Raw genomic sequence first — 112119 nt, 5'->3', positions numbered from 1 at the left:
TCAATTCCTGATCGTGGCGGATTTCGATGGTTATCGTGGCCCGCGACCCGGAAATCCGGCGCGGTGCCGTGCCGGGCCGTCCGGACGGCCCGGTGGAGGGTGTGGTGAGGCACGTGACCTTTCGGGGCGCGGCGTGACGCTGGTGATGCTCCTCGACGACGTTCCCGGCCTGGGCGTCTTCCGCGGCGTGGCGGCCGCGCGGGTCCGGGCGGGGTTCTCGCCGCTGTCGGACGAGGGACTGGAGTTCACCGCCCGGATCGGGAGCACGCTGGCCGAGCGTCCGGCGGTGCTCGCCCTCTACCCGACGTGGCGGCCGGACGCGGCGGCCCGGCTGCTGCGGTTCGCGCGCGCGTCGCTGGGGACGCGCCGCCTGGCGATCGTCCCGCTCGACCTCCCGCCGCTCGCGCTGTCGCTGGTGGCGGACCAGCTCGCCTTCCTCGCCCCGTACGTCGAGCCCGGGACCCTCGCGACCGTCGCGCCCCGGCTCGCCGGGCTGCTGGTCGCCGGGGCGCGGGTGAACAGCGTCACCCGGCTGGAGCACGTCCGGACGGGCTTCGGCGACCACCTCGCCTCGTACCTGCCCGGCAGCGAATTCCTGGTCACGGCGGCTCCGCGCCAGGGGGTCCGCAGGGCCGGCCCGGACACGGCGCCGGAGGCCGGGGACGCGCCGCGACCCCCGGTGGTCGTGCTGGCCGCGGAGCACGGCGGCGACGGCGGCTGGGTCCGCGACCGGCTGGGGCCGGCGCTCGGCGCCGTGTCGGTGTCGATGGTCGCCGATCAGCCGCTCGGCGCCGAGTACTGGCGCGCGAAGAGGTACGTCGAGTTCGTCGCGTTCAGCGGGGACAGCGGCGTGCTTCAGGCGATGCTGCGGCAGGTGGTCTGCGAGCCCTGCCCCTGGTGCGGTACGGCGGTCGGCTCGCCGGTCTGCCCGTTCTGCGGGATGGTCCAGCCCGTCCGGACGCCGCCGCCCGATTCGGCGCCGCCGCCGGTCGAGCACCCCGCCGCCCCCGGCCCGTCCCCTGCGCGCCCGCTCTCGGCCGAGCGGCCGCAGCCGCCGCCGGCACGGCTCGTCACCGCACCCTCTGAGACCGGGTTCGGCGTCCCCGAGTCCCCGTCCCCGTCGTATGCGAACGGAGTCACATGAACCCCCGACAGCGCCGCGGCGTGCTGCTCATGATCCTCGCGGCGGTGGGCGCCGTGACGGTGTTCGTGTCGGTGCTCGGCTACGTCGGCTCGGTGCGGGCCGAGGTCGGCGAGAAGCGGCAGGTGCTGCGGTTGAAGGTCGCCGTCCCCGCCTACGGGCGGCTGGACCCGGGCATGGTCGAGCGCGTCGAGATGCCGGTCAAGTGGTCGCCGGACACGATGCTCACCGATCCGGCGTCCGTCGCGGGCAAGGTCGCGCCGACCGCGCTGGTCGCGGGCGCGTACCTGCAGCAGGGCATGCTGATCGACGCGCCGCTGTTGCAGCCCGGCCAGCGCGAGATCGCCATCATGATCGACGCGGAGACGGGCGTGGCGGGCAAGGTCAGGCCCGGCATGGTCGTCGACATCTACGCGACGTTCCAGCAGCAGTCGCAGCGCGACCAGCGGTCCTGCGCGTCCCGGATCATCCGGCGCGCGCAGGTGATCCAGGTCGGCCGGACCACCCGGCAGCATTCGGGGTCCAACGCCCAGGACGTGAACACGGTCGTGCCGATCACGTTCGCGCTGGCGGCCGACGACAGCGTGAAGCTGACCTACGCGGAGGCGTTCGCGAGCCATGTCCGGCTCGCGCTGATCGGCGGCGACCAGGCCGACGCGGCGAGCGACCCGGTGCGCAGGCTCGGCGCGATCTGCGACATGCCGGCGGCCCGGTGAACGGCCCCGTGACCGGACGGCCCGTCCGGGTGCTGCTGGCGACCGATGACCGCGACCTGGCGTCCCTGCTGAACGCGCAGTTCCGCGAGCTTGGCGCGGTCGAGGTCGCCGGGGTGGAGACCAGCACCGGGGACGTGGTGGGCGCGGCGGCGGGCGCGCCCGGCCTGGACGTGGTGCTGCTGCACCAGGCCCTCGGGCCGCTGCCGGCGCTGGACCTGATCCGCGAGCTGGGCGTCCGGCACCCGCACCTGCCGGTGGTGCTGATCGCGGAGGAGGCGACGGCGGAGACGTTCGGCGCGGCGATGGCGGCGGGCGCGCGCGGGGTGATCTCGACCGAGCCGACGCTGTCGGAGCTGCAGGGCCGGGTGGAGGCGGCGGCGGAGTGGGCCCGGACGATGCGCCGGCACTTCGACTCGTCCGAGGACGGCCCGCCGCCCGGCCGCGTCGGGACGGTGCTGGCGGTGTGCGGCGCCAAGGGCGGGACGGGCGCGACGACGATCGCGGTGCATCTCGCCGTGGCGGCGGCGACGGCGGGCCGCGGCGTGTGCCTGGTCGACCTGGACCTGCAGAAGGGCGACGCCGCCGGCTACCTGGACGTCGTGCACCGGCGCAGCATCGCCGACCTCGTCGGGGCGGCCGACGACCTGGACGGCCCGACGCTCGCCGAGGCGCTGTTCGTGCACCGCCTCGGCCTGCACCTGCTGCCGGCCCCGGCGGAGGGGGAGCGGGCCGAGGACGTGCCGGCCCGCGCGACCCGGCAGATCCTCGCCGCGCTGCGGGCCCGGTACCAGGTGGTGATCGTCGACTGCGGCGCCCAGCTGTCGGAGGCGAGCGCGATGGCGGTGGAGCTGGCCGACCGGGTGGTGATCGCGGCGACCCCGGACCTGCCCGCCCTGCGCGGCGCGAAGCGGCTGGTGAAGATGTGGGGGCGGCTGCGGGTCCGCAAGGAGGAGGACACCGTGGTCCTGCTGAACCGGCACGACCGCCGCAACGAGATCCAGCCGGACCTTGCCGCGAAGATCGTCGGCGTGGGGCTGCTCGGGACGACGGTCCCGGCGGTGTACCGGGCGCTGGAGGACGCGTCGAACACCGGCTCGCCGGAGGCGGTGAAGAGCTCCGACTTCCGCAAGGCGATCAGCGGGCTGGTCCGCGAGACGGGCCTGCTGGACGAGCCGGGGGCGCGGGAGGACCCGCGCGACCGGGGCGCGGCGTCGGTGGACTTCGCGGCGATCGTCCCGCTGGTCGGGCTGGTGCTGCTGCTCTGCTGGCAGGCGCTGCTGACCGGGCTGACCTCGATGTACGCGAGCCACGCGGCGGACGAGGCGGCGCGGGCGGTGGCCGTGGTCGGCTATGACACCCCGGAGGCGAGGCAGGAGGTGCGGCGCCGCGCCGTGGCGCGGGTCGCGGGCCCGTGGGGCGGCGAGGACGTGCTGCACCTGGGCGTCGAGGACGGGTACGCGAAGGTGACGGTGGACGTCCCGGCGGTCCTGCCGGGCTGGTCGTCGACGTTCGGGCTGACCACCCGCGCCAGGATCGTCGACGAGGGCGCGGGGGGCGGGTGACGCCGTGCCCGCCCCCGACGCCGCCCGGACCGCGGGTCCCGCCCCCGGCGCTGCCCTGACCGCTGGTCCCGCCGCCGACCGCGGGACCGCGTCCGTCGAGTTCGCCGCGCTGCTCCCGATCGTGCTGGCGGTCGTGCTGGTCTGCTTCGAGGCGCTGATGGCGTCCGTGACGGTCGAGCGGGTGGAGAACGCGGCGCGGACCGGCGCCCGCGTGGCGGCCATGCGGCAGGACGCGTCGGCCTGCGTCCCGGCGGCGGCCGCGGCCCTGCCGGGCTGGCTGAACGAGCGGGTGCTGCGCGGCGGCGAGGCCGGCGGCGACGGCGTGTCCTGCACCGTCCGGGCGAAGGTGCCGCTGCTGTGGCGCGGCGTCCCGCTCGACTACACCGTGACCCGCACCGTCACGATGCCGGAAGGGTGAGCCGATGGGACTGAGGGACCGCCTGGAGGACGAGCGGCTCCACGGCACCGCCGCGAGCCGCGCCGGGGTGTCGCACTGGCGCCGCCGGCTGCTGGAGGAGGTGAACCTCGACGAGCTGGCGCTGCTCGGGCTGGCGCAGCGGCGCGCCCGGCTGGAGAAGGTCACCGGGCACATCGTCGGCCGCGAGGGGCCGGTGCTGTCGCCGGGGGAGCGGGCGGCGCTGGTCCGCCGGGTGGTGGACGAGGCGCTCGGCCTCGGCGTGCTCGAACCGCTGCTGGCCGACGAGACCGTCACCGAGATCATGGTGAACGGCCCCGACCACGTGTTCGTGGAGCGGGAGGGCCGGGTGGAGCGGGTCGACACCGCGTTCGCCAGCGAGGACCAGCTGTACCAGACGATCGACCGGATCGTCGCGCAGGTGAACCGCCGGGTGGACGAGTCGAGCCCGATGGTGGACGCGCGGCTGCCGGGCGGCGAGCGGGTCAACGTGATCATCCCGCCGCTGTCGCTGGTGGGGCCGGTGCTGACGATCCGCCGGTTCCCCCGCTCGTACACGATCGAGGAGCTCGCCGCGCGGGCCAGCCTGGACGCGCCGACGGGGCTGCTGCTGGCCGCGCTCGTCCGGGCCCGGCTGAACCTGGTCATCTCGGGCGGCACCGGGACGGGCAAGACGACGATGCTGAACGCGCTGTCAGCGTTCATCCCCGGCCACGAGCGGATCGTGACGATCGAGGACTCGGCGGAGCTGCGGCTGCGGCAGGAGCACGTGGTGCCGCTGGAGTCGCGCCCGCCGAACATCGAGGACAAGGGCCGGATCACGATCCGCGACCTGGTCCGCAACGCGCTGCGGATGCGCCCGGACCGGATCATCGTCGGCGAGGTCCGCGGCGGCGAGACCCTCGACATGCTCCAGGCCATGAACACCGGCCACGAGGGCTCGATGGTGACGGTGCACGCCAACTCCACCGAGGACGCGGTGTACCGGCTGCAGACGCTGGCCAGCATGAGCGACGTCAAGCTGCCGTTCGACACGATCCGCGACCAGATCGACAGCGCCGTCGACGTGATCGTCCACCTCGGCCGGGGCCCGGACGGATCGCGCCGGATCGTGGAGATCGCGGCGGTGGCGACGCGGCGCGGGGAGCGGCTCCGGCTGGAGCCGATCATGAACTTCGAGTCGCTGCCGATCGGGCCGGACCGGATGGTGCGGGGCGAGTTCCGGCACCGTCCGCTGCCCGCGCCGCTGGCGACCCGGCTGTTCCACGCCGGCGAGGGCGTCCCGCCGGCGTTCGGTGTCCGGGCCGAGGAGGAGGAGTGGCGATGAGCCTGCCGGTCATCGTGCTGCTGATGGCGGTCACGGGGGTCCTGGCCGTCTGGGGCGTGGGGGAGTTCGCCGCGGGCCGGGAGCTGCGCCGCGGCATCACCGTCCGGTCCCGGCTGGACGGGGAGGCGCCGCCCGACGGCCCGCTCGTCCGGCTCGACCGGCGGCTGCGCGGCACCGAGCTCGGCCGGCTGCTGGCCCGCCGGATCGCCGCGGCGGGCCTGGCGATGCGCGTCTCCACGTTCCTGCTCGCGATCGTCGCGGGCGGGCTCGCCGCCATCGTGCTGATCGGCCGGCTGCTCGGGCCGGTGTTCGGCGTCGCCGCCGCCGTCGCGGTCGGGTTCGTGTTCTTCGGCTACCTGCGCCGGCGGGAGGAGCGGCGCAAGGAGGAGTTCGTCGCGCAGCTCCCGGAGCTGGCGCGGGTGCTGTCCAACGCCGCGCAGGCCGGGCTGTCGCTGCGCACCGCGATCGCGCTGGCCGCCGACGAGCTGGACGACCCGGCCCGCACCGAGCTGCGCCGCGCCGCCGACGGGCTGCGGCTCGGCGAGTCGCTGGAGGCGGTGCTCGGCGACCTGGCGGGCCGGCTGCCGTCCCGGGAGCTCGGCGTGCTGGTCAGCACGCTGCTGGTGTCGGCGCGGTCGGGCGGGTCGCTGGTCACCGCGCTGCGCAGCATCGCCGGGACGCTGGAGGACCGCAAGGAGATCCGCCGCGAGGTGCGCACGATCCTCGGCCAGGCGGTGGTGTCGAACTGGGCGGTCGGGATCCTCGGCGTCGCCGGCATCGCCATGATCAACCAGATCGAGCCGGGGGCGCTGCGCGAGATGAGCACCCACCTCACCGGCCAGCTGATGCTCGCGGCCGGCGCGGGGCTGTTCACGGCCAGCCTGGTGGTCATCCGCCGGATCACCCGGATCGACGTGTGAGGTGACCAGATGATCTTCGTGCTGGCGGGCGGCGCCGGGCTCAGCGTGCTGCTGGGCGCCTGGGGCTTCGTCCTGCTCACCGGCGGGGAGCGGGTGGCGGGGTCGGCGCTCGCCGCGTCCGCTCCGGCGCCCGCCGCGCGGCCCGGCCGGGGCGAGGTGTTCGGGCTGAACCGGCTGGCCGGGCGGCTCGGCCGGCCCTTCGGCCGCCCCCTGATGACCGCGCTCGCCCCCTGGCACCGCCGGATCCGCGAGCGGATCGACGCGGCGGGCCGTCCGGGCGGCATGACGGTCGAGTCGTACGCGCGCATCACCGCCGGGTACGCGGTCCTGTTCGGCTCGCTGGGGGTGCTGCTGCTCGCCGCGGGGCAGGTCCCGATGGGGCTGATCTGCCTCGCGGGGATCTTCCAGAACGAGCTGTTCCTGCTCGGCCGCGCCCGCAGCCGCCGCGACGAGATGCAGCGCGGCATGCCCGACTTCCTCGACGTCCTCGCCGTGACGGTGTCGGCGGGCATGGGGTTCCGGCACTCGCTGGCCCGGGTCGTGGAGAGCATGCCGGGGCCGCTGGCGGACGAGTTCACGATCGCGCTGCGGCAGATGGAGCTCGGCACGTCCCGCCGCGAGGCGTTCGAGGATCTGCGGCGCCGCAACCGGTCGGAGATGCTGAGCCAGTTCGTCACGGCCGTCCTGCAGGCCGAGGAGCTGGGCGCGCCGCTCGCGACGGCCCTCATCGACATCGCCACCGACATGCGCCGCGAGTCGGCGCAGTGGGCGCGGCGCAAGGCGCAGCGGACGACGCCGCAGGTCACCGCCGTCACCACCGCCCTCACCCTGCCGGCGCTGATCCTCGTCGTGCTCGGCGCGCTCTTCTACAGCTCGGGAGCTGATCTCGGTGCCGTCCTCGGTCACTGACCCCGCCCCGGGTCCCGGCGCGGGGGCGTGCGAGGCCGCGCGGGCCCGGTCGCGGATCGACGCCGCGTTCCGGCTCCTCATGCAGGTGCGGACGCTGATGGCGGCGATCACGCTGCTCGTCCTCGCGGTGCGCGGGCTGACGGTCGCGACGTTCGTCATGGTGGCGTGCGTCGGGCTGCTGTCCTGGCTGGTCTCCCGGCACGTCGACCGGATCGTCCCGCGGCTGCTCGACCATCCGCTGCTCGTCGCGCTCGACCTGTGCGTGGGGTTCGCGGTGCTGGCGGTGTGCGGGCCGTCCGGGCCGTTCTTCCTGTCCACGGTGGCGACCGCGGCGGCGGCGGGGCTGCTGTACCGGTGGCCGGGCATGCTGATCGTGTCCGTCGTGCAGATCGCCGGGTACTTCGTCACGTTCGCCGTCCCGCACGCCGACGTCGGCACGTTCCAGGCGCTGGCCAGCCAGCCCGCCTACTACCCGCTCGTCGGGTTCGCGGGCGTGGCGCTGCGCCGGCTGTTCGAGGAGCACGCGGCGGCGGAGGACGCGCGGGTCGTCGCCGAGGGCGCGGCCGCCGCCGCCGAGGAACGCGCCCGGCTGGCCAGGGAGATGCACGACTCGCTCGCCAAGACGCTGCGGGGCGTCGCGCTCGCCGCGTGCGCGCTGCCCGCGTGGATCCGCACCGCGCCCGAGCGCGCCGAGCGGGAGGCGGCCCGGCTGGCGGACGCGGCCGAGACCGCGTCCCGGGAGGCGCGCGGCCTGCTGACCGATCTGCGCGACGCCACCGCCGCGGCGCCGCTGCCCGAGGCGGTCCGCGCCGCCTGCGCCGCCTGGTCGGCCCGGACGGGCGTCACCGTCCAGGCCGACGTCGCCGCGGACGCCCGGCTCCCGCAGCGCTCGCGCCACGAGGTGCTCGCCATCCTCGGCGAGGCCCTCGCCAACGTGGAACGGCACGCGGACGCCGCGAACGTGACCGTCCGGCTCGCGCGGGCGGCGGGCGACGTCGTCCTGACGGTCCGCGACGACGGGCGCGGGTTCCGCACGGCATCGCCGGCCGACCACGCGCGCCGCGGCCGCTACGGCCTGGTCGGCGTCTACGAGCGCGCGGAACGGGCCGGCGGGACGGCGCTCGTCCGCTCGGAGCCGGGCGAGGGCACGACCCTCCTCGTCCGCGTAGCGGCGGCGCCGGCCGACCCCGCCGGCGCGGACCGGCCCGCGGAGGTGGGCTGAATGGGCGCGCCGCGGGTCCTCGTCGCCGACGACAACGTGGTGGTCCGCTCCGGCCTGGTGTCGCTGCTGGAGGCGCACGGGATCGAGGTCGCGGGCGAAGCGGGCGACGGGCGGCGCGCCGTGGAGCTCACCGCCCGGCTCCGCCCTGACCTGGTGCTGCTGGACGTGCGGATGCCGCTCATGGACGGCGTCGCCGCCGTGGCGGAGATCAGCCCGCTGGCCCGGGTCCTCATGCTGACCTACACCGACGACCCCGGCACCGTGCGGGCCGCGCTCGGCAAGGGCGCGACCGGCTACCTCGTGCACGGCGCGTTCACCGCGGACGAGCTGATCGCGGCCGTGCACGGCGCGGTCGGCGGCGCGCACCCGCTGTCGCCCGCGGCGGTGTCCGCGCTGGTCGGCGCCGTCCGGGAAACGTCCGAGACCGCCGCGTCCGCGCCCGCCGAGCCCCGGACGCCGCCGGACGCCCCGCACGGGGGCTTCGGCCTGTCGGCGCGGGAGGCGGAGGTGATGCGGCTCATCGTCCAGGGCGCGTCCAACGGGGAGATCGCGGCGCGGCTGTTCCTGGCGGAGAAGACGGTGAAGAACCACGTCAACCGCATCTACGCCAAGCTCGGCGTCACCTCGCGCGGCGCCGCGATCGCCCGCTGGATCGGCACGGCCGGTGATCTGGGGCGGGCCCGGTGACCCGTGCCGCGGCCGCGGGCCGGCCCCCGGCCCCTGGGCCCACCCGCCCGGGCCGCCGATTGGGACGGCGGGCCCTGGGAATGGCGGCGCCCGCTCCATATTTTGGTGGTCGTAAAACGGACGGGCGAACGTTCCCGGCCGGTGGACAGGCCATCTGGAAAGGACGCCGATGATCCTCGAATCGGTGCGTAAAAGGGTTCTGGGCGACGATCGCGGGGCCGATGTCTTCGAGTGGGCCGGGATGCTGATCCTGGTGGCCGCCGTCATTGCCGGCCTCTACGGCCTCGGCATCGTCGACACCACGACGAACGGCGTCAAGGGCGCGCTCACCAGCATCTTCTCCGGCGACCCAGGCGGTGGCGGTGGCGGCGGGGGCGGCGACAAGGGCAACGACAAGACCTGTGTTCTCGGCATCTGCTGGTAAAGGGAATCGATGATGAACGTTCTGCTTCCGGCCCTGGTGCGCGCCCGGTTGTCGATGTGGTCGGGCGGCGAACGGACCGCGCTCTTCTTCCGGGACCGCGTCGAACGGCTCAAGGACCCCGACGACCGCGGCGCCGACATTTTCGAGTGGGCCGGGATGCTGATCCTGGTGGCCGCGATCATCGCGGGGCTCTACAGCCTCGGGATCGTCGACACGGTCACCAAGGCGGTCCAGGACGCGCTCAAGCAGATCTTCGAGGGCGACCCGGGCGGCGCCAAGGGCGACACCTGATGGGCGAGGCCGCGGCCACCGGAGCGGCGGTCGCGGGAGCGGCCGCCGGGTGGCTGTGCGCCCCGGTCACGGCCGCCTACCGCGGGCCGCTCACGCCCCGCGCCCGGGCCGGGGTCGCGGTGCTGACGGGCGCGGTGCTCGCGGCGCTGGCGGTCCGGCTCGGCGGACGGGCGGACTCCGTGGCGTTCGCCTACCTCGGCGTGGTCGGCGTCCTGCTCGCGGTGATCGACGCCGCGGTCCGGCGGCTGCCGGACCCGCTGACGCTGCCGTCCTACTTCGCGGGCGCGGCGCTGCTGGCGGCGGCCGTCCCGTTCACCGCGCACGGCGCGCTCCGGTTCGCGCACGCCCTGATCGGGATGGCGGTGCTGTGGGCCTTCTACTTCGTCCAGCGCTTCCTGCTGCCGCACGCGATGGGCGGCGGCGACGTGAAACTGGCCGGTGTCCTCGGCCTGTACCTCGGGTGGCTCGGTGAGGCGGCATGGGTGACGGGCGTGGTCGCCGGTTTCCTGTACGGCGGCGTGTACAGCGTGACGTGGCTGCTCCTCGGCCGCGCCGGGCGCAAGGACGAGCTGCCGTACGGCCCGTTCATGCTGGCCGGCGCGTTGACGGGCATCCTGTTCGGCGGCTGGTTCGCGCGATGAACCGGGAGGCCCGGCGGGGCGACGAGGGCGCGGCCACCTCGGTCCTCGTCGTCGGGATGGCGCTGTGCCTGGTCGCGGCCGTGCTGCTGTTCGGCCGCGTCGCGCAGGCCGGCGACATGCGCAGCCGGGCGCAGCGCGGCGCGGACGCCGCGGCCCTCGGCGCGCTCGAACCGCTCCGGCTGCGGCTGGCGGAGATGGCGCTGTCCGGGACGCCGCCCGCGGGCCTCGGCGCCTGGCTGCTCGCCGACGACGCCCCGCGGAACGCGGCCGGGCGCTACGCCCGCGACAACGGCACGCGCCTGAACGGCGAGGTGCACCTCACCGGGCTGGACGGCACGTACGCCAAGGTCAAGGCCGTCACCGCCGACTGCCAGCTCAAGAAGGACGGCGAGCTCACCGAGCAGGAGAAGGACGACCTGCGCCACGGCCGCCATCTGTGCACCGACGCCAAGGGGGACAGGGGCATCGGCCGGGTCGGCAACGCCGTCGCGATCGCCCGGCTCGCCGTGCCGGACTGCACCTACGAGTTCTCCCCGGTCCCGCCGGGCGAGTCCGCGCCCGAGGAGCAGCCGACGCCCCCCGCCCGGCTGGTCTGCGAAGGCACCGTCGCATGGCCGGGCGGCGACGCGGCCGCCGTGAAGAAGACGTTCAAGCTCCGGCTCGTCGACAAGGAGAGCGACGTCGCCTACAACGGGTTCCCGTACCGGAACATCGGATACGGCGGCGCGATGCCGCCGCCGGGCCCGCTGCCGGCGGGGACTCCGGAGATGATCCGGCGCGCCATCGCCTTCGCCGAGGCGCAACTCGGCACCCCCTACCAGTGGGGCGGGACCTGCACGGCGCCGAACCCGAAAGTGGCGACCATGGGGAACTGCGACTGCTCGTCGCTCGTGCAAATGGCGTACCGCGCGGCGGGAATCTCGATCCCCCGCGTCACCTACGACCAGTGGAGGTTCGGGCAGAGCATTCAGGCCGGCCAGGAGAAGGCGGGCGACCTGGTGTTCTTCAATATGGGCCCGCGCGGCCCCGAACATGTCGGCATGGTCGTCGATCGCGCCACCCGCACGATGATCGAGGCGCCGCACACGGGCGACGTCGTGAAGTTCTACACCTACGACGGGAACATCGGTTTCCGGCGTCCCTACGCGGGCTGATGAGAAGCCCAGGTAACGCGCCCGAGAACGGAAGGAAAACGGGCCCGTGAATGGGTCCGTATTTGGGTCCCCGGGCTCATTCGCGACGGAATCCCGCGTGCGAGCCTGCGAGGCGTGTCCCCCCAGCAGCGCAGCCCGGACCGGCTCGCCGACCGCGGCGCGTCCGTCCCGGAGTACGCCGGGATCCTGGCCCTCGTCGCGGCGGTCTGCGCCTCGCTCTTCGTCCTCGGCGTCCCAGGCCAGACCAGTGACGCGGTCTGCCGGGCGCTGCACCGGATGCACCTCGGCGACGCCTGCGCGGGAGGCGGCGGGAACGGCGGCCGGACCGACCCCGACGAGCCCACCACCGCGTGCACGACGGGCATCGAGACGAAATACCTCGAAGAGACCGTGACGATCCCGACCCGCATCAACGTGCGGACCAACAGCCGGGGCACCGTCCAGCTCACCCGCAAGGTCGGCGCGGACGGGAGGACCACCTGGGAGGTCACCGACTTCACCTGGGGTGAAGGGGCCGCCGCCAGTCCCGACTTCGGCTTCGGATTCGGCAAGATCGGCATCTGGGGCGGCGGGCAGTTCACGAATGGAACGGTCTACTCCTTCGACGACGAGAAGGGCGCGAAGAAGTTCTTCGACGACCTCGTCGACCACCGCATCGGGAACACCGCGAAATTCGTCGTCCGCACCAATCCCCTCACCGGCGGATTCTCCTGGCTCATCGGCAAGACCCCGTGGGTCGGCAAGTACTACGACCGCTGGATCGGCGGCAGCGAACCGGACAGGAAGCCGTCCGCCGACTACCAGGAGGGCGGCCCCACCGGCGGGTTCAAGGGCGAGCTGAACCTGTGGAAGGTGAAACTGCCGTTCAAGGCGCGCGGCTGGCTGATCGATGGCACCCGCACCGACCACGAGACCGGGCAGCGCACCACCTACTACACCGAGAAGGGCGAAGGGGAGATCGGGGCCCTCGTCGACCTCGGCGACGTCTGGAAGGTCCTGCCCAAGGGCACCCGCGAACGCGCCGCCGCGGGCGCCGCGGACGCGCTCGCCCTCGCGGTCGACGAGATCGGCAGGCGGCTCGGCGGCAAGGGCGTCGAGCTGTCGCCCGCCGAGGTCGAGAAGATCAAGGGGCAGATCCGGCTCAACCCCAACATCGGCCTGAACGTCAAGCACCGGGGCCAGACCACCTGGGCGTACACCGAGGACAAGGACGGCAACCCGATCAGCCTGACAAAGACCGGCAACTCCCAGAACGTCATCTACTTCCGCGCCGACGGCAAGGCCAAGGGCTCGCTCGAAGGTGACAAGGGCGAGCTGACCGCCGGCAAGCAGTGGATCCTCAGCTCCCAGCGCACCGTCACCGACAAGACCCTCGACTACACCGACCCGCAGGACCGGCAGGCGTTCGAGGACTACGAGCGGACCGGCGACGACGGCGCCCTCGACCGCTACTTCGACGGCGGCGGCGGGCGGATGTCCCGGCTGACCTACGACGTCGGCGGCGACACCGGCAAGCTCGACGTCAAGGGCGAGGCCGGCGGCAAGAGCAAGTTCGGCGGACTGTTCGAGAGCTCCACCGAACACCAGGTCAACACCCTCACCGGGGCCCAGTACTACAAGCCGGGAGAGGGGTGGGTGCCGTGGCGGCGCTGCCTCGGCTGACCGCCTGCGCCGCGCTCGCCCTCGTCGCGGGCTGCTCCGCGCACCACGACCCGCCGCCCGTCCCGGCGGGCTTCCGCGAGTACCGCTCCGACGCCTACGCGTTCGCCTATCCGGCCGGCTGGGCCCCGCACGGCGGCACCGACGAGAGCGGCGCGCCCACGCTCGACGTCGACGGTCCGGAACTGCCGTCCGGCGTCGACGACGGCCAGATCCACCTCGGCCGCCGCGACCGTTTCACCGGCGAGCTCGACGGCCGGCTGGCCCAGTTCCGCGGCCTCGCCCTGCTGAACGGCTACCACCTCACCGCCGCGCGCCGCACCGCGCTCGACGGCGCCGACGCGCGCCGCGTCGAGGCCCGCTACACGATCACCTCGACCGACGGCACCCGCACCCCCATGCACCTGACCGGCCTCTACGTCCTCACCGAGCGGCGGACCCTGCTCGAATTCATGATCCGTTCGCCCGACGGCGGTACCGCCGCCGCCCGGGTCCCCGCGATCCTCGGATCGTTCCGGCTGAGGGAAGGACGATGAGACGCCGCGCCCTGATCCTCGCCGTCGCGGCCGCCGCCGCGTGGGCCGCGCTGCACCTCCTGGACCTAGCCCCGGTGAGCCGGGCCGCGCTGCCGGCCGCCGGGGCGATCCTGCTCGTCGCCGCGCCGCTCATCGTCGTCGCGGACGCCGCCGCCCGCCGCCGCACCCCCGCCCGCGCCGCCGGCACCGTCCTCGCCTGCGAAGGCGAGGGCGTCGATCCGTCCGGCTGGGAGTACACGCTGACCGTCCGCTTCACCTCGGCGGACGGCCGCGACCACGTCATCACCGAGTCCGGCCGCCCCCGCCGCAGGCCGTCCGACCCGGTGACCGTCCGCTACGACCCCCGCGACCCCGTGCGCGCCCGCCTCGACCTCGGCGCCGCGCCCGCCTGGACGGCCGCCGCCGTGGTCCTGCTCACCGGCGCCGTCGTCACCTGGTTCGCCGCCCGCTGAAGGAGCCCCATGCCCGACCGCCGCCGCGCCGCCACGACGGTGCTGCTCACCGCGGCCGCCGCCCTGGCCGTCCTCGCCGCGCTCGCCGTCGTCGTGTCGGCAGCCGCCTTCGCCGCACCTTCCCTCGCGTCCTCGGACGCCTTCTACTGGACGTCCGCCGCCGCGGCGGCCCTCGTGCAGCTCCCCATCGGCTTCCTCGCCGCCCGCCTCACCGCGCCCCGCCTGCGCCGCGCGGGCGTGTCCGGCCCCGTGCTCCTCCCGCTCCTCGCGGCCCTCGGCCCGGCCGTCCCCGCCGTCCTCGCCAACCTCCGCCCCGTCGAGCACGTCGCCCCGCCGCTGAACGTCCTCGCCCCCCTCTGCGCCCTCGCCGCCGGCACCCTCCTCGGCCTGCGCCGGACCGCCCGCGAAAGCACATCGCTCTACTGAATTGGGTCCCCGATTGGGCCTCGAGACCCATGTGCTCCGGCCCCACCTCTCGTTTCAATAGGGTTCTAACGAAAAATCCCGGCCGTTTCACGGCCGGGAAGGAATCGCTTCCCTTGTGTACGGCGCGTCAGTGCCGTCCAATCGGTCGTTTCTGCTGGTTCCAGAGTAAGCAGAGGGTAGATTGGTGGCCATGAAATTGGTGGTGCAAGTGAAGCTACTGCCCACCGCAGAGCAGGCGGTGGCGCTGGCCGCGACCTTGCGCATCGCCAACCAGGCTGCCAACCAGGTCGCCATGGTGGCCTACCGGCAGCGGGTGTTCTCCCGTGCCGGGTTGCAAAAGCTGTTGTATCACCAGGTGAAAGCCCTGGGATTGTCGGCTCAACCGGCGCTGCATGTGATCCGGAAGGCCGCCGACGCCTACACCACACTGCACGCGTTGATCGACGCCGGGATGCTGGGCCCGGAGCGGTCGAAGCGGCGGGATAAGGCCGAGTCAAAGCCGATCACATTCCGGCCGGACGCCGCGCAACCGTTTGATGATCGCTGCCTGTCGTGGCAGTGCGACGCGCGAACCGTGTCGATCTGGACGGTTCACGGTCGCCTGCGAGGCATTGCCTACACCGGCGAGCCGTCTCACCTGAAGACCTTGGCCGAGCACCGCCGAGGTGAATCGGACCTGGTGCTGCGGGAGGGGAAATGGTTCCTGATCGCGACCTGCGAGGTCCCCGAGGAACCTCTCAACCGTGATCCGGTGGACTGGATCGGGGTGGATCGTGGGATCGAGAACCTGGCCACCACCTCCGATGGGGCCAACTTCCAGGGCCAGGGTTTGAAGCGGTACCGGCGGGCCCAGGCGCGGCGGCGGGCCGAACTGCAGGCCAAGAAGGCGGCCGGATCGAGGTCGGCCGCGCGCCGGCTGGCAAAGCGCAAGCAGCGTGAGACGCGGCACGCCACCAACACCAATCACATCATCTCCAAGCAGATCGTGGCCGATGCCCAACGCACCGATCGCGGAATCGCCGTCGAACAGCTCGACGGGATCGCTGATCGGGTCCGGCTCAGGCGGCACCAGCGGGCCACGTTCTCGACCTGGCCGTTCCACCAGCTCGGCGGCTTCCTGGAATACAAGGCCCGCCGGGCCGGGGTGCCGTTCTTGCAGGTGGATCCGGCCTACAGCTCGCAGGGCTGCCCGAACCGCTGGTGCGGGCACGTCTCGAAGAAGAACCGCCCCACCCGGGGCCGGTTCCGCTGCGTCGCGTGCGGGCTCGCTGGCCTGGCCGACGACATCGCCGCCGTGAACATCCGCAACCGGGCGCGCACGGCGTGGGCATTTGTCACCATGCCCGACCCCATCCCCCACGACCAGCTCACCCGGGCCAGGCGGGGGAGGGGTGATGCGCCCCCAGCACCACAGCCAGTGGGACGGGGAGCGCGACGAGGCGTGAAGACCGGGCTACCAAGCTCGGCCGTTCACGGCCGAGAAGGTGACTGACGGCACCATGCCTCCTGAAGACGGTGTCGACCTCCCGCCTCTCCCGCTGGACCTCCCGGGCTTTCCCACCCCACCCCAGCCCGCCGTCGACCCCGCCCCCACGCCCTCGGCTGCGCCGAGCCCGCCGGCGCCGAGCCCGGCGCCGCCCGCCGAGCTGACCGCCGCCGCACCGCCGACGAACGCCCCCGCGCCGCCGCCCGAGCCCGTCACCGCCGAGCCGAGCCGAGCAGCGCCCGTCGAGCCGCCGCCCTCCATGCTCGTGCCCGCGCCGTGGTCGGCCGTTCCCGCTCTTTCGGCGCCGCCTACGCCTGCTGCTGAACATTCCTCTGCTGCGCCAGCCAGCCCATCTGCCGCCGCCCCTGCCGTTGAGCCGAACCCGGCGGTGCCAGGTGGGCCGTCTGCCACGGAGCCTTCGTCGGACGCACCGACGCCTTCCGCGCCTGTCAGCGAGCCGAGCCCGGCGGCGTCCGTTGAGTCGTCGCCCGGAACGCCCGTACCTGCGCCATGGTCGGCCGCTTCCCCGCCGTCTACGCCTGTTGCGCAGCAACCCCCGGCTGTGTCGTCTGGTCCGTGGGTCGCTGCGGCGCCGGAGGGAGGCCGCCAGGCGGACGTGCCGTTCTTGACCGCGCCTACTCCTCCTGGGGTGCATGCGCCGTTCGGGGCGCCGGGGCCTGGGCCGCGGCCCACGCCCTTCGAGGGGACGGCTCAATCCGTGCCGGAGGTCGGTCCGTCCGGGCCTGCTGTGCCGTTCGGGCAGGTGAGCGGGGGCGTCCCGGCGCAGGGGGCGGTGCCGCCGGCCGGTGTCGTCGTTGGCGGGGGCCCGGTGGCGAATGGGGGTCCGCGGTTCGCGGCGCCGGTGAGGGGCGGGCCGCGGACGCTGGTTCCGGCGCGCCGGAGAGGTCCGCGGCGTCCTCCGCCGGTGCTCATCGCGGGCGTCGCCGCGGTGCTGGCGGTCGCGGTGCTGGTCGGCGTGAAGTCGTTCGGCGGCGGGGGGTGCGGGGGACGGCTGGCGCTGAGCGTGGCGGCCGATCCCGCGGTGGCGCCCGCGGTGACCGCGCTGGCCGAGAAGTTCAACGACGCGGACCATGAGGTCGGCGGGCGGTGCGTCGAGGTGTCCACGAACACGCTGCCGTCGTCGGCGATGGCGCTGGCGCTGGGCGGGGACAGGTCCGCCGCGCAGGCGCGGGCGGACGCCTATGTCCTCGACTCGTCGCTCTGGCTGGAGATCGCGGGACGCACCGCCGAGCGGACGGGCACCGCGCTGCCGAGGCCGATCGGCTCGGTGGCGAACTCGCCGGTGGTGTTCGCGGTGGCGAGGGACGCGGCGCCGGGCGCGCTGGCGTGGCGGGCGATGGCGCCGGGCGGGAACGCGTCCCTGCGGCTGCTCGCGCCGGAGCAGAGCGCGGCCGGCATGATCTCGCTGCTGATGGCGAAGCAGGCGGCCGGGACGGGGGACAGGGCGATCGCCGGGTTCGCCGGGATCCTGCAGTCCGCGCAGAGCGTGGACGGGTCCGCGCAGGGCGAGGCGGCGGCGTTCGACGGGCTGGTGCGGTTCGGCGGCGGGAGCACGCCCGTGCTGGCGGTGCCGGAGCAGACGGTCTGGCGGCACGCGGTGGCGGGCGGCGCGCCGGTCCGGGCGGTGCTGCCGGCGGACGGCACGATGAGCCTGGACTTTCCGCTGGTCGCCGCGCCGGGGAGGAAGGCGGAGGCGGCGCGGCGGTTCCTGGCGGAGGTCCGGTCCCGGGCGGGGGCGGGCGCGCTGGCGAAGGCGGGTCTGCGTCCGGCGGGCGGCGGCGCGGCGCCGGCCCTGTCGGCGGTGACGGGACTGTCGGCGGTGCCCGCGACGGCCGCGCCGGCGCCGGGCGCGGTCAGCGAGGCGCTGGAGATGTGGCGGCGGATGCATCTCGGCACCCGCATGCTCACCGTGATCGACGTGTCCGGTTCGATGCTGGAGCAGGTGCAGGGGACGGGCCGGTCGCGGATGGCGGTGACGACGGGCGAGGTGGAGAAGGGGATGTCCCTGCTGCCCGACTCCGCCGACATGGGGCTGTGGGCGTTCTCGACCGGGATGGACGGGCGGCTCCCGTACAGGGAGCTGGTCCCGGTGGGACGGCTCGGCGCGGCGGACGGCGGGCTCACGCATCGCGCCGCGATGCAGCAGGCGCTCGGCCGGATGCGGGCGAAGCCGGACGGGGACACCGGCCTGTACGACTCGGTGCTCGCCGCCTACCGCAGCGTCAAGGCCGGCTACCGCGGCGACGCGATCAACATCGTGCTCGTGCTGACGGACGGGAGGAACGACTTCGCGGGCGGACTGTCGGAGCAGGCGCTGCTGGCGCAGTTGAGGGCGGAGTACGACGCGAGCCGGCCGGTGCAGGTCGTCGGGCTCGGTTTCGGGCCGGGCGTCGACGTCGGCGCGCTCCAGCGGCTCGCGCAGGCCACCGGGGGCGCCGCGTACCAGATCCGCGACCCGAGGCAGATCCATCAGCTGTTCCAGCAGTCGGCCGCGTTGAAGATCTGCGACGACCCGCGGCAGTGCCCGGTGGGGTGACCGGGCGCGCGCGTTCGCGCGCACCGGCGTGCGGGGCGGGTTATCGTGCCGGAAGCTCCCTCAGAGTGCCGGAATGGGCGAGGTGCGATGGTCGCGTTGGTGCTGCTCCCTGCCGGGTTCGCCGCCGGCCTCCTCCTGGCCCCGCTGGCGGCGCCGTTCACCGGCGGCGTGCCGTGGACGCGGCGGACGGCCATGGGGGTCGTCACGGCGGCCGTCTTCGGGGTGACCGGGTGGCGGGTGGGGGCGCACGCCGTCCTCGGCGCGCTGCTGTACCTCGCGGCGGCCGGCACCCTGCTGGCGTTCATCGACGTCGAGGTCAAGCGGCTGCCCGACCGGTTCACGCTGCCCTCCTACGGCGCCGTGGCGGCGCTGCTGGCCGTGGCGGCGCCGTTCACCGGCGGCGGGTGGCGGCATTTCGAGCACGCCCTCATCGGGATGGCGGCGATGTTCGCGCTCTACGCGGTGCAGGCGTTCGCGGTGCCGTCCGGGATCGGGCTGGGGGACGTCAAGCTGTCGGGGGTGCTCGGGCTGTGCCTCGGCTGGTTCGGGGCGCGGGCCTGGGTGACCGGCCTGCTGGTCACCTACCTGGTCGGCGGCGTGATCGCGGTCGGCGTGCTGATCGTCCGGCGGACGCGCAAGGGCGAGTTCCCGTTCGGGCCGTCGATGCTCGTCGGGACGCTCGTCGGGGTGCTCGCGGCCGCCGGGTAGCGGTGCTCACGCGCAGGGGTTCTTCTGGCCGGCCTTGACCCCTCCGGTGATCTTGTTGAGCGTCTGCTGGGTGAAGTGCACGCCGTTCCTGCCGAGGACGAGGCGGACGCCGCCGGCGGGGGCGGAGCCGTCGGCGGTGAGGAGCGCGTCGGGGACGTCGCGGGCCAGCGCCGACGCCTGGGCCTCGGCGGACGGGTTGTAGACGAGCCGGCTCTCGGCGGCGGGCGCGGCCTTCTCCGTCCTCTTCGCGACCTTGAAGCCGCGCTTGCCGAGCTGCTCGACGACCCGCTGGACCATCGCCTTCGGGGCGCCCGCGGCGACGACGGTGACCCCGACCTTGCCGGGCGCCGGCGGGGCCTGCCCGGCGGGGGCGGGCTTCGCCGGCTCGGCGGGCAGGTCGTTGTCGTGCCGGATCGCGTCGAAGAGCGGCCTGGCCTCGGCCTGGTTCCACTGGACGCGGTTGGGGTCGGGGGCGTAGCCCTCGACCGGGACCGTGACGAACCGGACCTTCCCGGCGTCCATTCCCTTGAGCCCGTCCGCGAGCTTCTTCATGGTCGCGAGGTCGAGGCCGTCGTCGGTCGTCAGCGACTTGGTCGCGGCCTTGAGGAACTTGTAGGTCTTCGCCGGGTCGGTGAGCACCGAGCCGCTGGTGGCCTTGTCGACGACGGCCGCCATGAACTTCTGCTGCCGCTGGATGCGTTCGAGGTCGGAGCCGTTGCCGAGGGAGTAGCGGGCGCGGACGTAGCCGAGGGCCTGGGTGCCCTTGACGGTCTGCTTCCCGGCCTTCAGGTGCAGGTCGGCGCGGGGGTCGTCGACGGGCTTGTCGACGCAGATCTCGACGCCGCCGAGCGCGTCCACCATCCGCTTGAAGCCGGAGAAGTCGACCTGCACGAAGTGGTCGATGTGGATGCCGGTGAGGCTCTCCAGGGTCTTCCACGTGCAGGTCGGCCCGGCCAGGGAGAACGCCGAGTTCAGCATGCCGAACTGCGCGGGGACGGTGCCGCCGCCGTCCTTCTCGCACTCGGGGATCTTCACCATCGAGTCGCGGGGGAAGCTGATGCCGACCGCCTGGTCGCGGTTGGGCGACAGGTGCAGCAGGACCGCGGTGTCGGAGCGGGCGCCGGTGACGCCGTCCGCGGCGTACCTGGCGTTGTCGCCCGCGCGGGTGTCGGACCCGAGCAGCAGGATGTTGAGCGACTTGTTGAGCTTCTTCGGCCGGTTCCCGCCGAGCTGCCCGCCGACGTGCTTCTGGTCGATGCCGCCGACGAGGTCGTGGTAGAGCCAGGCCGCTCCGGCCCCGCCGAGCAGGACGACGCCCGCCGCGCCGATCGCGGTCCAGCGCAGGAACCTGCGGCGGCGCGCCCGCGCCGCCAGGGCGCGCGGCGGCGCGGTCCCGTCGGCGTCGGTGTCGTCGTGGGGCGAGGCGGTGCTGCTGTGGGCGGCGGCGTCCCCCGCGAGGTCTTCGCGGCCGGGGTCTGTGTCGCTCATTCGTCCAGTTTCGGGCGGGCCCTGTCCGGGGCGCGTGGTCTGGGAGGTTCGTCAGTCTAGGCAGGGGGGCGGAAGTCACGTACGTCTTCTTGTTGGATGCGCGATACGCCCGTTCTGTTGACATCTTCGGCGGAATTGTGGCTCGAATCCCTTGCGGCCGCGTTTTCCGTACGATCTCGTCCGTGGACGAGGCGTGGGTGGTCGGCGGCCGTTTCACCATGCTCGACCGGATCGGCGCGGGCGGGACGAGCCGGGTGTGGCGGGCCTATGACCGGGCGGAACGGCGGTACTGCGCGGCGAAGCTCGTGCGGAGCGGGGGCCGGACGTCGGTGCTGCGGGCGATCCGCGAGCAGGCGCTGCGGGTGGCGGATCCGCACGTGGTGACCCCGTACGCGTCGTGCATGGCCGGTGAGGACGTGCTGCTGGCGATGGACCTGGTGAGCGGCGGGTCGCTGGAGACGCTGCTCGGCGACTACGGGCGGCTGCCGCCGGAGTACGCCGCCGAGGTGCTGGACCAGGTGCTGGTCGCGCTGAGCCGCATCCACCGGGCCGGGATCGTCCACCGGGACGTGAAGCCGGCGAACCTGCTGCTGGAGCCGAGCCCGGTCGGGGCGCCGCACGTGCGGCTCGCCGACTTCGGGATCGCGCTCGGCGACGACGGCCTGCGCCTCACCACGACGGGTTTCACGGTCGGCACGCCGGGCTACCTGGCGCCGGAGGTGCTCGACTGGAACCGTCCCGGGCCCCGGCAGGACCTGTACGCGGTGGGCATGGTGGGCTGGCGGATGCTCACCGGCGCGGGCGACCCGGAGCCGCGCCAGCGGATCGGCGCCCGGCCCGCGGGCGTGCCGCCGATGCTGTGGACGGTGCTGTCCCATCTGTGCGACCCCGATCCGGCGCGCCGGTTCAAGGACGCCGACGCCGCGCGCCGGGCGCTCGCCCCCCACCGCACGGACCTGCGGTTCCCCGCGCTCACCCTCGACGGGGAACCGCTGCAGATCTTCGACCATCTCGGCCCGCCGCCCGCCCACCCCCGCTGACCCGCGACCGGGCGCCGTGCCGCCGGCGGAGCGGGTCGGCGCCCTCGCCCCGCGACCGGGCGCGGGCGAGGGTCACGCCTTGTCGAAGGTGATGTCGACGCGGCGGTTCTTCGCCCGCCCGGACGGGTTGTCCTTGCCGCCCACGAGGTTGGGGGCGATCGGACGCGTCTCGCCGTATCCCTTGGCCTCCATCCGCAGGGAGGTGCCGCCGAGCGCGCTGGCCAGCTCGGCCTTGACCGCATCGGCCCGCCGCTGCGAGAGGTCGAGGTTGTAGGACGGGGAGCCGATCGAGTCGGAGTGGCCGGAGACCTGCACGGTGCCGCGCGCGTCGCGGAGGCGCGGCGCGAGGTCGGCGATGCGGCGGCGGGCGGCGTCGGTGAGCTCGGCCTTGCCGAAGTCGAACAGGACGTCCGCCGAGATGTGCACGGTGACCTGCGAGCCGTTGTCGTCCTCGGTCTCGAGCGGGACGACGGCCCGGGTGAGGTCGATGGCGCGGACCGCGCCGGCCGCGTCGATGGTCTTGACGGACGCGGTGATGTTCCCGTCGGGGACGACGGGGTCGGTGTCGGCGCCGGCCTGGCCGGCGCCGGAGAGGGAGGCTGAGGCGGCCACCAGCACGGCGGCCGCGACGGCGATCGTCCGGCGCACGCCGCTCACCTCTCGACGGGGACGTCGCGGAACGCCGGCCACGATCCGAGCTGGACGTCGATGCTCTTCACGTTCGCCGGCGGCGCGGCGAACGTGTGGGTCGTCAGGGTGGCCTGGTCGTTCGGCAGGTTGGTCAGGACGACGTCGCTCTCGAGGTTGCGGTAGCCGGAGTCGGACACGACGACGTAGCGCTTGAGGTTCACCGAGTCGATCAGCGAGGCGTCCAGGCCGTGCTCCCCGTTGAGGCGGTAGGGGGTCGGGTTGTTGGAGCTGCCGGTCACGTGCGGGGTCCACTGGAGCGTGAGGGTGGCGAGCCGGCCCTTGACCCGCAGGCCCATGACCGCGATGTCGACCTTGGCGCCGGGCGCCATCGGGCTGTCGAAGGTGGCCTTGGCCACCGGCTTGTCGAAGCGGTCGACGAACGCCTTGCCGAGCGATCCCTGCGCGGCGCGGCCGGAGCCGCCGGAGCCGCCGGAGCCGCCGCCCGAGCCGCCGTCGGACGTGGAGCAGCCGGCCATCGCGCCGGCGAGCAGGAGTGCGGCCGCCGCCGTCGCGGCCAGGCGGTGTGACAGGCGCATGTACTGCCCTTTCCGTTTCGTCGCATATGCAAAGATCGCTTACCGTGGCACCATGGTGGCGAACCCAGAGGGCGTCATTGCGTTCGAGAATCTAGCGTTTGCAACTGTGAACAGTCAAGGGGGGCGGCGAAAATGGGCGTTGCCGCGGAGACGGTCGTCCGGAACCGGGCGCTTCAGACCGAGTGGTACGGCGAGCCGCTGGGCGACCGCGTCCGCCGGCTCCTGGATCGCCTCGGCCTGTCGCAGTCGGCGCTCGCCGGCGTCCTCGGCCTGTCCGCGCCGATGCTCTCCCAGCTGATGTCGGCGCAGCGCGCCAAGATCAGCAACCCGGCCGTCCTGCACCGGCTGCTGGCCGCCGAGGAGCTCGCCGCCGACCCGGGCTTCGGCGCGCTGGGCGCGGCGGAGGTCAAGGAGCGGCTGGAGGCGATCGGCGCCGAGTCGGCCGCGACGACCTCGGGCCTGCGCGTCGCGGCGTCCGGCCGCGTCCCGGTCGGCGCCTCCGCCGACCGGCCGTCCGACGGGGCGCCGCAGGGCGCCGGAGTGGCGGACGGCGCGCCCGTCCACGCGGAGCAGCCGGCGCGGCTCGTCCAGGCGCTGCTGCGCGAGGTGGCCTCGGCCGCCGAGATCGAGGCCGCCGCCGCGCTCATCGGCGACCGCTTCCCGGATCTGGCGGAACTGCTCCGCGTGTACGGCAACGGCCGCACGAGCGAGGCCGAGGCCCACTACGCGCGGATCATCCGGGACGCCCGCGGTCACTGAGCGCGTTCACCGGCCGCCCGCGCGCTTCCATCGGCGCGATGGCCGTCCGGTCATGCCGCGGCGTGCTCGTCTCGATTCCGCTGGGCCATAACGACTGGTTATGGGAAGCGGGCGGTGCCGTATCGCCTTTGGGCGGCTAAAGTCTGTGGTCAGGGTCACATGCGGGTCTGGCTGTTATGTATGTCACAGCTCCTGTGGGAAGGCGTAGGGTCGCTTCGCTGGAAGCGCACACGAGGCGTCACCGCGCGCATGCGGGACGGCGCCTCAGGCCGGGCGCGACGGCCGCGCGAGTGCGCTCAGACCGTGGTACGGGGACACGACGACCCGAGCTCAGGAGAGCGATCGATGAGCACTATGGAGGCGCCGGCCAAGTCGCGCGCCCAGATCAAGGAACGCACGCTCCGCAGGGACAACTGGCGCCTGTATCCGATCACGACGTTCGTGATCTTCACGGCGTGGGTGGTGTACGCGACCGTCAGGGCCTTCTGGGGCGCGGCGTTCTACGTCCCCGAGTACCACTACCTGACGCCGTTCTACTCGCCCTGCCTGAACGACATCTGCAACAACGTCACCGTCAACGGCCACACCGGCGACGCCGCGGAGTTCGGCACCTTCCTCCCGGCCGGCACCAGGGGCTTCATCCCCTTCGCGATCATCACGCTGCCGTTCCTGCTGCTGTTCCGGCTGACCTGCTACTACTACCGCAAGGCCTACTACCGCTCGTTCTGGGCGTCGCCGCAGGCCTGCGCGGTGCGCGAGCCGCACGGCACGTACACCGGCGAGCGCCGCTTCCCCCTCATCGGCCAGAACCTGCACCGCTACTTCTGGATGGCCGCGTTCCTCATCTCCGTCATCAACACCTGGGACGCGATCCGCGCCTTCCACGGCAAGGACGGCGGGTTCGGCATCGGCCTCGGCACGATCATCCTGGTCGCGAACGTGGTCCTGCTGTGGCTGTACACGCTGTCGTGCCACTCGTGCCGGCACATCGTCGGCGGGCGGCTGAAGAACTTCTCCAAGCACCCCTTCCGGTACCGCATGTGGGGGTGGGTCTCCAAGATCAACCAGAACCACGGGACCTACGCCCTGATCACGCTGGGCTCGCTGGTGGTGGCCGACGCCTATGTCGCGTTCGTGGCCGGCGGCGTCTTCTCCGACCCCCGCATCTTCAACTGAGGCCAAAGGATCATGACTGAGATCGAGAGGCACGCCTACGACGTCGTGGTGATCGGTGCCGGCGGCGCCGGGCTGCGGGCGGCGATCGAGGCCCGCCTCCAGGGCAAGAAGACCGCGATCATCTCCAAGTCGCTGTTCGGCAAGGCGCACACGGTGATGGCGGAGGGCGGCGCCGCCGCCGCGATGGGGAACGTCAACCCCAACGACAACTGGCAGGTGCACTTCCGCGACACCATGCGCGGCGGCAAGTTCATGAACAGCTGGCGGATGGCCGAGCTGCACGCCAAGGAGGCGCCCGAGCGCATCTGGGAGCTGGAGCACTGGGGCGCGCTGTTCGACCGCACCAAGGACGGCAAGATCAGCCAGCGGAACTTCGGCGGCCACGAGTACCCGCGGCTGGCACACGTCGGCGACCGGACGGGCCTGGAGCTGATCCGCACCGCGCAGCAGAAGATCGTCGCGCTGCAGCAGGAGGACCACGCCGAGCACGGCGACTACGAGGCCCGGCTCAAGGTGTGGGCCGAGACGACCGTGACGCGGCTGCTCAAGGACGGCGACCGGATCTGCGGCGCGTTCGCCTACGTCCGCGAGACGGGCAAGTTCGTGGTGTTCGAGGCGCCCTCGGTGGTGCTGGCGACCGGCGGCATCGGCAAGGCGTTCAAGGTCACCTCGAACTCCTGGGAGTACACCGGCGACGGGCACGCGCTGGCGCTGCTCGCCGGCGCGACGCTGCTGAACATGGAGTTCGTGCAGTTCCACCCGACCGGCATGGTCTGGCCGCCCTCGGTGAAGGGCATCCTCGTCACCGAGTCGGTGCGCGGCGACCGCGGCGTCCTCAAGAACTCCGAGGGCAGGCGGTTCATGTTCGACTACGTCCCCGAGGTCTTCAAGAACCAGTACGCCACCACCGAGGAGGAGGGCGACCGCTGGTACGACGACCCCGACAACAACAAGCGGCCGCCGGAGCTGCTGCCGCGCGACGAGGTGGCCCGCGCCATCAACTCCGAGGTGAAGGCCGGGCGGGGATCGCCGCACGGCGGGGTGTTCCTCACCGTCGTCGACCGGATGCCGGGCGGCGCCGCTGAGATCGTCCGGCGGCTGCCGTCGATGCACCACCAGTTCAAGGAGCTGGCGGACGTCGACATCACCAAGGAGCCGATGGAGGTCGGCCCGACCTGCCACTACGTGATGGGCGGCGTCGAGGTCGACCCGGACACCGGGGCGGCGAAGGTGCCGGGGCTGTTCGCGGCCGGCGAGGTCTCCGGCGGCATGCACGGCTCGAACCGGCTCGGCGGCAACTCCCTGTCCGACCTGCTGGTCTTCGGCCGACGCGCCGGGCTCGGCGCGTCGGAGTACGTGGACGCCCTGCCCGAGCGTCCCGGCGTCCCGGAGGCGGAGATCGAGGCGGCGGTCGCCGAGGCGCTCGCGCCGTTCGAGCGGGAGGACGGCGAGAATCCCTACGCCGTGCACGCCGAACTGCAGCAGACGATGAACGACCTGGTCGGCATCATCCGCAAGGAGGCGGAGCTGCAGCAGGCGATCGAGGCGCTCGGCAAGCTCCGCGAGCGGGTCGCCAACGTCGGCGTCACGCCGGTCGCGGTGGGCGACGACGGGCGCGGCTACCACCCGGGCTGGCACCTGTCGCTGGACCTGCGGAACATGATGCTGGTGTCGGAGGCGGTCGCGAAGGCGGCGCTGGAGCGGCAGGAGAGCCGCGGCGGGCACACCCGCGACGACTACCCGGGAATGTCGGCGGAGTGGCGGAAGGTCAACCTGGTCTGCGGCCTGGCCGGGGACCCGTCGTCCCCGCACGTCGAGCTGACGCGCCAGCCGATGGTGCCGATGCGCGAGGACCTGCTGGCGCTGTTCGAGACCGACGAGCTGAAGAAGTACCTCACGGCCGAGGAGCTGCCGGCCGAGGTGGTCGCCGATCCGGTGGAGCCGGAGGGTGCCGCCGCGGAGGCGGAGGCGTCCGCCGAGGAGGCGGAGGCGTCCGCCGAGGAGAACGAGGAGGGCGACCGATGAGCTACGAGGCCAAGTTCAAGGTCTGGCGCGGCGACGACGGCGCGGGCGAGCTGACGGACTACACGGTCGAGGTGAACGAGGGCGAGGTCGTCCTCGACATCATCCACCGCCTCCAGGCCACGCAGGCGCCCGACCTCGCCGTCCGGTGGAACTGCAAGGCCGGCAAGTGCGGCTCGTGCTCGGCGGAGATCAACGGCATGCCGCGGCTGATGTGCATGACGCGGATGTCCACCTTCACCGAGGACGAGACGATCACCGTCACCCCCATCCAGACGTTCCCGGTGATCCGCGACCTCGTGACGGACGTGTCGTACAACTACGAGAAGGCGCGGCAGATCCCCTCGTTCGACCCGGGCGAGGTGAAGCCGGGCGAGTTCCGCATGCAGCAGGTGGACGTCGAGCGCTCGCAGGAGTTCCGCAAGTGCATCGAGTGCTTCCTGTGCCAGAACGTCTGCCACGTGATCCGCGACCATGAGGAGAACATGCCCGAGTACGCCGGGCCGCGGTTCCTCATGCGGATCGCGGAGCTGGAGATGCACCCGGCCGACCAGGCGGACCGGCGCAACATCGCGCAGGACGACCACGGCCTCGGGTTCTGCAACATCACCAAGTGCTGCACCGAGGTGTGCCCCGAGCACATCAAGATCACCGACAACGCGCTGATCCCGATGAAGGAGCGGGTCGTCGGCCGCAAGTACGACCCGGTCGTGTGGCTCGGCACCAAGCTCGGCATCGTCAGGAAGGGGCAGGACACTTCGTCCGCCTGACCTGCGAGGGCGCCCGGGACGGCGGGCGGCGACGGCGGGCGGCGATGCCCCCGGACCGCCGCCCGCCGTTCCGCCGTTCCCCATGAACGCCGTGCTCGCCGGCGGGGGCACGGCGCCCCTGTCCACCGTGCCTCCGCGCAAGCCGGGCGCCGGCGGCCTGCCGGCCGCACACGCCGCGATCAACCCTGGCGCCCGCCCGTCCCGCTGAATAGGGAAGAGTGCACACAACGCGTGACAAATTCGTGATTATCCCCCGGGACCCGTGCCGCCGGGTTCCCCTTAGCGTGGTGGGCATGAGCCCCCTCGAACCGGGTTCGTTCCTTGCCGAGCTCACCCCGGCGGAACGCGGCGACCTGGAATCCCGCGGCCGCGTCCGCGACTTCGCCCGGGGGGACACGCTGTTCGTCGAGGGGGACCGGTCCAGCTGGGTGGCGGTCCTGCTGAGCGGGCGGGTCAAGGCGTTCTCCTACCGCGAGCACGGCGGCGAGGCGCTGCTCGCGGTGCGCGGGCCGGGCGCGCTGCTCGGGGAGGTCGCCGCGATCGACGGGCTGCCCCGCTCCGCCACCGTCGCCGCGCTGGAACCGGCGCGCGCGCTGGCCGTCACGGCCGAGGAGTTCATGGCGTTCCTGCAGGCGCACGGGCGCGTGTCCATCATCATCATGCGGATGCTGTGCCAGCGCTGGCGCGACGCGGACCGCAAGCGCGTCGAGTTCGGCATGTTCGACGCGACGGGCCGGGTGGCGCAGCGCCTCGTCGAGCTGGCGGAGCGGTTCGGGCAGCCCTACGAGGGACGCGCCGGCGCCGCCGGGCAGCGTGGTGGGCAGAGCGGCGGCCAGAGCGTCCGGATCACGCTGAACCTGTCCCAGGAGGAGCTGGCCGGGTGGGTCGGCGCGTCGCGGGAGGCGGTCAGCAAGGCGCTGCGGACGCTGCGGCGGCACGGCTGGATCGAGACGGGCCGGCGCCGGCTGATCGTCCACGACCTCCAGGCCCTGCGCCGGCACGCGCGCTAACGGCCAAGGCGGTCGCGGGCGGCGCCGGGGCGGGCCCGTACTCTGTGCAGGATGCAGTTACAGCAGCTCGCCTACTTCGTCGCGGTCGCGGAGGTACGCCATTTCACGCAGGCCGCGGAGCTCCTGCGGGTGGCGCAGCCGTCGCTGTCCAAGCAGATCCGCGCGCTGGAGACCGAGCTGAACGCGCCCCTCTTCTCCCGCGCGCGCGGGAACATCACCCTGACTCCCGCCGGGGAGGCGCTGCTGCCGCTGGCCAAGCGCATCCTGGCCGACGTGGACACGGCGCGGCTGGAGGTGCAGGAGCTGACCGGGCTGCGCCGCGGGCGGGTGCGGCTGGGCGCCACGCCGTCGCTGTGCGCGGGGCTCCTCGCGGACGTGCTGCGCCGCTTCCACGACGCCTATCCCGGCATCCAGCTGCTCGTGGAGGAGGGCGGGTCGCGCGACCTGGTGAAGGAGCTGACACGGGGGTCGCTCGATCTGGCCCTGGTCATCCTGCCGCTGCACGGCGACCCGCCGCTGGACACCAGCCCGATACTGCGCGAGCACCTGGTGGTGGCCTCCCCGGTGGGCGCGGACGACGGCGACGCCAGGGCGGTGCAGATGCCGCGCCGCTCCTATCTCCGCATCGAGGACCTGCGCAACCGTCCGCTCGTGATGTTCCGGTCGGGCTACGACCTGCGCGAGGCGACGATCAGCGCGTGCCGCGCCGCCGGGTTCGAGCCGCGGTTCGCCGTCGAGGGCGGCGAGATGGACGCCGTCCTGCGGTTCGTCGAGGCGGGACTCGGGATCGCGGTCGTCCCCAGCATGGTCCTCGCGGGACGTCCGGGCCTGCGCGGGACGCCGCTCGTCCTGGCCGACGAGGAGGCCCGGCGCGGCCATCACGGGCCCGGCCTCCTCCGCACGATCGCCCTGGCGCACCGCAAGGACGTCGACCTGACGCACGCGGCCCGCGCCTTCCAGGACCTTTTGATGACGTTCCTCGTGGAGGCGGGCGCGGCGGGCGACCTTCCCGCCGGCGTGGAGAGCCTCGTCCGCGACTGATCCCCCGCCCTTCGCCGACGGCTCGGCGATCACCTTGCGGGCGCGCGAACCGCTGATCCGGTTCGGGGCACCGGCCGGCGGCGGCGTTGTACGGTTACGGGACGGGCGGCGGGCGGCGAGGGGAGGCCGGTGTGGAGCACCGCACCTCCCGGCAGCGGCGCCTGGTGATGCTGCTGGCGGGCTTCTTCGGCTTCGCCATGACGGCCACCCTGTCCGTCGTTCCCAACGCGGCGGCCGTCGAGATCGTCCGGATCGGGACGGCGGCGGCCGCGAGCGGCACGGGCTCGCGGGGCTCCGCGGCCTCGCCCGTCCGGGACCGCCGCTCCGCGCCCGCCTGGCCGCGGTTCTCCGCGGCGGACGTCCACCTGTGGAAGCGGCTCGGGTTCGTCTCGAGCGGGACGCGGGGACAGCACGCGGTCCTGCCGTCGGCCGATCCCGACCTCGCGCTCCAGCGCGTCCGGGTCGCGGCCGCCTGGTCGCGCACGGTCGTCCCGGCGTCCGTCCACACCGGCACCGTCCAGGTGCGCGGGCCTCCGCTCCGCACGGGTTCCTGACGCTCACCAGTCACCGGCCGCAGTAGTCCTGCGGACGCTGCGGCGTACCCGTACGGAGGCAAGTCATCTTCCGCATCGCCATGCGGCGAGCGCGCCATGCGCTCGCCCGGTTCGCACTGCCCGCGCACCGGCCGGACGCGGCGTGCTGACCGCGCTCACCCGCGCGTTCCGGACCCCGGATCTGCGCAAGAGGCTGCTGTTCACCCTGTTCGTCGTCCTCGTGTTCCGGCTGGGGCAGAACCTGCCCCTGCCGAACGTGGACGTGACCGCCCTGAAGTCCGCCGCCGACGCCGCGAAGAGGAACGATCGGCTGTACGGGCTGCTCGACCTGTTCAGCGGCGGCGCGCTGCTGAAACTGTCGGTCTTCGCGCTCGGCATCTACCCCTACATCACCGCGAGCATCGTCCTGCAGCTGCTGACGGTGGTCGTCCCGAAGCTGGAGGCACTGAAGAAGGAAGGCCAGTCCGGCACCACGAAGATCACGCAGTACACCCGCTACCTGACGGTCGCGCTGGCGATCCTGCAGGGCGCGAGCGTCGTGGCGATGACGTCCACCGGGCAGCTCTTCCGGGGCTCGGACGGCATCCTGCACGACAAGGGGGTCTTCCCGATCGCCACGATGGTCGTGTGCATGGTCGCCGGGACGGCCGTCACCATGTGGCTGGGCGAGCTCGTCACCGAGCGGGGCGTCGGCAACGGGATGTCGGTCCTGATCTTCACGCAGGTGGTGGCCGTCTTCCCCGGCCAGCTGTGGGGCATCTACAAGGCGAAGGGCGGGTTCGTGTTCGCCCTCGTCGTCATCGTCGGGCTGGCGATCATGGCCGGCGTCGTCTTCGTCGAGCAGGCGCAGCGGCGCGTCCCGGTGCAGTACGCCAAGCGGATGGTCGGCCGCCGCGTCTACGGCGGCACCTCGACCTACCTGCCGCTGAAGGTCAACCAGGCGGGGATCATCCCCGTCATCTTCGCGTCGTCGCTGCTGTACCTGCCGGTGCTGGCCACCCGGCTGTGGCCGGACGCGGCGTGGCTGCGGCGGGTCCAGCCCTATCTCGACCAGGCGAACCCGTGGCACATGAGCGCGTTCTTCGCGCTGATCGTGTTCTTCACCTACTTCTACGTGGCGATCACCTTCAACCCGGTGGAGGTCGCCGGCAACATGCAGAAGTACGGCGGCTTCGTGCCCGGCATCCGGCCGGGACGCCCGACCGCCGAGTACCTCGACCACGTCCTGACCCGCGTGACCGCGCCCGGCTCGCTCTACCTGGGGCTCGTCGCGCTCATCCCGATGGCGGCGCTGGCGCTCCTGGACGTGGGGGACCAGTTCCCCTTCGGCGGGACGACGATCCTCATCGCGGTCGGGGTCGCCCTGGACACCGTCAAGCAGATCGAGAGCCGGCTCCAGCAGCACAACTACGAGGGGTTCCTCGCCTGACCGCGGGCCACCGCGCGAGCCGCCGCCGGGACGCGCCGTCCCGGCGGCGGGCCGCACGGCCGCCGGACCGGTGGGTCACAGGTGCGGGGCGAGGGCGGCGAGGAGGTGGCGCTTCGGCTTGGCGCCGACCATCTGGTGGACGACCTCGCCGTCCTTGTAGAGGGTCAGCGTGGGGAAGCCGAGGACGCCGTACCGGCTGGTGATGTCGGGGTTCTCGTCACCGTTGAGCGAGGCGATGGTGAGCCGGTCGCCGAGCTCGGCGTCGATCTGCTCAAGGATCGGCGCGATCATCTTGCACGGCGGGCACCAGTCGGCCCAGAAGTCGACCAGGACCGGGCCCGGCGCGTTCAGCACCCGCTCGTCGAAGGTCGCGCTGGTCACCGTGATCATTGGTCGCCTCCTGGGGGACGGTGCAGCCCGGGCAGGCCCGGGCGAGTTGGGCGGCCACGTCGGCGCGGCGCCGGACGAGGGTGCGGATCTCGGCGTCGATCTCGGCGAGCTTGCGGCGGTAGACCGCGACCGGCTCGGGGCACGCGTCACCGGTCGCGTGGCCGGAGCGCAGGCAGTCCACGAACGGGCGGGTCTCCTCCAGCGTGAACCCCGCCGCGAGCAGCGACCGGATCTGCGCGACGAGCCGCAGGTCGGACTCGTCGTACTGGCGGTACCCGTTGGGCGCGCGGCGCGCGGTGATCAGTCCCTGCTGCTCGTAGAAGCGCAGCGTGCGGGTGCTGACACCGGCGCGTTCGGCCAGCTCGCCGATCAGCATCGGAGACCCTCCTTCGGTGGCCGTCAGCGACCGTACGCCTTGACGTGCGCGTCAAGGTCAAGCGGCGCGGGCTCGGGACGGGCGTCGAAGGACTCCCGGGCGGTGAGGACGTCGGGTACGTGGGCCACGGCCCAGTCGGCGATGGCGCTGGTCAGTCGGCCCGCCTCGGCGCCGAGCGGGGTGAGGCCGTACTCGACGCGCGGCGGGACGGTCGGGTAGACGGTGCGGCTGACCAGGCCGTCGCGTTCGAGGGCGCGCAGGGTCTGGGTGAGCATCTTCTGGGTGATGCCGTCGAGGGCGCGGCGCAGCTCGTTGAAGCGCATCGGCCCGTCGCCGCGGCGGAGGGCGGCGAGCACGTAGAGCGTCCACTTGTTGGCGAGGACCTCGATGACCGTGCGGGACGGGCAGTCGCGGCGGTAGGTGAGGGGCCACCGGTCGTGGCGGGCGGTATCCATAAGGTACCTGAATATCAAACAGGTGCCTTCTTCACAATGGATACCTGCCCCGTCCAGCATGGACGCAGGGCGGTCGGGTGACCGCGGAAGGGGTGTCGGAGATGCGTGCAGTGAGGCAGCGGACGTGGGGCGGCCCGGAGGTCCTGGAGGTCGCGGAGGTCCCGCGGCCGGACGCGGGGCCGGGCGAGGTCCTGGTCCGGGTCGCGGCGGCCGGGGTGAACCCGGCGGACTGGAAGATCCGTTCGGGTGCCGTGCGGAGGTTCGGGGAGCCGCCGTTCACGCTCGGGCTGGACGTCGCGGGCGTGGTCGAGGCCGTCGGCGGCGGGGTGTCCGCGTTCCGTCCGGGGGACGCGGTGTTCGGCAACGCGCTGCCGCCGAACGGGGCGTACGCCGAGTTCGTCGCGGTTCCGCAGGAGCGGCTCGCGCACGTCCCGGACGGGCTGGACCTCGTGCACGCCGCGGCGCTGCCGACCGCCGCGCTGACGGCGTGGCAGCCGCTCGTCCGGGTCGCCGGGGTGGGCGCGGGGCAGCGGGTGCTGGTGCACGCGGCGGCGGGCGGGGTCGGGCATCTGGCCGTGCAGGTCGCCAAGGCGCGCGGCGCGCACGTGACGGGCACGGCGCGGGCCGCCAAGCACGCGTTCCTGCGCGGTCTCGGCGCCGACGAGCTGGTCGACTACACGGCGGACGATTTCGCCGCGACCGTCCGGGACGTCGACGTGGTCCTGGACCCGATCGCCGGCGACTACGGGCCCCGGTCGCTGCGGACGCTGAAGCCCGGCGGGCTGCTCGTCGACGTGCGCGGCACCGGTCCCGACCGGACGGAGGTGCGGCGGCTGGCGGACGAGCGGGGCGTGCGGTTCGTGGAGTTCGGCTTCACCCCGTCCGGCGCGGACCTGGCCGAGGCCGTCCGCGGCGGGGTGCGGGCCGTGGTCGACGAGGTGCTGCCGCTGGCCGAGGCGGCGAAGGCGCACGAGCTCAGCGAGACGGGACGGGTGGCGGGGAAGATCGTCCTCGTCGTGTGAGCCGGACCCGGGCGGCGGGGCGGAGCCGGGTCGCGGGGCGGAGCCGCCGGACGAGGTGGAACAGCGCGGCGGGCGCGGCGGCGGCCCACAGGATCGCGGCGCCCGCGTGCTGGTCGTCCAGGGGAGGTGCGCCCCAGCGGCGCCCGAGCCCTTCGTACCAGCCGCCGCCGAGGACGGTTCCGTCCAGCATGAGGACGATCCCCGCCGCGACCAGCAGCAGCGGCAGGACGAGCGGTACGCGGGCGCCGCTGAAGAAGGCCAGGCCGATGGTGAGGAAGCAGGCCATGGCCAGCGAGTGCAGCGCATGGTTGGCGAGCGACGCACCGAACAGAGGCGAGGCGTAGTACGCGTAGAGGCTCAGCAGGAGCAGTGCTGAGGACACGACCGGTTCCCTGAGGAACCGCACGCCTCGGCTGTCGAGAACGGCGGCGAGCATCGAGCCCGCAGGTACGAGCCGTGAGGGACGTCCATACAGGAGCAGTATGGGCGCGACCACTCCGACCAGTACGTGCTGCAAGGCGTGCGTGCTGAACAGGACCATGCTGTAGCGGGCGATACCGCTGCCCATGGCGAACAGCAGGACGCTCAACCCTGCGGCCCACGCCACGCTGCGGCGAACGGGCCAGCTCCCCGCCCGCATCACCCCGACCCCGTACAGGACGGCCCCAACGAGGGCGAGCACCAGGAACAACGGGTCGATCCACCAGTGCGTCAGGTAAGCGCCGACGCCGGCGGGGCCGGGCAGCGGGAAACCGAGTCGCAGGGCGACCGCGTCGATGGTGCCGGGCGAGACCTCGGGCGGCGGCGTCCGGGACAGGCCGGTCGCCAGCGCCATCGTCGCTGCCATCGCCACGATCTCGGCCGACCCGAGCCGGACGAACGGCCGGGGCGCCGACGCCAGCACCGGGATCGTGGCGCGGCGGTGCCACCAGCCCATCGCGCCGAGGGCGACGAGCGCGGCGGCCTTCGCCGCCACCAGCGCGCCGTAGCGCGACCCGAGGTGCGGGCCGCCGAGCCGGATCCACGCGTTCACCGCGCCGCTCACGCCGACGACGGCGAACGCGGCCAGCGCGAGCCGGCTGTACCGCTCCACGACGCGGGGCAGCCGGTCGCGGATCTCCGGTGCGAGGAGGACGAGCACCACGAGCCCGCCGATCCACAGCGACGCGCCCGCGATGTGGGCGGCGAGGCTGTAGACGGCGAGGGCGTGATGGGACCCGGTCGCGGCATGGCCGGTGAACAGCGGCGGCATGAGCCCGGCGAGCGCGCCGAGCAGCAGGTGTCCGGCCGCGCCGGGGGCGGCGCGCAGCCGGCACGCCCACCAGAGCGCGGCGGCGGTCCCGAAGACGAGGACCAGCGCCCGGCCCTGTGGCAGGTCGAGAAGGAACGTCAGCAGCATGTCGCCGCTGATCCCGGTGAGCCCGATCCCGAACAGGTCGGACACGCTGAACGCCGCGAGCGCGAGCGTGCACAGCGCCCAGGCCAGCGCGCTCAGCGACGCCGCCCGCAGGCACCGGCGCGCGGTGCCCGTCGCCGGGACGTACACGGCGGCGGCGAGCAGCCAGCCGACCGTCACGGTGGACGCGGCGTTCACGCCCAGCTTGGCGACGGTGAGGCCGGTCTCGGTCAGCGCGCCGGCCTCCGACAGCCCGGGCGCGGCGGCGGCTCCGAGCGACCCTCCGAGCCGGATGACCAGCGCGAGGACGAGCAGGGACGCCGCGAGCGCCGCCGTCAGGAGGACGGGCCGGTCGATCCCGGGCGCATGCCGCGGTCGCGTTGCCACGGCGGGAGATACGCGCGGACCGGGGCGGAAGGTTCACCGCGCACTAAAGTGTCCGCCATGCCGCCGCCGCCCGTGCCGCCGCCGCCTCCCTACTCCCCGCCCCCGTCCTCCCCGTCTCCGGTCCCCCCGCCGCCGCGCTTCCCGCCGAACCCCGACCCGGACCGGCTGCACGCGTGCCTGCTCGGCGGCGCGATCGGCGACGCGCTCGGCGCGCCCGTCGAGGGCCTGACGCTCGACCGGATCCGGGCGCGGCACGGCCCGGACGGGGTGACCGGATTCGTCGACGAGCGCTTCGGCGCCGGCGCCATCACCGACGACACGCAGCTGACGATGTTCACCGCGAACGCGCTGGTCGAGAACTTCCTGCGGGCCCGCGAGCGCGGGATCGGCGGCGCGACGGCGGGCATGCTCCAGGAGTCGTACCTGAGGTGGCTGAAAGGCCAGGGGGAGGAGTTCCCCGACCAGGGCATGGGCGGCATCTGGCGGTTCCCGCAGCCGGAGCACGCGCTGATGGCGCGCCGCGGGCCTGGCCGCAGCACCATCTCCGCCCTGCTCAAGGCGGCGGCACGGCAGCGGTCGGGGTGGCCGCTCGGGACGGTCGACGAGCCCATCAACGACTCGAAGGGCTGCGGCGGCGTGATGAGGGCGGCGCCCTGCGGCTTCCCGCCGTGGGGAGGGGGCGCCGAGAGCGCGTTCCGGATCGGCCGGGACGCGGCGGCGCTCACGCACGGCCACCCCAGCGGCCACCTCCCGGCGGGGGTCCTCGCCGCGGCGGTGTGGGTGCTGGTGCGCGGCGGCGACCTGCCGGAGGCCCTCGACGTCGCCCGCGAGCAGCTCGAGACCCAGGACGGGCACGGCGAGACGTCCGCCGCCCTCGACGCCGCCGTTGACCTGGCCCGCCGAGGCGGGCCGCCGTCGCCCGAGCGGCTGGAGACGCTCGGCGCGGGCTGGACGGGGGAGGAGGCGCTCGCCATCGCCGTCTACGCCGCCCTCGTCCCGATGCCGTCCGAAGGCGGGCCGGCCCGCAGGCTGCTGCTCGCCGTCAACCACTCGGGCGACAGCGATTCCACCGGCGCGATCTGCGGCAATCTCGTCGGCGCGATGTGCGGCGCCGAGGCCCTCCCGGCCCGCTGGCGGGCGGACGTGGAGGTCGCCAAGGGGATCGAGGCGCTGGCCGAAGCCTGCGCCGACGAGTTCGGGCCGACCCCGCCGGTCGACGCCACGGGACACCCGACGAGGAGAAGATGAGCGCCAACGACGGTGGCAACACCTACCTGGAGAAGGTCGTCGCCCAGCAGGCCGTCCTGGAGGACGGCCTGAGGTCGCGCCGCTCGGCCCCGCCGCCGCCCGGCGCGGTGCCGCCACCGGGACCGCTGGCCAAGCGGGACCGCGCGCTCGGCGCCGAGCACGCCGAGCACGCCGAGCACGCCGAGGCGGGACCGGTCGAGGTGCGGATCAAGGGGTTCTGGCGCTGGAAGAACGTGCTGGTCCCGCCGAACGCCTTCGTCGTGCACACCCGCCGGGGGCGCGCGGAGCCGTTGCACATCGGGCTGGGGGTGTCGTTCCGGTTCAACCCGTCCACGGACTCGTTCCTGGTGGTGCCGGGCGCGACGCAGACGATCCTGATCAACGCGTACTGCATCTGCAGCGAGCTGCAGGGCGTGCTCGTCCAGGGTTACGTCCAGTGGATCATCCAGGACTTCGCGACCGCCTACCGCAAGCTCGACTTCGGCGACGCGCAGGACCCGATGCGGGTGGTGAACCTCCAGCTCCGCGAGCAGGCGGAGGCGGCGATCAAGGACAAGGTCTCCAGCATGGGCGTGCGGGACGTGCTGAGCGACAAGCAGCCGATCATCGAGGAGCTCACCGCGCGGCTGCGCGCCGTCGCCGAGGGCGAGGACCACAGCGACCGGGGCCTCGGGCTGCGGATCGTCACCGTGCAGATCAAGGAGGCGGTGGTCAGCTCGTCGCGGCTGTGGGAGAACCTGCAGAAGCCGTACCGGGCCGAGCAGGGCCGGATCGCGCGGCTGGCGGAGCTGGAGGCGGAGGAGGCCGTCGCGCAGCGGGAGATGGCGGCCGAGCGGGTCAAGGAGACGCAGCGGCTGGAGCACGAGCGGGAGCTGGCGGAGCTGCGGTCGCGCAACGAGGCGCGGCGGTTCGACACCGAGGCGGCCGAGAAGCAGCGCCGGACCCGCCGCGAGCACGACGACGCCCGCGAGGTCGCCGAGCTGGAGACCGAGACGACGCGGCACGCGCTGCGGATGGAGCGGGAGCGGCACGCGGAGGAGGCCGAGACGGGGCGGCTGCGGATCGAGCGCGACCACGAGCTGAACCGGCTGCGGGTCGAGGGCGAGCTGGTGCTCCAGGAGACGCGGGCCCGGTCCCAGCACGAGACGGCGCTGCTGGGGCTGGAGCGCGACCGGGCCCGCGCCGCGATGGACAACGAGCAGACGCCCGCGGCGATCCAGGCGCGCCTGATCGCCCGGCTGCCCGACATCCTGGAGCGGCTGCCGAAGCCGGACGAGCTGCGCACCGTCACCGTCAACGGCGCCGACCAGACCAGCCTGGCCGGGCTGCTGACCCAGCTCGCCGCGGTGGTCGGCGCCCTGCGCGCGGCCGCCGGCGAGTCCCCGTCCGTCACGGGCGGGGCGCCTCCGGAGGGAAGCGGACGGGCAGCGCGGTGAGCGCCCGGTGGAACGGGCCCGGCCGCCATTCCAGCTCCTCGGCCGGGACGGCCAGCTCCATGTCGGGCAGCCGGTCGAGGAGCATCTCGATCGCGGCGGACGCGATGAGCCGCGCGTGCCCCTTGGCCGGGCAGGTGTGCGGGCCCGCGCCGAAGGCCAGGTGGGCGCGGTTGCCCGTCCGGGCGTGCGAGGCGCGGGACGGGTCGGTGTTGGCCGCCGCGTAGGAGATCAGGACGGGCTGGTGGGCGGGCAGCCGGTGGCCGTGGAAGTCGAGGTCGTGCCGCGGGAAGGCGGTGTTGTAGTTCGCCAGCGGCGGGTCGGTCCACAGGATCTCGTCGAGGGCGTCCTCGACGGGGAGGTTGCCGCCGGACAGGTCGCCGCCGAACCGGTCGTCCGACAGCAGCAGCCGCATGCCGTTGGCGATGAGGTTCTGCTCCGGCTCGGTGCCGGCGCCCAGCAGCAGCACGATCTGCTCGGCCATCTCGTCGTCGTCGAGCTCGGCGGGATGGTTCATCATCCAGGACGTCACGTCCGCGCCCGGGCTCTCCCGCTTCAGTGCGACCAGGTCCCGCGCGGCCTGTCCGAGCATGGCGTTGGCCTGCTCCGGGGAGACCCCGTCGAAGATCCCGCTCATGCCGCGCACCAGCCGGTCCCCGATCTCGGGCGGGCAGCCGAACAGCTCCCGGAACACCAGCAGCGGCAGCACGCGCGCGTACCCGCCGATGAGGTCGGCCTCCCCCTCGCCGGCGAACCCGTCGATCAGCGTCGTCGCGGCGCTCTCGGTGTGCTCGCGCAGCGCGGCGGGATCCACCCGGTCCAGGCTCTCCTTGATCACCGCGCGCAGGCGCGCATGCGTGGCGCCGTTGGTGAACAGGGCGTTCGGCCGGCTCATCATCATCGGCAGCACCGGGCACTCCGGTCCCACCGACGCCTCCCACACCGTGCTGCAGCGGGGGAAGGTCTCCGCTTCCCGCATGACCTCCAGCGCCGCGTCGTAGCCGATGACGAGGGTCGCCGGGACCCCGGGCGAGATCTCGACGGGCGCGAGGTCGCCGTGCGCGCGCAGCGCGGCGTACACGCGGCGGGGGTCGGCGGCGAACTCCGGCCCGTAGAGCCGTCCGGGTTCCCGGCCGTCGCCGCCGGCGGGGTCGTCCACGGGACGGGTCTGGTCGACGGTCACTGAGCCTCCTGACCGAGCGTGAGCAGGTGGTCGACGAGCGCGATCAGCGCGTGCGTGGAGGACGTCCGCTCCCGCGCGTCGCAGGTGACGAGCGGCGTGGACGGCGCGAGGTCGAGCGCCTCGCGCACCTCCTCGGCGGGGAACTCCGGCGATCCGTCGAACCGGTTCACCGCCACCGCGTACGGCAGGCCCTGCTTCTCCACGATGTCCATGACGGCGAACGACTCCTGCAGCCGTGCGGTGTCCACCAGGATCAGCGCGCCGAGCGCGCCGCGCGCCAGGTCGTTCCAGAGCCGGGTGAAGCGCTTCTGGCCGGGCGCGCCGAACAGGTACAGGACGAGGTCGTCGCTCAGCGTGAGCCGGCCGAAGTCCATCGCGACGGTGGTCGTCGTCTTGTCGCGGACGCCGGCGAGGTCGTCGACGGTGGCGCCGGCCTGCGTCATCCGCTCCTCGGTGCGCAGCGGCCGGATCTCCGACAGCGTCCCGACGTAGGTCGTCTTGCCGACCGCGAAGTGCCCCACGATGAGGATCTTGACGGCGGTCCGGACGGTGTCGCGCAGGTAGGGCCCGTCACCGACCGCTCTCCTGTCAGAGACTTGCGCGGAGTCCATCGAGCACCTCCTGCAGGAGCCGGGTCCGGGACGTCGGGGCGGCCGGTGCCGGCGCCCGCGTGGTGAGGTGGCCGCTGTCGACCAGGTCGGACAGCAGCACCTTCGTGACCCCGACGGGCAGGGCCAGGTGCCCGGCGATCTCCACGACCGACAGGGCGCCGCCCCGGCACAGCTCCACGATCCGCAGCTTCTCCGGGCTGAGGCCGGCGCGGGGCAGGTCGCCGGCCGAGATCACCAGCGTGACCAGGTCGAACACGTTGCGGGACGGGTGCGCCCGGCCGCCGGTGACCACGTGCGGCCGGACCAGCGCCCGCTCGTCGCGGCGGCGGCTCATGCGCGGCTGTCCGCGCCGGGGCGCGGCGGGCTGGTCAGCTCCTTGCCCAGCCGCTGCACCAGCTCCTGGAGCCGGAACGACACCGTCTCCATGTCCACGTGCTGCGTCGCCGACACCGCCAGGTAGGCGCCCGGCCCCGCCGCGACGAGGAACACGTACCCGTCGTCGAACTCGCTGATGGTCTGCCGCCACGGCGTGCCCGCGTCGCCGCAGAACTCGGCCGTGCTGCGGGCCAGCGACTGCAGCCCGGACATGCCGGCGGCCTGCCGCTCCGCCTCGTCCCGGCCGATGCGCTCCGAATGGGCCATCAGCAGCCCGTCGGCCGACAGCAGGATCGCGTACCGCGTCTCGGGCATCCGCAGGGCGTCGTCGAGCATCCACCCGAGCCGGTTCGTGCCGTCGTCCATCGCGCCGTTCCACCCCTCGTTCATGGCCGCAGGTCCTTTCCTTCAACGCCCGGCGGCGGCACCGGAGTGCCGGCGGGCGGCGTGCCGGCGCGGCCGGAGCGGGTGCCGCGCTGCCAGGCGCCGAGCCCGGCCGCGGTCTCGCGCGGCGGGCGCACCGGCTCGGCCCAGGCGGCCGGGGCGGGTGCGTCCGGCTCGTCCGGTTCGGGGGCGCGGTCGGCGACCGCGACGCGGCTGCGCTTCGGCAGCCCGTGCTCGGTGGACGGGACGTCCGGCGCGTCCGCGGCCCGCGCGCGCTCGGCGCCGCCGGACGCGGCGGGTTGCGTCCGCGGGCCGTCGGGAACCTCGGTGAGCAGTGTGCTCGGCACGAACACGACGGCGCGCACGCCACCGTAGGGGGACCGCGAGTCGACCGACACCGAGAACCCGTACCGGGCGGCGAGCACGCCCGCGACGGCGAACCCGACGCGCGGCGGGTCGCCGAGCCGGTGCACGTCCACCGACGACTCGCCGGACAGCAGCTCGGTGGCGCGCTGGAGCTCCTCGGCGTCCATCGCGACGCCGGCGTCGTCGATGGTGATGGCGACGCCGTTGTGCGCGGTGCGGAAGTTGACCTCGACGGCGGTGTCCGGACGGGAGTGGCGGGCGGCGTTGTCGAGCAGCTCGGCGAGCGTCAGCACGACCGGCTCGACCGCCCGGCTGGTGATCGCGACGTTCACCGGTCCCTCGAGGTTGATCCGCAGGTAGTCGCGGATCCGGGAGGTCGCGCCGCGCACCACGTCGGTCATCGAGGACGCCGAGCGCTGCTGGCCCGGCCACGACCCGCAGAGCACGGCGGTGGCCTGCGCGCGCCGGCCGAGCTGGGCGTTCATGTGGTCGATGCGGAGCAGGCCGTCGAGCACGTCGGGGTCGTCGTGCCGCTCCTGCATCGAGGAGATGGCGAGCTGCTGCTCGTTGGCGAGGCTCTGCACGGCGCGCATCATCGCGCGGAGGGTCGACTTGGCGGACTGGTCGGCCCGCGCCCTGACCCGGTCCGCGGACCCGGCGAACAGGTCCATCACCGTCTGCAGGGACTGGCCGAAGGCGGGCGCCTTGCGGGTGAGGTCGTGCAGGGGGCCGGCGACGCGCATGCCCGGGTTGTGGAGGGAGTCCATCAACTCGGGCAGCCGGACGTCGGCGAGGTGCCGCAGCTCCTTGTCGCGCAGTGCGACGCCGGCCGCGAGGGCGGCGTTCTGGTCGCGGAGCTCGGCGGTCAGGCGCCGCTGGCGTGCCAGCTGGACGGCGGCGGCGACGCCGGCGGCGGCCACGACGACGAGCGCCGCCGCCAACAGGATTTGCTCCATCGGATCCTCGTGCACAGGGGAGTCGGGCGAGACGGGCCGCGCGTCGGACCGTCTCGTGGCCGGTGGGATGGGTGCCGGCGGCGCCGGCCGGGGAGGTGACGCGCCGCGGTTTCGTGACCGTAGGCCGAGGCGGCGCGGGCGCGCTTGTGTCCGCGCGCAGAGAACTTGCCGCCGGACGCATGCCACGATCACCAGCAGTCCGATACGCGTTACTTTCCGGCGTGTCCTCCTGATTTAGGGGCGCGGATCGTACTACGCTCGCCTGCGGCGGGCCGCCCTGACCAGCGCGTCCCCGACGCCCGGTCGGCGCCGTCCGCCGGGGTGCGGCACGGCGGAAGGGCAAGGGTGGACGACGGCGCCTACCAGCTCGTCCTGCGCCGGTCGGAGCAGATCGACTGCGTCCGCACCGCCGGCCAGGCGCGCCGCGAGCGCGCCGACGGCTACCGGTTCCTGCTGCCGCTCGACGGCGAGCTGACCCTGGCCCAGGACGGCCGGGAGGCGCGGCTGCGCCCCGGCACCGGCGGCCTCGTCACGCTGGCCGAGCCGTACCGGATCGGCATCGGGCCCGGGAACGGTCCCACCGCCGCCCGCCCGGACGACGGGAGCCGGCGCGCCGGCTCCGCCAGGGCGTTCGTCATGACGATCCCGGCGCGCGAGATGGACCGCCGGCTGCGCCGTCCCTCGCCGGTCGCCACCGGCCTCGACCTGTCCACCGGCCTCGGCCGCGTCGTCGCCGACATGGTGCGGGCCGTCGGCGAGGAGCGCCGCGCCCTCAGCGCCGCGCAGTTCGACGCCGCCTGCGACCGGATCACCGAGCTGCTCTGCGTGATCGTCGCCGGCCGGCAGCGGCCCGCCGCGCCCGGCCACCTCGCCGAGGTCGAGGCGGTGGTGCGCCGCTACGTGCGCGAGCACGCCACCGAGCCCGGCCTCACCGGCGCCGCCGTCGCCCAGGACCTCGGCTGGTCGCTGCGCCAGGTGCAGCTTGCCCTGCAGCACGCCGGGACGACGCCGCGCGAGCTGATCCGCGAGGAGCGGCTCCGGCTCGTCCGGGACCGGCTGCGCAACCCGCAGGACCGCGACGTCACGATCACCGACCTCGCGCACGCCGCCGGGTTCTCCTCGGCCAGCGCGCTCAGCACCGCGTTCCGGCGCCGGTTCGGCGTGAGCCCGCGCGAACTCCGCCACGCCGCGCACTGACCGTCCCGGCACGTCCGGGCATCCCGCCGGGACGGACACCGAGCGGGCCGTCCGTGGTCGCCATGGGACGCGGTCAGGGCGGGGCGGCGGGGAGGGTGACGGTCACGTCGAGGCCGCCGTCGGGGCGGGGGCGGGCGGTGACCTCGCCGTCGTGGGCGCGGACGATCGACTGCACGATGGACAGGCCCAGGCCCGCGCCCTTGGCGGTGACGACGCGGTCGGCGTCGAGGCGGCGGAACGGCTGGAACAGGCCCGGCACCTCGTAGGACGGGACGTGCGGGCCCGAGTTGGCGACCTCCAGGACGGCGCGCCCGTCGCGCGTGCCGGACGTGACGCGCACCCACCCGCCGTCCTCGCCCGTGTTGTGCCGGATGCCGTTCTCGACGAGGTTCTCCACGACGCGTTCGAGGAGCAGCGCGTCGCCGCTGGTCATGGCCTCGCCGGGCTCGGTCTTGACGGTCACGCCGGCCTGCTCGGCCTCCGGCGCGGTCCGCGCCGCGACGTGCGGGACCACGTCCGCGAGGTCGACCGGGGCGCGGCCGGTGATCTCGTTCTCCGAGCGGGCGAGCAGCAGCAGCCCGCCGATCAGGCGCTCGTGCCGCGAGGTGATCTGCAGGAGGTCCTCGCCGAGGCGGAGCACGTCCGGGGACGCCGTCTTGCGGTGCATCGCGACCTCGACCAGCGCGCGGCTCAGCGTGAGCGGGGTGCGCAGCTCGTGCGAGGCGTTCGCGACGAAGCGGCGCTGCCCGTCGAAGGAGCGGTCGAGCCGCTCGACCATCGTGTCGAAGGTGTCGGCGAGCTCCCTGACCTCGTCTTGCCGGCCGCGCAGCGCGATCCGCTCGTGCAGGACGCGGTCGGCGGCGGGCGCGCGGGCGATCCGCCGCGCGGTCTCGGTCACCCGGTGCAGCGGCGCGAGGACGCGTCCGGCGATCAGCCAGCCGAACGCCATCGCGGCCCCGCCGACGACGAGCAGCGCGATCGAGCCCTGCGTGACCAGGGACTGCGTCGCGGCGGCGCGCAACTCGTCGTGCTGCTTGCGCGCCTGCGTCTCCAGGTCGATCGGCGAGATCGACGCGTCCGAGCTCTCACGGGGGGCCGCACTCCGTTCCACGATGGTCCGGCCGGCGCCGGACGGGTCCTTGTCCTGCGTGACGCTGGCGAGGACCCGCGTCCCGGACCGGTCGAGCTGCTGCGTGAACAGCGCGTACGTGGCGCCGAGCAGTACCAGGCCGGCGGCGAAGAACAGGCCGCCGTAGGTCAGCGTGAGGCGGGCGCGCAGCGAGACCCGGCGCGGCCGCCCGATCGCGGGGATCTTCACGGGATCCGGTACCCCGCTCCCTTGACGGTCTCGATGACGGGCGGCTCGGCGAGCTTGCGGCGCAGCTTCAGGACGGTCAGCCGGACCGCGCCGGTGAACGGGTCGGCGTGCTCGTCCCACGCCTTCTCCAGCAGCTGCTCGGCGGACACGACCGCGCCGTCCGCGCGCAGCAGCTCGGCCAGGACGGCGAACTCCTTGCGCGCCAGCGGGACGTACCGGCCGTCGCGGAACACCTCGCGGCGCGCCGGGTCGAGGGTGATCCCGGCGCGGCACAGCGTCGGCGGCGCGGCGGGCCGGGACCGGCGGCCGAGGGCGAGGACGCGGGCGGCCAGCTCGGCGAACGCGAACGGCTTGGTCAGGTAGTCGTCGGCGCCGAGGCCGAGCCCGGCGACCCGGTCGGTGATCTCGGCGGCGGCGGTCAGCATCAGCACCCGCGCCGCCGCGCCCGCCGTCACCAACTCCCGGCAGACGTCGTCGCCGTGCACGACGGGCAGGTCCCGGTCCAGCACGACGACGTCGTAGTCGTTGACGCCCGCGCGTTCGAGGGCGGACGCCCCGTCGTGCGCGAGGTCGACGGCGTGCGCCTCGTCCCGCAGCCATTCCGCGATCGCGTCCGCGAGGAGCCGCTCGTCCTCCACCACCAGCACCCGCATGCCGTTCCCTTCGCCAGGTCCTGATCGCCGATGGTGCCGGGCGGTGTGTTTCCTCGCCGTAAGGGGCCGAGGCCGGGGCGGGGGGAAACGGTGGGGAAACGTGCCGCCGCGTTGCATCGCTGCTCGTCCGGCCGGAGCACGTCCGGCCGCCGAACGAGGGGACGAGACATGCGACTGCGCACCCAGGGCGCCCTTGCGGCGCTGCCGCTGGTGATGGCGCTCGCGCTGACCGGCTGCGGGTCGAAGGACGGCGGGGACGGCGGGGTGGCGTCGGCGGGCGGCGGCAAGCAGCCCACCGCGTCCAAGAGCGCCGACCCGCAGAGCATGGGGGTGAAGTTCGCCCAGTGCATGCGCGAGCACGGCGTCCCGATGGACGACCCGCAGGGCGGGCGCATGACGCTGAAGTTCGACGGCAAGACGCCGAAGGAGACCGTCGACAAGGCGCAGGAGGCGTGCCGGCAGTACAACCCGATGGAGAACGGCGCCGCGAAGCCGGATCCGAAGATGCAGGAGCAGGTCCGCCGGTTCGCCGAGTGCATGCGCAAGAACGGCGTCGAGGACTTCCCCGACCCGAAGCCGGGCCAGCAGGGGATCGTCATGGACAAGAAGCTGTCCGAGGACCCCGATTTCAACAACGCCCAGCAGAAGTGCAAGGACATCATGGCGGGCGGCCCGAAGTGACGGCCCTGGAGGAGCGGGCGCCCGGGGAGCGGGCGCCCGAGGACGGGGGGCGCCGCGCGCGGCGGCGCCGTCCCGGCAGGCGGGCCGTCCTCGCGGCGGCGGCCGCCGTGGCCGTCGCCGGCGGTGCGGCCGCCGTCGCGCTGAACACCGGAGGCGGCTCCGGCGAGGACCGGGCGACCGCCCTTCCGCCGAACACGACGCAGGTCACGCGGCAGACGCTGAAGGACGAGCAGACCGAGGACGGCTCGCTCGGCTACGGCCCCGCCTACACCGCGACGAGCCGGCTCCAGGGCACGCTGACCACGGTCCCCGAGAGCGGCGACGTCATCAAGCGGGGCCAGGCGCTGTACGAGGTGGACGGCGATCCGGTGGTCCTCATGTACGGGTCGAAACCGGCGTACCGCCCGCTGCGGATCGGCACCGAGGGATCGGACGTCGAGCGGTTCGAGAAGAACCTGAAAGCGCTCGGCTATGACGGATTCACCGTCGACAAGGAGTACACCGCCGACACCGCCGACGCCGTCGAGAAATGGCAGGACGACCTCGGCCTCGACGAGACCGGAACGGTCGAGCTGGGCCGGGTGGTGTTCGCGCCGGAGCCCGTCCGGATCGACAGCCTGCAGGCGAACGCCGGGGACCCGACCGGGCCCGGCCGGAAGGTGCTCACCTACACCGGCACCGACAAGGCCGTCACCGTCGAGCTGGACACGACCGACCAGCGGATGGCCCGCAAGGGCGCCGCGGTCGAGGTCGCGCTCCCCGACGACACGACCGTGACCGGAAGGATCGACGAGGTCTCCACGGTGATCCAGCCGGGCGAGGGGCAGGGCGCCGACCCGTCCACGAAGGTGGAGGTGACGATCTGGCTGCGGTCGTCGAAGGCGCGCAAGGCCGCGGCGAGGTACGCGCTCGCCGCCGTCGACGTCACCTTCACCGCGGGTGCCCGCAAGGAGGTGCTGACGGTCCCGGTCACCGCGCTGGTCGCGCTGTCGGAGGGCGGCTTCGGCGTCGAGGTCGTGAAGGGCTCGACGTCGTCGTACGTCCCGGTGAAGACCGGGCTGTTCGCCGACGGGCGGGTCGAGGTGTCCGGCGCGGGCGTCGCCGAGGGCACCGTCGTGGGGGTGCCGAAATGATCGAGCTGCGCGAGGTGACCAAGGAGTACCCGGGCGGCGTCCGGGCGCTCGGCGGGGTGTCGCTGCACGCCGGCGCCGGCGAGCTGGTCGCGATCGTCGGGCCGTCGGGGTCGGGGAAGTCGACGATGCTGAACGTGCTCGGCACCCTGGACCGGCCGACGTCCGGGACGGTCCGCATCGACGGGTACGACGTGGGGCGGCTGCCGGACGCGGCGCTGTCGGCGCTGCGGGCGAGCCGGATCGGGTTCGTGTTCCAGCAGTTCCATCTCGCCGCCGGGACGCGCGCGCTGGACAACGTCGCCGACGGGCTCCTGTACTCGGGGCTGCGGCCGGCCGCGCGGCGGCGCCGTGCGGCGGACGCGCTGGAACGGGTCGGGCTCGCGCACCGGATGCACCACGAGCCGCACGAGCTGTCGGGCGGCGAGCGGCAGCGCGTCGCGATCGCGCGGGCCGTCGCGGGGGAGCCGGCGCTGCTGCTGGCGGACGAGCCGACGGGCGCGCTGGACTCGGCGTCCGGCGACGGGGTGATGGCGCTGCTGCGCGAGCTGCACGCGTCCGGCACCACCGTCGTGATCATCACGCACGACCGGGAGATCGCGGCGGGGCTGCCGCGCCGGGTCCGGATGCGCGACGGCCTCGTGGTCGAGGACTCGGCGCTCCCGGCGCGGGCGGAGCCGGCGGAGGCGGCGCGATGACCGCCGGGACGCTGCGTCCCGGCCGACCGGGTGCCGAGCGGCCGCGTCCGGCCCGGCTGCGCCCGGCCCGGCTCGGGCCGGGCGACGTGGTGAAGGTCGGCGCGGTGGGCCTGCGGACGCGGCCGATGCGGGCGTTCCTGTCCGCGCTCGGCATCGCGATCGGGATCGCCGCGATGGTCGCGGTCGTCGGGGTGTCGTCCTCGTCGCGCGCCGACCTCGACCGCGCGCTGGCGGCGCTCGGCACCAACCTGCTGACGGTCACGCCCGGTAACACGCTGACCGGCGGGCAGGCGCAGCTCCCGCTGGAGGCCGAGGAGATGGTCGGGCGGATCGGGCCGGTCGAGGAGGTGTCGGCGGTCGGGCTGCTGGACGGGGCGAAGGTGTACCGGAACGGGAAGATCCCGAAGGCGCAGACCAACGGGCTCGCCGCCTACGCGGCCCGCACGGACCTGCGCGCCGCGACCGGCGCGCGGCTGCGCAGCGGGGTGTGGCTGACCGCGGCGACGCAGGACTTCCCCGCGGTGGTGCTCGGCTCGTCCGCCGCGGACCGGCTCGGCATCGGGCACGCCGGGACGGACGTCCAGGTGCTGATCGGCGGCAAGTGGTTCACCGTGGTCGGCATCCTCGAACCGGCGCCGCTCGCGCCGGAGCTGGACTCGGCGGCGCTGGTCGGCTGGCCGGCGGCGCAGGCGCGGCTCGGCTTCGACGGGCACCCGACCACGATCTACACCCGGTCGCGGGACGCGAGCGTCGAGCAGGTCCGGGAGGTGCTCGGCGCGACCGCGAACCCGGAGGCGCCGAACGAGGTGCAGGTGTCGCGGCCGTCGGACGCGCTCGCCGCGAAGAAGGCGGCGGGAGAGGCGTTCACCGGGCTGCTGCTGGGCGTCGGCGCGGTGGCGCTGCTGGTCGGCGGGGTCGGGGTGGCCAACACGATGGTCATCTCGGTGCTGGAGCGCCGCGCGGAGATCGGGCTGCGCCGCTCGCTCGGCGCGACCCGCGGCCAGATCCGCACCCAGTTCCTCGCGGAGTCGCTGCTGCTGTCGGCGCTCGGCGGGCTCGGCGGCGCCGCGATCGGCGCGCTCGTCACCGGCGGCTACGCCGTGTACCAGGGGTGGCCGATCGTGATCCCGGCCTGGGCGGTGCTCGGCGGCGTCGCCGCGACGCTGGTCATCGGCGCGGTCGCGGGCCTCTACCCGGCGATCCGGGCGTCCCGCCTGTCGCCCACGGAGGCGCTGGCGGCTCCCTGAGCCGATTGACATAGTGAGCACTATCTGAATATGGTTTGCTATGTGGATAGCGACAACGATGAGAAACCGAGGCGGCTGACCCGCGCCGAGGCCAAGGCGCGCACCCGGCGGCGGCTGCTGGACGCGGCGGCGCGCACCTTCGCCCGCAAGGGGTACGCGGGGGCGTCGGTCGAGGAGATCGCCGAGGCGGCGGGCTACTCGATCGGCGCCCTGTACTCCAACTTCGGCGGCAAGGAGGAGCTGTTCCTCGAGCTGATGGCCGGCGGCGCCAGGGCGCGGGTCGAGCGGGGAAGGCAGACGGTCGACGCCGTGCAGGCGGGGACCGAGGATCCCGAGACGGCGCTCGGCCGGTTCTTCCTGGAGGCCGCCGACAAGGACGACGACCTGCCCCTCCTGCAGGCCGAGCTGTGGCTCTACGCCATGCGGAACCCGCAGCTGAGGGAGGCGCTGGCCGCCGCTCAGCGCGAGCCGCAGGAGGCCCTCGCGGAGCTCATGGAGCCGGTGCTCGAGCGCGTCGGCGCCTCCGGCCGGGTCCCCGCCTCCACCGTCGCCACGGTCGCGAGCGCGATGTTCCAGGGCCTGCTGCGGCAGCGCCGCCTCGACCCGTCGAGCGTGCCGGACGACCTGCTCCGCCAGGCGATGCGGTGGCTGTTCGTCGGCATCGCCAACACCCCAGGCCCGTCGACCGAGGAGCGGCCGTGACCCGCCAGGACCTTTCCCTTCCCCGCCGCGCCGGCGCGCCGGCGACCCCGCGGCCGGTCAAGCGGGTCTACCGGATGGCGGGCCTGATCATGGGCGCCGTCTGGGCCTGGAACGCGGGCGAGCCCGTGTGGGAGCACGCGCTCAAGTTCGGGCTGCTGCTCTTCGTCGGCGCGCCCCTGCTGCACCTCGTCCAGAAGCGCCGCACGGCGGGACGCCCGCAGGCCGGGCCGCGGCTCTCGCTCGCCCGCGCGGTCGCCGCCAAGGGCGTGCTGCTCGCCGTCGCGCTCCTCGCCTCGTACCTGCTGAGGTCGACGCCCCACGGCGACCTCTACGTCGCCGCCGGGCTGTTCGCCGCCATCGCCGGCATCGGCCCCCTCGTGCACCGCCACCTCATGACGGGCTGACGCCCTCACCGGGCCCGTGACGCGCCGTGCGCGCTTCGTACCGCAGCGCTAACGGTCCCGCAACGGCGGCGAAAAGGCCGGACGCTGTGCTCGACGCATGAGCATCTACGACTCCATCGGGGGAGAGGCCGCGCTGACCGCCGTGGTCGACGACCTGTACGTCCGCATCCTCGGCGACGAGGAGCTGAAGGGCTTCTTCGCCGGGACGAACCTCGCCCGGTTGAAAGGCCGCCAGGTCGAGTTCTTCGGGCAGGCGCTCGGCGGGCCGATGGTCTACGGCGGAGCCTCCATGAAGGACGTCCACCTCGGACGCGGCATCGAGCGCGCCCACTTCGACAAGGTGGCGGGCCACCTCGTGGCCGCCCTCGCCGCCGCGGGCGTCCCGGACGCCACCATCGCGGAGATCGTCGCGGTGGTGGCGCCGCTCGCGGACGACATCGTGAGCGGCGCCGTCCCCGCCGGGTAGCCGCGCCGGGCGGGCGCGCTCCCGGCCGGGGAACGCGGCCCGCCGGGCGGGCGCGCTACGCGTCGAGCAGGTCCTGCAGCTCGCGGACGGCCTCGCGGAGCCGGTCGGCGAAGTCGTACATCGCGTCCGCGACCGGCTCCGGCGTGCTCAGGTACAGGTTGAACCGGTCGGGCAGCAGCACGTAGGCGACGCCGATGCACTGCTCGCTCGTCGACCCGAACCCGAAGTACCGGATGTTGACCGACGGCGCGGAGCTGGTGCTCAGGTAGTCGTCGCGCATCGTCACCCAGCCGGGCGAGTCGAACAGCGCGAGGTGCTCGGTGACGCCGAGCTCCGCGCCGCGCCGCTTCTGGATCAGCTGGAGCTCCCACAGGTGCTGCTCCGGCGCGCGGCCCGCCTGGCAGTCCTTGGCGCGCCGGACGTGCGCCTCGGCGGCGGCGCGGAACGCGGCGCGGCGGGCGCCGGCGTCCGCGCCCGGGTCGTCCATCGCCGCGACGAACCGCAGCACCTCCGGGGTGACGACCCGCATCGCCTCGGTGCGCCCGTTGCGGTACTGGCGGGTCGCGATCGACTCGTAGGTGGCGCCGGTGAGGCCCTTCGCCCGCCTGTGCGCGAGCTGGTACGCCATCTGGACGAACGCGTCGGGGGAGGTCTTCAGCGCCTTGGCGCGCTCGGAGCCGAAGTCGTCGAACGACACGCAGGTCGTGGCGGTCGCGGCGCCGTAGGCGGCGAAGGCGGCGGCCGCGTCCCGGACGTCGGCGCGCAGCGCGTCGTCCAGCGCGAACTCGATCGCCTCGGTCACCGGCAGGCCCTGCGACCGGGCCCCGGACCGCCGCGCGTGCGCCTCCGGGGACTCGCCGAGCAGCGCGTCCACGAAGCTGAGGATCGTGGTGCCGTCCAGCCCGCAGTGCTCCACGTTGATCCCGGCGGTGCCGTCGGCGAAGACGACCAGGGAGACGGCCTTGTCGAACCAGCGGTTGCCGCTGTCGCCGTGCAGCAGGTTGTCGCACGCCTCCAGGTCGTTCCTCGGCGCGACGTCCTCCAGGCAGACGCAGAACAGCGCGGTCTCGACGGCGTCCAGCGCCCGCGCGTTGGCGGGGTCGGCGGCGAGCAGCGCCTCCCGGCTCGCCGCCCACTCGGCGCGCGCCTTGGTGGTGAGGTGCCCGGCGGACGGCTCCGGCGCGGGCTCCGCCTTCATGATCGTGCCGAGGCCGGCGACCAGCTCGTCCAGCGCGTGCGGGACGCCGTCCGGGCCGATCACGTCCATCCGGACGATGTTGCCGCGGTAGAACACGACGATGTGCCTGGCCTGCGACGGACCCGGCCACTCGGCGCTGTAGGGGGCGCGGACGGTGTCCTGCTCGGCGCCCGGGATGCGCGTGGTGGAGAACAGGTACTTGTTCTGCTCCATCGACAGCGGCGCGCCGCGCTGCAGGACGGGCGGGATCCGCTCGGCGTCCAGCAGCAGCTTGTAGTCCAGCGCACCGGCGATCAGCCCGGCCGCGCGCTCCAGCTGCCGCTCCCCGGTGTCCTGGAACAGGAAGAAGAAGTTCGCGTTCAACGCGATCCGGTCGCGCCGCCCGAGGTAGCGGTACGGCCAGAAGGTGTCCAGCCAGCTGCGCACGCCGGGCTCGGCGTCGTAGCGCTCCAAGGCGGCGTGCAGGGCGCGGCCCGGGCCGTCCGGACGGGCGAACGCCTCCACCGCCGCGCGCGTCTCCGCCAGCTCCGCCTCTGTCAGCAGCGGCGCGCACCACTCCAGGAACCGCGTGCAGGTCTCGTCGAGCGCGGGGAGCGGCACCCGGGGCAGCGCGTCCTCGTTGCCGAAGGTGCGGGCCGACGGTTCAGGGGTGGCGTTCAATTCGTCCCTCGTTCTCCGTGCCCGGGCGTTCCGCACGCCCGGGGCCGATGGTGGTCATTCCCCGCGCGGGCGCGACACGTACAGGCCCGCGTAGAGCCAGCCCCCGTCCTCCAGCCCGGACGGGTCGACGCCGGCGTCCGCCAGCGTGTCCAGCACGAGCGCCTGCTCCTCCGTCGCGAACCGCCGCTGCCGGAACAGCCCGTCGCGGCGGACGGTCTCGTACCCCGCCGCCGCCAGCGTGTCGGCGACCGGGTCGAACGGGAACATGCGCAGGATGAAATGCGCCATCCACGGCCGGCGCCCGCCCGCGGCCTCGACGACGCGCGCGATCGTCCGGTCGGTGACGTAACCGAGGCAGCCGGTGGAAATGACGAGATCGGCGCCGGCCAGCCGCGCGGCCTGCTCCTCCGTCGGATCGCGGTCCTCGAGATCGGCGTGCACGGCGCCGTCAAGGAAACCGGCGTCGAGCGCATAGGAGAGCGCGTTCCCGGACGCGTCGAGACCGACGAAGCGGACGCGATTCGCACCTTCATGGGAACGGACCAGCTCACGGTCGCGGGACAGGAGCGCGCCGTGGGTGAGCCGTTCGGCGTCGCGGCCGCCGTAGCGATCGTACAGCTCCGCCATGGTGACGCCGTATTTCAGCAGCGCCGCGTTGATGCCGTACGAGCAGCCGATGTCCACGACCGTCGGAACCGGCACGCCGCGGGCCTCCCGGTATTCGGCGATGAGCCCGGAGAAGTGCGGCTTGGCCAGTTCGGGGATGTTGTACTCGAGGCCCCGCAGGGTGCTGAAGTAGGCGCGCGGGTCGGGCTCGGTGTAGATGTGGTCCAGCGAGATCTTTCCGGTCGTGTCGCCGCGCACGTCGCGGTCCTTCCTGGAGAAGGCGGATGGGCCGGGCGTTCCTCGCCTCAGTCGAGCAGCGCGTCCACCCGGACGGCGCGTCCCTCCGCCGCCAGGTGCTCCGGCAGCACCCGGCCGAACAGCTGCCGGGTCCGCGCGACGCTGCCGACCACGCCGGGGCGCTCGCTGTAGGCGAGGATCGCGGTGTGCCGCGCGATGTCCCCGCGCACCTCGCTGACCCGGTGCAGGGAGTAGCGACCCTTGAAGAGCTGCAGGTCACCGGGCCGCAGCACCAGCCGCCGCACCAGCCGCCCGCCCTGGCCGGTGAGGACGGCGCGGACGTCGGCGAAGTTCTCGTCCGCGGCGGACCGGATGTTCGGGCAGTACTCGAAGACGCCGCCGTCCTGCGGGCGCTGCGTCAGCAGGCTCACCGTGAACTCGTTGGTGTCGAAATGCCACGGGTGCTCCATCCGGGGATTCACCACGTTCAGGCACAGCCCGGACAGCGGATCGCCCAGTTCGTGGACGCGCGGCAGCCCGAAGCAGGCGGCCACGAACCGCTGGAAAAGGGGATCGGAATAGAGCCGGTGGACGATCAGGTCCCGCGGGATGAGGTCGCGCGCCACGAACGCGTTCCCGCGCTCGACGGTGATACGGCCCGGATGGTCGTCGGGCAGCGGCGTGCCGATGTCGATGTTGTAGGCGTTCACCGTTTCGACGTCGTAATGAGCGTCCGGTGCGATGGCGGCGCATTCGGTCCGCAGCCGCTCCTGCAATGCGCCGCGAATGAAGTCCGGAAGCACGCAGCACCCGGAATTCGCCAGCTCCTCCCGGACCCGGGAAACGACGGCGGTCCAGCCCGGGCCGTCCGGCTCGTCCAGCGGATAGAGATCGGTGTCGACCAGTTCCGTGCCTGCCGCCCGGCCGGCGGCCCGAGCCTCCACTGCGCCCATGAAGATCCTTCCGCGTGGCGAACCCCACCCGGGTTTTAGCACATTCCCCCTGCGCATTCATGGCCGTGCTTTCCCGGCGGCTTTGTCAGAATTCGATAGGCCCGGTCGGTGACCTGTGCCTTCGAACGGTCCACTGCCCGCGCCGGCACACTGTCCGATGTGTCCCATATCACCCCCTGATCGCGGCCGGCCCGAACCTTCGCCCGGGTGACGGCGTCATCGACGGTTGGGACACTGGCCCACTACTTCCCCGGGAGGGTGCATGGCGGACTGGCGGCTGACGGGCTTCGTCGAGGAACGCGAGCTCGGCCGCGGCGCGCAGGGCCGCGTCGTGCTGGCCCGGCACGCCGGGACCGGCGCGCCCGTCGCGATCAAGTACCTGACCGGCGGTGACCCGGCGGCCGTCGCCGGGCTGCGCGCCGAGGCGCGGATGCTCGGCCGGCTGACCAGCCCGTACGTGGCGCGGCTCTTCCGCTTCGTGGAGAGCGGCGACGGCGCCGCGATCGTGATGGAGGCGGTGAACGGCGCGTCGCTGAAGGCGGTGCTGGCCGAGCACGGCCGGCTCGCGCCGGAGGCGGCGCTGACCGTGCTGAAGGGCTCGCTGCTCGGGCTCGCCGCCGCGCACGCCGTCGGCGTCGTCCACCGCGACTACAAGCCCGCGAACGTGGTCGTCCGGCCGGACGGGCTGAGCAAGCTGGTCGACTTCGGCGTGGCCGTGCTGGCCGGGCAGGGCTCGGCCGCCGGGACGCCCGCCTACATGGCGCCCGAGCAGTGGCGCGGCGAGGCCGCCACCCCCGCGACCGACGTGTACGCCGCGACCTGCGTGTTCGTCGAGTGCGTGACCGGGCGGCGGCCGTTCGCGGCCGGGGAGCGCGCCGCGCTGATGAACCGGCACCTGTCCGCCGCGGCGGACGTGGCGGACGTCCCCGAGGCGCTGCGCCCGCTCGTGCTCAAGGGGCTGGCGAAGCAGCCGGGGGACCGCCCGCCCGGCGCCGCCGCGTTCGTCGGCGAGCTCGAGTCGGCGGCGGTCGCCGCCTACGGGCCGGACTGGGAGCAGCGGGGCGTCCGGGCCCTCGCGGCCGCCGCCGTCGCGCTGGCGGCCCTGTTCCCGCTGGGCGCTCTCGCGGTCGCCCCGGGCGCCGCCGCCACCGGCGCGGGCGCCGCCGGGACCGCCGGGACCGCCGGGACCGCGGGTGCCGCCGGGACGGGCGGTGGCGTGTCGGCCGGCGCGGGATCCACGGGCGCGGCCGTCGGCAAGGGCTTCCTCGCCACCGCCGCCGGCAAGGGCGCTCTCGCGGCGGCGGGCGCCGCCGTCGTCGCCGCCGCGGCCGGGGGCGCCGTCTACGCGACGAAGGACACGACCAAGAAGCCGCCGAAGGACCATCCCGTCCTGGCCCTCGCCGCCCAGAACGAGACGATCCCCGGCACGTCCGTGAAGGTGGACGGCGCGCGGTACGCGACCGTCACCGGCCTGCACGACGCGGCCCTCCAGCGCCGCATCAACGCCGAGCTCCGCGCCCCGCTCGACGACCTGATCGCGCTGGCGAAGGACAGCCGCAGGCAGGTCGCCTGCGGGAGCACCCCGACCACCGTGACCGTCCAGACCCGCGTGGGGCTCAACGGGCCGCGCCTGGTCTCCGTCCGGTACTTCCAGATGTCCGACTGGTGCCACAAGGCCGACGGAGCGCCCGGCGGCGAGGCCGTCACCGTCGACCTGCGCACCGGGCGCCGGCTCACCGCGTCCGACGTCTTCCGTCCCGGCACGCTGACCGCGGCCGGAGCGGGGACGCTCTACTCCCGGCTCGTCCAGCGGGACGGGCGCCCGTGGGCCGACTGCTCCGGGGGCAGGACCTGGCAGCCCGCCGACTTCCAGCCCACCCCGCCCGAGGGCCTGTACCGGGGCGCCTCGCACACCCCGCCGCGCCTGAGCGCCTTCCTCACCCCGTCCGACTTCCAGCTCGCCTGGTTCACCTCCGGCAGCGACGGCTGCGGCAACCTCGACTTCGGCGCCCCCTACGCCAAGATCCGCGACCTGCTGAAACCCGGGTTCGCCGCCCTCCTGCCGAAGTGACCGGCCGGGCACCGGGTACGGGAGGGAGGTGCAGACCTTCCTGCCGTACCCGGACTTCGCCGCCGCCGCCCGCGTCCTCGACCCGCGGCGGCTCGGCAAGCAGCGGGTGGAGGCGCTCCAGGTGTTCCGCGCCCTCACCGTCCCCGGATACGGCTGGCAGCGCCATCCCGCGGTGCTCATGTGGACCGGGTACGAGGAGGCGGTCGTCCGCTACGGCCTGGAGATCTGCGCGCGATGGTGCGCGCTCGGCCGCGCCGACACCTGCGCCGCGACGATGACCGCCGAGCTCGCCGCCGGAGGAGGCCCCGCGCGGGCGCGCGACCAGGAGGCGCTGCGGCGGGCCGATCAGCTGCCGCCCTGGCTCGGCGAGCCCGCGTTCCACCGCAGCCACCGCTCCGCGCTCGTCCGCAAGGACCCGGTCTACTACCGTCCGCTTTTCCCGGAGGTTCCCGACGATCTCCCTTACGTCTGGCCGCGCTCGGACCGCCCACGTCCGGAGCGTCCCGGGGGTCATACCGGCGCAGATGGGGGGTAGGCCCCTCACCAGGAGGCAAGCCAGGGCGGGCCCTAGCCGGAGGTACGCGATGAACGCCGAAGGACGGCCGGACGGCCGCCCGCGCGGCGGGCGGCTGCTGTGCGACGTGCTGGCCGCCAGCCACGTGATCTCGCTGGAGCAGGTGCCCGACATCGTCGCCGAACACGCCGCGCGCGCGGGCCTCGCCGACGTGCGGATCTACGTGGTGGACCTCCAGCAGCAGGTGCTGCGGCTGCTCACCGGCCGGGGCGAGGACGCCGGCCGGGCGTCCGGCCGCGATCCGGAGGAGATCCGCGTCGAGGGCACGCTGGGCGGCCGCGCCTACCAGAGCGTGGAGACGGTGACGGGGCACCCCGAGGGGGACGGCGCCCACCACCTCTGGGTGCCGATCCTGGACGGCACGGAACGGATCGGCGTCCTGCGTGTCACCGTCGATCCGGGCGACGAGGAGGCCGCGTCCGCCGCCGAGTGCCTCGCGGGCCTGGTCGCGCTGATCGTCGTCAGCAAGGGGCCTGCCAGCGACTCGTTCGCCCGGCTCGTCCGCAGGCGGGACATGACCGTCTCGGCGGAGCTCCAGTGGCGGCTGCTGCCGCCCATGACGTTCTCCAACGACGCGGTGGTGATCGGCGGAGCGCTGGAACCGGCCTACAAGCTGGGCGGCGACACCTTCGACTACGGCCTCGCGGGCGACATCGTCCACCTCGCGGTCTTCGACGCGATGGGCCACGACACCTCGGCGGGCATCACCGCGAGCCTCGCGATCGCGGCGCATCGCAACAGCCGCCTGCAGGGCGCGAGCCTGGTGGAGAGCGGCCGCGCCATCGAGGAGACGCTGATCGAGGAGGACGAGTCGGACCGGTTCGTCACGGCGGTCCTCGCGGAGCTGGACACGAGGACGGGCGAGCTGTCGTGGATCTCGCACGGCCACCCGGCGCCGGTGGTGATCCGCGGCGGCCGCTGGGTGACGACGCTGGACTGCGAGCCCGGTCACCCGCTGGGCACCGACCTCGGCGTCGAGCCGAGGGTCTGCCGGGAGCAGCTCGAACCCGGCGACCGGCTGCTGCTCTACACCGACGGCATCGTGGAGGCGCGCGACCCGAACAAGGAGGAGTTCGGGCTCGTCCGGTTCGTCGACTTCATCATCCGCGCCAACGCCGACCGCCTGCCGGTCCCCGAGACGCTGCGCCGCCTCGTGCACAGCATCCTGGTGCACCACGAGGGCCGCCTCGACGACGACGCCACCGTCCTGCTGCTGGAGTGGCACGGCTCCGGCGGCGCCCCCCGCGCCGTCCCCGGCGCCGGTTGACCCGGGCCGGGGACGGGGCGTCCGATCACGACACGCCGGTCACGAGACGCCGGATCACGAGACGCCGAGGGCGCGCATCAGCATCGGGTAGGCGTCGTGCAGGTCCCGCTGCCAGTACGGCCAGGAGTGCTGGCCGTCGAAGAAGCGGGCGGTGACGGGGATGCCGAGGGCGTCCAGCCGGTCGACGAAGGCGTGCGAGACGTCGTTCGCCGCCGCCTCGACGGGGTCGGTGAACGGGAGCCCGCCGAGCGACCCGGCCGTGCCGTTGCCGCTGGCCACGTACAGGCGCACGCCCGCGAGCCGTCCGGCGAGGTCGGTCGGGTTGTGCGCGTGCCAGATCGCGGCCTGCGCGTCGGGCGCGCCCCAGACGCGCCGCCAGTCGGTGCCGGGGCAGGAGAAGGACGGGCCCCAGCCGATCGAGTCGTCGCCCGGCGTGTAGCCGTAGAGGGTGTCGACGTAGCCGCTGAAGGCGGCGGCCGCCGCGAACATTCCGGGGAAGCGGGCGGCGTACAGCATCGCGCCGAGACCGCCCATGGAATTGCCGGCGATGACGCGGCGGCCGTTCGCCCGGTAGCCGTTCTCCAGGATGGTGCGGAGCTCCTTCATATGGAAGGTCTCCCATTCGGGTGATCCGCCGTTTCCGTAGTTCCACCAGTCGGAGTAATTGCCGCAGCTTCCGCCTTCCGGCATGACGACGATGACGGGGGAATCGGCGGTGAGGGCGGCGACGTCGGTACCGCGCGTCCAGGCGGTGTAGTCGTCGACGCCGCCGTGCAGCAGCCAGAGGGCCGGCCAGGTGCGGCCGGCGTTCTTCGACCATCCCGGCGGGACGAGGAGGCGCACCTTCTCCTGCGCGTCCATCGCCGGGGACTGGACGGTCAGGTCGATGGTCCGCGGCGCGACCGTCGTCTCCGCGATCACTTTCGCGCCGGTCACGGCGCCGGTCGCGCCGGTCGCGGCGGCGGGACGGGCGGCGGGGACGGCCACGGCGAGCGCGGCGGCCAGGACGAGGGGGAGCAGCAGGGCGAGGGACCCCGGCCCTGCGACGGGGGTGGAGCGTCGGAGCAATGACGGGCCTTCCGGGCATGCCGGCAGGGTGGGCCGGCCGGAAAAGGGGGAGCGCCGTTGTACGGCGAATGCGCGCAGCGCGGCGAAGGGCGGGTCGCGCTCCCGCCGGCTGCCTTCGGGCCGTTAGGCGGCCCGGTACCGATGTGCGTTCCGAGATTGGGGGATTCTGCTCCTTACTCCGAGTAGGTTCCCGTTTCGGGTACGTTCCAAGCATTGCCCGGGAATCGCGGAGAAGATTGTTTTCCGTGGACGCGCCGGGCCGGACGCCCTTTCGGGTGCCCGGCGCGGGCCCGGTGGTCGTCCGCCGGCCCGCCCGGGGCGTCCGGAGTCCCGCGCGGTGACGGCGGAGAGCGGGCGATGCGCCCCGCGGCGGAGAATGTAACGATTGTGTGACGGCCGATTGACAGTGAGATAGATCATGAACGTACGCTCATGGGAGCGCTCCCACGATCTCCCGTCGACATGTCGCGCCCGGCTCCCGGCGGCCGCGAGGCAAGGAGGGCACGATGGGCCTGCAGTTCGACCTGCTCGGACCCGTGCGGGTACGCCAGGGCGACCGGCTGCTCGCGCTCGGCTCCGCCAAGCAGCGCATGCTGCTCACCGCCTTATTACTCGAACCCGACCGGACCGTCTCGCTCGAGTTCCTGACGCGCGCCTTGTGGGACGAGGCGCCCCCCAAATCCGCGATCTCCAACCTGCGCACCTACGCCAACCAGCTGCGGCGCGTGCTCGCCGACTCCGCGCCGCGGCTGATCGCCCGGCGCCCCGGCTACGCGCTGGCCGTCGAGCCCGGCGAGCTCGACAGCGCCCGGTTCCTCCACCTGCTGCGGCTCGGCCGCGCGGACCTGGCGGCGGGCGCGCCGCACCGCGCGGCCTTCGGGCTGGAGGCGGCGCTCGCCCTGTGGCGGGGCCACGCGGCCGAGGACCTGCCCCGCACGCTCGCCCTCGCGCCCCGCCTGCAGGCCCTGGACGACCTGCGCGGATCGGCCGTCGACGCCTACGCCGAGGCCCGCCTCGCCCTCGGCGAGAACGACGCGGTGGCCGCCGAACTGCCCGAGCATCTCGCCGTGCACCCCACCCGCGAACGGCTGTGGGCGCATCTGATGGTCGCGCTCTACCGCTGCGGTGACGCGGCCGGTGCGCTGGCCGCCTACGCCCGGGCGCGGGACGTCCTGGTGAACCAGCTGGGCGTCGATCCCGGCCCCGAGCTCGTCGCCCTCCAGCAGGCCGTGCTCAAGCGCGATCCGAAGCTGGACCGGGCGCCGGAGCCCCGGCTCAAGGTGCCATCGCGATGGCGCGCACGCGGCGTCCACCGCGGCCTTCGCCCCCTGTACTGGCAGACCCGCCATGCGTGAGGCGCGGCCCCGGCCCGGCTGGAGCGCGGCGCCCGCGCGGCCCGGCCGGCGCACGCACCGACCGCGCGGGCCGGCGGGGCGGCGGGGCGGCGGGGCGGCGGGGCGGCGACGGACGGCGCGTCAGCGGAGGCGGCGGACGACCACGCCGAGCAGGGCGTCGGCGGGCAGCAGACCGAAGTGCCGCGAGTCGACGCTCTGCGCGGGGTTGTCGCCCAGGACGGCGAGCCGCCCCTCCGGGACGGCCGCGCCCGCGCCCGACGGGAGCGCCTTGCGCACCGGCGCGGGGACCGGCTCACCCGGCACGGCGGCGGCGCGCTTGACGATCCAGCGCAGGTCGGCGGGAGCCCCCGGACCGAACTCGCGCCAGTAGGGGCCCTCCAGCACCACGAGCCGGTCCGTGTCGACACGGGCGAGCCCGGTCCGGCGCACCAGGAGGCGGTCGCCGGGCGCCAGGGTGGGAACCATACTCGTTCCGTACACCTCGACCACCGTGAATCGCCGTCGCAGAAGCAGCACCAGCGCTCCTACGGCGGCGGCCACACCGAGCACGCCGAGCACGGCGGCGGTGGGCCAGCCGAGCGTGCTCATGACCGGAACAGCTCGATGATGTCGTCGGCCGCCAGGACCAGCAGCGCGACCAGGGCGCCCGCCGCGACCGCGAACAGCGCACCCGTCGCGTCGGGAAGGCGGGGCGTCCCGGACAGCGTGGCGCCGAACCCCGCCAGCGCGGCCGCGGCCAGCGACAGGTTGCGCACGACCTGGCGCGGGCCCAGCGGCGTGTCGGCGTCGCCGAAGCAGGCGCATGGCGCCCGGTCGCCGTGCGCGAGCGCGCGGACGATGGCCGCCGTGAACGCCGCCAGGAGCGCCGCCGCGAGCGCGAACCCGAACGCGGCCGTCGCGGGCAGCACGAGCAGCACGACCACGGCGGCCTCGGCACCGACCACCGCGGCGGCGATCCACCGCGTTCCCGCGGCGGCGGACGAGCCCGGTGCGAGCCGGGCCGTCGCCGCCGTGAACCGCGCGTAGGCGTCCCTCCCGCGCAGCTTGCCGACCGCCGACGCCACGAAGACCAGCGCGAGCAGGACCCGCAGGGCGGTCACGACCTCGTCCACGACATCTCCTCCTCCTGCCGGTATCCGTCGGCCTGGAGCTCGAACAGCCGCGCGTACTCGCCGCCCTCGGCCATCAGCTCGGTGTGCGTTCCGCGCTCGACGATCCGTCCGTCCCGCAGCACGACCAGGGTGTCGGCGTCGCGCACCGCGCTCAGCCGGTGCGAGATGAGCAGGCTCGTCAGCCCCGCGCGGTGCTCGCGCAGCCGGGCGTGGACGTGGTGCTCGGCCTCGGCGTCCAGGCCGGAGCTGGGTTCGTCCAGGATCAGCAGGTCGCGGCCGTCCCGCAGGAAAGCGCGGGCCAGGGCGAGCCGCTGCCACTGCCCGCCGGACAGCGGCACCCCGGGTTCGGCGTCGCCGTCCGCGCCGCCGGCGAAGGCCCGCGTCAGCAGCGTGTCGTAGCCGCCCGGCAGGTCGCGGACGAAGGCGTCGGCCCCGGCCCGTTCGGCCGCCGCCCGCACGAGCTCCAGGTCGTCGCGCCGCTCCAGGTCGCCGAGCCCGATGTTGTCGGCGGCGGTGAGCTCGTACTCCATGTAGTCCTGGAACACCACGCCGATGCGGCGGCGCAGCTCCGCAGGGTCCAGGTCGCGCAGGTCCACGCCGTCCCACCGGATCGCGCCCCGTTCCGGGTCGTAGAACCGGCACAGCAGCTTCACCAGGGTGCTCTTGCCCGCGCCGTTCAGGCCGACGAGGGCCGTCGCGCGCCCGCACTCGATGGTGAAGCTCACGTCGCGCAGCGCCCACGGATGCTCGGGGGAGTACCGGAACCAGACCCCGTCGAACTCGATGCGGCCGGTCAGCGGCCCCGGGACGGCGGGCCGCTCGGCGACCGCCAGGTCCGGGCCGGCGGCGGTCACCGCGCGGTAGTGGCCGAACAGCAGGAGCTGCTGGTGGGCGACGGTGAGCTGGGTGACGAGCTGCGCCCCGGCCGCCTGCGCCCCCGCGAGGGCGGCGACCAGCAGGCTGACGTCGCCGACGGTGATGCGGCCGCGCCACGCCTCGGCGAGCGCCCAGGCGAGCCCGGCCCCGGCGACGCCGGTGGACAGCACCGCGAGCCCCGCCTGCGTGGCCAGCTCGCGGCGGTCGGTACGGCGGCGCGCGGCGTCGGCGGTGCGCCGCTCCCCGTTCATCAGCGTCCGGAAGTGCCCCGCCGCACCGAACAGCCGCAGTTCCTTGGCCGCCCTGACGGTGGTGAGCAGCTCCCGGTAGAAGAACTCGCGCCGCTCGGCGGGGCCGATCGCCAGCATCATCGCCGCCCAGCGGCGCGACAGCCGGAACTCGGCCGCCAGGGCGGGGACGGTCGCCAGCACGACGGCCAGGGCGAGCCACGGGCCGACGGACAGCAGCGAGCCGAGGAACCCCGCGAGCGTGATCGTCCCGCTGACGGCGGTGAGCGCGCTGCCGACGACCTTTCCCGGCGCGCCGCCGCCCGCCTGCTGGGCGAGCCGCAGCCGGTCGAGGAAGGCGGGGTCCTCGAACGGGCCGAGGCCGACGAACCGCTCGGTCGCCCGGAAGACCCGGTCCTGGGCGAGGAACCCGACCCGCCGTTCGAGCTCCTGCCGCAGGTAGCGGGTGACGTGCTGGGTGAGGCCGGCGGCGGCCCCGGCGAGCACCAGGCCGGCGCCGGCGGCGGCGAGCCGGGCTCCGCCGCCCGCCCCGCCGCCCGGCCGCTCCGTCAGGACGTCGACGGCCACCTTGGTGAACCACGCGATGCACACCGGCGCGGCGGCCTGAGCCAGCGTCAGCGCGGCGAGCAGGAGCGTCAGCGCCCGGCCCGCCGACCAGGCCAGCGCGGCCGAGCCGGCGAGCCCGCCGAGGAGCTCCCGCGCCCGGCGGGCGCCGGCGGCCGTGTCGCGGCGAGGCGTCATGCCGGGACGGGGGAGCGGTCGGACGGCAGGCCGGTCTCGACCACCCGGCCGGTCTCGTCCAGGACGCAGAACGTGGGGAGCCCGCGGACGGCCAGCGCCTTCGCGATCCCGGTGCGGTGCGGTTCGACGACCACGCGCGCGACGCCGCCGAGCCGGTCGCGGTAGGCGGACGCGTCCTCCCCCTCGCCGGCGGCGATGACGGCGAGGACCCGGTCCCGTCCGCCGGGGAAGGCCGCGGCGTCCGCCAGGAAACCGGGCATCCGCTCGGTGCAGGCGTCGCAGCTCGGGCTGAAGAACCCGACGAGGGTGCGGCCGGTCAGCGCGTCCCGGCTGACGGGTTCGCCGGCGGTGTCGACCGCGTCGAACGGCGCGGCGACCTCCCCGGCGGGGAGCATCGGCGGGCGGTCGGCTCCGCCGGCGGCGGACGACCGGGCGAGGACGGCGGCGTGCTCGCGCAGCTTGCGCATCACGCCGAGGGTGAGCACCAGGTCGAGCAGGCAGACGGCTCCGACCAGGGCGACGAGCGCGGTGAGGAAGGGCATGGGGACCACCTTTCGCGAGGCGGCGGCCGGGCCGCTGGGGAGCGTCTCCCGGCCGCCGCTCAACCGATGACGTGCCTGGCCGTGCGGGTCAGCAGACGTAGACGCAGCTGCAGGAGGTACCGCTGCCGGAGAGGTAGCAGCACTTCTTCACCAGGCACTCGATGCCGCAGGGCCCGTCGTTCCAGCACCAGTAGCCGGTGCTGGCCGCGGCGCGCGTCTGCGGGACCAGCCGGGTGAGCATCCGCTCGCCCAGCGCCTCGATCTTTCCGAGCATCCTCGGCTCCTTCCGTTTCGGGGGACGGAGGCGACGCTACGAGCGAGGTCGACAAAGCCGATACAGGCTGGATACAGCCGCCCGGGGCGGGCACGGCGCCCCGGGGCCCGGCGGTCGCCCGGACGGCCTCTGATCGACGAGAACGCGGAGCGGGCCGCCACACTGGCGGCCCGCTCCGCGCGGTCAGGGGTCGGAGGTCAGGGGCAGGTGTCAGGCTCCCGGCGCCGGCTCGGTGGACGGCCCGTTCACGTACTTGACGGCCATCCGCACCGCGCCGCGCAGCATCCGGTACGCGATCAGCGTGAGTCCCAGCAGCGGCAGCACCAGCAGCACGATCTGCAGCCCGGAGGCGATCAGCTGCAGCGCGCCGGCGCCGTTCGCGGCCTCGGCGGCCAGGCCCTGGATCTTCCGCCAGTCCATCCGGATCAGCCCGGGGACCTGCGTGGAGATCAGGACGAGCTGGAACAGCATCACCGGGACGATGACCAGCACCCACATCGTGACGAAGATCTGCGGCCAGCGCTTCAGGTCGTTCAGCCGGCTGTCGGCGCGGCGCAGCAGCAGCGCGCGCCGCAGGATCGGCCCGATGTACTTGAACAGGTCGGGGACCCCGACGAGGTCCGACATGATGTAGTAGCCGTCGAAGCGCAGCGTCGGCAGCAGCTGCTGCAGGATCTCGAGGTTGACGTACAGCACCGCGACGAGCAGCGGCTCAAACCCCGTCTCCACGTACAGCAGCGTCAGCGCGACGACGAAGATGCCGTTGAAGTAGACGCCGGCGAGGTCGGCCCGCAGCCGCCCGAGGCGGCCGAGCCGGTACGACTCGGTGATGTCCGTGTAGAACGCCGGCCAGACCAGGTAGATGCCGCAGCCCATCACGCCGGGGCGGACGCCCCCGTACCGGCAGGCGGCGGCGTGCCCGATCTCGTGGAACGCGCACGACGCCACCCCGAGCCCCATGATCAGCAGGATGCTCACCGGGGCGAGGATGGCGTGCTGCAGCGCCGTGCTCATCGACCGGGTGGCGAGCACCCAGGTCTCGGCGGAGACGACGGCGGCCAGCGTGAGCACCAGCACGACCGGCCGGAACAGCCAGGCGAACAGGCCCGCGACGAACCAGGTGACCGACTCGGGGAACACCGCGATCCGGAACCGGAGTCCGAGGAACGGGTCGGCCTTCACCACGGGCGGCGCGGTGCCGTCGCTGTAGGTGGTGACGCCGAGCGGCGCGAGCTTGCGGTCGGCGAGGTAGATGACCTGCTCGCCGGTGAGCCGGGCCCCCGCCTCGCGCGAGACCGCCTCGGCCACCCGGTCCAGCGCCGTCTCGATGTCGGTGGTGCGGGCGAGGTGGCGGTGCTCGTGCAGCGCCTTCGCGACCAGGAACAGCAGCGGCGGGAGCCGGACGAGCTGCCGGTTCGGCAGGCAGACGAGCTGCGGCGGTTCGCGGTAGCCGGAGTTCTTGAACTCGCCGACCAACTCCACGCCGTCGGTCAGGACCGGCAGGGTGAGGACCGGGGTGGACGGCGCCGTCGCCACGGAGGTCGCGCCTCCCGCGGCCGGTCCGGCGCCGGCCGGGCGGGCGGTGCCCGCCGCAGGCTCCGTGCCCGGCGGCCGCCCGGTGCCCGCCGGGCGTACGGGGGCGCTCGCGGCCGCCCGCGACGGGGAGGCGCCCTTCCGGTGTGCTCCGCTCATGTGCTCTGGTGGTGGACCACGACCGGGACGCAGGTCGTCGTCGTGTAGCCGGCTTCGGCGAGCAGGCCCGTGCCGAGGAGGCCCGGCGTGCCGGTCGAGTGCGTGTACTGGCAGGCGTAGGTGACCTCGGAGTCGGCCGCCCCGGACCCGCCGTCGTTGAGGTTGATGTTCTTGTTGCCGTTGTCGCCGCCGCCGGCGAGCAGGGTCGACAGCAGGGCCCGCTCCGGCAGTACCTCGCCGGACAGCCGGTCGAGTTCCGCGTAGCTGAACGTCTGAGGGTTGGTCTGGCTCATCGGTCGCCTTACAGGTCGTCACAGATAACCGGAGAAAAGGGGGGAAGGGCCGGCGGGAGAACGCCAGCCCTTCCCAGGCGGGCCGGAGCCCGCGAGCACGTCGTTTCGGATCAGTGACCCGAGACCACCGAGCTGCCGGCGCAGGTGAACTCGTTGTTGGGGTTCTCGGAGCTGAGCCCCAGCGCGCCGATGAGGCCGCCCTGCGAGTGGTTGATGTTGCTCTGGCAGTTCGGGACGACCGCGGTCGTGCCGCCGTCGTGGCCGCCGCCGCCGTGGTTGAAGTTGAGGTTCTCGTTGTCGTTGTCGCCACCGACCAGAAGGGTGGACAGAACGGCGCGCTCCGGCAGAACCTCGCCGGCCAGCTTGTCCAGCTCGGTGTAGCTGAAGGACTTCATGTGGTTCCTTTTCTTCCTTGTCACGCCCGGATCTCAAGGTGGAGCCCGGATGTCCCTTTCCCGCCCCAGGCCGAGGCGAGATAGCTCTACGTATAGCACGCGTGACGGAACGTGTCCAAGTAGCGACGCCCTCACCCTGAGTGTCGTGCCGTCCCGGCGGCCCCGCCCGTCTCCGCCGCCGTTTGGCCGTCTCCGCCCCTGCCGGCATGGAGATCGGGGGCTGGGTAGGAGAAGGGGCGTCCGCGCGCCGACCAGGAGGAGAGGCATGACCGAGAGCAGCTTCAGCATCGACGTGGCGAGGATCCGGGAACGCGCCCGGCAGAAGATGGCCGACGGGCCGGTGACGACCGGCTACAAGCGCAGTCCCGACGAGGTCATCGGCGTCCTCAACGACGTGCTCGCCACCGAGATCGTCTGCTGGATGCGCTACTCGCGGCACGCGATCAGCGCCACCGGCATCGACCGCGCGCAGGTCGCCGCCGAGTTCACCGAGCACGCGGACGAGGAGCGCGACCACGCGATGCGCGCCGCCGAGCGGATCAGCCAGCTGGGCGGCGACCCCGACTTCGACCCCGAGACGCTGGCGAAGCGCTCGCACACCACCTACGAGACCTTCGAGGACGGCGACCTCAAGGGGATGCTCGAGGAGAACCTGGTCGCCGAGCGGATCGTCATCGAGTCGTACCAGGAGATCATCCGGTGGCTCGGCGACGGGGACGTCACCACCCGCCGCCTCATGGAGCACATCCTCGCCGAGGAGGAGGAGCACGCCGACGACCTCATGGACCTCCTCGGCAACTGAATCCGGAGCGTTCCGGCGATTGGGCGCGTCCCGGCGGGTACCGAGCCGTCATGGAATTCGGATACACGCTGCTCTGCGAGCAGACACCGCCCAAACAGCTCGTCACCGACCTCGTCGAGGCCGAGGACGCCGGCTTCGACTACTCGGTCATCTCCGACCACTACTTCCCGTGGCTGGAGGACCAGGGGCACTCCGCCTACGCGTGGTCGGTGCTCGGCGCCCTCGCCCAGGCGACCCACCGCATCCCGCTGATGACGTTCGTGACCTGCCCGATCATGCGGTACCACCCGGCGGTGGTGGCGCAGAAGGCCGCCACCGTGGGGGTGCTGTCCGACGGCCGGTTCACCCTCGGCCTGGGCGCGGGCGAGAACCTGAACGAGCACGTCGTGGGGCGCGGCTGGCCGTCGGCGGACGTCCGGCACGAGATGTTCGCCGAGGCCGTCGAGATCATCCGGGCGCTGTTCTCCGGCGACTACGTCAACTACGAGGGCGAGCACTTCCGGGTCGACTCCGCGAAGCTGTGGGACCTGCCGGACCGGCCCGTCCCGATCGGCATGGCCGCGTTCGGGTCGCGCGCCGGACGGCTGGCCGCGCAGCACGCCGACCTGCTCATCTCCGACCAGCCCGTCGGCGACGTGGTGAGCCTGTTCCACCGCGAGGGCGGCGAGGGCAAGCCCGTCTACGGGCAGATCCCCGTCGCCTACGGGCAGGACCGCGAGGAGTGCAAGCAGCGGGCGCACCGCTACTGGAAGTTCTCGGCCCCCGGCTGGAAGGTGATGGCGGAGCTCCCGGGCACGGTCAACTTCGAGGCGGCCGCGAAGACCGTCCGGCCGGACGACGTCGCCGAGTCCGTTCCGTGCGGCGACAACGTGGAGGACTACCTCCAGGCCGTCCAGCAGTGGAAGGACGCGGGGTTCACGCACATCGCGTTCTGCCAGAGCGGGCCCGACCACCAGAAGGACTTCCGCACCTGGGCGGAGGGCGACCTCCTCCCGGCGCTGCGGGAACGCTTCGGCTGACCCGCGTACCCGCGGCGCCGCCGTCCGGACCCGGCTTCCGCGCGCCGCGGAAAGCCGGGTCGGGGACGGTGCCGAATCCGAATTCGCCGTCTCCTTGCCGGAGAACGCCCGGCGGACCGGTTCCCGGCGCCGCGAAATGCGATTTGGTTGCCCGAAGAACCATCCCGCCGCCGACCGAATTGCAACGGACTTTGGTTCTGGTCTTCTCCGGGTCCGCAGGATCCTGTGGTGGCGGCCGCTGTGGCCTGAGAATCCATATCCGGGTATTGACGGATTCCTGAGCGCTGTCTACGTTCTGGGTAGAACGCGTTCTACCCAGGTGGCCGGTCACCGATGTCGAGTGGCGCGACGGTTTCCGGACACCGCTCCCCGACGCCGCGGTGCTCCCAACCGCCCACCCGACATGAGCGGATCGGGCGTCCCGGGTCGCGGATCTCCCACCCCTCCGGGTGCAGGCGCGACGCCCGTCGTCCCCGAAATGAGGACTTCCTTGTCCCGCATCAAGAAGCTCGCCGCCATCGCCTCCGCCTCGGCGGCCGCCACCGCCATCGCCGTCGCCGCGACCGCCGCCCCCGCCCTGGCCTGGACGGCCGGGCCCTACACCGCCAACCTGTCCGGCAACATGACGATCGACGCGGGCACCGCCGTGACCTGCAGCGGGTCCACCCTCAGCGGCGACCTCGCCGCCGACGGCTCCCTCACGGTCACCTCCGCGAGCATCTCCGGCTGCCCCGCCAGCGTCACGCCGCAGAACCTGCCCTGGACCGGCAGCCTGAGCGGCGGCAACGCCACCCTCAGCGGCTTCTCGGTCGAGGCCCTCGGCTGCACCTACGGCGGCACCATCAACGGCACCTACTCCGGCGGGGACGCGCTCCCGGCCACCGTCACCTTCAGCAACCAGACCGTCCACGCGACGGGCGGGTTCTGCCTGGTGCAGTCCGTCACCCTCACGGCCACCTACGTCTTCTCCCAGTGACCGCTGAGAGCTGACGTCCCGCGACCCGGGCGGCCCCGCGCCGCCCGGGTCCCCACCCGTGCCGCCACGGCCGCTACACCGCGTCGGCGGGCCTCGGCCCGGGGCCGGGTCGGCAGATGCGTCAGGCGGTCAGGCCGGCGCTGATCAGCCAGATGTGCTCGCAGGTCGACGATGCCTCTTGCAGCTTCCCGCGGGACTCCTGCGAGGCGTGGTAGAAGGTCCGCTCGATCATCCAGCACAGGGCGCGCGCCATCGCCGGCGCTCGGTCCGGTCCGGCGCCGGCCTGAACGCCGGCTCGTTCCAGGACGGCGGTGATGGCCGCGATGAACAGGTCGGCCGTGCGACTCCACAGCTCGCCGATCTCCGGCACGGTCAACGACAGGTCGATCGCCGTGCGCATGACCAGGCCGTGCTCGTTCCACAGCTCGACCGTGCGCCGCATGGCCGCCGCGATGGCCTGGCGCGGCTCGTCGGCCTGCGCGGTGGCCCGCGACCGCTCCCACAGGTGCTCGACGGTCCGGGCCACGAGCGCCGTGACCACTTCTTGCTTGGAGCCGAAGTAGAAGTACAGGGCGCCGCGCGTGATGCCGGCGCCCTGGGCGATGTCGCCGACGGTCATGGCGTCGTAGCCCTTCTCCGCCAGCAGCGCCTCGCAGGTGTCGAGGATGGCCCGCTCCCGTACATCGCCCTTGCGTTCGGTGGTGCGCCGGCTGCGCGCGGCCTGGTGGCCGGGCATCAGAGCTGAGCGCCTTCGGCGAAGTCGGTCGTGCGGGAGAGGGTCTCCCATGCGCGGATGTCGTCGTCCACGGCCGTGCGTGCGGCGGCGACCAGTCGCAGCGCGTCCGAGCCCAGGACGAGGTGATTCGGCGGCTCCTCGACCGAAGCGATGTGCACGACGGCGTCCCCGGCCTTGGCCGGATCGCCCAGCTGGTTCCCGCTCGCCTTCCGCCGCGCCTCGCGGATGGGGGTGAACAGCTCGTCGTAGTCGTCGATGGTCTGTGCGGCGCGTGTCATGGACCGTCCGGCCCAGTCGGTGCGGAAGGAGCCGGGCTCGATCGCCGTCACGTGGATCCCGAACTGCGCGACCTCCTTGCCCAGTGCCTCGAGGATGCCTTCCAGGGCGAACTTGCTGCCGCAGTAGGCGGACATGCCGGGCACGGCCATGAGCCCGCCCATGGAGGTGACGGCCATCAGGTGCCCGCGGCGGCGCCGGCGCATGTGGGGCAGCGCCGCCTGGAGCGTGGCCACCGCCCCGAACACGTTGACCTCGAACTGCCGCCGCACCTCGGCCAGCGGGGTCTCCTCGAAGACGCCCTCCAGGCCGTAGCCGGCGTTGGCGATGACGACGTCCAGGGGGCCGACGCTCTGCTCCACCTCCGTGATCACATTCGACACGGCGTCGGCGTCGGTCACGTCCAGGATCCGGCCGTGCGCGGACCCGGGCTCGAGCCCCTCGAAGGCATGCAGGTCCTCCTCGGAGCGGACGGTGCCGACCACGGTGTGCCCTGCCGTCAGAGCGGCTTGGGCGAAGGCGCGCCCAAGGCCCGAACTGACGCCGGTGATGAGCCACTTCTGCTTCCGCACTGCTCCTCCAGAGAGGCCTCGGAAGGGGCGGGTGCCCCCTCTCGCTCCAAACTCTACACGACGTCGATTTTTCTCATCGCTACGTAGAATCTGACGGCGCCCCACGGGCACGGACGAGCCCTGGCCTGCGGATCGGCAGGCGCGCGTTTCGATGGGGAGCCGGGATGCCGGGCGACCGGGGGCGGCGGGGAGCGGCCGGGAGCGGCCGGGGCGCCGGCAGGGGCGGCGACGTTTTTCGCGGGGAGCGGGAAGCCGCCGGAAACGGCGGACTGTTCGGACTCCGGCATTCGGACGAGCCGGAACCCGAGAGAATTATTGTAATTTTTGTCAATACTTGCGGATGTGACTGCCGGGACAGTAGTTTCTTCGGGCGAGTGAGCGCAAGACCGGGACTGGCGCGCGGTCCGGATCGGTCTGATCGGCTGGGGAGTCCATGAAGAAGCGTACCGACAGGAAGATCGCCATCGCCGGGACGGCGGCGGCGGCCGTGATCCTTCCGGCCGTCATGGTCGGGCTGGCCCAGGCCGGGGTCGGGGTGCCGAAGGGCAAGCCGGAGGCCGCCGGCAACGCGCAGCCGATCCCCTCGTTCGGGCCGCCGACCCAGCCGACGCAGGTCACCGGGTCGCCCTCGCCGAGCGGCTCCCCCTCCGCGAGCAAGCCGATCAAGGTCCCGAACGTGCCGCTGACGCACGGCGGCAACCCGTTCGGGACCGGCGGCACGCCCGCCGCGAACGACCCCGACTCCAACAACGGCTCGCACGGCAAGAAGCCGCACCTGCCCCCCGGCGTCGGCGGCGGCAAGTACCGCAAGGCCCCCGACGGCGCCACCATCACCGCGATCAAGAAGGTGAACGCGCAGGAGTTCGACGTCAGCATCGCCTCCCCGGCGCTCGGCGCGGTCGTGCAGACGCGGGTGTTCGTCCCCAAGGGGTGGAAGGCGAGCGACACCAAGACCTACCCGGTCGTGTACGCCTTCCACGGTGGCAACAACAAGTACACGTCGTGGAGCCATGACGGCCACATCGAGAACGTCGCGAAGGCCTGGAACGCGATGGTCGTCATGCCCGAGGGCGGCTCGAACGGCTCGTACACCAACTGGTGGAACGGCGGCAAGGGCGGCATCCCCGAGTGGGAGAGCTTCCACATCTCCGAGGTCATCCCGCTGATGGAGGGCAACTTCCACGCCGGGCCGTCGCGCGCCGCGATGGGCCTGTCGTCGGGCGGGCAGGGCTCCATCACCTACGCCGAGCGCCACCGGGGGTACTTCAAGTACGCCGCCGCCTACAGCGGTCCCCTCAACATCACCGCGCCCGGCATGCCCGCGGTGCTGACCGTGATGAACAAGGAGGCGGGCACCTCCATCTGGGGCGACCCCATCTTCAACCGGTCGAACTGGGACGCGCACGACGCGACCGTCAACGTGCGCAACCTCAAGGGCATCGGCGTCTACGTCTCGTCCGGCAACGGCCAGCCTGGCCCCTACGACGACCCGAACACCCCGGCCGGCTCCGCGGGACGCGTCGGCGAGGACCTCGCCGGGCAGATGAACGTCAACTTCGTGAACGCCGCCAAGCGCGCCGGCGTCCCCATCACCTCCCACCTGTACGGCCCGGGCATGCACAACTGGAAGTACTGGCGCCGCGAGGTCAACCTCAGCTGGCCGGCCATCATGGCCGCGATCGGCGCGAAGAAGGTCTGATCCCCGCGGAGCCGGCCGGCGGCGTCCTCTTCCCGGGACGTGCCGGGCCGGGCGGTAGCGTGGCCGCGTGAAGGGGTTGGCGCGGCGCGAGTTCCAGCTCGTGCTGCTGCGCCGGATGGCGGACTACCAGCCCGGCCTCGTCGAGGACGCGGTGCGCGCGCTGGACTCCTCGCGCACCGAGATGCGCGAGGTCAACGCGCGCTGGCAGCGGATCCTGCGGTCCCGGACGTTCCCGCGCGGGCGCCGCCGCTACGAGGCCGTCCTCGGCCCGCCCGCGGACGCCGGTGCGCGGCGCGTCGGCGACGTCGTGTGCGAGGTGGCGTCGTGGCCGCCGTTCCCGCTGTGGCCCGGCCTGCGGTTCGAGATCACGATGGCGCCGGACGGGTCGGTGGCGCAGGAGTGGCTCGTCCGGGAGCCGGGATCGCCGGTGCCGGAGCTGCGGACCGTCGACGACCTCGCCCCGTGGACGTGCGTGGTCGGCGATCTGGCGGCCCGGTGGGACGGGGCGGCGCACCAGGACGGTGACGCGCCGAGCCGCTGGCACGTCGGCTTCACCGCGCCGGACGGGTCGTCGTACGTGGCGCATTTCGTGTGGGGCCTGCTGCAGGACGTGGTGAGCGTCTAGACGCGCCTGGTTGGGGCATTTTTGGGTGGTCTTTGGGGTATCGGGGAATCGCCGCGTCCGTGACGATGGCACGCCCGCCCATAACGTGGTGGATATGCGCGCTCCGAAGGCCGGACTATGCCCGAAGTGACCGGACACGCCGTTGGGCGACCGTCCTGGGCGGAACTCGCGAGCCCCGACGTGAAGGCGTCCCGGGACTTCTACTGCAGCCTGTTCGGGTGGTACGTGTACACGCTGACCGTCCCGGAGTACGACGACTACGAGATCTTCACCCTGGGCGGCGTCCAGGGCCCCGAGGTCGCCGGGATGCAGCGGCTCGCCGACGAGGCGCAGCCGCCGTCCTGGTCGGTGTACTTCCGCACCGACGACGTCCCGGCCACGGTCGAGGCGGTCAAGGCCGCGGGCGGGCAGGAGCTGGTGTCGCCCATGCGCGTCGCCGACCTCGGCGAGATGGCGCTGTGCGCGGACCCGGAGGGCGCCGACTTCGCGCTCTGGACGCCGGGCGGGCTCCAGGGCGCCGGCGTCGTCGACGAGCCAGGCGCGATGTGCTGGGTGGAGCTGGCCTGCCACGACGTCGACGAGGCCCGGCGCTTCTACGGCAAGGTCTTCGGCTGGGAGGCGGTCGAGCGCCGGTACTACTCCCCGTACACGAACCTGAAGCTGGACGGCTGGTCGTTCGGAGGCATCGTCGACATCGGCGACCTGCGCAGGAACGGGTACGAGGCCGACCCGCACTGGATCCCGTACTTCTGGGTCGGGGACTGCGACGCCGTGGCCGCGAGGGCATGCGAGCTCGGTGGCCGCGTCCTGCTGCCGCCCACCGACATCGAGCCGGGCCGGTACTCGGTCCTCGCCGACCCCGTCGGCGCGCGCCTGGCCGTGATCGCGCCGGGCGGCGGCGGCCCGGCGGAGCCCTGATGGCGCCGGCGCCGGCGAAACCCGTTCCCGGGTGGCCGGGCTGGATCGACCTGGCGAGCCCGCATACGGAGACCGCCCGGGCCTTCTACAGCGACCTGTTCGGCTGGTCCTTCTACACGCTGAGCCTTCCGGACTACGGCGACTACACCGTCTTCAGCCTCGGCGACGTCCAGGGGCCGGAGGTCGCGGGGATGCAGGGGCTCGCCGACGACTCCCAGCCTCCGTCGTGGACCTGCTACTTCAAGGTGGAGGACCTCCGGACGGCCGTCGACGCGGTGAAGGCCGCGGGCGGGCGGGAGCTGACCCCGCCGGCGGACTACGCCGGGCTCGGCTCGATGGCGCTGTGCATGGACCCGGAGGGGGCGGACTTCGGCGTCGCGCGGCTCGGCAACGTCATCGAGTTCGGCGCCGCCAACCGCCCGTCCACGATGTGCTGGGCGGAGCTCGCGTGCCGCGACACCGGCAGGGCGCGGCGCTTCTACGGCGAGGTGTTCGGCTGGCGGGCGGTGGAGTGCGAGTACCACGGCTCCGTCTACACGAACTGGGAGCTGGGCGACCGCGCCCTCGCCGGCATGGTCTCCATGGACCACGGGTGGCCGCCGCAGTATCCGGCGCACTGGATCCCGTACTTCTGGGTGGACGACTGCGACGCGTCCGCCGCCCGCGCCGCCGAGCTCGGCGCGGCGGTCCGCATCCCGCCGACCGACGTCCGCCCGGGCCGCTACGCGATGATGACCGACCCCTCCGGCGCCCGCCTCGCCGTCATCACCCCAAGAACCACCGCCGGCCCCGGCGGCGCGGCGTAGGACGGGCTCCTCGTGTCACGCGCGGTCCGCCACCGCGTCCGGCCCGGTCACGCGGGCGCGGACGGCGCCGCCCGGCCAGACGACGTCGACGGCGATGCCCCGGCGGCGCGCGTGCTCCACGATCTCGGCGGTGCCGCCGCGCCCCCGCGCCGGCGCCCCGTCCCACACGGCGATCAGCCGGTCCGCGCGGTCGAGCATCGCCAGGCCGGCCTCGAGGTAGGGGCCGGGACCGGGGGCGAAGTGGTCGAGCCACCGGATGCCGGATGCGCGGGCCGCCAGGTCCTCGAACCCGCGCCGGGCGCGGCCGCCGAGCGCGGCGGCGTACCCTCTCGCGGGGACGATGACCTCCAGCCGCCCGCCCAGCTCCAGGACGGCCCGCGCGAAGATCTGGTCGGCCCCGGCGGCCAGGCAGGAGACACCGCAGAGGTCACCGGCGAACGGCGCGAGCAGCGCGCGGATCTCGCGGCGCACCAGCGCGGCCGTCGGACCGTCGAGGTCCCGGTGTCCGGTGATGGCGATCCGCATGGGCTTCCTCCGGTGTGCCGTTCGCGGGCGAGCGGTGGGCGGTTCAGACGTGGGACGCCCACCAGAGCGTGTGTTCCCGGGAGATGGCCTCTTCGACCTCGTCCACGAAGTGCGCCCATTCCGCCTCGGTCTCCGGCCATCGCAGGCGAGCGGAGATGTCGGCGAGCTCCTGCGCGGCGATCCCGTAGGCGGTCGCGAGCTGCTGGTGCTGCCGGGTCTGCACCCAGGCGAGACCGCCCGCGGCGACCGCGCCCGCGATGCCCGGCAGGTCGAGGCCGAACACCCCGACCGCGTTCAGCACCGCCGCGACGAGGCCCAGCGCCTCCATGGACGCGAGGAACAGCGACCAGCGTGCGACGCTGCGGCCGTGCTCCTTCGCGCGCCGGCTGTACCAGCGGCGCTGGTCGAGGATCCGGCCCGTCCGGTACGCGCGCCGGCGTTCCTCCAGCGGCCGCGCCCGCATCGCTCGCATCTCGTCGGTCACCTGGGGCCGGCTGCCGTCGTCGCCGTCGGCGCTGACCGCGTGCATGTTGCCCAGGATCACCGAGAAGCGGTGCAGCAGCAGCGACTCGGCGGCGCGGTCGCCGGTGTCCGCACCGAACGGCTGGCCTGCGACGGCGAACCGCCAGACGAGGGTCTTGGCGGACTCCGCCGCGGCACGGGACTCGTACCACTGCCGGTCGGGGCGCTCGGTGAGCAGGTAGACCTCGATGACCAGGGCCGTGCCGAGCCCGGCCGCGGCGAGGAGGGCCGCCGCGTCCAGGCGGCCGACGGGCACGCTGAACGCACCGAGCACGGCGGCGGCGAGCAGCGCGGACAGCCGGAGCGCGGTCGCGGTGAGCAGCCGGTGCTGCCCGTCGGCCGCGCTCGCGTCGGCCACCCGGAAAAGTGGCGGGAAGTCCGCTTCGGCCAGTGCCTCCACACTTTGAGTGGAATCAGAGTGGAGTTATGCGTCAAGTTCTGTGTGCACAAGTCCACGTACCAGCGCATGTCCGGCCCCGGCCAGTGGCGCCTCGGCGGCACGTGCGCAGGCGTCCTACTTGAACATTCCAGATTCATGGACTTTCCTGCGAAAGCTGTCACTCGGAGGCTACATTCATGAAACCTGTCACTTGGAGGCTACATTCATGAAACTTTGCTTGACCTAAGACTGACTGTAGCCCCGGACTAGCGTCGGCACGACTTACGGTACAAACATTGTTACGTAACGTAATCACCCTGGAGAATGGATCAAAGTGGACCTTCTGGAAGCCAAAGGCGCGCCGGACCTCGTTGACCTGCAAGAACTCGGGCTCGATGACCTCGCCTCCGACGCCGAGGCCGCCCGCCTCGCCGCCCGCCTGACCCGTATCGACGACAAGGACGAGGAGGGGTCGGATCCGGTCCGCGTCGCGGCGTTCAACTCCTATATCTGACAATAGTCATCTCGCACAATGACCTCCTCAACCGCTTTGCGGCAGTTCGTGCTCAAGGTGCACGCGCGATGCGACCTGGCCTGCGATCACTGCTATGTGTACGAGCACGCCGACCAGAGTTGGCGCGCGCGGCCGGCGGGAATGCCGGTCGCGACCATGGCGCGCACGGCGCGGCGCATCGCCGACCACGCGGCGGCGCACCGCCTGACGGAGGTCTCCGTCGTCCTGCACGGCGGTGAGCCGCTACTCGCCGGTGCGCGCCGCCTCGGCGACCTGATCGCCGCGCTGCGCCAGCCGCTGCGCGGCGTGTGCGACGTCGACCTGCGGGTGCACACCAACGGCGTGCTCCTCGACCACCGGTTCTGCGAACTGTTCCGCGAGCAGGGCGTCAAGGTCGGCATCTCGCTGGACGGCGACCGGGCGGCGAACGACAGGCACCGCCTGTACCGCGACGGGCGGAGCAGCTACGACAAGGCCGTGCAGGCCGTCGGGCTGCTCCGCGGCCGATATCCGGAACTGTTCTCCGGCCTGCTGTGCACCATCGACGTCGCCAACGACCCGATCGCGGTGTACGAGGCGCTCGTCGCGCACCGCCCGCCCGCGATCGACTTCCTGTGGCCGCACCACACCTGGGATGCGCCTCCGCCGCGCCCGTCCGCCACCGCCTACGCCGACTGGCTGATCGCGATCGCCGACCGGTGGTTCGACGCCGGGCGCCCGGTGCCGGTGCGGATCTTCGACTCGATCGTCAGCGCCGGGCGGGGCGGGGCCAGCTTCACCGAGTCGCTCGGCCTGGAGCCCGCCGACGTGCTCGTCGTCGAGACCGACGGGAGCTACGAACAGGCCGACTCGCTGAAGACGGCCTACGACGGCGCGCCCGCCACCGGGATGGACGTCTTCCACCACGCTGTCGACGAGGCCGCCGGGCATCCAGGCCTCGAGGCGCGGCGCGGCGGGCTGGCGGCGCTGTGCGCGCAGTGCCGCGAATGCCCGGTCGTCGGCACGTGCGGCGGCGGGCTGTTCGCCCACCGGTACCGGGGTGACGGCTCCGGCTTCGGCAACCCGAGCGTCTACTGCCCGGACCTGATCGCCGTGATCGAGCACGTGCAGCGGCGCGCGGCCCGGCCCGCGCACGCGCTGCCGGCCGCCGCGCTGCGGTCGCTCGCCACCGGGTACGGCGATCCGGACGCGATCGGCCGGCTGCGCGGCGCCCAGGCGGTCGGCCGCCGGGTCCTCGTCGCGAAGGCCGGCGCCGCCGGTCCGGCCGCCGCGTTCGACGTGCTGCGCCGGGTCGCGGAGTCGGCCCCCGAGGCGTTCGACTCGGCGGTGGCCCATCCGTACGTGCGGGCGTGGGCGGTGCGCCGGCTCCGTGCGCCGTCCGAACCGTCTGCGCCGCCCGAGCCGTCCGCGGCGGACGAGGGAATGCTCGCCGCCCTCGCCTGCACGGCCGCGTGGCGCGCCGGGATGAGCGCCGAGCTCACGGTGGCCGTCCGCGACGGGGCGGTCTACCTCCCCGGGATCGGCCGGTATCCGGTCGCCGGCAAGGAGAGCACCACCGTCCGCGTGCGCGACGGCGCGCTGCACGTGGACGCGGCCGGGGAGCTCGAACCCGTCCGGCACTTGAAGGCCGGGACGTTCTCCGTCGCGCTCGACGACCTCGACCCTTATCGCGACTGCCACGAGCACCCGGCGGCGGCGCGGCTCGGCGCCGAAGGGTTCGCGCGATGGCAGGCGTCCTTCGAGGAGGCCTGGACGCTGCTGGAGAAGGAGTACGCGGAGTACGCGCCCGGGATCGCCGGGGCGCTCACCACCATCGTCCCGCTGGAGGCTCCCCGGGACGGCGGGAGCGTCAGCTCGGCGGCGCGGGACGCGTTCGGGTCGGTCGGCATCGCGCTGCCCGCCCGTCCGGAGATGCTCTGCCTCCTGCTCCTCCACGAGTTCCAGCACGTCAAGCTCGGCGCGGTCCTCGACTTCGTCGACCTCTACGATGCCCGCGACGACCGCCTGTACCACGCGCCCTGGCGCAGGGACCCGCGCCCGCTGGAGGGGCTGCTGCAGGGCACGTACGCGCACATCGCGGTCGCCGACTTCTGGCGGCGGCGCACGCACGACCGGGATCCGGAAACGGCGGCCGAGGCGGGGCGGCATTTCGCCGACTGGTATCCCAAGACGCTGGAGGCGGTCCGCACGCTTCAGGAGTCCGGGGCGCTGACGGGGCTCGGTGAGCAGTTCGTCGCCGGAATGCGGCGCACTCTGGAGGGCTGGCCCGCCCCAGGGACGGCCGGCTGACCCGTGGACGAGGCGATGTGCGGAGGCCCGCCCGGTGCGCGGGCCGCGTCGGACCGGGCATCGCTGGCGGAGGATCTGCGCGCGCTCGGCGTCGAGCCGGGGAGCCGCCTCCTGGTGCACGCGTCACTGCGCCGCGTCGGCAGGGTGGAGGGCGGTGCCGGGACCGTTGCCGCGGCGCTCGGCGACGTGCTCGGGCCGGCCGGGACGATCGTCGTCCCCACCGCCACGTCCGACAACTCCGACACCTCCCGTGCGTTCCTGGCCCGGACGCGGGGGATGAGCGAGGACGAGCGGCGCCGCCACCTGCGGACGATGCCGCCCTTCGATCCCATGACGACCCCGTCCACCGGCATGGGCGCGCTGGCCGAGCACGTCCGGACGTCGCCGGGGGCCGTGCGCAGCGCCCATCCGCAGACGTCGTTCGCCGCGCTGCACGCCCGGGCCGGCTTCTTCGCCGGCGACCACGACCCCGCCTGCCATCTCGGCGAGCGCTCGCCGCTCGCCCGGCTCTACGAGGCGGGCGCGTCGATCCTGCTGCTCGGCGTCGGCTACGCGAGCTGCACGGCACTGCACCTGGCCGAGTACCGCTACCGGCAGGACCCGCCGACGCGCTGGTACGGCTGCATGGTGCTGCGCGGTGGGCGGCCGGAATGGTGGCGGTACCGGGACGTCGTCCTCGACGACGGCGACTTCCCGGAGATCGGCGCCGCGCTCGACCGTACCCGCCATGTGGTGAAGGGCCGGGTGGGGGCCGCGGGGGCCCGGCTGCTGCCGCTGCGGCAGGCCGTGGATTTCGCGGCCGGATGGATGGCGCACGCGCGCACGAGATGACCGCGCCCGGCGGCCGCGGCCGGGCGGGCGGCACCCGTCGATGACCACTTTGTGTCATCTGACGCGCAGAACTGTTCACGGTAAAAATACGCGTCCGGCGGCCTGTATCGTGCCCGGCATTGCCGCTATACAGTGATGGAACCGGAAGGAGCGGCATGCTCGGAAGACTCCTGGCGGATGAGCGACGCCCGCACTTCTTCCTGAGTTATGCCAGGTCGCGGTACCGCCCGGAGAACTCCGACCGGTGGGTCGTCAAGTTCTTCGACGACCTCTGCCAGGACGTCGGGCATGCCACGGGCATGCAGAATCCGGGTTTTATGGACAGGCAGATTCCGGTGGGCGGCGAGTGGCCGGACCATCTCGCCGACGCGCTGGCGAACTGCCGGGTCTTCGTCGCATTGTTCTCGCCTGCCTACTTCCTCAGCGATTACTGCGGAAAGGAGTGGGCGGCGTTTTTGAAGCGGTACCAGGCGCTGTCGGCGGGGCTCGACGTGCCGTCCGCGATCATCCCGGCGCTGTGGATGCCGATGCGTCCCGACGAGGTGCCGCAGCCGCTGCAGTCCATGCAGAACGTCCCGCCAGGGTTCCCGGCCGCGTACGCCGCGGAGGGCCTGTACGGGATCATGAAACTGGGCCGGCACCGCGAGCACTACAAGGAGACGGTGCTGCGGCTCGCGGCGCTCATCAAGGAGCGCGCCGCCGAGTGCGCCCTCTCGCCGCGATCCATCCCGAGCCTGGAGACGCTGCGGAGCCCGTTCGCCGAGAACCCGCCCGGCGCGTCCCGCCCGGCGATCCGGCTCGCGCTCGCCGCGCAGTCCGCCCAGCGGCTCGCGCCCGGGCGCGACTCCTACTACTACGGCCGGACGCCGCGCGAGTGGACGCCGTTCCGCAGCGAGGCCCACACGATGCCGATCGGGGCGTACGCCGGGCAGGTGCTCACCGAGCTCGGCCACCGCTCCATCATCGACGGCGTCGACGAGGCCGGCGCCCGGCCCGCCGACTCGCCGAGCGTCCTGCTGGTCGACCCGTGGGCGGTCAAGGACCGCGACATCGGCAAGCGGCTCCGGCAGCTCGACCGCGACCCGGTCAACGTGATCGCGCCGTTCAACGCCGACGACCCGGAGACCTCCGCGCGGGCCGACGAGCTGAACGGCGACCTCACCGAAGTGCTGCCGAACAGCACCGCCCTGCATGGCTCCGCCAAGCGCGTCACGTCCGTGGCGGCCTTCCGCGACGCGCTGCCGAAGGCGGTCAACGAGGCCGTCACCCGCTACCTGAAGACGGCCAGCGTGCACCCGCCGCGGACGCCGCCGACCATGCCCCGGCCCACCCTGCGGGGACCGGACAGCTGACGCAGGAGAAGCCATGACGAACGACGGCACCATCGTCACCTTCTACTCCTACAAGGGCGGCACGGGACGCACGACCGCGCTCGCCAACGTCGCCTGGATCATGGCGATGGCGGGGCACAAGGTGCTGGTGGTCGACTGGGACCTGGAGTCGCCGGGGCTGCACAAGTTCTTCCATCCGTTCCTCGACCAGAACGTCGTGTCCGCCACGCCCGGAGTCATCGAACTGCTCACCGACTACGCGTGGGCGGCGACGACCAAGCACGAGAACGACGAGCGGGACTGGCACCTGGAGTACGCCCGGATCCTGCGGCACGCGGTCACGCTGGAGTGGGAGTTCCCGGGCGAGGGGACGCTCGACTTCGTGTCGGCGGGACGGCAGAACCGCGACTACTCGTCGCTCATCACCAGCATGGACTGGGACAACTTCTACGACCGGCTCGGCGGCGGGCAGTTCTTCGACGCGCTCCGCACCGACATGCGCCGCCATTACGACTACATCCTCATCGACAGCCGCACCGGGCTGAGCGACATCGCCGACATCTGCACGGTGCACTTCCCGGACGTCCTGGTCGACTGCTTCACGCTCAGCGATCAGAGCATCGACGGCGCCGCCGCGATCGCCGCGCACATCGACGAGCGGTACCGGGAGCGCGGCATCCGCATCCTGCCGGTGCCGATGCGGATCGACTTCGGGGAGAACGCGAAGGTGGAGGCCGGGCGGGCCTACGCCCGTGCGTGCTTCGACCGGTTCCCGCGAGGCATGAGCCGGCAGGACGCGAACCGGTACTGGCTGTCGGTGGAGATCCCGTACCGGCCGTACTACGCGTTCGAGGAGACCCTGGCGACGTTCGGCGACGCGCCGGGCTCGCCGAACTCGATGCTCGCCGCGTTCGAGCGGCTGACCGGCGAGATCACCGAGGGGCGCGTCAGCGGGTACCGGCCGGTCCCGGAGGAGCTGCGGCTCGGCACCCTGGAGCGGTTCGCGCGGCGCGGCCCGTCCGAGGTCACCGACGTTCTGATCAGCTACATGTCGGAGGACCGGCCGTGGGTCGACTGGATGACCCTGGTGCTGGGCCGGGCCGGGTTCCGGGTGCTGACCTGCAGCGTGGACGCCGCCGGCGGCGACGACGACCCGCCCGACACCGCCGGCCACACCATCGTGCTGATCTCGCCCGCCTACGCCGCCTCGCCGCACGCGCAGCGGGCCTGGGACTCGCTGGCCGGCCGCACCGCCGCCCCGCAGCGCCGGCTGACCGCCGTGCGGGTGCTGGACGCGCCGCTCAGCTCGGCGTTCAACGGCCCGGTGCCGATCGACCTGACCGGGCTCGGCGAGCGCGAGGGAGCCGACCGGCTCGTCCGCGCGCTCGGCCGCCCCGGGCAGGCGATGGAGCACGCGCCCGAGCACTCCCGGGTCGGGCCCCGGTTCCCGGGCGCGGCCCGCACCGCGCCGCCGGTCTGGAACGTGGACCGCCGCAACGCGGTGTTCACCGGCCGCGGCCGGCTGCTGGAGCAGCTGCGCGACCAGCTGCTCGGCTCGACGCAGCGGGTCGTCCTGCCGCAGGCGCTGCACGGGCTCGGCGGCGTCGGCAAGACGCAGGTCGCGCTGGAGTACGCGCACCGCTTCAAGGCCGACTACGACCTGGTGTGGTGGATCAGCGCGCAGCAGCCCGACTCGATCCGCGCCGCGCTGGCGAACCTGGCCAAGCAGATCGACCTGCGCGTCGGCGAGAGCATCACCGACGCCGCCAACGCCGCGCTGGAGGCGCTTCGGCGCGGCGAGCCGACCGCGCGCTGGCTGCTCATCTTCGACAACGCCGACAACCCGCGGGATCTGGAGCCCTACCTGCCGGGTGGCGACGGCCACGTGCTCATCACCTCCCGCGACCCGGCCTGGACGCAGCTCGCCGCGCCGCTGGCGGTGGACGTGTTCACCGAGGAGGAGGCCGCCGCGCACCTGGTCCGCCGGGTCGGCGAGATCTCCGACGACAACGCGCGCAAGATCGGCAGGGCGCTCGGCTACCTGCCGCTGGCGATCGAGCAGGCCGCGGCGTGGCTGGCGTCGACGTTCATGCCGGCGAGCGAGTACCTGCAGGCGCTGGAGAACGAGACGGCCTCCACGCTCGCGCTGAGCACCGAGACCTTCCCGCAGCCGGTCGCGCTGACCTGGAACGTCACCTTCCGGCAGCTGCGGGACGCCTCGCCGGCGGCGGCGCGGCTGCTGGAGCTGCTGGCGTTCTTCTCCTCCGAGCCGATCTCGCTCGACCTGATCTACAGCGACGAGACCGCCGGCGTCCTCGCGCCCTACGACGAGACGCTGCGGGACAAGCTGGTGCTCGGCAAGCACGTCCGGGAGATCAGCCGGTTCGCGCTGGCGAAGGTCGACCTCGGCAACAACTCCATCCAGGTGCACCCGCTGGTGCAGGCGGTGATCCGGCACGGGATGGAGCCGGGGCCGACCGAGACGACCTGCCACGACGTGCACAAGATCCTGCTCGGCGCGCGGCCCAAGCACGGCGACACCGACGACCCGGTGAACTGGCCGGCGCTGGAGGAGATCCTGCCGCACGTCAAGCCGTCGAGCGCCGCCCAGTGCGACGACGAGGACACGCGGCAGATGCTCACCGACCTCGTCCGCTACCAGTGGAAGCGCGGCAGCTTCGAGAGCGCGATGGCGGCCGGGCGGGAGTTGAGCGCCGAGTGGAGCGGCAAGCTCGGCCGCGACCACTGGCAGTGGCTGTTCCTGCAGTCGCAGATCGCCAACGTGCTGCGGTCCCAGGGCTCCTACGCGGAGGCCTACGAGTTGGACCTCGACGTGATGGAGCGGCAGGAGAAGTCGCCGACGATCGGCCCCGCGCACCCGCACACCCTCATCACGGCCGGGAACCTGGCGGCGGACCTGCGGGCGATGGGGAAGTTCCGGGAGGCGCTGGAACGGGACCTGGTCACCTACGAGAAGGCGGCCGTGCCGTGGGGCGAGGACCACCCGCGGACGCTGATGATCGCCCACAACCTCGCCGTCGACTACCGGCTGAACGGCGACCCGGAGAGCGCCCGCAGGTACGACGCCGAGACGCTGGAGCGGCGGCGGACGTCGCCGGCCCTCGGCGAGAACCACCCGTACACGCTGTTCTCGGAGGCCAACCTGGCGCGCGACCTGCGCGAACTCGGCAGGTTCGACGAGTCGGTGACCAGGCTGCGGGACGTGTACCGGCGCTACCTGGACGTCCTCGGCGACCAGATCCTCGACACGCTGCGCACGGGCAAGAGCCTGGCGGTGTCGTTGCGGCGGGCCGGGCACCGCGAGGAGGCGCTGACGTTGGCGGAGGAGACCTTCGCCCGCTACCAGCGGTACTTCCCGGACTCGCCGGACACGCTGCCCGCCGATCTGGAGGTCGCGGCGTGCATGTCCGCGCTCGGCGACAAGATCGGCGCGCGCGACCGTACCCGGACGATCCTCGCCAAGCACACCGAGCAGATGGGACCGGACCACCCCTACACCGTGATGATCGGCAACAACCTGGCCTGCTACCTGCGCGGCGCCGGCGACGTGGGGGAGGCGCGCGTGCTGGCGGGCGACGTCGTCGAACGGCTCACCGGCCTGCTCGGCCGCGAGCATCCGTACGTGCTGTCCGCCGTGCTGAACTCCGCGAACTGCCTCGCCGACGGCGGCGAGCCGGAGCGGGCGCACGATCTCGAGCGGGACGTGCTCGGCAGGCTGGTCGGGGTGCTCGGCGACGACCACCCCGACACCAACGCCTGCCGGGCCAACCTGTCGGTCACCCTCAACGCGATGGGCCGCGTCTCGGAGGCCCAGGAGCTGCGGGACCGCGCCTGCGCGGGGCTGCTCGTCCTCGCCGTGGACCATCCGCACCCGCTGATCTCCGACGTGCGGGCCGGCGTGCGGGTCAACCGCGACCTCGAACTACAGCCGCTGTGAGGTGCGGGCGCCCGGTGCGCTGTCCGGCTGGACGAGCCAGGTCAGCACGTCGGGGAGGACGTCGAACGCTCCGAAGTGCGCCGACCCGGGCTGCACGACCACGGTCGAGGTCGGGATGCGGTCGGCGAGCCAGCGGGAGTGCCCGGCGGGGGAAAAGGTGTCGTTGGCGCCGTGCCACAGCATCGTCGGCACCACGATGTCGCCCAGTTCGAATCCCCACGGCGCGCAGAAGGCGAGCAGGTCGTCGATCCAGCCGTCCGCGGACGTGCGGAACGCCTCGGCGAACGTCTCCAGCAACATCCTGCGCATGCCCGCGTCGGACACGACGCGGCGGTCGGACTGGGTCAGTTCGGCGGACAGGTCGGCGACGTACTGGGCCGGGTCGGCGCGGATCCGGTCGGCGACCGACCGCAGCCGGGCCGACACCAGCGGGCCCTGCCGCCGGACGGCGAGGTACTCGCGGGTGTTGGAGGCCGCCATCCCCTCGAACCAGTCGAGCCCCTCCGCCTGTGCGGGCGCGAGCCCGACGAGCGCCGCGACCCGCCGGGCCCGGCCGGGCAGCAGCGCCGCGCAGGCGAGCGCGTGCGGACCGCCGCCGGACCGGCCGAGGACGGCGAATTCCCGCAATTCCAGCGCGTTGGCTATTCGCCGTACATCGTCGGCGACATCGGCGACCGCGCGTCCGATGCTGCGGTCCGAACGGCCATATCCCGGCCGATCGAAGGTGATGAGCCGGATGCCCAGCTGGTAGAGCACCATGGGGCGGGGAATGGGGCCGAGCCTGCTGCCGGGCGTGCCGTGCAGGAGAAAGACGGGGCGGCCCGCCGGTTCTCCCCACTCCTCCACGGCAAGCCCCCGCCCGTCCGCCGCCGGCACGACCGTCGTCAAGACGTCCTCCGCTCCGGATCCAGTACCCGAAAGGAATCCCTTATTCGCTTCTAACCGAGCTTCCGCGGGGAAGTCAACCCCCGATGCCTCATTCCGGTTCGGTGCGGTTCCACCGGCAGTGCGATTTGTGACATCCGCGGCGCGGCGATTCGCTATTCCTTAATTGCATTTTCTTTGCGCGGGCGAGGGCGTCGGGGGAGGGCGCTGCGCGGGCCCGCCGGGGCGCGGGCGCCGGGGTGGCGGCATGGCTGGGTGATCGGGGGGAATCGGGGGGCGGTGTGGATCAGTGGATTGTGGGGGTATGTCCTGCCTTGGGCGGGGTGGCGGTACTGGCGGGAACGGCTGAAGCTCACCGCGAAGGCGGTCGTCGCCGGGGTGCTCGCGTGGACGGCGGCGCGGTACGTCGCCGGGCACTCCGAGCCGTACTTCGCGCCGCTCGCCGCGCTGCTCGGCGTGTACCCGTCGGTCGTGCGGTCGGTCCGGGAGAGCCTCGCCTACGGCGCCGGGTTCGTCATCGGCGCCGCGCTCGCGATACCGGTCGGCATCTGGATCGGCCCGAACGTCCTCGGCATCGCCGTCGTGCTGTCCCTCGCCATGATGGCGTCGGGGTGGCGGCGGCTCGGCGGCCAGGCGTCGCAGGTCCCGTTCACCGCGCTGTTCGCGCTGCTGCTCGGCGGCCGCGACGCCGTCGGGTACACGCTGCCGCGGCTCGGGGACGTCGCGCTCGGGCTCGCGGTCGGGCTGGCCGTGAACGCGCTGGTGTTCCCGCCGCTCCACCTGCGCCGCGCCGAGTACGCCGCGGAGCGGATGCGGGACGCCCTCGCCGAGGCGATGGACGCCCTCTCCGCCGCCGTCACCGACCCGGACGGGCGCCGTCCGTACTGGGACGAGGCGGACGAGCGGCTGCGGACCGTCCAGGAGCAGGCGCGGCACGCCTACGAGCAGGGCCGCGACAGCATGCGCGCCAACCCGCGCGCGAAGCTGCGCGGCTACCGGCTGCGGTGGCGGGACGAGCCGGAGCGCTGGCCCGCGACCCGGCTGATGAACACGCTCGACCAGGCGACGACGTACGTCCGGTCGATCGCCGGCACCTACGCCGAGGCGGGGGACGCGGAGACCGAGGAGCTGCGGTTCCCCGAGGCGTTCCGGCACGACCACGCGCGCGTGCTCGGGATGCTCGCCGGGCTCGTCCGGCGGCTGCCCGAGGCGCCCGGCGAGGAGGAGCTTGCGGACGCCGAACGCCTGCAGCGGCGCATGGAGCGCCCGCACCAGGGGGCGGGCACGGACGCGCCGGGCCTGTGGGACCCGCAGAAGGAGGTCCTCCGGCTCAGCCGCCTCATGCTGGACGACCTGCGCCCGCGCCCGCCCCGCTGACTCAGGAGAACACGCCGATCCCGTTGGCGACGGCCCGCTCGGCGCCGTCGGACGGGACGTTGCGGACGGTCGCCGACGACTCGCCGGGCCCGCGCGCCACGAAGGCGGACGATCCGCCGCCGTCGAGGTTCACCCCGGCGGACGCGCCGGCCCGCGCGAGCAGCGACGCCAGCTCGGCGACGGTGACGCCGCCGCTGGTCTCCGACCGCCCGTCCACCACGGCGAGGTACAGGTGGCGGCCGTCGCGGCTCACGCCGGCGGCGGTGCGCGGCGCGGGGCCGGCGGCGTCCAGTCCGTCGAGGGGGCGGCCGCCGCGCAGGATCGGGAAGCCGCCCACCGCGAACCGGAACCGCACCTTTCCGGTCAGCCGGTACCGGACCTTCACCCGGTCGCCCCTGCGCAGCCGCCGCAGCGCGTCGGCGCCCTCGTCACGGCCGACGAGCACGGTCGTGCCCGCCGGGATCGCGCCGTCGCCGACGGCGTCCGAGACGCTCGTGACGACGCCGCGCCGCACCGCGACCTCCGCGGTGTCGGTGCTGCACGGGTCGTTGCGGGCGTGGTCCGTGCCGCAGACCGCGCGCTGCCGCGACACCGCGCCCCACTCGCTCGTGAACGCGCCGACGCCGCCGACGGGGAGCGCGTACTGGTTGAGGCCGCCCAGCTCCAGCGTCCCGAGCCGGGAGCGGACCGTCCCGGCCAGCCGCAGGCTCGCCACGTGCCCGCGCCGGTCGGTGCCGACGCCGATCACGTCGCGGGTGGACGTCCCGGGCGGCAGCGCGGGCCCGAACCGCTGGCCGTCGGGCACGGCCGCCTTCAGCGCGCGGCCGCCGTCCACCTCCGGCCCGGACGACGAGCCGGTCGGCGGCACGCCCGCGTGGGTCTCGCTGATGTTGAAGAAGTCGCCGTTGACGCCCCCGATCGCGTGCTGGGCGTTCGCCATGCCGGAGACCGTCGCGCGCTGCGCGATCGCGTCCGGGTGCAGCAGGCCGACCCGGACGTGCGGGGCGCGCAGGTCGACGTCGAGCAGGTCGCCGACCGCCTTCCCGCCGACGCCGGACGTCTCGAAGGTCCGCGCGACGACCCCGGGCGCGAGCCGCAGCGCCGAGGTGTAGCGCAGGTCCGCGACCGCCGCCGCGCCGGGCATCGCGCGGGCGGCGGGGCGCTCGCCGGATCCGGCGCCGTCCGCCGCGGGGGGCGCCGGGGCGGCGCCCGCCGTGCCCGCGGCCGCCGTGTTCAGGACCGCCGTGTTGACGACCGCCGTGCCCAGGGCCGCCGCGACGGCCACCGTCCACTTCCTCACCACCGGTACCACCCTCCTGTGCGGTGACAGCCTGATGATCATGGCGCGGGAAGGGTGAACCGCCGGTGCTGCCGGTGCGAACTTTCGTCAACGATCTTCCTGGTCGCGGGGTGCGCCGGAGGAGGCGGGGGATTGACGGGCGCCGGAAACTAGAATTACGTTCGAATTCCTACTGGTCGGTACGGAGGACGGACGATGCGGGCAGCGCGCGAGGCTTGGCGCCGGCTGGAACCGGTGCACGGCATGATCTACTTCGTGCCGGAGGGACCCGAGCGCTACGCCGCGCTGGGCCTGGACGGCGCCGCCGGCTACTTCGCCTCCCGGTCCGCCGCCCTCGGCCGCGCGTCCGCCGAGGTCGTCATCGCGACCTTCTACAACTTCCACCCCCGGCTGGTCCGCGCCGCCCTGCCCGCCGCCTGGGAGAAGGCGACCCCGGAGCAGGTGCTCGCCGCCCGGCTGGACGCGGCCGGCGCCGCCCTGCGCCGCGCCGGCATCCACCGCGTCGACGGCCTCGACGAGATCCTCGGCCTCGCCACCCGCGCCGCCGAGGCCGCCTGCGGCCACCTGCACGGCCGCCCCCTGTTCGCCGCGCACGCCGCCCTGCCCTGGCCGGACGAGCCGATCGACCGGCTCTGGCACGCCCAGACCCTGCTCCGCGAGTTCCGCGGCGACGGGCACGTGGCCGCACTGACGGACGCGGGCGTCGCGCCCCTCGAAGCGCTCGTCCTGCACGCCGCCACCGGCACCGTCCCGACGCCGTTCCTCAAGGCCACCCGCGCGTGGCCCGCCGACGAATGGGCCGCGACGGAGGAGGCGCTGCGCGCCCGCGGCCTCCTCGACGGCGATGAGCTCTCGGCCGAGGGGAAGGCGTTCCGGCAGCGGATCGAGGACCGCACCGACGAGCTCGCGCTGCCCGCCTACACCGCCCTCGGCGAGGACGGCTGCGAACGCCTCGCCGACCTGGCCCGCCCCTTCGGCCGCGCCGTCGTCTCCGCGGGGCTGCTCAACCCCGCCGGCTGATCGCTCCGGGGCCCGGAGAACGCCGGAAAAACAATTGGCGCCGATTCCGGGCCCGCGGTTATCGTCGCGGGGCCGCGGAACATTTCCGCGTCCCCACCGGCGAGAGCCAGAAAAGGAGTGATTCCCGATGACCGCGACCTTCCTTGACCTGACGACCGTTCGCAACATCGGGATCATGGCGCACATCGACGCCGGCAAGACCACCACCGCCGAGCGGATCCTCTACTTCACCGGCGTCTCGCACCGCATCGGGGAAGTGCACGACGGGAATACCGCGCTGGATTGGACGGACCAGGAACGCGCGCGCGGAATCACCATCACGTCCGCCGCGACGACCTGCCATTGGCGCGGGCACACGATCAACCTGATCGACACGCCCGGCCACGTCGACTTCACCATCGAGGTCGAACGGTGCCTGCGCGTCCTCGACGGCGCCGTCGCCGTGTTCGACGGCGTCGCCGGCGTCGAGCCGCAGTCGGAGACCGTGTGGCGGCAGGCCGACCGGTACGGCGTCCCGCGCGTCTGCTTCGTCAACAAACTCGACCGTGCGGGCGCCGACCTGCACCGCTGCGTCGACATGATCGCCGACCGGCTGGGCGCGGTGCCGCTCGTCCTGCAACTGCCGATCGGTGCCGAGTCCGGCTTCACCGGCGTCGTCGACCTGGTGGAGGAGCGCGCGCTCGTCTGGTCCGGCTCCGGCGAGCCGGACGTCCGGCCCGTCCCGCCCGGTCTCGCGGCGGACGCGCGGCGCGGGCGGGCCCGGCTCGTCGAGACGCTCGCCGAGCACGACGAGACGATCATGGAGCTGTACGTGGACGGCGCCGAACCACCGGCGGAGCGGCTGCACGAGGCGATCCGCAGGCTGACCGTCGCGTCCGCCGCCACCCCGGTGCTGTGCGGCAGCGCGTACCGGAACAAGGGCGTCCAGCCGCTGCTGGACGCGATCGCGCGGTACCTGCCCTCGCCGCTGGACGTCGCGGGCGGCCCGCACGCCGCGTCCGACCGCGCGCCGCTGTCCGCCCTCGCCTTCAAGATCATGACCGACCGGCACCTCGGCCGGCTCACCTTCGTCCGGATCTACTCCGGCCGCCTGGAGGCCGGCACGCCGGTGCTGAACGGCGTCACGAACGGAAGGGAGCGCATCGGCAAGATCTACCGCGTCCACGCGAACAGCCGCGAGGAGATCGGGTCGGCGGGCGCGGGCGACATCGTCGCGGTCATGGGCCTGAAGCGGACCACGACCGGCGAGACGCTCTGCGACCCGGCGCACCCCGTCGTGCTCGAGTCCATGGACTTCCCGTCCCCGGTCATCGAGGTCGCCATCGAGCCCCGCGCGCGGGGCGACCACGAGCGGCTGGCCGCCGCCGTCCAGCGGCTCGCCGAGGAGGACCCGTCCTTCCGGGTGCACGCCGACGCCGAGACCGGCCAGACCGTCATCGGCGGGATGGGGGAGCTCCACCTCGAGATCCTCGTCGCCCGCCTGCGGGACGACCACGGCGTCGACACCGCGGTCGGCAGGCCGCGCGTGGCCTACCGGGAGACCGTCCGCCGGGCCGCCTCGAACGTCGAGGTGACCTACAGGAAGCAGAACGGCGGAAAGGGGCAGTTCGCGAAGGTCCGGCTCTCCATCGAGCCGATCGAGGAGCATTACGAGTTCGTCAACCGGGTGACCGGCGGGCGCGTTCCGCGGCATTTCGTGCCGTCCGTGGACGACGGCTGCCAGGAGGCCATGCGGACCGGCCCGCTCGCCGGCTTCCCGATGACGGGCGTGCGCGTGACCCTGCTCGACGGCGACCACCACCCCGTCGACTCGTCCGAGCTCGCCTTCACGATCGCCGGTTCGCTGGCCTTCAAGGAGGCGGTCCGCCGCGCGTCGCCCGCGCTGCTCGAACCCGTGATGGCCGTCGAGGTCACCACGCCCGCCGAGCATATGGGCGCGGTCATCGGCGACCTCAACGCGCGCCGAGGCCGCGTCGAGGGCACCCGGCCGCAGGGCGGCGCCGAGGTCGTCCGCGCCCTCGTCCCGCTGGCGGAGATGTTCGGCTACGTCGGCCACCTGCGCGGCGCCACCTCGGGCCGCGCGGTGCACTCGATGCAGTTCGACTCGTACGCCGAGGTCCCGCCCAGCGTGGCGGCCAAGGTGACGGCGGCCGCCTGACCCACCCGGCCGCACGGGCCCGCGCCCGTGCGGCCGGCCCGGTCAGCGCACGCCGTCGATGGTCCACTCGGCGCTCGCGCGCACGAGGAACAGCCCGGGTCCCGGTAGCTCCGCCGCCTTGGTGAACGAGCCCGACCCGGCGACCACCGACCCCGCGAGGTCGCACGACCACGAGAACCGCAGCAGCGCGAACGACCCCCGCCCCTTCTGCCGGACCCGTATCGGGACCGGCCCGCCGTCATGCCGGAACAGGTACATGCCCTGTCCGGACGTCCCGTCCCGCAACGGCGGCACGTCCTCCAGTGCGACCAGCCACGCCTCCCAGGGCACGTCGGACGTGATCTGCACCGGCAGCAGCCGCTTCCGGCCCGCGGCGAGCGGGAAGACCACCCGCCGGGTCGGCTCGCCCGTCCCGGACCACAGCGACCTCGGGTTGCCCCGGTGCCGGATGTCGACGGACGCCGCCGTGGGTCCGGAGAAGCGGACCACCAGAACGGCCGCCTCCCGGGGGGCGATCGAGAGCTCGACGCGGGCGTTGCCCTTCCTGCGGGCCACGCTCCCTTGCGCGGTCCCGGCGGGAGGCGCGTCGAACGGAGCCGCGCCGGCCGGCTCGCCGGGCCGGGCCCGCTCCCGCTTCCGGCTCCCGGACCCGGCGACGCGCCCCGTCTCGATCGGCGGGAGGCCCTCCTCCAGCCGCACCGCGTCCGCCGCGCACACCGGCACCGGGCGGGCCGTCCCCTCCGGCGGAGCCCATACCGCCCGCCGCACCGACGGCCCGTGCCGCGCGTCGAAGAAGCACAGCGGACGGTGGTCCGGTACCGGTAGGCCCGCAAGCCGGGCGTCCACGCAGGCCAGCGCGTGGCGCCCCGCGTCCAGCGCCCGGACGGCGTCCTCGGCGTCGAGGAGGTCCCTGTCTCCCGCGAAGGCGCGTTTCGCCTGCTCGTACGCGTCGAGGGCGCGCTCGTAGTCGGCCAGCAGGTCCGCGTCGCCGGCATGCTCGGCGGGCTCCAGCGCATGTCCCGCCAGCGCCTCCCCGAGTGCGGTGATGTCCGCCTCGACCGCGGCGAGCTCGGCCCCGCGGCGCCGCCTGAAGATTCCGAACACCCCGGCAACCTACCGCTCCGCCCCTCGCCGGACGCGGCCGCGCGCAGCGGCGGAGCGTGCCGGTGTTGACGGACTTCCAGTTCCTATTGGCGACACGTTAATAGCGTGTTACAAGTAACTCAACACTTATGAAGCGCCCGGTCGGGGGGCGCGCGGGCGCCCTGCGGGCTCCGGAAGATCCGGAGCGCCAGAGGAGGTCACCATGGGTGAGACCACGCGCAGGCGGTTCCTGCGCGACGCCGGGCTGATGGGCGCGGCCACGGCCGGAGCGCTGGCGATGGGGTCCGCGCCCGCGCGGGCCGCGGGCGGGAAGCGGGTCGCGGTGCTCGGCGGCGGCGTCGCCGGGCTGAGCGCGGCCCACGAACTGGCCGACCGGGGCTTCCAGGTCGACGTCTACGAGCGCACGGCCCTCGGCGGGAAGGCGCGCAGCATCTTCCCGCCCGGCACCGGGACGGGCGGGCGCCTCGACCTGCCGGGCGAGCACGGATTCCGGTTCTTCCCCGGCTTCTACTTCAACCTGACCGACAACATGCGCCGGACGCCGTTCCCGGGCAACCAGAACGGATGCTGGGACAACCTCGTCCGCGCCGACGCGTACATGATGTCGCGGCAGGGGCGGCCCGACCTGACCATCCCGTTCCCGTTCCCGCTGCCGCCGGACTCCAGCATCTACGACAAGGCCAGCTTCCTGGCGACGATCCAGTCCGGGCTGCAGACGGTCGCGAAACTGTCGCTCACCGAGGCGGCGTTCGCGGCGCAGAAACTGCTCGTCTACGTCACCAGCTGCGACGCGCGCAAGCTCGGGCAGTGGGAGAACATCACGTGGTCGGACTACATCCGCGCCGACCGGTTCTCCGACGAGTACAACAAGTTCATCGCCGACGGGACGATCCGCAACCTGGCCGCGACCAAGTCCAAGGACGCCAGCACCCACTCGATCGCCAAGGTCGGCGAGGCGACGGTGTGGAGCATCCTCGACCTCGGCAACGAGCCCGGCGGGACGGTCGACCGGGTGCTGGACGGGTCGACGTCCGAGATGTGGCTCGACCCCTGGATCGCGCACCTGAAGAGCCTCGGCGTCACCTTCCACGTCGGCTACAACGTGGATTCGCTGCAGATCTCCGGCGGCGCCATCACCGGCGCCGGGGTGACCGCGAACGGGAGCTCCAGCACGGTCACGGCCGACTGGTACATCGTCTCGATGCCGTGCGAGCGGGCCGTGAACCTGCTGAGCGACGACATCCTCAAGGCCGATCCGGCGCTCGGCGGGATCAAGGGCCTGCGCACGGACTGGATGACCGGCCTGCAGTTCTTCCTCAAGAAGAAACTGCCGCTGGCGCCCGGCCACGTCAACTACGGCGACTCCGCGTGGGCGGTCACGTCCATCAGCCAGGAGCAGTTCTGGAAGCGGGACTTCTCCACCTACGGGGACGGCACCGTGCAGGACTGCCTGTCGTCGATCATCTCCGACTGGTTCACGCCCGGCACGTTCAACAAGAAGAAGGCGAGCGAGTGCACGCCCGCGGAGATCGCCGCGGAGACGTGGGCGGAGATCAAGGCGCACCTCAACGACACCGGGACCGTCCTCACCGACGACATGCTGCACTCGTGGTTCCTGGACCCGGCGATCGTCCGCAGCGGCAGCGGCGTCACCAACGACACGCCGCTGTTCATCCAGCAGCCCGGCTCGTGGAAGCTGCGGCCGGACGCCAAGACGAAGATCCCGAACCTGTTCCTCGCCGGCGACTGGGTGAAGACGCCGATCAACGTGACGACGATGGAGGGCGCCAACCAGGGCGGGCGGCAGGCGGTGAACGCGCTGCTGGACGCGGCCGGGTCGAACGCGTCGCGCTGCTCGGTGCACGAGCTGTACGAGTCGCCGCTGTGGACGCTGTTCAAGGCGAACGACAAGGTCCGCTACGCGCTCGGCCTGCCGCACGAGTTCGACGTCCTCGACCCGCGCTGGCCCTAGCCGAGTGACCGGCGCGCCACCAGCGCCGCGTTGAGGAGCTGCAGGTCGGTCGGGCGGGCCGGGTCGAGCCCGGTCAGCTCGCAGATCCGGCGGACGCGGTAGGCGACCGTGTTCGGATGGACGTGCAGGGCCGCCGCGGTGGCGCGCCGGTCCAGGTCGTCCGCCAGGTAGCGGCGCAGCGTGTGCAGCAGTTCGGGCTTGCGGTCGAGCGGCTCCAGCAGCCCGGCGAGCAGGGCGAGCGCGCCGCTCGGCCGGCTGAGCTGGTAGTCGAGCAGGACGTCGGCGAGCCGGTACAGGCCGGGCGGGCGGCCCGTCCCGCGGACGAGGTCGATGATCTCGGCGGTCTGGGTGACGGCGGCGGGGATGCCGGACGGCCCGGTGATCTCCGCCGCCGCGGTGACGCGGGTGTCGGCGGCCTTCCCGGCCCGCGCGACGAGGTCCTGCACCAGGTCCCAGGCCGGCGGCGCGGCGAACGGCAGCAGCGCCGTGCCGCCGGACGCGTCGAGCGCGGTGAGGGCGGGCTCGCCGGCGAACCGGTCCAGCACCGTCCGGACGCGGCGGATCTTGCGGCGGGCGGCGACCCGGGCGCGCTGGCCGGTGCCGCGCTCGTCGGGCGTCCGGGTGAACGCGAGCGTCAGGACCGCGTACCGGGCGGCGGGGCGCAGGCCGGTCCGGCGGACGATCAGGTCGAGCGGCTCCCCGGCGAGCAGTGCGGTCATCAGGGCGTGCCGCCCGCCCTGCTCCTGGCTGTCGAGGACCTGCCGGACCTCCAGGTAGGAGCCGCTGACGGCGGTGGTCAGCCGCGCCTGGAAGTCGACGAAGTAGCCGAGCGCCTCCTGCAGGTCGGGAAGGTCGGCCGGCCGGGCGCCGGCGGCCAGCTCGTCCCAGGCCATCGCCGCGCCGATCCGGTAGGCGGTGAGGATCGCCTCCAGCGGGACGCCCTCCTCGGCGCGCAGCGCGGCCGAGTCGCGCTGCCGCCCGAACTCGCCGGCCCCGGCGGGGCGGCGGCGCTCCAGCACGTCCGCGAACTGGCGGAGGCTGTGCTGGACGATCCCGGCGACGTCCCCGGCGATCTCCTCGTTCGGCAGTTCGGCGTAGACGGGCAGCTCGGCCAGCAGCCGTTCCAGGACGCGGCGGGTCAGCTCCGGCGCGCGCGCCCGCAGATGGGCGGCCAGCGGCCGCCCGCCCATGCGCAGTGCCTCCGCGGCCGTGCCCGAAGGCGGCCCGTCCAGGCCCGAAGGCGGCCCGGCCATGCTCAGCGACCCCTTGTTGTCCTCCGGCACAACGGCTCCCGGGAAACTCTGCGCCCGCACCAATTGAACGGTGTGTCAAAAGTCTGGACGATCACGGCGACATCGTCCATGGCGGCCAGGGAGCGAAGTGTTGGCCTCTCCTCCTCTTCCAAGAAGAGGATTCTCACGGCTCGCGCTGTGAGGGTTTCTGCTTCGCTGCCGACCGCCCCGTTCGGGAGGACTCCCGTTGAGGTCTTACACCGGCTCCACAGACCGACACCGCCAGCCCGGCGGCCAGAAGGTTGCGTGCCGCGTTCACGTCCCGGTCATGGGCCGTGGCGCAGCCGTCGCACGTCCACTCGCGGACGTTGAGCGGCATCTTCTCCCGGAGGGTGCCGCAGGTCGAGCAGAGTTTGGAAGAGGGGAACCAGCGGTCCACCGCGACCATCTCGCGGCCGTACCAGTCGGCCTTGTATTCCAGCATGCTCCGGAACTCGCTCCAGGCCGCGTCGGAGATGGCGCGGGCCATCGTGTGGTTCTTGAGCAGGTTCCGCACCGACAGGTCCTCGATCACGATCGTTTGGTTGTCACGAACGAGCCGAGTTGTGATCTTGTGCAGGGTGTCGCGGCGGCGGTCGGTGATGCGGGCGTGGACGCGGGCGACGCGGCGGCGGGCCTTACCGTGGTTCACCGAGCCTTTGGCCTTGCGGCAAAGGCTCCGCTGGGCCTTTGCCAGCCGTTCCCGGTCGCGCCGCTCGTGCCGGGGGTTGGCGATCTTCTCGCCGGTGGACAGGGTCAGCAGGTGGTCCAGGCCCGCGTCCACGCCGACCGCCGCGTCCGTTGGTGGCAGGGGCCGGACGGTGGGGTCCTCGCACTGCAGCGAGACGAACCAGCGTCCGGCGCTGTCTTGGGAGACGGTGACCGTGGACGGCTGCGCTCCCTCGGGCAGGGGACGCGACCATACGATCGCCAGCGGTTCGGCCATCTTCGCCAGAGTCAACTGACCGTCCCGGAAGCGGAACGCCGAGGTGGTGTATTCGGCGGACTTGCGAGACTTCTTCCTGCTCTTGAACCGCGGATACTTCGCCCGTTTGGCGAAAAAGCCGGTGAACGCCGCCTGCAGATGGCGCAGCGCCTGCTGGAGCGGTACCGAGGACACCTCGTTGAGGTAGGTGAATTCCTCGGTCTTCTTCCACGCCGTGAGCATCGCCGAGGTGGCGTTGTAGTTGGTCCGTTCCTGTCGCAGCACCCACGCCTGGGTGCGGGCGGTAAGGGCGAGGTTGTAGACCTTGCGCACGCATCCGAACGTTCGCGACAACTCGGCTGCCTGCGCGTCGGTCGGATAGAAGCGGTACTTGAAAGCCCGCTTTACCGGCACAGCCATAGCCATGCTCACAAGATATCAAATCGGATAGTGAGCAACCGTTGGTTCGGTAGGACCGGCCATTTTCTCTGCGCTGATTTATAGCTTCCTGTCCACTTTGGCAGAAGTTTCTTTTTCTCTCCCCGGCTCGGGGAATACGCGAAGGAGGCTGTATGAAGCGTCTGTTCGGTGGAGTCGTCGGCTCGATCGTGGCGGCGGCCGCGGCCCTGGCGGTCGCGGGGCCCGCGCACGCGGCGGCGGGGCGGTACGTCGCGCTGGGCGACTCGATGGCGTCCGGCCCGCTCATCCCGGATATCACCGGCAACGTCGGCTGCGGCCGGTCCACCCGCAACTACGCGCACGACCTGGCCTCCGCGATGGGCCTGAACCTGGCGGACGTGACGTGCAGCGGCGCGTCCACCAAGCACATGACGCAGTCGCAGGACACCAGCGTCGCGGGCGTCGACACCGGGACCGTCCCGCCGCAGTTCGACGCGCTGACCGCGGACACGGCGCTGGTCACGCTGACGATCGGCGGCAACGACGTCGGCCTCGTCGGCATCGCGCAGAACTGCGCCACCCTCGACCCGACGGCGACGCCCTGCAAGGGGACGTACGAGGCGCAGGTCGAGCAGCGCACGGCGGAGTTCGAGCCGAAGCTGTCGGCGGTGCTCGACGGCATCCGGCAGCGGTCCCCGAACGCCCGGATCGTCGTCACCGGCTACGGCCTCTACATCAAGCCGAACGGCTGCTGGCCGCTGCAGCCCGTGCTGCCCACCGACGCCGACTTCCTGCAGGGCTCCGTCAACGCCTTGAACGCGGTCATCAAGCGGCAGGCCGAGGCGCACGGCGACACCTACATCGACCTCGTCACGCCGAGCGCCGGGCACGACTCGTGCCAGTCGGCGTCGCAGCGCTGGCTGGAGGGCTACGTGCCGGTGCACCCCGCCGCGCCGCTGCACCCGAACCAGTCCGGCGAGGCCGCCTACGCCTCCGTCATCCGGGGCGTGATCGACGCTTCCTGACACGGCCGCCTCTGAGGCGACGAGGCGCCGCGTTCGGCGACGCGGCGCCGCCTCCCGGCCCGGGCGCCGCCCCTTCCCAGGGGGCGGCGCCCGGGCGCGTCCGGGGCTTCTGGATAGATTGAGGACGCCTTGTCCCCCTTGCTGAAGGACGCCGGGATGAACGACGAGATGCGCGGGAACGTCGCCGCGTTCGAGCAGACGGTCCGTTCCTCGCTCGCGCTTGCCGCGACGCTCGGCGCGGCGGAGTGGGAGCGCCCGACCGACTGCCCGGGCTGGACGGTCAAGGACCAGTTCTCCCACCTGGTCTCGGTGGAGGCGTCGCTGCTCGGCGACCCGTCCCCCGAGGTCGAGGTCCCCGAGTTCGACCACCTCCGCAACGACTTCGCCCGGTTCCTGGAGGCCGGCGTGCACGCGCGGCGGTCCGTCCCCGGGCCGCAGGTCGCGGCCGAGCTGGCGGACGTGCTGGAGCGCCGCCTCGCCCAGCTGCCCGGCCTGGACCCGGACGAGCCCACGACGCTCCCGAACGGGAAGCAGGGCACGTACGCGCTGTTCATGCGGTTCCGCGCGATGGACTGCTGGACGCACGAGCAGGACGTGCGCCGCGCGGTCGGCCGCCCGGGCAACCTGGACGCGCCGGCGGCGGACTGCTTCTGGGACGTCCTCGCCCAAGGGCTGCCGCTCGTCGTGGCGCGCAAGGCCGGGGCGGAGCCGGGGCAGTCGGTGCTGTTCCGGATCGGCGGGCCGGTCGAGCGCCGGGTGGCCGTCGTGGTGGACGGCGACGGGCGCGGCGCGTTCGCCGGCGAGGTGCCGGGCGACGCGACGGCCGAGCTGGAGATGGACTGGGAGTGCTACGTGCGGCTCACGGCGGGACGGTGCGGGCCGGACGCGGTGAAGGTGCGGGCCAAGGGGGACGCGGAGCTCGCCGGACGGGTGCTCGCCGGCATGGCCCTGACCCCGTGAGAACGACCACCGGCGGATAGCCGGATCCGGCCACGGACGAACGGGACGGCTTTACAGCTCGATCATGCCAGTGAATGCTGGCACGATCGAGTTCCCCGCATGGGAGGAGACCGTCCCGTGAGAACCCTGCTCGGCCGCCGGACCGCGGCGCTCGCCGTCACCGCCGCCGTCACCGCCGCCGGCCTGACCGGCACCGCGCTGGCCGACGCCCCGTCCGGCGCCTGGACCGCCACCGAGATCACCGGGCTGACCGCTCCGGCGCTCTACGGGGTCACGGCGCCCGACCGCGGGCACGCCTGGGCCGTCGGCACGCAGTCGTCCTCGTCCGCCCCGCTGATCCTGAGCTACCGGCACGGCGCCTGGGCGCCGCAGGCCGCGCCCGCCGGAACCGCGCCCCAACTGGTGGACGTCGCGTCCCGCGGACCGTCCAACGTGTGGGCCGTGGGGCAGGGCGGCGGCGACGCCACGGCGAAGTCGCTGCACTGGAACGGCCGCGCGTGGAAGGCCGTCGCCTACCCGCGGCAGCTGCCGATGGCCGTCTCGGTCGACTCCCGGGGCAAGGCCTGGTCGATCGGCTCCAACACCGACGGCAGCGGCGCCGCCGTCTTCCGCCGGACCGGCGGCACCTGGACGGACGAGGGGCTCTCGCTCGCGAGCGGAACCCTGCTGGACGCGCTGGCCGCGCGGACGCCCGAGGACGTCTGGGCCGGCGGCATGACCTCGTCCGGCGACGGCCTGTGGCACTACGACGGGACGGCCTGGACGCAGATGGACATCCCCGGCGATTGGCCGCACTGGGTGCTTCAGGTCGTCGCACTGTCACCGGAGGACGTCTGGTTCTACACGATCCCGCAGGACCCGCTCTTCTCAGGCCCGACCCTCGTCCACTGGGACGGCGCCGCGTTCACCGTGACGAAGACGCCCTCGCCCTACGAGCAGGTCCGCGCCTACGCCCAGGACGTCGGGTTCCTCGGCGACATCGCGTCCGACGGGCGGGGCGGGGTGTGGCTGCAGGACAGCCGCACCGCCTACTACCGGCACTTCGACGGGACGACCTGGACGAGCGTGCCGCGTCCCGCCAACGACCTGGGCGGCTGGCCGCAGGTCTACGACCTCGCGCAGGTCGGCCGCACCGCGTCGGTGTGGGGCGTCGGGCCCGGCGCCGGCGACCGGCTGCTGATCGACCGGTTCCGCTGACCCGCGCACCTGTACTACCGCCGGGCCGAGGCGGACCATGTCCTCATCGCCGCTCCCGACCGCGCCAGAGCCTAGGAGGGCCACCGTGACCGGCATCGACGAGCGCGTGCGGGACTTCGCCCGGACGCAACCGGACCGCGTCGCCGTCATCGGCACCACCACCTCGATCACCTGGGGCGAGCTGGACGCCGCCGCCGACCGCGCCGCCGCGTTCCTCGCCGGGCGCGGCGTCGGGCCCGGCGACCGGGTCGGCTGGCTCGGCCGCAACGACGCCGCCTACCCGGTCCTGCTGCTCGGCGCGTGGCGGCGCCGCGCCGTGCTCGCCGGGCTGAACCGGCGGCTCGGCCCGTCCGGGCTGCGGGCCGTGCTGGACTCCGTCGAGCCCGCCCTGCTCGTCGCCGACGCGAGGAGCGCCGCCCTCGCCGAGCAGGACCACGTCGTCCCGGACGGCGATCCGCCCTGGTCGGACGGCCCGATCGACGCGGACGCGGTCCTCGCCCCGGAGCCCGGCGACGCCGCGCTGCTGTTCTTCACCTCCGGGTCCACCGGCACCCCGAAGGGCGTGCTCCTCGACCGCGGCCCGAACGACGCCCTGTGCACCATGCCGATGCCGTTCGAGATGACCCCGTCGTCGACGGCGCTGATCGTCCCGCCGGTGTTCCACGTCGCCGGGTCGAGCTGGGTGCAGATGGCCCTGGCGTCCGGCGCGACCCAGCTGTTCCCGGCGGACGCGGCGCCCGCGTCGATCGTCCGCGCGCTGCGCTACCACCGCGTCACGCACGCGCTGATGGAGCCGGCGCTGATCAGGACCGTGCTGGACGAGCTGTCCCGCACCGGCGCGAACCTCCCGGACCTGCGGCACATCGCCTATGACGGCATGCCGATCCCGCGCCCGCTGCTGGAGTCGGCGGCCAAGGTGCTCGCGGGCGCCGGGTTCACGCAGGCGTACGGGCTGACGGAGGCGGGCGGGCTCTGCGCGCACCTGGAGCCGTCCGACCACGTCCTGGACGGCCCGGACGGCAGGCTCGGCGCCGCCGGACGGCCCGTGCCCGGCGTCCGGTTCACGGTGGTCCGTCCCGGCACGGACGAGGAGTGCGCGCCGGGCGAGCAGGGCGAGGTCCTCATCGGGTCCGACTTCATGATGCGCGGCTACTGGCGCGATCCGGCCCGCACCGGCGAGGTCCTCGACGCGTCGGGCCGGCTGCGCAGCGGCGACCTCGGGCACCTCGACGAGGCCGGCTACCTGCACATCGCGGGCCGCGCCGACGACGTGATCACCACCGCCGCCGGGGAGAACGTGCACCCGGCCGGGACCGAGCGGACGATCATGGCGCTGCCGGGCGTGGCGGAGGCGGCCGTGTTCGGCGTCCCGGACGGGCACGGGGGGCAGCGGGTCTGCGCCGCCGTGGTCACCGACGCGGGCCTGACCCCGGACGAGGTGATCGGGTTCTGCCGGTCCCGGATGGCGCACCACGAGTGCCCGTCCGAAGTGCTCGTCGTGCCCTCGCTTCCGCGGACCCCGGCTGGGAGGATCTCCAGGAGCCGCCTGCGCGGCCTCGCCGCCCCCTGACCCCCGACCACCCCCGGAGGTTCGCCCATGGCGAAGGTCATCGATCACGGAACCTGGCAGTTGACGCCCGCGGACGAGGGGCTGCACGAGCCCGGGTCCGAGGTGCTCTGGAACGAGTCCTACTACTTCGACTTCGCCGCACCGGACGGGTCCGTCGCCGGGTACGTGCGGCTCGGCCTGTACCCGAACTGGGACCGCGCCTGGTACTGGGCGTGCGTCACCGGGAAGGACCGCCCGCTCGTCCTGATCGCCGACAACGACGCCCCGCTGCCGAAGCCGGGCACCACCGACGTCCGGACCGGTGCGTACGAGGCGACGCAGACCATCGCCGAGCCGTTCGGGCCGGTGCGGATCGGGCTCGACGGCGAGGCCGCGATCCTGCCCGACCCCACCGCCGCGTACGGCGACACGTCCGGCGCGGAGACGACGCGCCTCACCTTCGATCTGCGATGGGACACCGTCGGCGGCGTCTACCCCTACAAGGACATCCCGCGCTACGAGATCCCGTGCACGGTCTCCGGCACCGTCACGGTCGGGGACGAGGCCCTCGCCGTCGACGCGCCCGGCGAGCGCGACCACAGCTGGGGGGAGCGCGACTGGTGGAAGACGTCGTGGCTCTGGTCGTCCGGGCGCCTCGGCGACGGCACGTTCTTCCACTGCATGCAGGCCAACATCGGGTTCGCGATCCCGTGGCCGTCGTTCGCGGTGCCGCCGGGCGGCGAGATCGAGCACCGCGACGGCTTCTCCGCCGAGACGCGCTTCGCGGCGGACGATCTGCCGGAGTCGTCGCACCTGCGGGTGCCGGGCGTCCCGATGACCGCGACGCCGCTGGCGTTCGCGCCCGTCGCCGTCGTCTCGCCCGACGGCCGGACCGCGCATTTCCCGCGCGCGCTCTGCCGTTTCGAGGCCGAGGACGGCCGCACCGGCCACGGCTGGACGGAATGGCACCAGCCGCCCGGCTGGCGGGACCACGGCTGGTCGTACCTCGCCGAAGGCGGCGCGCGATGACCGGGCCGGTCGCGGGCGGCGCCGGCCTGACCGCGTCCTGGCTGACCGAGGCGCTCGCGGGCGACCTGGACGGCGCGGCGGTCACCGTCGTCGGCGCCGAGCCGGTCGGCACCGGCCAGGTCTCCGACAGCCTGCGCCTGAGCCTCACCTATGACGGTCCCGTCGGGCTGCCCGCCACGATGATCGCGAAGGTCCCGGCGGCGGACGAGGCGGGCCGCGCCGCGGCCCGCGCGATCCGCACCTACGAGGTGGAGGCGAGCTTCTACGCGGGCGTCGCGGGCGGGCTCGACGCCAGCGTGCCCGCCTGCTACTTCTCCGCCTACGAGGCCGAGAAGGACGAGTACGTCGTCCTTCTCCAGGACCTCGCGCCCGCGCGGGCGGGAGACCAGCTCGCGGGCGTCTCACCGGACGAGGCGGCCGCCGCGGTCGACGAGATGGCCGCCCTGCACGCCGCCGGATGGAACGATCCGGACCTCGCCGAGCTGCCCTGGCTGAACCGGCACGGCGCGGAGGCCGCCGAGTTCACCACCGCGATGGTGACCGGGCTGTACCAGGGCTTCAAGGAACGGTACGCGGAACGGCTGGAACTCGAGGTCATCGACCTGATCGAGGACTTCCTGCCGTCGCTGGGCGGCTACCTCGCCGCGCGGGACGGCGCGTCCACCCTCACGCACGGCGACTTCCGCGCCGACAACCTGCTGTTCGGCGGGCCGCGCCCGGTCGTCCTGGACTGGCAGACCTGCGCCTACGGGCCGGGCGCCGCCGACCTCGCGTACTTCCTCGGCTCCAGCCTGCCCGTGGAGGACCGCCGCGAGCACGAGCGGGCGCTCGTCCGCCGCTACCACGCCGCCCTCACCGGTCGCGGCGTGGACCTGGCCTGGGACGACTGCTGGGACGGCTACCGCCGGCACGCCTTCCAGGGCATCGTCATGGCGATCGGCGCGTCGATGCTGGTCGAGCGCACCGCCCGGGGCGACGAGATGTTCTGCACGATGACCGAGAGGCACGCCCACCACGCCCTCGACCTCGACGCCGCGTCCCTCCTGCCGTGACCACCGGCCGTGGCGCCCCGCGTCCGGGGGCGCCACGGCGGTTCCGGCTCAGGTCCGTTCGGCGTGGGGGAAGTGGGAGGCGAGCAGGTCGGGGGACTCGGGGCGGCCGTCGAGCACCCGGTTCGTCCGGTTGGCGACGCTCCAGCCGTCCGGGCCGCGGCGCAGCGTCCAGTGGTTGGCGGTGGCGCGGCGCAGCGCGAAGCCGTCCTCCCCGTTCACGATCATCAGCGTGTAGCCGACGGCGGTGGCCCCGTCGCCGGCGACGGTGACGTGCGGCGGCCCGACGAAGTGCGCGCAGCCGCCCGCGATCCAGCGCCGGTGGTTCGCGGACCGGACCATCGCGTCGATCGCGGGGCGGCCGTCCATCATCAGCTCGTCCACGTCGTACACGCCGTCCTCGTCCCACAGGGCGGCGACGGCCTCGGCGCAGCCGCTGTCGACCAGCGGCCCGTAGGACAGGATCAGCCGGGTGATCTCCCGCTCGTCCTCCAGCGCGCGCAGCCGGTCTTCGAGGGCGGCGAGCCGGGTCTCGACATCGGTCACGGCATGGTCGGTCACAGGGTGTCTCCAAAGGTGAGGGCGTAGGCGCCGGCGAGGTCGCGGAGGGCGGCGAGCTGCTCGCAGTAGTGCGCGGCCGACTCCGCGGCGATGCGGACGCCGGCGACCGTCGCGCCCGCCTCCCGCAGCCGGACGAGCGCCGTGCCCGCGCCCTCCGCGTCGCCGATCGGGTCCAGCGGGCGGGACGGGCCGAGCACCACGTCGAAGCCGTCCGGGACGTCGGCCTCGGCGAGCATCTCGGCGAGCCGGGACAGCGGCAGCCCGAACGGCACCCAGCCGTCGGCGGCGAGCGCCCGGCGCAGGGAGCGGGCCGTGCGGCCGCCGATCCAGAACGGGACGTGCTCCTGGACGGCGTGCGGCTCGACGACCATGCCCGAGAAGTCGTAGTGCTCGCCGTGGTACTCCGGCACCCGCTCCGCCAGGGACGCCCGCAGTGCGGCGATGGCGTCGTCCGCGCGCGCGCCGCGTCCGGCGAACGGCGCGCCGAGCAGGTCGAACTCCTCCTCCAGGCTGCCGACGCCGAGGCCCAGCGTGAGCCGGCCGCCGCTGACCCGGTCGAGGGTGCCGTACCGCTTGGCGACCGCGAGCGGGTGGTGGTAGCCGAGCACGAGCACCTGGGTGGCGAGCCGGATCCGGGCGGTGCGGGCGGCGAGGTAGCCGAAGGTGGCGAGCGGGTCCCAGTAGACGCCGCCGCGCTGCTCGGCCGCCTCGACCGGTACCGCGACGTGCTCGCTGCAGGTCAGATGGTGGTAGCCGAGCCCGTCGGCGGTCTCGGCGATCCGCCCGATCTCCTCGATGCCGGCGTCCCGCTCCCAGCCGCCGTGCCCGTGCGGCGGCTGCGCCACCACCGGCGTGACGATGCCGACATGCATCGCGTCCCCTCTCGACAGAAAAACGTTCTACTTCTGGCCCCGCCGTCGTCCGAGCTCCGGGCCGATGCCCGCTGCTCCTGCGTGACCTGGCCTGACGCTACCCCTTCCAGTCCGCGCCAGGACTTGCTAGATTCCACTCAACAAGAATTCATTTCAGTCGTGTTCCCGGGAGGTGCGATGACCGAGACCATGGCCGCGCCCACGCGGCGCGATGCGCCGCCCTCGATGATCGAGCGGATGACGCTGATCCTCGACGCCTTCAACGGGCCGTCGGCCCGGCTCACGCTGGAGGACGTGGCCCGCCGCACCGGGCTGCCGCGCTCCACCGCGCACCGGATCCTCGACCAGCTCGTCCGGCAGCGGTGGCTCGCCCACCACTCCTTCGGCTACGGCCTCGGCCAGCGCGCGCTCGGCCTCGGCGGCCAGGACGGCGGGCACGGCAAGATCCGCGAGGCCGCCGCGCCGTACCTGCACGAGCTGCAGGTCACCACCGGCCTCGTCGCGCACCTCGCGGTGCTGGACGGCGCCGAGGTCTTCTACCTCGACAAGCTCGGCGGGCGGCTCGCCGCCTCCGTGCCGTCCCGGGTCGGCGGCCGCGCCCCCGCGCACTCCACCGCGCTCGGCAAGGCGATGCTCGCCTGGCTGGAGCCCGAGCAGGTGGACGCGCTGCTCGGCACCGGGATCACCCGGCTGACCAGCCGCACCATCGGCGAGCTCGGCACCCTGCACCAGGAGCTGCACCGCGTCCGGCAGCGCCGCGGCCTGGCGTTCGAGCGCGGCGAGTCGTTCCCCGGCATCGCCTGCGTGGCCGTCGCGGTCCGCGGCGCGGACGGCCCCGTCGCGGGGATCTCCCTGGTCGGCGACATCCACACGCCGCTGGAGAACGTCGCGCCCCTCGTCGTCACCGCCGCCCGCGAGACCTCACAGGTGCTGTTCCCCGGCTCCGCCGCGGCGGGACGCCCCGGCGGCCGGACCCGCCGCGCGCACACCGACCGCCCCGTCCCGGAGCACACCTGGTCCGCCGCGACCATGAACCGGCTGCTCGCCGTGGACGGCCGCGGCGACTGGATGTGACCCGCTCATCCATGTGAACTCAGCCCCAGCCCCACCGGTCGCCGTCTCCCCAGGGGTCGGGGGCGAACGGCACCTCCGGCGGGTGCACGCCGAACCGGCTGCGGAAGAACAGCATCGGGCGGCGCCACACCCCGCCCGGGGCCTCGTGCACCCGGACCGACAGCACCCGGCCGATCACCACGTCGTGGTCGCCGGCCTCGTGCACGTCGTGGACGGCGGCGTGCACGTTCAGCAGGACGTCCTGGAGCTGGGGGGTGCCGTGCGGGGACAGGTCCCAGTCGAGCCCCTCGTACTTCAGGCCGCGGCTCGACCCGAACCGCGCGCACAGGTCGGCCTGCTCCTCGCCGAGGACGTTCACGCAGAACCGGCCGGCGGAGCGGATCCGGGGCCACGACCGGCCGCGCCGGTCCGCGCAGAACAGGATCAGCGGCGGTTCGAGCGACACCGACGTGAACGACTGGCAGGCGAACCCGACGGGCTCGTCCCCGTCGAGCGCGGTCACCACGGTGACGCCGGTCGCGAACTCCGCCATCGCCCGCCGGAACTCCAGGGGGTCGGGGGAGTCCGCGGGCTCCGCCGGCCCGGTGTTCCCTGCTGCTTCTGCGGTGAGCGCTGGCTCTGCTGGCATGAAGTCACCTCGCGGCTCTCGGACACTGTCGCCGGTCTCGATGCACCGGAACGTAGGCACGCGCGCCGCCGCGCGCGCCCCCTGATCCCAATGAGTGGAAGCCCGCGCCCGGCGAGCCGTCAAGTGGGCCCCCGAGCGACCCCTCCGGCGGACGTCCCGCTGATCGGGAATCCACTGGACGGTCCTGACCAAACGCCCGTTAGGTTTCCGGCAAGCCACCCAGAAGGACTGAGAACATGCCCACGGAGCTGACCTACGAGTCGACATTGCGCGAACTCGCCACGGACCAGGGCGTCCTGCGCTATCACGAGGCGGGTGACGGCCCGCCGCTGCTGATGCTGCACGGCTCGGGTCCCGGCGTGACGGGCTGGCGCAACTTCCGCGGCAACCTGGCGCGGTTCGCCGAGCACTTCCGCTGCCTGGTGCTGGAGTTCCCCGGCTTCGGCGTGAGCGACCCGACCGACGAGCACCCGATGGCCGCCGCGTCCGGCGCCGCGATCCGCTTCCTGGACGGCCTCGGCATCGAGCAGGTCGACGTGATCGGCAACTCCATGGGCGGCATCGTCGGCACCCAGACGGCCCTCGCCCGCCCCGAGCGGGTGCGGCGCCTGGTCACCATCGGCGGGATCGGCCGCAACATCTTCAGCCCCGGCCCCGGCGAGGGCATCAAGCTGCTGATGGAGTTCACCGACGACCCGACCCGCGAGGGCCTGGTCCGGTGGCTGAACTCCATGGTGTTCAACCCCAAGGTGGTCACCGAGGAGCTGATCGAGGAGCGCTGGCAGCAGGCCACCGACCCCGAGACCCTCGCCGCCGCGCGCCGCATGTACTCGACGGCCGCGATGACCGCGAACTTCAAGGCGCAGGCCCGCTCGCCCGAGCCGCCCTACTGGGCGATGCTCCACCGGCTGAAGGCCGAGACCCTCATCACCTGGGGACGCGACGACCGGGTCAGCCCCGTCGACATGATGCTCGTCCCGATGCGGACGATCCCGAACGTGCAGGTCAACATCTTCCCGAACTGCGGGCACTGGGTGATGATCGAGCAGAAGGCCGCCTGGGAGAGCGCGGTGCTGGCCTTCCTGACCCGTAAGGACGAGTCATGAGCGCCGGGGCGGGTGCCGGAGAGGGTGCCGCCTGGGACGGCGAGTACGACCTCGTCATCGTCGGCAGCGGCGGGGGCGGCATGGCCGCCGCGCTCACCGCGCACGACGCCGGGCTGAAGCCGCTGATCATCGAGAAGGGCAAGAAGTTCGGCGGGTCCACCGCGCTGTCCGGCGGCGGCATCTGGATCCCGAACAACCCGACGCTGAAGGCGCGCGGCCACGACGACAGCCGCGAGTCGATCCGCCGCTACCTCGACCTGCTCACGCAGGGGCGCGTCCCGGCGGCCCGGCTCGACGCCTACGTCGACAACGGCCCCGCCGCCATGGAGCTCATCTGCCGGAGCAAGTGGATGAAGTTCTTCTGGACGAAGGGCTACGCCGACTACCACCCCGAGCTGGAGGGAGGGCGGCCGCTCGGCAGGTCCATCGAGGCCAAGCCGTTCGACACCCGCAAGCTCGGCGAGGACGAGCAGTACCAGCGGCCCAACAACATGAAGGGCCCGCTCGGGCTCTGGGTCACCGCGAAGGACTACCACGACCTCGCGATGGCCAAGCGGACGTGGGCGGGCCGCCGCGCGTCGCTGGTCGCGGCGTGGCGCGTGTCGTCCAACATGGTCCGGCGCCGGCACATGGCGACCGGCGGGCGCGCGCTCGTCGCGCGGCTGCGGATGGCGCTGAAGGACGCGGGCATCCCGCTGTGGCTGAAGACCGCGATGACCGAGCTGGTCACCGACGGCGACGGCCGCGTGATCGGGATCGTGGCGCAGACCCGCGACGGGAAGACGCTGCGGATCCGCGGGACCAAGGGCGTCCTCCTGGCGACCGGCGGGTTCGACCACAACCAGGACATGCGGGACAGGTACCTGCCCAAGGGCGGCCAGGAGGACTTCGCCATGGGCGCCCGCGAGAACACCGGCGACGGCATCCGGCTCGGCGAGGGCCTCGGCGCCGCGATCGACCTGATGGACGACGCGTGGTGGATGCCGGCCGTCCGGCACCCGCTCGGCGCGGTGATCCCGCTGGTGTCCGAGCGCGCCATCCCCCGGCAGGTCATCGTGAACGCGGAGGGCAGGCGGTTCACCAACGAGGCCGCCCCGTACGTCAACTTCGTCCACGACCAGCTGGAGGGCGGGCACGTCCCCGCCTTCTTCGTGATGGACGCGAAGGCCCGCGCCCGCTACCCGTTCGCGCAGATCCTGCCGGGCGCGCCGATCCCGAAGGCGTTCTACGACAAGGGCATCGCGTTCAAGGCGGACTCGCTGAAGGAGCTGGCCGAGAAGATCGGCGTGCCCGCGGACGCGCTGGAGGAGACCGTCCGCACCTTCAACGGCTACGCCCGCGACGGCAAGGACCCCGACTTCGGCCGCGGCGACTCCGCCTACGACCACTACTACGGCGACCCGAACCTGAAGAACCCGAACCTCGACCCGCTGGAGACCGCGCCGTACCACGCGTTCCGGCTGGAGGTCGGCGACCTCGGCACCAAGGGCGGCCTCGTCTCCGACGAGCACGCCCGCGTCCTGCGCGAGGACGGGTCGGTGATCGAGGGCCTCTACGTCACGGGCAACTCGTCGGCGTCGGTGATGGGCAACGAGTACGCCGGCCCCGGCGCGACCATCGGCCCGTCCATCGTGTTCGGCTACATCGCGGCGCGGCACGCCGCCGGTCTCGGCGCGGCGGGCGGGGACAAGGCTTCGGGACGGGCATGACCGCATCGCTCAAGGCGCGCGTCGTCGAGGTCGTCCGGGAGACGCCCGACGCGAACTCGCTCGTCCTGGAACCGGCGGAGGGCGAGGAGGGCCGGTTCGCCTACCGGCCCGGCCAGTTCCTCACGGTCCGGGTGCCCGCCGGCGACGGCTGGGTCGCGCGCTCGTACTCGCTGTGCAGCTCGCCGGTCTGCGACGAGCGGCTCAAGGTGACGGTGAAGCGGGTCGCCGAGGGGGTCGGGTCCAACTGGATCTGCGACAACGTCGCCGCGGGCGACGTGCTGGAGGTGCTGCGGCCCGCCGGCGCGTTCACCCCGCGCTCCCTGGACGAGGACCTGCTGCTCGTCGCGGGCGGCAGCGGCATCACCCCGGTGATGTCGATCCTCAAGTCGGTCCTGGCGGGCGGCACCGGCACCGTCACGCTGCTGTACGCCAACCGCGACGAACGCTCGGTGATCTTCGCGGAGGAGCTGCGCGCCCTCACCGAGGAGCACGGCGAGCGGCTCACGGTCGTGCACTGGCTGGAGTCGGTGCAGGGCCTGCCGACGCCCGCCGCGTTCCACTCGCTCGCCCGGCACTTCACCGGCCGGGAGGCGTTCGTGTGCGGGCCGGGCGTGTTCATGGACATGGCGGAGGCGGCGCTGACCGGCCTCGGCATGCGGGTGAACGTCGAGCGCTTCTTCTCGCTCACCGGCGACCCCTTCGAGGAACCGGACGAGGACCCGCCGGCCGAGGCCGGCGCGGCGGACGCCGCCGAGGTCGAGGTGGAGATCGACGGCGAGACCCGGACGGTGCCGTGGCCGAGGTCGCAGCTGCTGCTCGACGCGCTGCTGCGCGCCGGGGTCGACGCCCCGTTCTCCTGCCGGGAGGGCAACTGCTCCGCCTGCGCCTGCGTGGCCCTGGAAGGGGAGGTCGCGCTCGACGCCAACTCGGTCCTCGACGAGCAGGATCTCGCCGACGGCCTCATCCTCGCCTGCCAGGCGAGGCCGGTCAGCGACCGGCTCAGGATCAGCTACGACGGCTGACGGACACATCGGAGGACTTGATGACGAACCCCGTGCTCGACGCGATGATGGAGCGGGCCGAGGACATCCGCGCGCTCGGGCCGTCGAACGAGAAGCTGGGCCGGCTCGACGACCAGGCCGCCAAGGCGCTGCGCGACTCGGGCGCGATCCGGCAGCTGCAG

Annotated in this window: 109 protein-coding genes (1 of these 109 cut by a window edge); 71 read left to right on the top strand and 38 right to left on the bottom strand. The window is 73.5% G+C overall.

Features of this window, described 5'->3' with window-relative positions:
• The first annotated feature begins 133 nt into the window (after positions 1–133).
• The 20 genes from J4557_RS03910 to J4557_RS03815 all read left to right on the top strand — a co-directional run bounded on the left by J4557_RS03910 (position 134) and on the right by J4557_RS03815 (position 19233).
• A complete protein-coding gene (locus J4557_RS03910) occupies positions 134–1144 on the top strand; it encodes a hypothetical protein (protein ID WP_208264942.1) in 1011 nt (336 codons plus the stop codon).
• Entirely contained in the window at positions 1141–1857 is a 717-nt protein-coding gene (gene cpaB / locus J4557_RS03905; RefSeq protein WP_208264941.1) for a Flp pilus assembly protein CpaB, read from the top strand. The genes J4557_RS03910 and cpaB overlap by 4 nt, the downstream gene beginning before the upstream one ends.
• Before the next feature lie 8 nt (positions 1858–1865).
• Positions 1866–3419 (top strand): CpaE/TadZ family protein, encoded by a 1554-nt coding sequence (locus J4557_RS03900; protein WP_307799361.1) that lies wholly within the window; start codon positions 1866–1868, stop codon positions 3417–3419.
• A 4-nt stretch (positions 3420–3423) separates the two neighbouring features.
• Positions 3424–3837 (top strand): TadE/TadG family type IV pilus assembly protein, encoded by a 414-nt coding sequence (locus J4557_RS03895; RefSeq protein ID WP_208264940.1) that lies wholly within the window; start codon positions 3424–3426, stop codon positions 3835–3837.
• A 4-nt stretch (positions 3838–3841) separates the two neighbouring features.
• Entirely contained in the window at positions 3842–5161 is a 1320-nt protein-coding gene (locus tag J4557_RS03890; RefSeq protein ID WP_208264939.1) for a TadA family conjugal transfer-associated ATPase, read from the top strand.
• A complete protein-coding gene (locus tag J4557_RS03885; protein ID WP_208264938.1) occupies positions 5158–6081 on the top strand; it encodes a type II secretion system F family protein in 924 nt (307 codons plus the stop codon). The genes J4557_RS03890 and J4557_RS03885 overlap by 4 nt, the downstream gene beginning before the upstream one ends.
• 9 nt (positions 6082–6090) lie before the next feature.
• Positions 6091–6990, top strand: a complete 900-nt coding sequence (locus J4557_RS03880) for a type II secretion system F family protein (RefSeq protein WP_208264937.1) — start codon at positions 6091–6093, stop codon at positions 6988–6990.
• A complete protein-coding gene (locus J4557_RS49270; RefSeq protein WP_208264936.1) occupies positions 6971–8212 on the top strand; it encodes a sensor histidine kinase in 1242 nt (413 codons plus the stop codon). The genes J4557_RS03880 and J4557_RS49270 overlap by 20 nt, the downstream gene beginning before the upstream one ends.
• On the top strand, positions 8213–8899 hold the full coding sequence (locus tag J4557_RS03870; RefSeq protein ID WP_208264935.1) for a response regulator: 687 nt from the start codon (positions 8213–8215) through the stop codon (positions 8897–8899).
• Positions 8900–9068: 169 nt separating this feature from the next.
• Positions 9069–9323 (top strand): hypothetical protein, encoded by a 255-nt coding sequence (locus J4557_RS03865; RefSeq protein ID WP_208264934.1) that lies wholly within the window; start codon positions 9069–9071, stop codon positions 9321–9323.
• A 12-nt stretch (positions 9324–9335) separates the two neighbouring features.
• A complete protein-coding gene (locus J4557_RS03860) occupies positions 9336–9614 on the top strand; it encodes a hypothetical protein (protein ID WP_208264933.1) in 279 nt (92 codons plus the stop codon).
• A complete protein-coding gene (locus J4557_RS03855) occupies positions 9614–10255 on the top strand; it encodes a prepilin peptidase (protein ID WP_208264932.1) in 642 nt (213 codons plus the stop codon). The genes J4557_RS03860 and J4557_RS03855 overlap by 1 nt, the downstream gene beginning before the upstream one ends.
• Positions 10252–11409, top strand: a complete 1158-nt coding sequence (locus tag J4557_RS03850) for a C40 family peptidase (protein ID WP_208264931.1) — start codon at positions 10252–10254, stop codon at positions 11407–11409. The genes J4557_RS03855 and J4557_RS03850 overlap by 4 nt, the downstream gene beginning before the upstream one ends.
• Positions 11410–11523: 114 nt before the next feature.
• Positions 11524–13071, top strand: a complete 1548-nt coding sequence (locus J4557_RS03845; RefSeq protein WP_208264930.1) for a hypothetical protein — start codon at positions 11524–11526, stop codon at positions 13069–13071.
• A complete protein-coding gene (locus J4557_RS03840; RefSeq protein ID WP_208264929.1) occupies positions 13050–13604 on the top strand; it encodes a hypothetical protein in 555 nt (184 codons plus the stop codon). The genes J4557_RS03845 and J4557_RS03840 overlap by 22 nt, the downstream gene beginning before the upstream one ends.
• Entirely contained in the window at positions 13601–14056 is a 456-nt protein-coding gene (locus J4557_RS03835) for a DUF3592 domain-containing protein (protein WP_208264928.1), read from the top strand. The genes J4557_RS03840 and J4557_RS03835 overlap by 4 nt, the downstream gene beginning before the upstream one ends.
• A gap of 9 nt (positions 14057–14065) precedes the next feature.
• On the top strand, positions 14066–14482 hold the full coding sequence (locus tag J4557_RS03830) for a hypothetical protein (RefSeq protein WP_208264927.1): 417 nt from the start codon (positions 14066–14068) through the stop codon (positions 14480–14482).
• Positions 14483–14672: 190 nt separating this feature from the next.
• On the top strand, positions 14673–15974 hold the full coding sequence (locus J4557_RS03825; RefSeq protein WP_243775210.1) for an RNA-guided endonuclease InsQ/TnpB family protein: 1302 nt from the start codon (positions 14673–14675) through the stop codon (positions 15972–15974).
• Positions 15975–16893: 919 nt separating this feature from the next.
• Complete coding sequence (locus tag J4557_RS51525; protein WP_208264926.1) at positions 16894–18525, top strand: substrate-binding domain-containing protein; 1632 nt, start codon at positions 16894–16896, stop codon at positions 18523–18525.
• A gap of 87 nt (positions 18526–18612) precedes the next feature.
• Positions 18613–19233, top strand: coding sequence for a prepilin peptidase (locus tag J4557_RS03815; protein ID WP_243775209.1), 621 nt, complete (start codon positions 18613–18615; stop codon positions 19231–19233).
• A gap of 6 nt (positions 19234–19239) precedes the next feature.
• On the opposite strand, the gene J4557_RS03810 is transcribed toward J4557_RS03815, so the two are convergent.
• Positions 19240–20721 carry an LCP family protein gene (locus tag J4557_RS03810; protein WP_208264925.1) on the bottom strand — a complete coding sequence of 494 codons (1482 nt, stop codon included), beginning with the start codon at positions 20719–20721 and terminating at the stop codon, positions 19240–19242.
• A 182-nt stretch (positions 20722–20903) separates the two neighbouring features.
• Between J4557_RS03810 and J4557_RS03805 the strand changes: the two genes are divergently transcribed.
• The gene (locus J4557_RS03805; RefSeq protein ID WP_208264924.1) at positions 20904–21761 is read left to right on the top strand and encodes a serine/threonine-protein kinase; all 858 of its coding nucleotides are present in this window, start codon (positions 20904–20906) and stop codon (positions 21759–21761) included.
• 72 nt (positions 21762–21833) lie between these two features.
• Here J4557_RS03805 and J4557_RS51520 read toward each other — a convergent pair whose 3' ends face one another.
• Together J4557_RS51520 and J4557_RS03795 are read right to left on the bottom strand one after the other, a co-directional pair.
• Positions 21834–22409 carry an OmpA family protein gene (locus J4557_RS51520; protein ID WP_208264923.1) on the bottom strand — a complete coding sequence of 192 codons (576 nt, stop codon included), beginning with the start codon at positions 22407–22409 and terminating at the stop codon, positions 21834–21836.
• Positions 22410–22414: 5 nt separating this feature from the next.
• Complete coding sequence (locus J4557_RS03795; protein ID WP_208264922.1) at positions 22415–22987, bottom strand: hypothetical protein; 573 nt, start codon at positions 22985–22987, stop codon at positions 22415–22417.
• A 132-nt stretch (positions 22988–23119) separates the two neighbouring features.
• On the opposite strand from J4557_RS03795, the gene J4557_RS03790 reads away from it, so the two are divergent.
• The 8 genes from J4557_RS03790 (at position 23120) to secY (ending at position 31748) form a co-directional block, all read left to right on the top strand.
• Positions 23120–23746 (top strand): helix-turn-helix domain-containing protein, encoded by a 627-nt coding sequence (locus tag J4557_RS03790; RefSeq protein WP_208264921.1) that lies wholly within the window; start codon positions 23120–23122, stop codon positions 23744–23746.
• A gap of 345 nt (positions 23747–24091) precedes the next feature.
• Positions 24092–24922 (top strand): succinate dehydrogenase subunit SdhC, encoded by an 831-nt coding sequence (gene sdhC / locus J4557_RS03785; RefSeq protein ID WP_208264920.1) that lies wholly within the window; start codon positions 24092–24094, stop codon positions 24920–24922.
• A gap of 12 nt (positions 24923–24934) precedes the next feature.
• Complete coding sequence (locus J4557_RS03780) at positions 24935–26947, top strand: fumarate reductase/succinate dehydrogenase flavoprotein subunit (RefSeq protein ID WP_208264919.1); 2013 nt, start codon at positions 24935–24937, stop codon at positions 26945–26947.
• Entirely contained in the window at positions 26944–27714 is a 771-nt protein-coding gene (locus J4557_RS03775; RefSeq protein WP_208264918.1) for a succinate dehydrogenase/fumarate reductase iron-sulfur subunit, read from the top strand. Before J4557_RS03780 ends, J4557_RS03775 begins: the two co-directional genes overlap by 4 nt.
• Before the next feature lie 293 nt (positions 27715–28007).
• Positions 28008–28724: a Crp/Fnr family transcriptional regulator gene (locus tag J4557_RS03770; protein ID WP_208264917.1), complete on the top strand. Its 717-nt coding sequence runs from the start codon at positions 28008–28010 to the stop codon at positions 28722–28724.
• 51 nt (positions 28725–28775) lie between these two features.
• Positions 28776–29765, top strand: a complete 990-nt coding sequence (locus J4557_RS03765; RefSeq protein ID WP_208264916.1) for a LysR family transcriptional regulator — start codon at positions 28776–28778, stop codon at positions 29763–29765.
• 131 nt (positions 29766–29896) lie between these two features.
• Complete coding sequence (locus tag J4557_RS03760; protein ID WP_208264915.1) at positions 29897–30319, top strand: hypothetical protein; 423 nt, start codon at positions 29897–29899, stop codon at positions 30317–30319.
• Positions 30320–30461: 142 nt separating this feature from the next.
• Complete coding sequence (gene secY / locus J4557_RS03755) at positions 30462–31748, top strand: preprotein translocase subunit SecY (protein WP_208264914.1); 1287 nt, start codon at positions 30462–30464, stop codon at positions 31746–31748.
• 75 nt (positions 31749–31823) lie between these two features.
• Here secY and trxA read toward each other — a convergent pair whose 3' ends face one another.
• The 3 genes from trxA to J4557_RS03740 are packed head-to-tail and all read right to left on the bottom strand — an operon-like array spanning position 31824 to position 32969.
• Positions 31824–32138 (bottom strand): thioredoxin, encoded by a 315-nt coding sequence (gene trxA / locus J4557_RS03750; RefSeq protein WP_208264913.1) that lies wholly within the window; start codon positions 32136–32138, stop codon positions 31824–31826.
• Positions 32020–32514, bottom strand: coding sequence for a MerR family transcriptional regulator (locus tag J4557_RS03745; RefSeq protein ID WP_208264912.1), 495 nt, complete (start codon positions 32512–32514; stop codon positions 32020–32022). The genes trxA and J4557_RS03745 overlap by 119 nt, the downstream gene beginning before the upstream one ends.
• A 23-nt stretch (positions 32515–32537) precedes the next feature.
• Entirely contained in the window at positions 32538–32969 is a 432-nt protein-coding gene (locus tag J4557_RS03740; protein ID WP_208264911.1) for a winged helix-turn-helix transcriptional regulator, read from the bottom strand.
• A gap of 101 nt (positions 32970–33070) precedes the next feature.
• On the opposite strand from J4557_RS03740, the gene J4557_RS03735 reads away from it, so the two are divergent.
• On the top strand, positions 33071–33991 hold the full coding sequence (locus J4557_RS03735; protein ID WP_208264910.1) for an NADP-dependent oxidoreductase: 921 nt from the start codon (positions 33071–33073) through the stop codon (positions 33989–33991).
• On the opposite strand, the gene J4557_RS03730 is transcribed toward J4557_RS03735, so the two are convergent.
• Positions 33945–35774 (bottom strand): bifunctional copper resistance protein CopD/cytochrome c oxidase assembly protein, encoded by a 1830-nt coding sequence (locus J4557_RS03730; RefSeq protein ID WP_208264909.1) that lies wholly within the window; start codon positions 35772–35774, stop codon positions 33945–33947. The genes J4557_RS03735 and J4557_RS03730 overlap by 47 nt on opposite strands.
• 57 nt (positions 35775–35831) lie before the next feature.
• Between J4557_RS03730 and J4557_RS03725 the strand changes: the two genes are divergently transcribed.
• Positions 35832–37022 carry an ADP-ribosylglycohydrolase family protein gene (locus J4557_RS03725; RefSeq protein ID WP_208264908.1) on the top strand — a complete coding sequence of 397 codons (1191 nt, stop codon included), beginning with the start codon at positions 35832–35834 and terminating at the stop codon, positions 37020–37022.
• Positions 37019–38458, top strand: a complete 1440-nt coding sequence (locus J4557_RS03720) for an SPFH domain-containing protein (RefSeq protein WP_208264907.1) — start codon at positions 37019–37021, stop codon at positions 38456–38458. The genes J4557_RS03725 and J4557_RS03720 overlap by 4 nt, the downstream gene beginning before the upstream one ends.
• Here the strand turns inward: J4557_RS03720 and J4557_RS03715 are convergent.
• The 5 genes from J4557_RS03715 to J4557_RS03695 are packed head-to-tail and all read right to left on the bottom strand — an operon-like array spanning position 38412 to position 42330.
• The gene (locus J4557_RS03715) at positions 38412–39638 is read right to left on the bottom strand and encodes a cytochrome P450 (protein WP_208264906.1); all 1227 of its coding nucleotides are present in this window, start codon (positions 39636–39638) and stop codon (positions 38412–38414) included. The two genes, J4557_RS03720 and J4557_RS03715, sit on opposite strands and share 47 nt — an antisense overlap.
• On the bottom strand, positions 39635–40249 hold the full coding sequence (locus tag J4557_RS03710; RefSeq protein ID WP_208264905.1) for a GTP-binding protein: 615 nt from the start codon (positions 40247–40249) through the stop codon (positions 39635–39637). Before J4557_RS03710 ends, J4557_RS03715 begins: the two co-directional genes overlap by 4 nt.
• A complete protein-coding gene (locus J4557_RS03705; RefSeq protein WP_208264904.1) occupies positions 40227–40583 on the bottom strand; it encodes a DUF742 domain-containing protein in 357 nt (118 codons plus the stop codon). Before J4557_RS03705 ends, J4557_RS03710 begins: the two co-directional genes overlap by 23 nt.
• Positions 40580–41014: a roadblock/LC7 domain-containing protein gene (locus tag J4557_RS03700; RefSeq protein ID WP_243775208.1), complete on the bottom strand. Its 435-nt coding sequence runs from the start codon at positions 41012–41014 to the stop codon at positions 40580–40582. Before J4557_RS03700 ends, J4557_RS03705 begins: the two co-directional genes overlap by 4 nt.
• Positions 41011–42330, bottom strand: coding sequence for an ATP-binding protein (locus J4557_RS03695; RefSeq protein WP_208264903.1), 1320 nt, complete (start codon positions 42328–42330; stop codon positions 41011–41013). Before J4557_RS03695 ends, J4557_RS03700 begins: the two co-directional genes overlap by 4 nt.
• Positions 42331–42675: 345 nt before the next feature.
• On the opposite strand from J4557_RS03695, the gene J4557_RS03690 reads away from it, so the two are divergent.
• Entirely contained in the window at positions 42676–43527 is an 852-nt protein-coding gene (locus tag J4557_RS03690; protein WP_307799356.1) for a helix-turn-helix domain-containing protein, read from the top strand.
• A 73-nt stretch (positions 43528–43600) separates the two neighbouring features.
• Here the strand turns inward: J4557_RS03690 and J4557_RS03685 are convergent, their stop codons facing one another.
• Entirely contained in the window at positions 43601–44845 is a 1245-nt protein-coding gene (locus tag J4557_RS03685) for a sensor histidine kinase (RefSeq protein WP_208264902.1), read from the bottom strand.
• Positions 44842–45498: a response regulator transcription factor gene (locus tag J4557_RS03680; RefSeq protein WP_208264901.1), complete on the bottom strand. Its 657-nt coding sequence runs from the start codon at positions 45496–45498 to the stop codon at positions 44842–44844. Before J4557_RS03680 ends, J4557_RS03685 begins: the two co-directional genes overlap by 4 nt.
• A 168-nt stretch (positions 45499–45666) precedes the next feature.
• Between J4557_RS03680 and J4557_RS03675 the strand changes: the two genes are divergently transcribed.
• The 7 genes from J4557_RS03675 (at position 45667) to J4557_RS03645 (ending at position 50826) form a co-directional block, all read left to right on the top strand.
• Positions 45667–46179 carry a hypothetical protein gene (locus J4557_RS03675; RefSeq protein ID WP_208264900.1) on the top strand — a complete coding sequence of 171 codons (513 nt, stop codon included), beginning with the start codon at positions 45667–45669 and terminating at the stop codon, positions 46177–46179.
• Complete coding sequence (locus tag J4557_RS03670) at positions 46176–47312, top strand: peptidoglycan-binding protein (RefSeq protein ID WP_208264899.1); 1137 nt, start codon at positions 46176–46178, stop codon at positions 47310–47312. The genes J4557_RS03675 and J4557_RS03670 overlap by 4 nt, the downstream gene beginning before the upstream one ends.
• Positions 47309–48007 carry an ABC transporter ATP-binding protein gene (locus J4557_RS03665; protein WP_208264898.1) on the top strand — a complete coding sequence of 233 codons (699 nt, stop codon included), beginning with the start codon at positions 47309–47311 and terminating at the stop codon, positions 48005–48007. The genes J4557_RS03670 and J4557_RS03665 overlap by 4 nt, the downstream gene beginning before the upstream one ends.
• Positions 48004–49254 carry an ABC transporter permease gene (locus J4557_RS03660; RefSeq protein WP_208264897.1) on the top strand — a complete coding sequence of 417 codons (1251 nt, stop codon included), beginning with the start codon at positions 48004–48006 and terminating at the stop codon, positions 49252–49254. Before J4557_RS03665 ends, J4557_RS03660 begins: the two co-directional genes overlap by 4 nt.
• Before the next feature lie 42 nt (positions 49255–49296).
• Complete coding sequence (locus tag J4557_RS03655) at positions 49297–49956, top strand: TetR/AcrR family transcriptional regulator (RefSeq protein ID WP_208264896.1); 660 nt, start codon at positions 49297–49299, stop codon at positions 49954–49956.
• A complete protein-coding gene (locus J4557_RS03650; RefSeq protein ID WP_208264895.1) occupies positions 49953–50360 on the top strand; it encodes a hypothetical protein in 408 nt (135 codons plus the stop codon). The genes J4557_RS03655 and J4557_RS03650 overlap by 4 nt, the downstream gene beginning before the upstream one ends.
• Positions 50361–50457: 97 nt before the next feature.
• Positions 50458–50826 (top strand): group I truncated hemoglobin, encoded by a 369-nt coding sequence (locus tag J4557_RS03645; RefSeq protein ID WP_208264894.1) that lies wholly within the window; start codon positions 50458–50460, stop codon positions 50824–50826.
• Between the two features lie 55 nt (positions 50827–50881).
• Here the strand turns inward: J4557_RS03645 and J4557_RS03640 are convergent, their stop codons facing one another.
• The 3 genes from J4557_RS03640 to J4557_RS03630 are packed head-to-tail and all read right to left on the bottom strand — an operon-like array spanning position 50882 to position 54480.
• Positions 50882–52684, bottom strand: a complete 1803-nt coding sequence (locus tag J4557_RS03640) for a choline/carnitine O-acyltransferase (protein WP_208264893.1) — start codon at positions 52682–52684, stop codon at positions 50882–50884.
• Positions 52685–52738: 54 nt separating this feature from the next.
• Complete coding sequence (locus J4557_RS03635; RefSeq protein ID WP_208264892.1) at positions 52739–53548, bottom strand: class I SAM-dependent methyltransferase; 810 nt, start codon at positions 53546–53548, stop codon at positions 52739–52741.
• A 47-nt stretch (positions 53549–53595) separates the two neighbouring features.
• A complete protein-coding gene (locus tag J4557_RS03630) occupies positions 53596–54480 on the bottom strand; it encodes a HalD/BesD family halogenase (protein ID WP_208264891.1) in 885 nt (294 codons plus the stop codon).
• 262 nt (positions 54481–54742) lie between these two features.
• On the opposite strand from J4557_RS03630, the gene J4557_RS03625 reads away from it, so the two are divergent.
• Genes J4557_RS03625 through J4557_RS03615 form a run of 3 tightly spaced genes read left to right on the top strand, consistent with a single transcriptional unit; the run spans position 54743 to position 58392 of the window.
• Entirely contained in the window at positions 54743–56551 is a 1809-nt protein-coding gene (locus tag J4557_RS03625; protein ID WP_208264890.1) for a serine/threonine-protein kinase, read from the top strand.
• A 28-nt stretch (positions 56552–56579) separates the two neighbouring features.
• Entirely contained in the window at positions 56580–57086 is a 507-nt protein-coding gene (locus J4557_RS03620) for an MSMEG_6728 family protein (protein ID WP_208264889.1), read from the top strand.
• Positions 57087–57135: 49 nt separating this feature from the next.
• The gene (locus J4557_RS03615; RefSeq protein ID WP_208264888.1) at positions 57136–58392 is read left to right on the top strand and encodes a PP2C family protein-serine/threonine phosphatase; all 1257 of its coding nucleotides are present in this window, start codon (positions 57136–57138) and stop codon (positions 58390–58392) included.
• Positions 58393–58446: 54 nt separating this feature from the next.
• Here J4557_RS03615 and J4557_RS03610 read toward each other — a convergent pair whose 3' ends face one another.
• The gene (locus tag J4557_RS03610; RefSeq protein ID WP_243775206.1) at positions 58447–59460 is read right to left on the bottom strand and encodes an alpha/beta hydrolase; all 1014 of its coding nucleotides are present in this window, start codon (positions 59458–59460) and stop codon (positions 58447–58449) included.
• Positions 59461–59966: 506 nt separating this feature from the next.
• On the opposite strand from J4557_RS03610, the gene J4557_RS03605 reads away from it, so the two are divergent.
• A complete protein-coding gene (locus J4557_RS03605; RefSeq protein ID WP_208264887.1) occupies positions 59967–60815 on the top strand; it encodes an AfsR/SARP family transcriptional regulator in 849 nt (282 codons plus the stop codon).
• 120 nt (positions 60816–60935) lie between these two features.
• Here J4557_RS03605 and J4557_RS03600 read toward each other — a convergent pair whose 3' ends face one another.
• From J4557_RS03600 to J4557_RS03565, 8 genes are all read right to left on the bottom strand, one after another.
• The gene (locus tag J4557_RS03600) at positions 60936–61403 is read right to left on the bottom strand and encodes a S26 family signal peptidase (protein ID WP_208264886.1); all 468 of its coding nucleotides are present in this window, start codon (positions 61401–61403) and stop codon (positions 60936–60938) included.
• Positions 61400–61927 carry a MauE/DoxX family redox-associated membrane protein gene (locus J4557_RS03595; protein ID WP_208264885.1) on the bottom strand — a complete coding sequence of 176 codons (528 nt, stop codon included), beginning with the start codon at positions 61925–61927 and terminating at the stop codon, positions 61400–61402. Before J4557_RS03595 ends, J4557_RS03600 begins: the two co-directional genes overlap by 4 nt.
• On the bottom strand, positions 61912–63792 hold the full coding sequence (locus tag J4557_RS03590; protein ID WP_208264884.1) for an ABC transporter ATP-binding protein: 1881 nt from the start codon (positions 63790–63792) through the stop codon (positions 61912–61914). Before J4557_RS03590 ends, J4557_RS03595 begins: the two co-directional genes overlap by 16 nt.
• Entirely contained in the window at positions 63789–64334 is a 546-nt protein-coding gene (locus tag J4557_RS03585) for a TlpA family protein disulfide reductase (protein ID WP_208264883.1), read from the bottom strand. Before J4557_RS03585 ends, J4557_RS03590 begins: the two co-directional genes overlap by 4 nt.
• An 88-nt stretch (positions 64335–64422) precedes the next feature.
• On the bottom strand, positions 64423–64608 hold the full coding sequence (locus J4557_RS03580) for a hypothetical protein (RefSeq protein ID WP_208264882.1): 186 nt from the start codon (positions 64606–64608) through the stop codon (positions 64423–64425).
• Positions 64609–64818: 210 nt separating this feature from the next.
• A complete protein-coding gene (locus J4557_RS03575) occupies positions 64819–66300 on the bottom strand; it encodes a hypothetical protein (protein ID WP_208264881.1) in 1482 nt (493 codons plus the stop codon).
• Positions 66297–66593 (bottom strand): hypothetical protein, encoded by a 297-nt coding sequence (locus J4557_RS03570; protein ID WP_208264880.1) that lies wholly within the window; start codon positions 66591–66593, stop codon positions 66297–66299. The genes J4557_RS03575 and J4557_RS03570 overlap by 4 nt, the downstream gene beginning before the upstream one ends.
• Positions 66594–66703: 110 nt before the next feature.
• Positions 66704–66988: a hypothetical protein gene (locus J4557_RS03565; RefSeq protein ID WP_208264879.1), complete on the bottom strand. Its 285-nt coding sequence runs from the start codon at positions 66986–66988 to the stop codon at positions 66704–66706.
• A gap of 265 nt (positions 66989–67253) precedes the next feature.
• On the opposite strand from J4557_RS03565, the gene J4557_RS03560 reads away from it, so the two are divergent.
• The 3 genes from J4557_RS03560 (at position 67254) to J4557_RS03550 (ending at position 69785) form a co-directional block, all read left to right on the top strand.
• Positions 67254–67790: a ferritin-like domain-containing protein gene (locus tag J4557_RS03560; protein WP_208264878.1), complete on the top strand. Its 537-nt coding sequence runs from the start codon at positions 67254–67256 to the stop codon at positions 67788–67790.
• Between the two features lie 50 nt (positions 67791–67840).
• The gene (locus tag J4557_RS03555) at positions 67841–68809 is read left to right on the top strand and encodes a TIGR03557 family F420-dependent LLM class oxidoreductase (RefSeq protein WP_208264877.1); all 969 of its coding nucleotides are present in this window, start codon (positions 67841–67843) and stop codon (positions 68807–68809) included.
• Between the two features lie 490 nt (positions 68810–69299).
• Positions 69300–69785 (top strand): PraA/PraB family alkane oxidation protein activator, encoded by a 486-nt coding sequence (locus J4557_RS03550; RefSeq protein ID WP_208264876.1) that lies wholly within the window; start codon positions 69300–69302, stop codon positions 69783–69785.
• Positions 69786–69906: 121 nt separating this feature from the next.
• On the opposite strand, the gene J4557_RS03545 is transcribed toward J4557_RS03550, so the two are convergent.
• Complete coding sequence (locus tag J4557_RS03545) at positions 69907–70521, bottom strand: TetR/AcrR family transcriptional regulator (protein ID WP_208264875.1); 615 nt, start codon at positions 70519–70521, stop codon at positions 69907–69909.
• Positions 70521–71369, bottom strand: a complete 849-nt coding sequence (locus J4557_RS03540) for an oxidoreductase (RefSeq protein ID WP_208264874.1) — start codon at positions 71367–71369, stop codon at positions 70521–70523. Before J4557_RS03540 ends, J4557_RS03545 begins: the two co-directional genes overlap by 1 nt.
• Before the next feature lie 433 nt (positions 71370–71802).
• Between J4557_RS03540 and J4557_RS03535 the strand changes: the two genes are divergently transcribed.
• The 4 genes from J4557_RS03535 (at position 71803) to J4557_RS03520 (ending at position 75417) form a co-directional block, all read left to right on the top strand.
• Entirely contained in the window at positions 71803–73068 is a 1266-nt protein-coding gene (locus J4557_RS03535; protein WP_208264873.1) for an alpha/beta hydrolase, read from the top strand.
• A 67-nt stretch (positions 73069–73135) separates the two neighbouring features.
• On the top strand, positions 73136–73693 hold the full coding sequence (locus J4557_RS03530) for a hypothetical protein (protein WP_307799353.1): 558 nt from the start codon (positions 73136–73138) through the stop codon (positions 73691–73693).
• A gap of 126 nt (positions 73694–73819) precedes the next feature.
• On the top strand, positions 73820–74611 hold the full coding sequence (locus J4557_RS03525) for a VOC family protein (protein WP_208264872.1): 792 nt from the start codon (positions 73820–73822) through the stop codon (positions 74609–74611).
• Positions 74611–75417 (top strand): VOC family protein, encoded by an 807-nt coding sequence (locus tag J4557_RS03520; RefSeq protein WP_208264871.1) that lies wholly within the window; start codon positions 74611–74613, stop codon positions 75415–75417. Before J4557_RS03525 ends, J4557_RS03520 begins: the two co-directional genes overlap by 1 nt.
• A gap of 15 nt (positions 75418–75432) precedes the next feature.
• Here the strand turns inward: J4557_RS03520 and J4557_RS03515 are convergent, their stop codons facing one another.
• Both J4557_RS03515 and J4557_RS03510 read right to left on the bottom strand, forming a co-directional pair.
• Positions 75433–75942, bottom strand: coding sequence for a hypothetical protein (locus tag J4557_RS03515; protein ID WP_208264870.1), 510 nt, complete (start codon positions 75940–75942; stop codon positions 75433–75435).
• 43 nt (positions 75943–75985) lie between these two features.
• A complete protein-coding gene (locus J4557_RS03510) occupies positions 75986–76864 on the bottom strand; it encodes a DUF4231 domain-containing protein (protein ID WP_307799351.1) in 879 nt (292 codons plus the stop codon).
• Positions 76865–77177: 313 nt separating this feature from the next.
• Here J4557_RS03510 and J4557_RS03505 point away from each other — a divergent pair, with 313 nt between their 5' ends.
• From J4557_RS03505 to fxsT, 5 genes are all read left to right on the top strand, one after another.
• Complete coding sequence (locus J4557_RS03505; protein ID WP_208264868.1) at positions 77178–77357, top strand: FxSxx-COOH-like cyclophane-containing RiPP peptide; 180 nt, start codon at positions 77178–77180, stop codon at positions 77355–77357.
• 18 nt (positions 77358–77375) lie between these two features.
• The gene (locus J4557_RS03500) at positions 77376–79646 is read left to right on the top strand and encodes an FxsB family cyclophane-forming radical SAM/SPASM peptide maturase (RefSeq protein ID WP_208264867.1); all 2271 of its coding nucleotides are present in this window, start codon (positions 77376–77378) and stop codon (positions 79644–79646) included.
• 3 nt (positions 79647–79649) lie between these two features.
• Complete coding sequence (locus tag J4557_RS03495) at positions 79650–80477, top strand: AAC(3) family N-acetyltransferase (protein ID WP_307799350.1); 828 nt, start codon at positions 79650–79652, stop codon at positions 80475–80477.
• A gap of 155 nt (positions 80478–80632) precedes the next feature.
• On the top strand, positions 80633–81829 hold the full coding sequence (locus tag J4557_RS03490) for a TIR-like protein FxsC (RefSeq protein WP_208264866.1): 1197 nt from the start codon (positions 80633–80635) through the stop codon (positions 81827–81829).
• Positions 81830–81842: 13 nt separating this feature from the next.
• Positions 81843–85766 carry an FxSxx-COOH system tetratricopeptide repeat protein gene (gene fxsT, locus J4557_RS03485; RefSeq protein ID WP_208264865.1) on the top strand — a complete coding sequence of 1308 codons (3924 nt, stop codon included), beginning with the start codon at positions 81843–81845 and terminating at the stop codon, positions 85764–85766.
• Here fxsT and J4557_RS03480 read toward each other — a convergent pair.
• Entirely contained in the window at positions 85752–86654 is a 903-nt protein-coding gene (locus J4557_RS03480) for an alpha/beta hydrolase (RefSeq protein ID WP_208264864.1), read from the bottom strand. The genes fxsT and J4557_RS03480 overlap by 15 nt on opposite strands.
• Positions 86655–86945: 291 nt before the next feature.
• Here J4557_RS03480 and J4557_RS03475 point away from each other — a divergent pair, with 291 nt between their 5' ends.
• Positions 86946–88028, top strand: a complete 1083-nt coding sequence (locus J4557_RS03475) for an FUSC family protein (protein WP_208264863.1) — start codon at positions 86946–86948, stop codon at positions 88026–88028.
• A gap of 1 nt (position 88029) precedes the next feature.
• On the opposite strand, the gene J4557_RS03470 is transcribed toward J4557_RS03475, so the two are convergent.
• The gene (locus tag J4557_RS03470) at positions 88030–89331 is read right to left on the bottom strand and encodes a phosphodiester glycosidase family protein (RefSeq protein ID WP_208264862.1); all 1302 of its coding nucleotides are present in this window, start codon (positions 89329–89331) and stop codon (positions 88030–88032) included.
• Between the two features lie 192 nt (positions 89332–89523).
• Between J4557_RS03470 and J4557_RS03465 the strand changes: the two genes are divergently transcribed.
• Positions 89524–90348: an SCO6745 family protein gene (locus J4557_RS03465; RefSeq protein WP_208264861.1), complete on the top strand. Its 825-nt coding sequence runs from the start codon at positions 89524–89526 to the stop codon at positions 90346–90348.
• A 127-nt stretch (positions 90349–90475) separates the two neighbouring features.
• Entirely contained in the window at positions 90476–92506 is a 2031-nt protein-coding gene (fusA, locus tag J4557_RS03460) for an elongation factor G (protein ID WP_208264860.1), read from the top strand.
• A 42-nt stretch (positions 92507–92548) separates the two neighbouring features.
• Here fusA and J4557_RS03455 read toward each other — a convergent pair whose 3' ends face one another.
• Complete coding sequence (locus J4557_RS03455) at positions 92549–93610, bottom strand: hypothetical protein (protein WP_208264859.1); 1062 nt, start codon at positions 93608–93610, stop codon at positions 92549–92551.
• Between the two features lie 202 nt (positions 93611–93812).
• Between J4557_RS03455 and J4557_RS03450 the strand changes: the two genes are divergently transcribed.
• Entirely contained in the window at positions 93813–95582 is a 1770-nt protein-coding gene (locus J4557_RS03450; RefSeq protein ID WP_208264858.1) for a hydroxysqualene dehydroxylase, read from the top strand.
• Here J4557_RS03450 and J4557_RS03445 read toward each other — a convergent pair.
• Complete coding sequence (locus tag J4557_RS03445) at positions 95579–96865, bottom strand: PucR family transcriptional regulator (RefSeq protein WP_307799349.1); 1287 nt, start codon at positions 96863–96865, stop codon at positions 95579–95581. The genes J4557_RS03450 and J4557_RS03445 overlap by 4 nt on opposite strands.
• A 133-nt stretch (positions 96866–96998) precedes the next feature.
• On the bottom strand, positions 96999–98198 hold the full coding sequence (locus J4557_RS03440; protein ID WP_208265042.1) for an RNA-guided endonuclease InsQ/TnpB family protein: 1200 nt from the start codon (positions 98196–98198) through the stop codon (positions 96999–97001).
• A gap of 152 nt (positions 98199–98350) precedes the next feature.
• Here J4557_RS03440 and J4557_RS03435 point away from each other — a divergent pair, with 152 nt between their 5' ends.
• From J4557_RS03435 to J4557_RS03410, 6 genes are all read left to right on the top strand, one after another.
• Positions 98351–99202 carry an SGNH/GDSL hydrolase family protein gene (locus J4557_RS03435; RefSeq protein ID WP_208264857.1) on the top strand — a complete coding sequence of 284 codons (852 nt, stop codon included), beginning with the start codon at positions 98351–98353 and terminating at the stop codon, positions 99200–99202.
• Positions 99203–99331: 129 nt separating this feature from the next.
• Entirely contained in the window at positions 99332–100162 is an 831-nt protein-coding gene (locus J4557_RS03430) for a maleylpyruvate isomerase family mycothiol-dependent enzyme (RefSeq protein ID WP_208264856.1), read from the top strand.
• 117 nt (positions 100163–100279) lie between these two features.
• Positions 100280–101359, top strand: a complete 1080-nt coding sequence (locus J4557_RS03425) for a hypothetical protein (RefSeq protein WP_208264855.1) — start codon at positions 100280–100282, stop codon at positions 101357–101359.
• Between the two features lie 85 nt (positions 101360–101444).
• Positions 101445–102929: a class I adenylate-forming enzyme family protein gene (locus tag J4557_RS03420; RefSeq protein ID WP_208264854.1), complete on the top strand. Its 1485-nt coding sequence runs from the start codon at positions 101445–101447 to the stop codon at positions 102927–102929.
• 27 nt (positions 102930–102956) lie between these two features.
• Entirely contained in the window at positions 102957–103937 is a 981-nt protein-coding gene (locus J4557_RS03415) for a DUF7064 domain-containing protein (RefSeq protein ID WP_208264853.1), read from the top strand.
• The gene (locus J4557_RS03410) at positions 103934–104989 is read left to right on the top strand and encodes a phosphotransferase (protein WP_208264852.1); all 1056 of its coding nucleotides are present in this window, start codon (positions 103934–103936) and stop codon (positions 104987–104989) included. The genes J4557_RS03415 and J4557_RS03410 overlap by 4 nt, the downstream gene beginning before the upstream one ends.
• Before the next feature lie 48 nt (positions 104990–105037).
• On the opposite strand, the gene J4557_RS03405 is transcribed toward J4557_RS03410, so the two are convergent.
• On the bottom strand, positions 105038–105547 hold the full coding sequence (locus J4557_RS03405; protein ID WP_208264851.1) for a nuclear transport factor 2 family protein: 510 nt from the start codon (positions 105545–105547) through the stop codon (positions 105038–105040).
• Positions 105544–106419 carry an LLM class F420-dependent oxidoreductase gene (locus J4557_RS03400; protein ID WP_208264850.1) on the bottom strand — a complete coding sequence of 292 codons (876 nt, stop codon included), beginning with the start codon at positions 106417–106419 and terminating at the stop codon, positions 105544–105546. Before J4557_RS03400 ends, J4557_RS03405 begins: the two co-directional genes overlap by 4 nt.
• A 177-nt stretch (positions 106420–106596) precedes the next feature.
• Here J4557_RS03400 and J4557_RS03395 point away from each other — a divergent pair, with 177 nt between their 5' ends.
• Complete coding sequence (locus J4557_RS03395; RefSeq protein WP_208264849.1) at positions 106597–107493, top strand: IclR family transcriptional regulator; 897 nt, start codon at positions 106597–106599, stop codon at positions 107491–107493.
• A 19-nt stretch (positions 107494–107512) separates the two neighbouring features.
• Here J4557_RS03395 and J4557_RS03390 read toward each other — a convergent pair whose 3' ends face one another.
• Entirely contained in the window at positions 107513–108121 is a 609-nt protein-coding gene (locus J4557_RS03390) for a flavin reductase family protein (RefSeq protein ID WP_208264848.1), read from the bottom strand.
• Positions 108122–108357: 236 nt separating this feature from the next.
• Here J4557_RS03390 and J4557_RS03385 point away from each other — a divergent pair, with 236 nt between their 5' ends.
• The 4 genes in view from J4557_RS03385 to J4557_RS03370 are tightly spaced (at most 20 nt apart) and all read left to right on the top strand, a layout consistent with a single transcriptional unit that may run on beyond the window.
• The gene (locus J4557_RS03385) at positions 108358–109227 is read left to right on the top strand and encodes an alpha/beta fold hydrolase (protein WP_208264847.1); all 870 of its coding nucleotides are present in this window, start codon (positions 108358–108360) and stop codon (positions 109225–109227) included.
• Entirely contained in the window at positions 109224–110936 is a 1713-nt protein-coding gene (locus J4557_RS03380; RefSeq protein ID WP_208264846.1) for an FAD-binding protein, read from the top strand. Before J4557_RS03385 ends, J4557_RS03380 begins: the two co-directional genes overlap by 4 nt.
• A complete protein-coding gene (locus J4557_RS03375) occupies positions 110933–111958 on the top strand; it encodes a 2Fe-2S iron-sulfur cluster-binding protein (RefSeq protein ID WP_208264845.1) in 1026 nt (341 codons plus the stop codon). The genes J4557_RS03380 and J4557_RS03375 overlap by 4 nt, the downstream gene beginning before the upstream one ends.
• Before the next feature lie 20 nt (positions 111959–111978).
• Positions 111979–112119, top strand: the 5' portion of a protein-coding gene (locus tag J4557_RS03370) for an acyl-CoA dehydrogenase family protein (protein ID WP_208264844.1). The gene runs 1044 nt beyond the window's last position; 141 of the gene's 1185 nt are visible here — the first part of the coding sequence; its start codon is at positions 111979–111981; its stop codon lies beyond the right edge, outside the window.

Source organism: Actinomadura nitritigenes (genome assembly GCF_017573545.1).
GTDB lineage: Bacteria > Actinomycetota > Actinomycetes > Streptosporangiales > Streptosporangiaceae > Spirillospora > Spirillospora nitritigenes.
The sequence above is the reverse complement of the archived record's forward strand: the minus strand, read 5'-3'. Positions and strand labels throughout refer to the sequence as shown.

Coding starts and splice junctions, on each gene's coding strand:
- cpaB (WP_208264941.1), top strand. CDS start 1,141: ATGAACCCCCGACAGCGCCGCGGCGTGCTGCTCATGATCCTCGCGGCG.
- J4557_RS03890 (WP_208264939.1), top strand. CDS start 3,842: ATGGGACTGAGGGACCGCCTGGAGGACGAGCGGCTCCACGGCACCGCC.
- J4557_RS03885 (WP_208264938.1), top strand. CDS start 5,158: ATGAGCCTGCCGGTCATCGTGCTGCTGATGGCGGTCACGGGGGTCCTG.
- J4557_RS03880 (WP_208264937.1), top strand. CDS start 6,091: ATGATCTTCGTGCTGGCGGGCGGCGCCGGGCTCAGCGTGCTGCTGGGC.
- J4557_RS03870 (WP_208264935.1), top strand. CDS start 8,213: ATGGGCGCGCCGCGGGTCCTCGTCGCCGACGACAACGTGGTGGTCCGC.
- J4557_RS03865 (WP_208264934.1), top strand. CDS start 9,069: ATGATCCTCGAATCGGTGCGTAAAAGGGTTCTGGGCGACGATCGCGGG.
- J4557_RS03860 (WP_208264933.1), top strand. CDS start 9,336: ATGAACGTTCTGCTTCCGGCCCTGGTGCGCGCCCGGTTGTCGATGTGG.
- J4557_RS03855 (WP_208264932.1), top strand. CDS start 9,614: ATGGGCGAGGCCGCGGCCACCGGAGCGGCGGTCGCGGGAGCGGCCGCC.
- J4557_RS03850 (WP_208264931.1), top strand. CDS start 10,252: ATGAACCGGGAGGCCCGGCGGGGCGACGAGGGCGCGGCCACCTCGGTC.
- J4557_RS03835 (WP_208264928.1), top strand. CDS start 13,601: ATGAGACGCCGCGCCCTGATCCTCGCCGTCGCGGCCGCCGCCGCGTGG.
- J4557_RS03830 (WP_208264927.1), top strand. CDS start 14,066: ATGCCCGACCGCCGCCGCGCCGCCACGACGGTGCTGCTCACCGCGGCC.
- J4557_RS03825 (WP_243775210.1), top strand. CDS start 14,673: ATGAAATTGGTGGTGCAAGTGAAGCTACTGCCCACCGCAGAGCAGGCG.
- J4557_RS03815 (WP_243775209.1), top strand. CDS start 18,613: ATGGTCGCGTTGGTGCTGCTCCCTGCCGGGTTCGCCGCCGGCCTCCTC.
- J4557_RS03810 (WP_208264925.1), bottom strand. CDS start 20,721: ATGAGCGACACAGACCCCGGCCGCGAAGACCTCGCGGGGGACGCCGCC.
- J4557_RS03795 (WP_208264922.1), bottom strand. CDS start 22,987: ATGCGCCTGTCACACCGCCTGGCCGCGACGGCGGCGGCCGCACTCCTG.
- J4557_RS03790 (WP_208264921.1), top strand. CDS start 23,120: ATGGGCGTTGCCGCGGAGACGGTCGTCCGGAACCGGGCGCTTCAGACC.
- sdhC (WP_208264920.1), top strand. CDS start 24,092: ATGAGCACTATGGAGGCGCCGGCCAAGTCGCGCGCCCAGATCAAGGAA.
- J4557_RS03780 (WP_208264919.1), top strand. CDS start 24,935: ATGACTGAGATCGAGAGGCACGCCTACGACGTCGTGGTGATCGGTGCC.
- J4557_RS03775 (WP_208264918.1), top strand. CDS start 26,944: ATGAGCTACGAGGCCAAGTTCAAGGTCTGGCGCGGCGACGACGGCGCG.
- J4557_RS03770 (WP_208264917.1), top strand. CDS start 28,008: ATGAGCCCCCTCGAACCGGGTTCGTTCCTTGCCGAGCTCACCCCGGCG.
- J4557_RS03765 (WP_208264916.1), top strand. CDS start 28,776: ATGCAGTTACAGCAGCTCGCCTACTTCGTCGCGGTCGCGGAGGTACGC.
- trxA (WP_208264913.1), bottom strand. CDS start 32,138: ATGATCACGGTGACCAGCGCGACCTTCGACGAGCGGGTGCTGAACGCG.
- J4557_RS03745 (WP_208264912.1), bottom strand. CDS start 32,514: ATGCTGATCGGCGAGCTGGCCGAACGCGCCGGTGTCAGCACCCGCACG.
- J4557_RS03740 (WP_208264911.1), bottom strand. CDS start 32,969: ATGGATACCGCCCGCCACGACCGGTGGCCCCTCACCTACCGCCGCGAC.
- J4557_RS03735 (WP_208264910.1), top strand. CDS start 33,071: ATGCGTGCAGTGAGGCAGCGGACGTGGGGCGGCCCGGAGGTCCTGGAG.
- J4557_RS03725 (WP_208264908.1), top strand. CDS start 35,832: ATGCCGCCGCCGCCCGTGCCGCCGCCGCCTCCCTACTCCCCGCCCCCG.
- J4557_RS03720 (WP_208264907.1), top strand. CDS start 37,019: ATGAGCGCCAACGACGGTGGCAACACCTACCTGGAGAAGGTCGTCGCC.
- J4557_RS03710 (WP_208264905.1), bottom strand. CDS start 40,249: ATGGACTCCGCGCAAGTCTCTGACAGGAGAGCGGTCGGTGACGGGCCC.
- J4557_RS03705 (WP_208264904.1), bottom strand. CDS start 40,583: ATGAGCCGCCGCCGCGACGAGCGGGCGCTGGTCCGGCCGCACGTGGTC.
- J4557_RS03700 (WP_243775208.1), bottom strand. CDS start 41,014: ATGAACGAGGGGTGGAACGGCGCGATGGACGACGGCACGAACCGGCTC.
- J4557_RS03695 (WP_208264903.1), bottom strand. CDS start 42,330: ATGGAGCAAATCCTGTTGGCGGCGGCGCTCGTCGTCGTGGCCGCCGCC.
- J4557_RS03680 (WP_208264901.1), bottom strand. CDS start 45,498: ATGCGGGTGCTGGTGGTGGAGGACGAGCGGCTCCTCGCGGACGCGATC.
- J4557_RS03675 (WP_208264900.1), top strand. CDS start 45,667: ATGCGACTGCGCACCCAGGGCGCCCTTGCGGCGCTGCCGCTGGTGATG.
- J4557_RS03665 (WP_208264898.1), top strand. CDS start 47,309: ATGATCGAGCTGCGCGAGGTGACCAAGGAGTACCCGGGCGGCGTCCGG.
- J4557_RS03660 (WP_208264897.1), top strand. CDS start 48,004: ATGACCGCCGGGACGCTGCGTCCCGGCCGACCGGGTGCCGAGCGGCCG.
- J4557_RS03645 (WP_208264894.1), top strand. CDS start 50,458: ATGAGCATCTACGACTCCATCGGGGGAGAGGCCGCGCTGACCGCCGTG.
- J4557_RS03630 (WP_208264891.1), bottom strand. CDS start 54,480: ATGGGCGCAGTGGAGGCTCGGGCCGCCGGCCGGGCGGCAGGCACGGAA.
- J4557_RS03625 (WP_208264890.1), top strand. CDS start 54,743: ATGGCGGACTGGCGGCTGACGGGCTTCGTCGAGGAACGCGAGCTCGGC.
- J4557_RS03615 (WP_208264888.1), top strand. CDS start 57,136: ATGAACGCCGAAGGACGGCCGGACGGCCGCCCGCGCGGCGGGCGGCTG.
- J4557_RS03605 (WP_208264887.1), top strand. CDS start 59,967: ATGGGCCTGCAGTTCGACCTGCTCGGACCCGTGCGGGTACGCCAGGGC.
- J4557_RS03600 (WP_208264886.1), bottom strand. CDS start 61,403: ATGAGCACGCTCGGCTGGCCCACCGCCGCCGTGCTCGGCGTGCTCGGT.
- J4557_RS03590 (WP_208264884.1), bottom strand. CDS start 63,792: ATGACGCCTCGCCGCGACACGGCCGCCGGCGCCCGCCGGGCGCGGGAG.
- J4557_RS03585 (WP_208264883.1), bottom strand. CDS start 64,334: ATGCCCTTCCTCACCGCGCTCGTCGCCCTGGTCGGAGCCGTCTGCCTG.
- J4557_RS03580 (WP_208264882.1), bottom strand. CDS start 64,608: ATGCTCGGAAAGATCGAGGCGCTGGGCGAGCGGATGCTCACCCGGCTG.
- J4557_RS03575 (WP_208264881.1), bottom strand. CDS start 66,300: ATGAGCGGAGCACACCGGAAGGGCGCCTCCCCGTCGCGGGCGGCCGCG.
- J4557_RS03570 (WP_208264880.1), bottom strand. CDS start 66,593: ATGAGCCAGACCAACCCTCAGACGTTCAGCTACGCGGAACTCGACCGG.
- J4557_RS03565 (WP_208264879.1), bottom strand. CDS start 66,988: ATGAAGTCCTTCAGCTACACCGAGCTGGACAAGCTGGCCGGCGAGGTT.
- J4557_RS03560 (WP_208264878.1), top strand. CDS start 67,254: ATGACCGAGAGCAGCTTCAGCATCGACGTGGCGAGGATCCGGGAACGC.
- J4557_RS03555 (WP_208264877.1), top strand. CDS start 67,841: ATGGAATTCGGATACACGCTGCTCTGCGAGCAGACACCGCCCAAACAG.
- J4557_RS03545 (WP_208264875.1), bottom strand. CDS start 70,521: ATGCCCGGCCACCAGGCCGCGCGCAGCCGGCGCACCACCGAACGCAAG.
- J4557_RS03535 (WP_208264873.1), top strand. CDS start 71,803: ATGAAGAAGCGTACCGACAGGAAGATCGCCATCGCCGGGACGGCGGCG.
- J4557_RS03520 (WP_208264871.1), top strand. CDS start 74,611: ATGGCGCCGGCGCCGGCGAAACCCGTTCCCGGGTGGCCGGGCTGGATC.
- J4557_RS03515 (WP_208264870.1), bottom strand. CDS start 75,942: ATGCGGATCGCCATCACCGGACACCGGGACCTCGACGGTCCGACGGCC.
- J4557_RS03500 (WP_208264867.1), top strand. CDS start 77,376: ATGACCTCCTCAACCGCTTTGCGGCAGTTCGTGCTCAAGGTGCACGCG.
- J4557_RS03490 (WP_208264866.1), top strand. CDS start 80,633: ATGCTCGGAAGACTCCTGGCGGATGAGCGACGCCCGCACTTCTTCCTG.
- fxsT (WP_208264865.1), top strand. CDS start 81,843: ATGACGAACGACGGCACCATCGTCACCTTCTACTCCTACAAGGGCGGC.
- J4557_RS03465 (WP_208264861.1), top strand. CDS start 89,524: ATGCGGGCAGCGCGCGAGGCTTGGCGCCGGCTGGAACCGGTGCACGGC.
- fusA (WP_208264860.1), top strand. CDS start 90,476: ATGACCGCGACCTTCCTTGACCTGACGACCGTTCGCAACATCGGGATC.
- J4557_RS03450 (WP_208264858.1), top strand. CDS start 93,813: ATGGGTGAGACCACGCGCAGGCGGTTCCTGCGCGACGCCGGGCTGATG.
- J4557_RS03440 (WP_208265042.1), bottom strand. CDS start 98,198: ATGGCTGTGCCGGTAAAGCGGGCTTTCAAGTACCGCTTCTATCCGACC.
- J4557_RS03435 (WP_208264857.1), top strand. CDS start 98,351: ATGAAGCGTCTGTTCGGTGGAGTCGTCGGCTCGATCGTGGCGGCGGCC.
- J4557_RS03415 (WP_208264853.1), top strand. CDS start 102,957: ATGGCGAAGGTCATCGATCACGGAACCTGGCAGTTGACGCCCGCGGAC.
- J4557_RS03410 (WP_208264852.1), top strand. CDS start 103,934: ATGACCGGGCCGGTCGCGGGCGGCGCCGGCCTGACCGCGTCCTGGCTG.
- J4557_RS03400 (WP_208264850.1), bottom strand. CDS start 106,419: ATGCATGTCGGCATCGTCACGCCGGTGGTGGCGCAGCCGCCGCACGGG.
- J4557_RS03395 (WP_208264849.1), top strand. CDS start 106,597: ATGACCGAGACCATGGCCGCGCCCACGCGGCGCGATGCGCCGCCCTCG.
- J4557_RS03390 (WP_208264848.1), bottom strand. CDS start 108,121: ATGCCAGCAGAGCCAGCGCTCACCGCAGAAGCAGCAGGGAACACCGGG.
- J4557_RS03385 (WP_208264847.1), top strand. CDS start 108,358: ATGCCCACGGAGCTGACCTACGAGTCGACATTGCGCGAACTCGCCACG.
- J4557_RS03380 (WP_208264846.1), top strand. CDS start 109,224: ATGAGCGCCGGGGCGGGTGCCGGAGAGGGTGCCGCCTGGGACGGCGAG.
- J4557_RS03375 (WP_208264845.1), top strand. CDS start 110,933: ATGACCGCATCGCTCAAGGCGCGCGTCGTCGAGGTCGTCCGGGAGACG.